This is a genomic window from Aeromicrobium sp. 50.2.37 (genome assembly GCF_024655735.1).
Classification (GTDB): Bacteria; Actinomycetota; Actinomycetes; order Propionibacteriales; family Nocardioidaceae; genus Aeromicrobium.
This window is the reverse complement of sequence record NZ_JANLGG010000018.1, coordinates 1-84,193: the sequence shown is the minus strand read 5'-3', so window position 1 is coordinate 84,193 and position 84,193 is coordinate 1. Positions and strand designations below refer to the sequence as shown.

At 72.4% G+C, this 84,193-nt stretch carries 81 protein-coding genes; 60 read left to right on the top strand and 21 right to left on the bottom strand.

Annotation, left to right across the window (positions count from 1 at the left end):
* From NUV38_RS11295 to ilvA, 3 genes are all read right to left on the bottom strand, one after another.
* Positions 1–624, bottom strand: a 624-nt coding sequence (locus tag NUV38_RS11295; protein WP_257729214.1) for a DUF885 domain-containing protein, incomplete at its 3' end; no start/stop codon positions are given.
* On the bottom strand, positions 617–2,089 hold the full coding sequence (locus NUV38_RS11290) for a polysaccharide pyruvyl transferase family protein (RefSeq protein WP_257729213.1): 1,473 nt from the start codon (positions 2,087–2,089) through the stop codon (positions 617–619). The genes NUV38_RS11295 and NUV38_RS11290, both read right to left, overlap by 8 nt.
* 62 nt (positions 2,090–2,151) lie before the next feature.
* Positions 2,152–3,447 carry a threonine ammonia-lyase IlvA gene (gene ilvA / locus NUV38_RS11285; protein ID WP_257729212.1) on the bottom strand — a complete coding sequence of 432 codons (1,296 nt, stop codon included), beginning with the start codon at positions 3,445–3,447 and terminating at the stop codon, positions 2,152–2,154.
* Positions 3,448–3,479: 32 nt separating this feature from the next.
* Between ilvA and NUV38_RS11280 the strand changes: the two genes are divergently transcribed.
* The 5 genes from NUV38_RS11280 to NUV38_RS11260 all read left to right on the top strand — a co-directional run bounded on the left by NUV38_RS11280 (position 3,480) and on the right by NUV38_RS11260 (position 8,225).
* A complete protein-coding gene (locus NUV38_RS11280) occupies positions 3,480–4,985 on the top strand; it encodes a glycosyltransferase (RefSeq protein WP_257729211.1) in 1,506 nt (501 codons plus the stop codon).
* A gap of 105 nt (positions 4,986–5,090) precedes the next feature.
* Positions 5,091–6,098, top strand: a complete 1,008-nt coding sequence (locus NUV38_RS11275) for a Rossmann-like and DUF2520 domain-containing protein (protein ID WP_257729210.1) — start codon at positions 5,091–5,093, stop codon at positions 6,096–6,098.
* The gene (gene panC, locus NUV38_RS11270) at positions 6,095–7,015 is read left to right on the top strand and encodes a pantoate--beta-alanine ligase (protein WP_257729209.1); all 921 of its coding nucleotides are present in this window, start codon (positions 6,095–6,097) and stop codon (positions 7,013–7,015) included. The genes NUV38_RS11275 and panC overlap by 4 nt, the downstream gene beginning before the upstream one ends.
* Positions 7,016–7,017: 2 nt before the next feature.
* Positions 7,018–7,452 (top strand): aspartate 1-decarboxylase, encoded by a 435-nt coding sequence (gene panD / locus NUV38_RS11265; RefSeq protein WP_257729219.1) that lies wholly within the window; start codon positions 7,018–7,020, stop codon positions 7,450–7,452.
* On the top strand, positions 7,449–8,225 hold the full coding sequence (locus tag NUV38_RS11260; protein ID WP_257729208.1) for a type III pantothenate kinase: 777 nt from the start codon (positions 7,449–7,451) through the stop codon (positions 8,223–8,225). Before panD ends, NUV38_RS11260 begins: the two co-directional genes overlap by 4 nt.
* On the opposite strand, the gene NUV38_RS11255 is transcribed toward NUV38_RS11260, so the two are convergent.
* The gene (locus NUV38_RS11255; protein ID WP_257729207.1) at positions 8,188–8,598 is read right to left on the bottom strand and encodes an ankyrin repeat domain-containing protein; all 411 of its coding nucleotides are present in this window, start codon (positions 8,596–8,598) and stop codon (positions 8,188–8,190) included. The genes NUV38_RS11260 and NUV38_RS11255 overlap by 38 nt on opposite strands.
* A 316-nt stretch (positions 8,599–8,914) precedes the next feature.
* Complete coding sequence (locus tag NUV38_RS11250) at positions 8,915–10,252, bottom strand: HNH endonuclease signature motif containing protein (RefSeq protein ID WP_257729206.1); 1,338 nt, start codon at positions 10,250–10,252, stop codon at positions 8,915–8,917.
* 153 nt (positions 10,253–10,405) lie between these two features.
* Here NUV38_RS11250 and NUV38_RS11245 point away from each other — a divergent pair, with 153 nt between their 5' ends.
* From NUV38_RS11245 to NUV38_RS11235, 3 genes are all read left to right on the top strand, one after another.
* Complete coding sequence (locus NUV38_RS11245; protein WP_257729205.1) at positions 10,406–11,197, top strand: TetR/AcrR family transcriptional regulator; 792 nt, start codon at positions 10,406–10,408, stop codon at positions 11,195–11,197.
* A 138-nt stretch (positions 11,198–11,335) separates the two neighbouring features.
* On the top strand, positions 11,336–11,509 hold the full coding sequence (locus tag NUV38_RS11240; RefSeq protein WP_082482024.1) for a CsbD family protein: 174 nt from the start codon (positions 11,336–11,338) through the stop codon (positions 11,507–11,509).
* Positions 11,510–11,622: 113 nt separating this feature from the next.
* Positions 11,623–11,793: a CsbD family protein gene (locus NUV38_RS11235; RefSeq protein ID WP_257729204.1), complete on the top strand. Its 171-nt coding sequence runs from the start codon at positions 11,623–11,625 to the stop codon at positions 11,791–11,793.
* Positions 11,794–11,878: 85 nt separating this feature from the next.
* Here NUV38_RS11235 and nhaA read toward each other — a convergent pair whose 3' ends face one another.
* On the bottom strand, positions 11,879–13,708 hold the full coding sequence (gene nhaA / locus NUV38_RS11230; RefSeq protein WP_257729203.1) for a Na+/H+ antiporter NhaA: 1,830 nt from the start codon (positions 13,706–13,708) through the stop codon (positions 11,879–11,881).
* A gap of 160 nt (positions 13,709–13,868) precedes the next feature.
* Between nhaA and lysS the strand changes: the two genes are divergently transcribed.
* From lysS to NUV38_RS11210, 4 genes are all read left to right on the top strand, one after another.
* The gene (gene lysS, locus NUV38_RS11225) at positions 13,869–15,374 is read left to right on the top strand and encodes a lysine--tRNA ligase (protein WP_257729202.1); all 1,506 of its coding nucleotides are present in this window, start codon (positions 13,869–13,871) and stop codon (positions 15,372–15,374) included.
* A gap of 71 nt (positions 15,375–15,445) precedes the next feature.
* On the top strand, positions 15,446–16,462 hold the full coding sequence (locus NUV38_RS11220) for a hypothetical protein (RefSeq protein ID WP_257729201.1): 1,017 nt from the start codon (positions 15,446–15,448) through the stop codon (positions 16,460–16,462).
* Between the two features lie 380 nt (positions 16,463–16,842).
* Positions 16,843–19,356 (top strand): ATP-dependent Clp protease ATP-binding subunit, encoded by a 2,514-nt coding sequence (locus tag NUV38_RS11215; protein WP_257729200.1) that lies wholly within the window; start codon positions 16,843–16,845, stop codon positions 19,354–19,356.
* A gap of 79 nt (positions 19,357–19,435) precedes the next feature.
* Positions 19,436–19,753 (top strand): hypothetical protein, encoded by a 318-nt coding sequence (locus NUV38_RS11210; RefSeq protein WP_156364860.1) that lies wholly within the window; start codon positions 19,436–19,438, stop codon positions 19,751–19,753.
* A 41-nt stretch (positions 19,754–19,794) separates the two neighbouring features.
* On the opposite strand, the gene NUV38_RS11205 is transcribed toward NUV38_RS11210, so the two are convergent.
* Positions 19,795–20,730, bottom strand: a complete 936-nt coding sequence (locus NUV38_RS11205; RefSeq protein ID WP_374626894.1) for an A/G-specific adenine glycosylase — start codon at positions 20,728–20,730, stop codon at positions 19,795–19,797.
* Between the two features lie 47 nt (positions 20,731–20,777).
* On the opposite strand from NUV38_RS11205, the gene NUV38_RS11200 reads away from it, so the two are divergent.
* On the top strand, positions 20,778–21,533 hold the full coding sequence (locus NUV38_RS11200; protein ID WP_257729199.1) for a hypothetical protein: 756 nt from the start codon (positions 20,778–20,780) through the stop codon (positions 21,531–21,533).
* 164 nt (positions 21,534–21,697) lie between these two features.
* On the opposite strand, the gene disA is transcribed toward NUV38_RS11200, so the two are convergent.
* The 4 genes from disA to NUV38_RS11180 all read right to left on the bottom strand — a co-directional run bounded on the left by disA (position 21,698) and on the right by NUV38_RS11180 (position 25,975).
* Positions 21,698–22,765 carry a DNA integrity scanning diadenylate cyclase DisA gene (gene disA / locus NUV38_RS11195; protein WP_257729198.1) on the bottom strand — a complete coding sequence of 356 codons (1,068 nt, stop codon included), beginning with the start codon at positions 22,763–22,765 and terminating at the stop codon, positions 21,698–21,700.
* A 9-nt stretch (positions 22,766–22,774) separates the two neighbouring features.
* Complete coding sequence (gene radA, locus NUV38_RS11190; protein WP_257729197.1) at positions 22,775–24,181, bottom strand: DNA repair protein RadA; 1,407 nt, start codon at positions 24,179–24,181, stop codon at positions 22,775–22,777.
* 266 nt (positions 24,182–24,447) lie between these two features.
* Entirely contained in the window at positions 24,448–25,086 is a 639-nt protein-coding gene (locus NUV38_RS11185) for a VOC family protein (protein ID WP_257729217.1), read from the bottom strand.
* A gap of 94 nt (positions 25,087–25,180) precedes the next feature.
* Entirely contained in the window at positions 25,181–25,975 is a 795-nt protein-coding gene (locus tag NUV38_RS11180; RefSeq protein ID WP_257729196.1) for a hypothetical protein, read from the bottom strand.
* A gap of 63 nt (positions 25,976–26,038) precedes the next feature.
* Here NUV38_RS11180 and NUV38_RS11175 point away from each other — a divergent pair, with 63 nt between their 5' ends.
* The 3 genes from NUV38_RS11175 (at position 26,039) to NUV38_RS11165 (ending at position 28,542) form a co-directional block, all read left to right on the top strand.
* Positions 26,039–26,962, top strand: a complete 924-nt coding sequence (locus NUV38_RS11175) for a Ppx/GppA family phosphatase (RefSeq protein WP_257729195.1) — start codon at positions 26,039–26,041, stop codon at positions 26,960–26,962.
* Positions 26,963–27,007: 45 nt separating this feature from the next.
* Complete coding sequence (locus NUV38_RS11170) at positions 27,008–27,829, top strand: sugar phosphate isomerase/epimerase (RefSeq protein ID WP_257729194.1); 822 nt, start codon at positions 27,008–27,010, stop codon at positions 27,827–27,829.
* A gap of 65 nt (positions 27,830–27,894) precedes the next feature.
* Positions 27,895–28,542: a LysE family translocator gene (locus NUV38_RS11165; RefSeq protein WP_257729193.1), complete on the top strand. Its 648-nt coding sequence runs from the start codon at positions 27,895–27,897 to the stop codon at positions 28,540–28,542.
* A 28-nt stretch (positions 28,543–28,570) separates the two neighbouring features.
* Here the strand turns inward: NUV38_RS11165 and NUV38_RS11160 are convergent, their stop codons facing one another.
* Complete coding sequence (locus tag NUV38_RS11160) at positions 28,571–29,518, bottom strand: bile acid:sodium symporter family protein (protein ID WP_257729192.1); 948 nt, start codon at positions 29,516–29,518, stop codon at positions 28,571–28,573.
* 33 nt (positions 29,519–29,551) lie between these two features.
* On the opposite strand from NUV38_RS11160, the gene proC reads away from it, so the two are divergent.
* The 6 genes from proC to NUV38_RS11130 all read left to right on the top strand — a co-directional run bounded on the left by proC (position 29,552) and on the right by NUV38_RS11130 (position 34,455).
* Entirely contained in the window at positions 29,552–30,382 is an 831-nt protein-coding gene (gene proC / locus NUV38_RS11155) for a pyrroline-5-carboxylate reductase (RefSeq protein WP_257729191.1), read from the top strand.
* 9 nt (positions 30,383–30,391) lie between these two features.
* Positions 30,392–31,600: an acetoin utilization protein AcuC gene (locus tag NUV38_RS11150; RefSeq protein ID WP_257729190.1), complete on the top strand. Its 1,209-nt coding sequence runs from the start codon at positions 30,392–30,394 to the stop codon at positions 31,598–31,600.
* A gap of 147 nt (positions 31,601–31,747) precedes the next feature.
* Positions 31,748–31,933: a helix-turn-helix domain-containing protein gene (locus NUV38_RS11145; RefSeq protein WP_257729189.1), complete on the top strand. Its 186-nt coding sequence runs from the start codon at positions 31,748–31,750 to the stop codon at positions 31,931–31,933.
* A gap of 66 nt (positions 31,934–31,999) precedes the next feature.
* Positions 32,000–32,101: a 30S ribosomal protein bS22 gene (locus NUV38_RS11140; RefSeq protein ID WP_012359487.1), complete on the top strand. Its 102-nt coding sequence runs from the start codon at positions 32,000–32,002 to the stop codon at positions 32,099–32,101.
* 6 nt (positions 32,102–32,107) lie between these two features.
* Positions 32,108–33,091, top strand: coding sequence for an NAD-dependent epimerase/dehydratase family protein (locus NUV38_RS11135; protein WP_257729188.1), 984 nt, complete (start codon positions 32,108–32,110; stop codon positions 33,089–33,091).
* Positions 33,088–34,455: a lysophospholipid acyltransferase family protein gene (locus tag NUV38_RS11130; RefSeq protein WP_308219687.1), complete on the top strand. Its 1,368-nt coding sequence runs from the start codon at positions 33,088–33,090 to the stop codon at positions 34,453–34,455. Before NUV38_RS11135 ends, NUV38_RS11130 begins: the two co-directional genes overlap by 4 nt.
* A 52-nt stretch (positions 34,456–34,507) precedes the next feature.
* Here NUV38_RS11130 and NUV38_RS11125 read toward each other — a convergent pair whose 3' ends face one another.
* The 3 genes from NUV38_RS11125 to NUV38_RS11115 all read right to left on the bottom strand — a co-directional run bounded on the left by NUV38_RS11125 (position 34,508) and on the right by NUV38_RS11115 (position 37,420).
* Positions 34,508–35,596 carry a DUF5667 domain-containing protein gene (locus NUV38_RS11125; protein ID WP_257729187.1) on the bottom strand — a complete coding sequence of 363 codons (1,089 nt, stop codon included), beginning with the start codon at positions 35,594–35,596 and terminating at the stop codon, positions 34,508–34,510.
* A 145-nt stretch (positions 35,597–35,741) separates the two neighbouring features.
* On the bottom strand, positions 35,742–36,452 hold the full coding sequence (locus tag NUV38_RS11120) for a sigma-70 family RNA polymerase sigma factor (RefSeq protein WP_257729186.1): 711 nt from the start codon (positions 36,450–36,452) through the stop codon (positions 35,742–35,744).
* Positions 36,453–36,541: 89 nt separating this feature from the next.
* Positions 36,542–37,420 (bottom strand): HAD family phosphatase, encoded by an 879-nt coding sequence (locus NUV38_RS11115; RefSeq protein WP_257729185.1) that lies wholly within the window; start codon positions 37,418–37,420, stop codon positions 36,542–36,544.
* A 94-nt stretch (positions 37,421–37,514) separates the two neighbouring features.
* Here NUV38_RS11115 and NUV38_RS11110 point away from each other — a divergent pair, with 94 nt between their 5' ends.
* The 7 genes from NUV38_RS11110 to hemB all read left to right on the top strand — a co-directional run bounded on the left by NUV38_RS11110 (position 37,515) and on the right by hemB (position 45,204).
* The gene (locus NUV38_RS11110; RefSeq protein ID WP_257729184.1) at positions 37,515–39,164 is read left to right on the top strand and encodes a class I adenylate-forming enzyme family protein; all 1,650 of its coding nucleotides are present in this window, start codon (positions 37,515–37,517) and stop codon (positions 39,162–39,164) included.
* Positions 39,161–39,439: a glutaredoxin family protein gene (locus NUV38_RS11105; protein WP_056556001.1), complete on the top strand. Its 279-nt coding sequence runs from the start codon at positions 39,161–39,163 to the stop codon at positions 39,437–39,439. The genes NUV38_RS11110 and NUV38_RS11105 overlap by 4 nt, the downstream gene beginning before the upstream one ends.
* A gap of 154 nt (positions 39,440–39,593) precedes the next feature.
* Positions 39,594–40,277 carry a redox-sensing transcriptional repressor Rex gene (locus NUV38_RS11100; protein WP_055966207.1) on the top strand — a complete coding sequence of 228 codons (684 nt, stop codon included), beginning with the start codon at positions 39,594–39,596 and terminating at the stop codon, positions 40,275–40,277.
* Positions 40,274–41,587, top strand: a complete 1,314-nt coding sequence (locus tag NUV38_RS11095; RefSeq protein WP_257729183.1) for a glutamyl-tRNA reductase — start codon at positions 40,274–40,276, stop codon at positions 41,585–41,587. Before NUV38_RS11100 ends, NUV38_RS11095 begins: the two co-directional genes overlap by 4 nt.
* Positions 41,584–42,564: a hydroxymethylbilane synthase gene (gene hemC / locus NUV38_RS11090; RefSeq protein ID WP_257729182.1), complete on the top strand. Its 981-nt coding sequence runs from the start codon at positions 41,584–41,586 to the stop codon at positions 42,562–42,564. The genes NUV38_RS11095 and hemC overlap by 4 nt, the downstream gene beginning before the upstream one ends.
* Positions 42,561–44,234 (top strand): bifunctional uroporphyrinogen-III C-methyltransferase/uroporphyrinogen-III synthase, encoded by a 1,674-nt coding sequence (locus tag NUV38_RS11085; protein WP_257729181.1) that lies wholly within the window; start codon positions 42,561–42,563, stop codon positions 44,232–44,234. The genes hemC and NUV38_RS11085 overlap by 4 nt, the downstream gene beginning before the upstream one ends.
* Before the next feature lies 1 nt (position 44,235).
* Entirely contained in the window at positions 44,236–45,204 is a 969-nt protein-coding gene (gene hemB / locus NUV38_RS11080; RefSeq protein ID WP_257729180.1) for a porphobilinogen synthase, read from the top strand.
* Between the two features lie 128 nt (positions 45,205–45,332).
* Here hemB and NUV38_RS11075 read toward each other — a convergent pair whose 3' ends face one another.
* Complete coding sequence (locus tag NUV38_RS11075) at positions 45,333–46,562, bottom strand: lytic transglycosylase domain-containing protein (RefSeq protein ID WP_257729179.1); 1,230 nt, start codon at positions 46,560–46,562, stop codon at positions 45,333–45,335.
* Positions 46,563–46,728: 166 nt separating this feature from the next.
* Here NUV38_RS11075 and hemL point away from each other — a divergent pair, with 166 nt between their 5' ends.
* The 7 genes from hemL (at position 46,729) to NUV38_RS11040 (ending at position 53,794) form a co-directional block, all read left to right on the top strand.
* On the top strand, positions 46,729–48,102 hold the full coding sequence (gene hemL / locus NUV38_RS11070) for a glutamate-1-semialdehyde 2,1-aminomutase (RefSeq protein ID WP_257729178.1): 1,374 nt from the start codon (positions 46,729–46,731) through the stop codon (positions 48,100–48,102).
* A complete protein-coding gene (locus NUV38_RS11065; protein ID WP_257729177.1) occupies positions 48,099–48,755 on the top strand; it encodes a histidine phosphatase family protein in 657 nt (218 codons plus the stop codon). Before hemL ends, NUV38_RS11065 begins: the two co-directional genes overlap by 4 nt.
* A gap of 3 nt (positions 48,756–48,758) precedes the next feature.
* The gene (locus tag NUV38_RS11060) at positions 48,759–49,343 is read left to right on the top strand and encodes a TlpA disulfide reductase family protein (protein WP_257729176.1); all 585 of its coding nucleotides are present in this window, start codon (positions 48,759–48,761) and stop codon (positions 49,341–49,343) included.
* Positions 49,340–50,086, top strand: a complete 747-nt coding sequence (locus NUV38_RS11055; RefSeq protein ID WP_055963986.1) for a cytochrome c biogenesis CcdA family protein — start codon at positions 49,340–49,342, stop codon at positions 50,084–50,086. Before NUV38_RS11060 ends, NUV38_RS11055 begins: the two co-directional genes overlap by 4 nt.
* A complete protein-coding gene (locus tag NUV38_RS11050; RefSeq protein ID WP_257729175.1) occupies positions 50,086–51,765 on the top strand; it encodes a cytochrome c biogenesis protein ResB in 1,680 nt (559 codons plus the stop codon). The genes NUV38_RS11055 and NUV38_RS11050 overlap by 1 nt, the downstream gene beginning before the upstream one ends.
* Entirely contained in the window at positions 51,762–52,712 is a 951-nt protein-coding gene (gene ccsB / locus NUV38_RS11045) for a c-type cytochrome biogenesis protein CcsB (RefSeq protein WP_257729174.1), read from the top strand. Before NUV38_RS11050 ends, ccsB begins: the two co-directional genes overlap by 4 nt.
* Before the next feature lie 140 nt (positions 52,713–52,852).
* A complete protein-coding gene (locus NUV38_RS11040; RefSeq protein ID WP_257729173.1) occupies positions 52,853–53,794 on the top strand; it encodes an endonuclease domain-containing protein in 942 nt (313 codons plus the stop codon).
* 39 nt (positions 53,795–53,833) lie between these two features.
* Here the strand turns inward: NUV38_RS11040 and NUV38_RS11035 are convergent, their stop codons facing one another.
* Complete coding sequence (locus NUV38_RS11035; protein ID WP_257729172.1) at positions 53,834–54,109, bottom strand: PLD nuclease N-terminal domain-containing protein; 276 nt, start codon at positions 54,107–54,109, stop codon at positions 53,834–53,836.
* A gap of 152 nt (positions 54,110–54,261) precedes the next feature.
* On the opposite strand from NUV38_RS11035, the gene NUV38_RS11030 reads away from it, so the two are divergent.
* On the top strand, positions 54,262–54,528 hold the full coding sequence (locus NUV38_RS11030; RefSeq protein WP_257729171.1) for a DUF4229 domain-containing protein: 267 nt from the start codon (positions 54,262–54,264) through the stop codon (positions 54,526–54,528).
* On the top strand, positions 54,509–55,609 hold the full coding sequence (locus NUV38_RS11025) for a PLP-dependent cysteine synthase family protein (RefSeq protein ID WP_257729170.1): 1,101 nt from the start codon (positions 54,509–54,511) through the stop codon (positions 55,607–55,609). Before NUV38_RS11030 ends, NUV38_RS11025 begins: the two co-directional genes overlap by 20 nt.
* Here the strand turns inward: NUV38_RS11025 and NUV38_RS11020 are convergent.
* Entirely contained in the window at positions 55,602–56,105 is a 504-nt protein-coding gene (locus NUV38_RS11020; RefSeq protein WP_257729169.1) for a metallophosphoesterase family protein, read from the bottom strand. The two genes, NUV38_RS11025 and NUV38_RS11020, sit on opposite strands and share 8 nt — an antisense overlap.
* A 77-nt stretch (positions 56,106–56,182) precedes the next feature.
* On the bottom strand, positions 56,183–57,073 hold the full coding sequence (locus tag NUV38_RS11015; RefSeq protein WP_257729168.1) for a 1,4-dihydroxy-2-naphthoate polyprenyltransferase: 891 nt from the start codon (positions 57,071–57,073) through the stop codon (positions 56,183–56,185).
* A gap of 111 nt (positions 57,074–57,184) precedes the next feature.
* Between NUV38_RS11015 and NUV38_RS11010 the strand changes: the two genes are divergently transcribed.
* Together NUV38_RS11010 and NUV38_RS11005 are read left to right on the top strand one after the other, a co-directional pair.
* Positions 57,185–57,388 carry a hypothetical protein gene (locus tag NUV38_RS11010; protein ID WP_257729167.1) on the top strand — a complete coding sequence of 68 codons (204 nt, stop codon included), beginning with the start codon at positions 57,185–57,187 and terminating at the stop codon, positions 57,386–57,388.
* Between the two features lie 29 nt (positions 57,389–57,417).
* Complete coding sequence (locus tag NUV38_RS11005; protein WP_257729166.1) at positions 57,418–58,452, top strand: AMP-binding protein; 1,035 nt, start codon at positions 57,418–57,420, stop codon at positions 58,450–58,452.
* A gap of 29 nt (positions 58,453–58,481) precedes the next feature.
* Here the strand turns inward: NUV38_RS11005 and NUV38_RS11000 are convergent, their stop codons facing one another.
* Positions 58,482–59,135, bottom strand: a complete 654-nt coding sequence (locus tag NUV38_RS11000) for an SDR family oxidoreductase (RefSeq protein WP_257729165.1) — start codon at positions 59,133–59,135, stop codon at positions 58,482–58,484.
* 128 nt (positions 59,136–59,263) lie between these two features.
* Between NUV38_RS11000 and NUV38_RS10995 the strand changes: the two genes are divergently transcribed.
* The 4 genes from NUV38_RS10995 to NUV38_RS10980 all read left to right on the top strand — a co-directional run bounded on the left by NUV38_RS10995 (position 59,264) and on the right by NUV38_RS10980 (position 65,104).
* Positions 59,264–60,214 carry an o-succinylbenzoate synthase gene (locus NUV38_RS10995; protein WP_257729164.1) on the top strand — a complete coding sequence of 317 codons (951 nt, stop codon included), beginning with the start codon at positions 59,264–59,266 and terminating at the stop codon, positions 60,212–60,214.
* Positions 60,211–61,794 (top strand): 2-succinyl-5-enolpyruvyl-6-hydroxy-3-cyclohexene-1-carboxylate synthase, encoded by a 1,584-nt coding sequence (gene menD, locus NUV38_RS10990; RefSeq protein WP_257729163.1) that lies wholly within the window; start codon positions 60,211–60,213, stop codon positions 61,792–61,794. Before NUV38_RS10995 ends, menD begins: the two co-directional genes overlap by 4 nt.
* A gap of 173 nt (positions 61,795–61,967) precedes the next feature.
* Positions 61,968–63,563 carry a GMC family oxidoreductase gene (locus NUV38_RS10985; protein ID WP_257729162.1) on the top strand — a complete coding sequence of 532 codons (1,596 nt, stop codon included), beginning with the start codon at positions 61,968–61,970 and terminating at the stop codon, positions 63,561–63,563.
* Positions 63,560–65,104 carry an aldehyde dehydrogenase family protein gene (locus tag NUV38_RS10980; protein ID WP_257729161.1) on the top strand — a complete coding sequence of 515 codons (1,545 nt, stop codon included), beginning with the start codon at positions 63,560–63,562 and terminating at the stop codon, positions 65,102–65,104. The genes NUV38_RS10985 and NUV38_RS10980 overlap by 4 nt, the downstream gene beginning before the upstream one ends.
* A gap of 116 nt (positions 65,105–65,220) precedes the next feature.
* Here NUV38_RS10980 and NUV38_RS10975 read toward each other — a convergent pair whose 3' ends face one another.
* The gene (locus tag NUV38_RS10975; protein WP_374626865.1) at positions 65,221–66,501 is read right to left on the bottom strand and encodes an isochorismate synthase MenF; all 1,281 of its coding nucleotides are present in this window, start codon (positions 66,499–66,501) and stop codon (positions 65,221–65,223) included.
* A gap of 32 nt (positions 66,502–66,533) precedes the next feature.
* Between NUV38_RS10975 and NUV38_RS10970 the strand changes: the two genes are divergently transcribed.
* From NUV38_RS10970 to NUV38_RS10895, 16 genes are all read left to right on the top strand, one after another.
* Positions 66,534–67,226 carry a demethylmenaquinone methyltransferase gene (locus NUV38_RS10970; RefSeq protein WP_257729160.1) on the top strand — a complete coding sequence of 231 codons (693 nt, stop codon included), beginning with the start codon at positions 66,534–66,536 and terminating at the stop codon, positions 67,224–67,226.
* 184 nt (positions 67,227–67,410) lie between these two features.
* Positions 67,411–67,770: an NADH-quinone oxidoreductase subunit A gene (locus NUV38_RS10965; RefSeq protein WP_055964037.1), complete on the top strand. Its 360-nt coding sequence runs from the start codon at positions 67,411–67,413 to the stop codon at positions 67,768–67,770.
* Positions 67,770–68,324 (top strand): NADH-quinone oxidoreductase subunit B family protein, encoded by a 555-nt coding sequence (locus NUV38_RS10960; RefSeq protein ID WP_055964040.1) that lies wholly within the window; start codon positions 67,770–67,772, stop codon positions 68,322–68,324. Before NUV38_RS10965 ends, NUV38_RS10960 begins: the two co-directional genes overlap by 1 nt.
* Complete coding sequence (locus NUV38_RS10955; RefSeq protein ID WP_257729159.1) at positions 68,324–69,175, top strand: NADH-quinone oxidoreductase subunit C; 852 nt, start codon at positions 68,324–68,326, stop codon at positions 69,173–69,175. The genes NUV38_RS10960 and NUV38_RS10955 overlap by 1 nt, the downstream gene beginning before the upstream one ends.
* Positions 69,176–69,273: 98 nt before the next feature.
* Positions 69,274–70,521, top strand: coding sequence for an NADH-quinone oxidoreductase subunit D (locus tag NUV38_RS10950; protein ID WP_257729215.1), 1,248 nt, complete (start codon positions 69,274–69,276; stop codon positions 70,519–70,521).
* A 187-nt stretch (positions 70,522–70,708) separates the two neighbouring features.
* The gene (gene nuoE / locus NUV38_RS10945) at positions 70,709–71,458 is read left to right on the top strand and encodes an NADH-quinone oxidoreductase subunit NuoE (RefSeq protein WP_374626916.1); all 750 of its coding nucleotides are present in this window, start codon (positions 70,709–70,711) and stop codon (positions 71,456–71,458) included.
* Positions 71,451–72,761 (top strand): NADH-quinone oxidoreductase subunit NuoF, encoded by a 1,311-nt coding sequence (gene nuoF, locus NUV38_RS10940; RefSeq protein WP_257729157.1) that lies wholly within the window; start codon positions 71,451–71,453, stop codon positions 72,759–72,761. Before nuoE ends, nuoF begins: the two co-directional genes overlap by 8 nt.
* The gene (locus tag NUV38_RS10935) at positions 72,758–75,214 is read left to right on the top strand and encodes an NADH-quinone oxidoreductase subunit G (protein WP_257729156.1); all 2,457 of its coding nucleotides are present in this window, start codon (positions 72,758–72,760) and stop codon (positions 75,212–75,214) included. The genes nuoF and NUV38_RS10935 overlap by 4 nt, the downstream gene beginning before the upstream one ends.
* Positions 75,207–76,469: an NADH-quinone oxidoreductase subunit NuoH gene (nuoH, locus tag NUV38_RS10930; RefSeq protein WP_257729155.1), complete on the top strand. Its 1,263-nt coding sequence runs from the start codon at positions 75,207–75,209 to the stop codon at positions 76,467–76,469. The genes NUV38_RS10935 and nuoH overlap by 8 nt, the downstream gene beginning before the upstream one ends.
* A complete protein-coding gene (nuoI, locus tag NUV38_RS10925; protein ID WP_257729154.1) occupies positions 76,466–77,083 on the top strand; it encodes an NADH-quinone oxidoreductase subunit NuoI in 618 nt (205 codons plus the stop codon). Before nuoH ends, nuoI begins: the two co-directional genes overlap by 4 nt.
* Positions 77,080–77,892 (top strand): NADH-quinone oxidoreductase subunit J, encoded by an 813-nt coding sequence (locus NUV38_RS10920; RefSeq protein WP_257729153.1) that lies wholly within the window; start codon positions 77,080–77,082, stop codon positions 77,890–77,892. Before nuoI ends, NUV38_RS10920 begins: the two co-directional genes overlap by 4 nt.
* A gap of 20 nt (positions 77,893–77,912) precedes the next feature.
* Positions 77,913–78,182, top strand: a complete 270-nt coding sequence (nuoK, locus tag NUV38_RS10915) for an NADH-quinone oxidoreductase subunit NuoK (protein ID WP_055966220.1) — start codon at positions 77,913–77,915, stop codon at positions 78,180–78,182.
* Positions 78,183–78,192: 10 nt separating this feature from the next.
* Positions 78,193–80,088, top strand: coding sequence for an NADH-quinone oxidoreductase subunit L (gene nuoL, locus NUV38_RS10910; RefSeq protein WP_257729152.1), 1,896 nt, complete (start codon positions 78,193–78,195; stop codon positions 80,086–80,088).
* Positions 80,085–81,665 carry an NADH-quinone oxidoreductase subunit M gene (locus NUV38_RS10905; protein ID WP_257729151.1) on the top strand — a complete coding sequence of 527 codons (1,581 nt, stop codon included), beginning with the start codon at positions 80,085–80,087 and terminating at the stop codon, positions 81,663–81,665. The genes nuoL and NUV38_RS10905 overlap by 4 nt, the downstream gene beginning before the upstream one ends.
* Positions 81,665–83,293 (top strand): NADH-quinone oxidoreductase subunit NuoN, encoded by a 1,629-nt coding sequence (gene nuoN / locus NUV38_RS10900; RefSeq protein ID WP_257729150.1) that lies wholly within the window; start codon positions 81,665–81,667, stop codon positions 83,291–83,293. Before NUV38_RS10905 ends, nuoN begins: the two co-directional genes overlap by 1 nt.
* 28 nt (positions 83,294–83,321) lie before the next feature.
* A partial coding sequence (locus tag NUV38_RS10895) for a polyprenyl synthetase family protein (RefSeq protein ID WP_374626907.1) occupies positions 83,322–84,193 on the top strand: 872 nt, incomplete at its 3' end.

Here is an 84,193-nt window from a genome sequence, read left to right as displayed (position 1 = left end):
GGCCTGGAGCGACGCCGGCACGGACGCGGAGGCGGCGGCGCCGGCCAGCTCGTCGAAGAACGCGCCGGCCTCGGCCTGGCGGCGGGCCTGCTCGACCACCTCGACCACCTGGCGGCGCGCCGGGGTGTCGCCGGCGCGGATCCCGGAGCGCAGCGACTCGGTGTACCCGGCGAGCGCACCCGGCAGGTTGGTGAGCCGGGTGGCGACGTCGGACCAGCCGTCGACGTCGTCGAGCGGCATCAGGTCGAAGACGTCGCGCACGTTCTGCACGGGGGAGGCGATCACGTTGAGGTCGTTGCGCCAGGTGCCGGCGTCGTGCTCCTCGACGTGCAGGTCGAGCACCCGCACGAGCTCCGCGTGCGTGACGATGTCGACCGCGTCACGCGGCTCCACGTGGTCGAGCCGGCGACGCATGGCGCGAGCCGCGTCGGCGTACGCCTCGTGCCCCGACGGCGACAGGTCGGCGTACTCGCCCTCACGTCCGGGCCGGCCGAGGGAGACGTGCCACTCGGGCTCGTGCTCGAGCATCACGTCGAGCCACTCCTCGGCCAGCGCGTCGACGGCCGACGGGGCCCGGCCCCGCCCCTGCTGGCCCGGCTCTTGCCGCCCCGACACGTCAGCCACGACCGACCGCCTTCCTGATCCGGGCGACGAAGCGCCGCCACCGGGTGTTCTCGAGCGACTCGACACGGCGCGCCAGCGCGGCGACCGCGGCGGCGTTGGCGGTGTCACGGGCCTTCGCGTCGTCGGCCAGACGCGCGTGGCGGCTGCCGGCTCCGCGCCACGCAGGGTGCGGGAAGGGCGGCTCGTACCGCTGCGGGTGCCGCGTGATGTCGAGGACCATGCCCTCGCGCAGCCACTGCAGGCGCGCGGCCACCTGGTCGAGCCCCGGCGCCGCGAGCGTGTGCACCGCCGGTGGCAGGTCCACGGTGGCGAGGCGCTCGTCGAAGGACTCCGCGCTGGTGCCGGGCGACCAGCGATGGGTGAGGCCGTTGCGCTCCAGGAACGCGGTGTACCGGGCGAAGCCGGCCGGCAGCTCGGCGTGGAAGGCGTCGAGGTCGGCCCCGGCGTGCAGCTCGTCGGGGTGCAGCCCGGCGGTGGCCTCGTCGAACGCCGACACCACGCGGTGCGGCATGCGGTGGTACTCGGCCAGCTCGAGGGTCCGCGAGTCGTGCGCCAGCAGCACGGCCGGCGTGCCGCCGAGCAGCCCTGCCACGTTCCCGTGGAAGCGTGTGCCGTAGACGAAGTCGACCTGGGCGAGGTCGCGGTACCAGGTCCAGGTGTCGAGGTACAGCCGCAGCCGGTCCTGCTGGTAGAGCGGGTGGTGCAGGTGGACGGGCACGGCGGGGTCGTCGACGTGCGGGTGCGGGACGCCCCACAGCATGGCCCGCAGGTCGTGCGCGTCCTGGCCGACGGCCACCAGGTTGGGGTGCCGTTCGCCCTGCCGGGTGACGAAGTCGCCGATGCCCGGCACCTCGGGCGTGAAGTTGAGGGCCAGGGACGCGTCGTCGGCGACGGCAGCGACGCGCCGCTCCACGCGGTGATCCGGACCCCAGAGGAACAGCGAGGGGCAGCCGATGACGTCGACGACGTCGTCCCCGAACCCGAGGAGGGCCAGGTGGCGGCGGGTGAAGTCGCCACGCACCCCGATGGAGGCGGAGCGCTCGAGCACGGCGGAGACGAAGCGCCTCACGGGGTCGGCGATGTCCCCCAGGGACTCCGGACCCTCGCCGTGCGGTGCCTGCGAGCCGATGCCGACCACGGTGACGGGGATGGTGAGCTGCTCGACGAGCTCGGTGAGGGCCGTCAGGTGAGGCACGAACTGCGGTCGGAACGCGTTCGCCATGGGCACCACGAGGTGGTCGAACTCGGCGTTGATCCGCTCGGCGTCGCCGGGCTCGGGCGAGCGTCGCTCCGAGAGCGTGCTCGAGCTGACCAGCTCGGTGCCGTCGACGGCCAGGGACCGCCACACCGAGTGCTGGAAGAGGTAGTTGCCGGAGTTGGAGTTGAAGACGTCCTGGGTGAGGGTCGTCTCCGCGCCCACCGGGGTGAACGGGTCCTTGCCGGAGCGGACCAGCAGACGAGGCATGGCGCCAGTCTGTCAGAGGCCGTGCTCACGACGGCGGGGTCGCGCCGCGGTGCCCGAGAGGGTCAGAGGATGAAGCGGAACAGCGGGCTGTCGCTCTCGATCCGCTCGATGCGCGGCGGTGCGGCCTCCATGCGTTCGAGCAGGGCGGGCAGGTCGTCGGCGCGGGCCAGCTCGATGCCCACGAGGGCGGGGCCGGTCTCGCGGTTGCTGTGCTTGACGTACTCGAACAGGGCGATGTCGTCGTCGGGGCCGAGCACCTCGTCGAGGAAGCGTCGCAGCGCACCGGGCTCCTGCGCGAACTCGACGAGGAAGTAGTGCTTGCGGCCCTCGTGCACGAGGGAGCGCTCCACGACGTCGGCGTAGCGGCTGACGTCGTTGTTGCCACCGGACAGGATGCACAGCACGCGGGATCCGGGTTCCACCGTGAGCAGGGAGCCCAGCACCGACGTGGCGAGGGCGCCCGCGGGCTCGGCGATGATGCCGTCGCTCTGGTACAGCGCGAGCATCTCGCTGCACACCTGGCCCTCGGGGACGCCGAGCATCTGCACGGCCGTGGAGCCGTCGCCACGCACGGTGTCGAGGGTGTGCCGGCCCGCACGCCGCACCGCGGCGCCGTCGACGAAGGTGTCGATCTCGGGCAGCGTCACCGGCTCGCCGGCCGCGAGCGCCGCCGCCATGGACGTCGCCCCGGCCGGCTCCACGCCCACGACCCGGACCCCCGGATGGCGCTCGCGGAGCCAGGCCATGCTGCCGGCGAGGAGGCCGCCTCCGCCGACGGGCACGACGAGCACGTCGGGCACGGGCTCGCCCAGCCGCTGCAGCTGGTCGAACGCCTCCTGCACGACCGTGCCCTGCCCGGCGATCGTGCGCGGGTCGTCGAAGGCGGGCACCAGGGTGGCGCCGTCGAGCGCCTCCCGGGAGGCCGCCGCCGACACGTCGTCGTAGGTCTCGCCGTCGAGGATCATCTCGATGGCGTCGCCGCCGATGCTCGCGATCCGGTCGCGCTTCTGGTGGGGCGTCGTGCGGGGCAGGTGCACGCGGCCGCGCACGCCGAGCGCGGCGCACGCGAACGCCACGCCCTGGGCATGGTTCCCTGCGCTCGCGGTGACCACACCGGCCGCCCGTGCGGCGTCGTCGAGCTGCGCGATGAGGTTGTACGCACCCCGCGCCTTGTAGGAGCGCACGACCTGCAGGTCCTCACGCTTGAGCCAGACGTCGGCACCCGTGACGTCGCTCAGTCGCGTGTTGCGCTCGACGGGGGTGGCGGTCACCACGCCGGCCAGCCGTTCCGCGGCGGCCTCGACGTCGTCGGCCGTGACCAGGAGGCCGTCGGCCTCGGCCTGTGCGTCGGTGCTCATGGTGCTTGTCTACCCGACGTTATGCTCGCGGCGTGCCCCGCCCGCCCGTCCGCCGCCTCGTCCGCGGTGCCGTCGGCCGGGCCGCCCGTCGGGTCCGCGACCTCCGCGGGCCGACGCTGAGCGTGGTGATGCCGGTGTACCAGGGCGAGGAGCACCTGGCGGCGGCCCTGGAGTCGGTGCTCGGCCAGCGCTACCGCCACCTCGAGGTCGTGGTGGTCGACGACGGCTCGACGGACGGCAGCCGTGCCATCGCCGACGAGGTCGCGGCGCGCGACCCCCGCGTGGTCGTGCTCTCGCAGCCGAACGCGGGCCAGAGCGCGGCCCGCAACCGTGGTGTCGAGGTGGCCACCGGCACCTACCTCACGTTCGTCGACGCCGACGACGTCGTGACCCGCGAGGGTCTCGACGTGGCCGTGCGCGGGCTGGAGCGCAGCGGCTCCGACCTCGCCGTGCTGCCCTACCAGCGACTCGAGGGCGGGACCGTGGTGCGGCCCGCGCCCTGGATCCGGTCGCTGCACGCGCGACCGGTGGAGGGCGTCACGGTCGCCGAACGTCCCGACGTGCTCGTCCACGCCATCGCCTGCGCCAAGGTGTTCCGCCGCACCTTCTGGGACGCAGCCGGCCTCGCATTCCCTCCCGGGGTCATCTACGAGGACCAGATCCTCACGGCGCAGGCCTTCCGCGAGGCGGCCGCCATCGACGTGACCTCCACGATGGCCTACTCCTGGCGGCGGCAGGCGACCTCCACCTCGCAGGGGCAGGTGACCGTCGAGAACGTGACGGCCCGCATGGACGCCGCCGACGAGTCGCTCCGCCTGCTCGAGCCACTGCCCGCCGTCCGCGAGGAGCGGGCGCTGCAGCTGCTCAAGCACAACGTCCCCAACTCCACGCTCAAGCTCGAGCGGGCCGACGACGCCTACCTCGCGGTCCTCGTGGAGCGGGTCCCCCGGCTCGTGGCGGCGGTGGCCCCCGACCGCTACGCCCGCGAGGTGCCGGCGCAGCACCGCGTCATGAACGGCCTCCTGGAGCAGGCCCGCGCCACCGGCGACCTCGCCCCCGTCTGGCGGTTCGTGCGCGCGGAGGGTCTGCAGTCGCAGCTCTTCGCCCTGGTGGCCACGTCCGACGGCCCGGCGGTCGACCTGCCCGGGCGCCTCGCCGACGGCCTCGACCCCGTGACCTACCTGGCCACCGCCGAGCAGCTGAGGCTGCGCACCTCGGTACGCGAGGTCCTGGCCGGAGCGGACGAGCTCGTGGTCGACGTGCGGGCCTGGTTCCCCCACGCCGACGTGGCCGGCGCGGCCCTCACCGCACGCGTGCTGACGGGGCGCGACACGGCGGCCGGCGAGGTGGAGCGGACCGACGACGCCGCCGCCTTCACGTCGCGGGCGGGCACCGTCCGCGACTACCCGGGCTCGGGCTGGCGGCTGCGCTTCCCGCCCCCCGCGACCCGACGCTGCGAGCTGGTGCTGACGCTGACCGTCGACGGACCCGACGGCCTGCACCTCGAGGGTGTGCGGAGCCACCGGCTCACGCTGTGACCCTCGCCACCTCCGTGCCACTGTGCGCCGCCGGAGGACGGTCGTAGACTGACGACGTCAGCAGTCTGGTACCCGTTCGCGGGACTGGAACGAGAGGCACTCCCCATGACGCATCCACGTCAGCACGGCCCTGCGCGCGAGCGCTCGATCGGCACCGCGCGCGAGCGCTCGGTCAACACTGCGCGCGAGCGCACCACGTACGGCGTCGTCGGTGCCGGCCGGGTCGGCTCCGTCCTGGCCGCCCGGCTGCGCGCCGCCGGCCGCGACGTCGTGGGCATCAGCGCCCGCTCCGACGCCTCCGCCCTGCGCGCCCGCACCCTCGTTCCCGAGGTGCCGGTGCTGTCACCGGCCGAGGTCGCCGAGCACAGCGACGTGCTGGTGCTCGCGGTCCCCGACGACGCCCTCGTCGCCGTGTCCGAGGAGCTCTCGACGGTGCTGCGTCCCGGCCAGGTGGTCGTGCACACGAGCGGGCGGCACGGTCTCGACGCCCTCCGGTCCGCGACGCGGGTCGGCGCGCGCCCGGTGGCCCTGCACCCGGCCATGACGTTCACCGGCTCGTCGGTCGACCTGGGGCGCTCGTGCGCCATGGGGCTCACGGCCGGCGAGGCCGAGCGTGAGGTCGCCGAGGACCTCGCCGTCACCCTGGGGGGCACGCCGGTCTGGATCGACGACGCCGACCGGGTCCGCTACCACGCCGCGCTCAGCCACGGTGCCAACCACCTCGTCACGCTCGTCGCCCAGGCCCGCGAGCTGCTCCACGGCATCGGTGCCGGGGCCGAGGCCTCGCAGATCCTGCGCCCGCTGCTCGAGGCGGCTCTCGAGAACGCCCTCGACCTCGGTGACGCCGCGCTGACCGGGCCGATCGCGCGCGGTGACGTGACCACCGTCCGCGCCCACGTCGACGCGCTCGCCAGCGAGCCCGCCTCCACCCGGGACGCCTACGTCGCCATGGCCCACGCCACCACGGAGCGCGCCGCGGCCGACGGCCGGCTCGACCCCGCCACGGCGGCCGTGGTCGAGTCCGCCCTCGACGAGTCGGTGCTTCACGGGTCGGGGCTCCACGGGTCGGGATCGGCCGACGAGCAGCAGCACGCACGGACGGGTCTGACATGACCCCCGTCGTCGCCCGCACGCGGGCCGAGCTGCGTGCGGCTCTCGCAGGAGCCGAGCGCACGTCGTTCGTGCCCACCATGGGTGCGCTGCACGACGGCCACGCGCGCCTGATGCGGCACGCCCGCCCGCTCGGCGACACGCTCGTGGTGTCGATCTTCGTCAACCCCACCCAGTTCGGGCCGGGCGAGGATCTCGACGCCTACCCGCGCACCTTCGACGCCGACCTCGTCGTCTGCGAGCGCGAGGGCGTCGACGTCGTGTTCGCGCCCGACGTCGACGAGATGTACCCCGGTGGGCTCGGTGCCTTCCACCGCCCGGGGCCCGGCACCCCCGCCGGTGCCTCCCACCGCCCGGGGCCCGGCACCCCCGCCGGGGGCCCCGTGACCGTCGACCCCGGTCCGCTCGGGCAGCTGCTCGAGGGCGCCGCCCGCCCCACGCACTTCCGTGGTGTCCTCACCGTGGTCGCCAAGCTGTTCGCCCTCGTGCGTCCCGACGTCGCCGTCTTCGGCGAGAAGGACTTCCAGCAGCTGGCGCTGATCCGCCGCATGGTGCGCGACCTGGCGCTCGACGTCGAGGTCGTGGGCCACCCGATCGTCCGCGAGGCGGACGGCCTGGCGCTCAGCTCGCGCAACACGTACCTGACGCCGATACAGCACGAGCAGGCGCTCGCCCTCTCTCGTGCGCTGCGAGCCGCCGCCGACGAGGGCGTCGTCGGGCGCGACGCCGTGCTGAAGGCCGCGCACGAGGTCCTCGACGCCGCCGACGGCGTCGACGTGGACTACCTGGTCGTGACCGACCCGCTGCTCGGAGACGTCGACGACTCCTACGAAGGGGAGGCGCGGATCCTGGTGGCAGCCAGGGTCGGCACCACGCGCCTGCTCGACAACTCACCCGTGGTGCTCCGGAAGGGACCCTGATGATGCTCCGCACGATGATGACCTCCAAGATCCACCGCGCCACCGTCACGCAGGCCGACCTGCACTACGTCGGCTCCGTGACGGTCGACGCCGACCTGCTCGACGCGGCGAACCTGCTGCCGGGCGAGCTCGTGCACATCGTCGACATCGACAACGGCGCCCGCATCCAGACCTACACGATCGCCGGCGAGCGGGGCTCGGGCGTCATCGGCATCAACGGTGCCGCCGCGCGCCTCGTGCATCCCGGCGACCTGGTGATCCTCATCGGCTACGGCCAGATGGACGACGCCGAGGCGCGCGAGCACCAGCCGAGCGTCGTGTTCGTCGACTCCGAGAACCACATCATCGGTACGGGCTCGGACCCGGCCGAGGCGCTCCCGGGGTCCGGTCTCGTCCGGGGTGACGTGGTCGACAACCCGCTGGTCGTCCACTCATGACGCTGCTGACGCTCGACGTCGGCAACAGCCAGTCGGTCATCGGCGCGTTCGAGGGCGAGAAGCTCGTCGAGCACTGGACCGTCTCGTCGCAGACGCAGCGCACGGCCGACGAGTGGCACCTGCTCGCTCATGGCTTCGTTCGTGCCGCGGGCCTGGCAGACGTCCAGGCGGTGGCCATGTGCTGCACCGTGCCGTCGATCCAGGTCGAGCTCAAGGCGATGCTGGAGCGGTACTACGACGGCCTCCCGGTCTCGATCGTGGGACCGGGCGTGAAGACCGGCATCCCGATCCACACCGACAACCCGCGCGAGGTGGGCGCCGACCGCATCGTCAACGCGCTCGCCGCGGCCGAGGTCTACGGCGGCCCGGCGATCGTGGTCGACATGAACGGCACGGCCACGATCTTCGACGTGGTCGACGACCGGAACCGGTACCTGGGCGGGGCGATCGCACCGGCCGTCGAGCTGTCGCTCGAGGCACTGGCCCGACGCGGCGCCCAGCTGCGGGCGGTCGAGCTGGCCGTCCCGCGCGACGTCATCGGCAAGAACACCGTCGAGGCCGTGCAGTCGGGCGCGGTCTACGGCTTCGCGGGTCTGGTCGACGGGATGGTCGACCGGATCATCGAGTCGTTGGAGGCCGAGCCGGACGACGTGGCGGTCATCGCGACCGGCGCCTACGCCGACGTGGTGCTCGACCACTGCACGACGATCACGTCGCGCGACCCCTGGCTGACCCTCACCGGTCTGCGTCTGGTGCACGAGAAGAACCACTGAGCCAGGCGGGCCACCATGGCGCCCGCCTGCCGCTCCGTCCGCGGGGAGCAGGCCCTGCCGGGGGTGCACCCGCTGCCGGACGGGCGCCGCGCTCGACGAGGTGGGCCTCGAGCGACGTGAGGCCCACCGAGCGAGCCGCCTCGACCGGGGTGGTCTCGTCCAGCTCGGAGACCAGCGTCGGGTCCGCCCCGTGGGCGAGCAGCTCCCGGGCCACCGCGTCCTGACCAGCCAGGATGCTGGTCACCAGCGCGGTCGACTGCAGCTCGGGGTGCACGTGGTCAGGGTCGACGCCCCGCTCCAGGTGGAAGCGGACCAGCTCGACGTCGCCGCGCACGGCGGCGGCGAACATGTCCTTGAAGTCCCCGCCCGACATGGGCCCTCCTTCCGTCGCAGCGAGTCTAGGGTCGGCCGGGCCGGCCGAGCCGCTCTGACGCTTCCGCCTCGCTCAGCGCGGGCGACCTCGCATCCCGAGCCCGCCCGGTGGTCGAGTGCCTCCCCGAGCCCGCCCGGTGGTCGAGTGCCTCCCCAAGCCACCCGATGGTCGAGTGCCTCCCCAAGCCACTCGGTGGTCGAGTGCCTCCACGAGCGCTAGCGAGGGGAGGTGTATCGAGACCACTCCGGGCAGTTCAGCGGCGGCTGGGCAGCACGTCTGCCCCGACCAATGGGTCGGGGTGTCGTGGTCACGCAGGTCAGGGTCGCCAGCGGGTGTTGCGTTGCCAGGTGTCGGAGCCGGGGAGCTTCCACTCGACGTGGCCGTCGTCGGGGTTGATGCGTCCGATCCAGCCTTGCTGATGGGCCCGGTGATGGTGGAAGGGGCACAGGAGTGCGCCGTCTCTGATGTCGGTGGTCTTGGAGATCGCGTAGGGGTTGAGGTGGTGGGCCTCGGTCCACCTGGCGTCGCGGTCGCAGCTGTCGGGTGCGGTGCATCCGCCGTCTCGCTTCTCCATCGCCCGGCGGGATGACCGGTTGAAGTAGCGGTTTGCTGACCCGAGGTCCAGCGGGAGGGCCTTGCCGTCGAGCACCATCGGAACGATCTGGGCACTGCAGGCGAGCCTTCGTGCTTCGCCGGCGCTGATGCGGGTTCCGTCCGAGAGGCCGGCGGCCTTCAGACCACCCATCAGGGTGTCGAGGTCGAGGTTCACGGTCACCACGGCACTCACGCCGCCGTTGGTGGGGAGGCGGTCGGCGGGAAGATGCTCGACCAGAGCCGCGAACGCGTGCCCGAGCCGCTGGGGGTAGGTCTGACCGAACCCGACCTCGTCCATCTCGCCGGTGGCGGCGTTGACGGTGCCGACCTTCTGGTGCGGTGCTGCCAGCGCGTCCAGGGCGGTCTTGAGCATCGCGCCCTGGGCTTCGGGGAGGGTGAAGCGTCCGGTGACGGTGCCGTCGTTGGTGTCCCACATGGAGAACGACGTCTTCTTGCGGGCTTCCTCTTCGCGGCGGCGGAGGATCTCGTCTTCGTCCGCGTCGACGTCGTCGGTGGTCTTCTTGTAGGCCTCGGTGATCCGGTCCCCTCGGCGCCGCAGGTCCTTCAGGCTGAGCCTCTGCGCGTCCCTCAGGAGGGTCTCTTCGCACCGCTCGCGCTGTTCTGCCGTGACGCCTTCGGGGAGCTTGGCCAACGCGCGGGAGATCAGGTCGGCCTGCTTGGCGCTGATCACGCCAGCGGCGAGCGCGTTCTCGACGAGGGTGGTCTGCTCCGCGATTCTCTCGGCAGTGTTCACCAGGGCGTCGGCACCGCTGCGGTCTCCACCGAAGTCGATGCTGATGGTCGCGCCCGTCGAGGTGCCCGTCCCGGTTCGCGGTCCGTCGCCGTTCGCTGCGGCCTTGCGGGCCTTCTCGAGCACCCGTGCGGCGGCCATCTTGTGGGCCGACAGGCGCGCCTCGGCGCGACCGATCTCGGCGAGGAGCCGTCGGACCTCACCGGGGTCCAGACCGTCCCACGCGCTGGTGGCGACCGTGTCGAGGAGGGCGTGGATGCCGTGCACGCACGACGGCACCGGGTGGGTGTCGAGTGCGGCGACGCTCATGCTTCCTCCTGCTGGTCTACCCCATCCTAGAGGGCAGATCAGACAGGAAACAAGCATCTGTTCGAATACATGACCAAGGTCCGCGGACCTCGAAGTCCTTCGGCGCCGGCACTCCGGGTCGTTGGTCTCGACCCTCCGTGGCACGATCCCTCCATGCCTCCCACGACCTCCCGACGCGGCACGTTGACGCGCCGCAAGATCGCTGAGGCCGCCCTGCGGCTGATCGACGACGAGGGCATCGGCTCGGCGTCGATGCGGGGGATCGCCAAGCGTCTGGGCGTCGAGGCGATGAGCCTCTACAAGCACGTCGGCACGCGCGATGAGCTGCTGGACGCGGTCGTCGACCTGGTGGTGGCCGAGCTGGACGCCGACCCCGAGGTGCTGCGGGTGGCCGAGAACGGCTGGCGCGACTACCTGGAGCGGCTCGCGCGCGGTGTCCGCCGCTACGCGATGGCGCACCCGCACGCCTTCCCGATCGTGGCCACGCGACCGTCGGAGGCGCCGTGGATCAACCCACCGCTGCGGTCCCTGACCTGGATCGAGTCGGTGCTCGAGGCGCTGCAGGCGGAGGGCTTCGACGACGACCAGGTGGTGTTCGCCTACCGCTCGTTCAACAGCTTCCTGCTGGGCTACCTGCTGATGGAGACAGGGGCGCGGACGTTGCGCGACCCGCAGGACGGCGACGGATCGTTCTCCGCAGGCGCCGACGCTGCGGAGCCCGTGCCCGGTGGGCTCACCCCCACCCGCGACGAGGACGAGCAGGAGGCGGTGGCAGAGGCCGAGACGCCCCTGGAGATCCTCGACCCGTCCGGCGCCGTGGACGAGGCGACGTACCCGGCGATCCACCGGCTGGCTGCCGGCCTGGCGGCCGACCGCTACGCCGAGGAGTTCGACCGCGCCCTGCAGGAGATGCTCGACGGTATCGCCTCGCGTCTCGCCGACTGAGTGCCGCGCCAGGCGGGCCGCGAGCGCGCCCGAGGTCGTGACCGAGGTCGCATGGAGCTCGCCTTGTGGGGCTTCGGCTTACGGCGTAAGGTTTACAACGTAAGCCACACCGATTCCCCACCCGAGAAGGAGAGTTCCATGAGCTTCATCGACAAGGCCAAGAACACCGCGGAGAAGGTCACCGGCGAGGTCAAGGAGGCCGTCGGCAAGGCGACCGACAACAAGGACCTCGAGGCCGAGGGCAAGAAGGACCAGACGAAGGGCTCGATCAAGAACGTCGGCGAGGACGTCAAGGACGCCTTCAAGAAGTAAACGGGTGTGACTGAGAAGTCACTGAACGTTCATCGGGAAGCGCTCCTTGGAGTTGCAGCGACTTCCAGCCGTCGTACCGTCGAAGTGTCACCCACCGATCCAGGAGGATCATCATGAGCTTCATCGACAAGGCCAAGAACACCGCCGAGAAGGTCACCGGCGAGGCGAAGGAGCACCTCGGAAAGGCGACCGACGACAAGGACCTCGAGGCCGAGGGCAAGAAGGACCAGGCGTCCGGCTCGGTCAAGAACGCCGGCGAGAACGTCAAGGACGCCTTCAAGTGATCCTTGCTCGTTGAGCATCCGGCGAAGCCCGGTCACCGTCACGACGGCGACCGGGCTTCTTCGTGTCCTCAGGCGCCATGAACCGTCAACGGCTCCGGCTCGCGTCGAGTGCGGCGATGAGCGTGGGCGCGTCCCATTGGCCGCCGTGCCGGGCGGTGCCGATGAAGAACGTCGGCGTCCCTGACACGTCCATCAGGTCGGCGTCGTCCTCGTCCTCGCGCACACGGCGGCGCACCGCGTCCGAGTCCAGGTCGGCCTCGAAGCGCTCGAGATCGAGACCGATCTCGTCGGCGTAGCGGAGCAGGTCGAGCCGCTCCAGCTGGGCCTGGTTGGCCCACAGCAGTCGGGCGTAGTCGAAGTGGCGACCCTGCAGGTACGCCGCCTCGTAGGCGCGCGCCGCGAGCTCGGCGTGGGGGTGGTGCTGGTGCAGCGGCAGGTGACGCCACACCCACACGAGATCGCCCTCGAAGTGCTCGATGACCTCGTCGACCATGCCCGTGGCCCGGCTGCAGAACGGGCACTCGAAGTCGCCGTACTCCACCAGCACGAGCGGGGCGTCGGCGCGACCCTTGAAGTGGTCGCGCTCGGGGTCGAACGGCCGCAGGAGCACGGCGCCGGGCTGCACGACGGGCCGACGGGCGTCGAGCGCCTTCAGCACGACCCAGCCCAGCGCGAACGCGAGCACCGAGGCGGCGAGCACGCCCACACGAGCCTCGTCCTGCGCCTCGGGGTCGTCGATGGCAATCCCGACGATCAGCAGCGAGATCGTGAAGCCGATCCCCGACAGCGCGGCTCCGCCTGCGACGCGACCGATGGTCAGTCCGGGCGCGAGCACGCCGAGCCTCACCTTCTGGGCGAGCAGGGTCGCGCCGGTGATGCCGAGGAGCTTTCCGGCGACCAGTCCGGCGACCACGCCCCACGTCAGGGACGACGAGGCCGATCGCTCGAGGGTCGCGGCGTCGAGCACGACGCCGGCGTTCGCGAGCGCGAAGATCGGCAGGATCACGAACGCGACGTAGGGCGCGAACGACTGCTGGAGCCGCTCGTTGATGGAGATGGACTCGCGCAGCTGGCGTCCCGCGGCGGCGGCGTAGGCCGGGTTGGGGGACTGGCGGAACGCACGGGTCAGCTCCACGACGCGCTCCACGTCGTGCCGGCGAGGTGCCGCGACGGGGATGAGCAACGCGACCGCGACGCCCGCGAGGGTGGCGTGCACCCCCGCCTCGTGCAGGCCGAACCAGACCACCACCGAGAGTGCCGCGTACAGCGGGCCACGCCCCGACGGCAGCAGGCGCACGAGGGCGATCAGCCCGAGGGCCGCCACGGCGACGAGCAGCGGGGTGATGCGCAGGTCGTCGGTGTAGAAGATCGCGATGGCGCCCAGGGCGCCGATGTCGTCGACGACGGCCAGGGTCAGCAGGAAGACCCGGAGCCGGGAGGGGTGGTGCGGCCGGATGATGGCGAGCGCGCCCACCAGGAACGCCGTGTCGGTGGAGATGACCACGCCCCAGGCGTGCGCCTGTCCGGAGTCGCGGGCGATCAGCAGGAAGACGAGGGCGGGCACCAGCAGGCCGGCGAGCGCCGCGGTCGCGGGCACGATGGCGCGTGACCGGTCGGTGAGCTCGCCGATCGTCAGCTCGCGCTTGACCTCCAGCCCGACGGCGAAGAAGAAGAACGCCATGAGCGCGTCGTTGACCAGATGGTAGAGGTCGAGCCCCATCGACCAGTCGCCCACGGCCACGCGCGCCTCCGTGTGCCAGAACGCGTCGTACCCGCTGCCGAGGTTGGCCCACGCGATGGCCGCGAGCGTGGCCACCAGCAGCATGCCGGCGCCCAGCTGCTCGGTCTCGGCCCCGGCCACCCCGCGACGGAGCCGGGTCAGGCGGGAGTCGGCGGCGGTCTCGGTCTCGCTCACGGGCGACATCCTCGCAGTCGGGTCACGGAGTGCACCAACCATCGGCCGCGGCTCGCTGTTCCCGCCGCCCTCGGTGGCAGCCGACCGCGGTGGGTGGGCCGCTGCCCGGACCCGCCCGCCGGCCGGGCCGGGCAGCACCCGGCCACTAGACTCCCCTTCCGTGAGCGCCGACATCCAGAACCCCGACGACGACCTGCCCGAGCAGCTGCGGATCCGCCGCGAGAAGCGCCAGCAGCTCATCGACGCCGGGCTCGAGCCGTACCCGACGGACCTGGGGCTCACGCACCGCCTGGCGCAGGTGCGCGAGGCCTACGACCCCGAGGCGCTCGGCGCCGACCACCACACCGGCGACGTCGTGACGGTGGCCGGGCGGGTCATCTTCCGCCGTGGCACGGGCAAGCTGGTGTTCGTCTCGCTGCGCGAGGGCGACGGCACGAGCCTGCAGGCGATGGTCTCGCTCGACGGCGTGGGGGAGGAGTCGCTCGAGCGGCTCAAGCACCTCGTCGACATCGGTGACCACCTGGCCGTCACGGGCGAGGTCATCACGTCGCGGCGCGGCGAGCTGAGCGTCCAGGCGTCGTCGTGGGCGATCGCCGCCAAGACGCTGCGACCGCTGCCGAACGAGCACAACCCGCTCTCGGACGAGGCGCGCAGCCGGATGCGCTACGTGGACCTCATCGTCCGCCCCGAGGCCCGCGACAACGTCCGCGTCAAGGCCAAGGTGCTGCAGTCGCTGCGCCGCACGCTCGACGAGCGCGCCTACGTCGAGGTCGAGACGCCGGTGCTCCAGCACACCAACGGTGGAGCGGCCGCCCGCCCCTTCCACACGCACGTCAACGCCTTCGACGAGAGCGCCCTGCTGCGCATCGCTCTCGAGCTGCACCTCAAGCGCTCGCTCGTCGGCGGCATCGACCGCGTGTACGAGATCGGCAAGACGTTCCGCAACGAGGGCGTGGACAACACCCACAACCCCGAGTTCATGATGCTGGAGGCGTACGAGGCGTACGGCTCCTACGACACGATGGCCGACCTCACCCGTGCGCTCGTGGTCGACGCGGCGCGTGCGGTCGGGCGGACGGTCGTCCCCGGTCGTGACGGAAGCGAGATCGACCTCGAGCAGCCCTGGCGGCGGGCCACGATCCACGAGCTGGTGGGCGAGGCCGTCGGCGAGCAGGTCGACGTCGAGACGTCCGAGGAGTCCCTGAAGGCCCTGGCCGCCCGGCACGACGTGGCGCTGCAGGATCACTGGGGTGCCGGCGAGATCGTGCTCGAGCTGTTCGAGAAGCTCGTCGAGCACACGCTCATCCAGCCGACGTTCGTCTGCGACTACCCCGAGGCGGTGCGTCCTCTCGCGAAGAAGCACCGCACCACCCCCGGGCTGGTCGAGGCGTGGGACCTGATCATCAACGGCGTCGAGCTGGCCCCGGCCTACACCGAGCTCAACGACCCCGTCGTCCAGCGCGAGCGGCTCGAGGAGCAGGCGCGCCTCGCGGCGGCCGGTGACCCCGAGGCCATGGACGTCGACGAGGACTTCCTGCGGGCGCTCGAGTTCGGCATGCCCCCGGCCGGCGGGCTCGGGCTGGGCGTCGACCGGCTGGTGATGCTGCTGCAGGGCATCGGCATCCGCGAGGCGATCCTGTTCCCGATCTCGCGTCGCGAGGTCTGAGGCCGGACGCACGACCCGCGAGGGGCGCGGGGCGGTCGCGTCGGTCCCGCGACGTCGGGCAGGATCGCGGCATGTCCCGTGCGCCGGTCGCCCTCTGGTGGTTCCTGCTGCTGGTCGTTGCGGGGGTCGCGATCGTGCCGGTCGGCTCGGTCGAGCATCGTGCCAAGTCGTCGGCCGAGGAGCTCGCCGAGGCCCGTGCGTGGGAGGGGACGACGCAGCTGGTCGAGGGCCGCTTCGTGCGCATGGGTCGCGTGCAGGAGGTGCTCCCGCGCTCCTACAGCGCCCGCTCCACCTACGAGGTCGAGGTGACCGGGGCGTCCTTGCCCGTCGAGGTCGACGTGCCTGCCCGCAGCGACAGCGGTCCGCCGCAGGAGTCCGAGCAGCCCGACCGGCTCGACCTGCGCATCGCGTGCGACGACCGGGGTCGGGTCGAGGCCGTCGAGTGGGGGGAGTCCCTCGCCCCGCTCGACGTCGAGGTCTCGGAGCGGGCCGACGCGGCCTCGGCTGCCGGTGACCGGGCGACGCTGACGCGGTGGGCTGTCGGCCTGGCGCTCGGTGTGCTGCTCCTCGGCTGCGTGCTGGCCACCGTGGTCGCCGCACGCGAGACCGGTGGTCCCGGTCGACGCTTCGCCGGCACCCGCGCCGCCGCCGACGCCGCGCCGGACCGGCTGGAGCGCGCGGCGCGCTCGCCGGAGCTGCCGCTCGGCATGCTCCTGCTCACGCTGTTCGCCCTCGTCGTCCCCCTCGGCTGGCCCGACCGGGGCACGGCCGTGCTCTCCGGCTTCGTGGCGCTCGCTGCCGTCTCGCTGCTCGTGCGGGAGCAGGAGGCGGTCGCGCGGCTCGCGGCGTCGGCCGCACCCGTGTCCGCGGCGCGTCGTCGTGTGGCGCTGGTGTGGCGCGCCTCGGCCGGGCTCGGCGTGCTGGTCGGCCTGCTCCTGCTGTTCCTCGGCTGGTTCGCCCTCGGCCTCGCCCCCGACGAGGCGGAGGGCGGCGAGATGCTGCGCCGGGGGGTGGCGGTGCTCGTCCTGTCCGGGAGCACGGTCGCGGCGGCGTTCCGCCACCGGGCGGACAGCGTCCCGACGCGGTAGGCGGGCGGCGTCGGACGGCGGCGACGCCGTGCGCCGGATCGCCCTCGCGTGGCGACGGTCTCGCAGTGTGGACGACCCGCCCGCACTCACCTCGACTCTCCCTCACTCACCTGCGAAGGTCCGCCATGGTGAGTGGGGGAGAACCATGGTGAGCTCGCGATTCCCATCAGGTGATGGGAATTGCCGAGCCGGCCCGAGCAGCCCATGGACCCGAACCCTGCCGCCCTGTGCCCGCGGCGGGGGTGGCGCTCGTTACGCCCAGGGTGAACAGCGGAACACCCGGCCCCGGGTTCCAGTTGTGTGACGTACGTGGACGTCCCGCAGTGCGTTGGGGCACCCGCACCTAGACTGACAAGAACACACCCGATCAAGGGGGCCCCATGTTCGAGAGGTTCACCGACCGCGCCCGTCGCGTCGTCGTGCTCGCCCAAGAAGAGGCGCGCATGCTCAGCCACAACTACATCGGCACCGAGCACATCCTCCTCGGCCTCATCCACGAGGGTGAAGGCGTCGCCGCCAAGGCCCTGGAGAGCCTCGACATCTCGCTCGAGGCCGTCCGCGGACAGGTCGAGGACATCATCGGCCAGGGCCAGCAGGCGCCCAGCGGGCACATCCCGTTCACGCCGCGCGCCAAGAAGGTCCTCGAGCTCAGCCTGCGCGAGGCACTGCAGCTCGGCCACAACTACATCGGCACCGAGCACATCCTGCTCGGCCTGATCCGCGAGGGCGAGGGCGTCGCCGCCCAGGTCCTCGTCAAGCTCGGCGCCGACCTCAACCGCGTCCGCCAGCAGGTCATCCAGCTGGTCTCCGGCTTCCAGGGCAAGGAGGCCGAGACCTCCGGCGCCCCCGCCGAGGCCGCGCCCAGCACGTCGGCCGTGCTCGACCAGTTCGGTCGCAACCTCACGCAGGCCGCCCGCGAGGGCAAGCTCGACCCCGTGATCGGTCGCGAGAACCAGATCGAGCGCGTCATGCAGGTCCTGAGCCGCCGCACCAAGAACAACCCGGTGCTCATCGGCGAGCCCGGCGTCGGCAAGACGACGGTCGTCGAGGGTCTCGCCCAGGACATCGTCAAGGGCGACGTCCCGGAGACGCTCAAGGACAAGCAGATCTACACGCTCGACCTCGGTGCGCTCGTGGCCGGCTCGCGCTACCGCGGCGACTTCGAGGAGCGCCTCAAGAAGGTGCTCAAGGAGATCCGCACCCGCGGCGACATCATCCTGTTCATCGACGAGATCCACACCCTCGTCGGTGCGGGTGCCGCCGAGGGCGCGATCGACGCCGCCAGCATCCTCAAGCCGATGCTGGCCCGTGGTGAGCTGCAGACCATCGGCGCGACGACGCTCGACGAGTTCCGCAAGCACTTCGAGAAGGACGCGGCGCTCGAGCGGCGCTTCCAGCCGATCCAGGTGCCGGAGCCGTCGATCGCCCACACGATCGACATGCTCAAGGGCCTGCGCGACCGGTACGAGGCGCACCACCGCGTCACCATCACCGACGACGCGCTCGTCGCGGCCGCCACGCTGGCGGACCGCTACGTGTCCGACCGGTTCCTGCCCGACAAGGCCATCGACCTCATCGACGAGGCCGGCTCGCGGTTGCGCATCCGCCGCATGACGGCTCCGCCGGACCTCAAGGAGTTCGACGAGAAGATCGCCGACGTCCGCCGCCGCAAGGAGGGCGCCATCGACGCGCAGGACTTCGAGGCCGCGGCCTCCCTGCGCGACGAGGAGAAGAAGCTCATCCTGGCCAAGGCCGAGCGTGAGAAGGCCTGGAAGGCCGGCGACATGGACGTCGTGGCCGTCGTCGACGAGGAGCTCGTCGCCGAGGTCCTCGCACTCGCCACGGGCATCCCGATCGTCAAGCTGACCGAGGAGGAGTCCGGCCGCCTGCTCAACATGGAGGCCGAGCTGCACAAGCGGGTCATCGGCCAGGACCAGGCGATCAAGGCGCTCAGCCGCGCCATCCGCCGCACGCGTGCGGGTCTCAAGGACCCGCGTCGGCCCGGCGGGTCGTTCATCTTCGCCGGGCCCTCGGGCGTCGGCAAGACGTGGCTGTCCAAGGCGCTCGCCAACTTCCTGTTCGGCGACGACGACGCGCTCATCCAGCTCGACATGAGCGAGTACAGCGAGAAGCACACCGTGGCACGGCTGTTCGGTGCGCCTCCCGGCTACGTCGGCTACGAGGAGGGCGGTCAGCTCACCGAGAAGGTGCGTCGCAAGCCCTTCAGCGTGGTGCTGTTCGACGAGGTCGAGAAGGCCCACCCGGACATCTTCAACTCGCTGCTGCAGATCCTGGAGGAAGGTCGCCTGACCGACTCCCAGGGCCGTGTGGTCGACTTCAAGAACACCGTGATCATCATGACCACGAACCTCGGTTCGCGGGACATCGGCAAGGGTGTCTCGCTCGGCTTCGCCGACGCGAGCAACCCGATCGGGTCCTACGACCGGATGAAGGCCAAGGTCTCCGAGGAGCTCAAGCAGCACTTCCGGCCCGAGTTCCTCAACCGTGTCGACGAGATCGTGGTGTTCCCGCCGCTCACCCAGGACGAGATCATCCAGATGGTCGACATGATGGTCCGCAACCTCGAGGACCGTCTGCGCGACAAGGACATGGGCATCGAGCTCACGACCGCGGCGAAGGACCTGCTCGCACGACGCGGGTTCGACCCGGTGCTCGGTGCGCGGCCCCTGCGTCGCACCATCCAGCGCGAGATCGAGGACACGCTGGCCGAGAAGATGCTCTTCGGTGAGCTTCGAGCCGGCGAGATCGTCCTGGTCGACGTCGAGGGGGAGGGTGCCGAGGCCGTGTTCACGTTCGTGGGCACGCCCAAGGCCGACCTCGAGCTGACCGAGGGCCACGACCCGCTCGCGGTCGAGGCAGGCAGCTCCGAGTAGCAGCACGCAGCAGTCACGACGACGGCGTCCGATCCCTCCGGGATTGGACGCCGTCGTCGTGCTGGGCGAGGATGCGGGGATGACCTCGAAGGCCAAGAAGCTCCTCATCGTCGCCGCCGCCCTCGTGGTGGCCGGCGTCCTCGCCTTCGCGCTGCAGCCGGGCGAGCCCGAGGCCGTGTGCGTCCAGGAGGGCACGCCCTCGTCCGGCTTCGTCGACGAGGACCAGGGCGGCTGCCCGATCTCGATCGAGAGCTACGAGGAGATCGCCGACTACCGCTCGGCGCCGAAGCCCTTCCGGATCGCCGGGCTGCTCCTTCTCGTCGCGGGCGTGGGCGCGGGCGTGGCCGCGCTCGTCATCGGTCGCCGTGGCGGCGCGAGCTCGCCGAACGCTCCCTGAGCCGCCCCTGAGTCACGCCGCAGCGGCACTGAGGCGCACGCTCACAGGCTGAACGTGCCGTCGGGGTGCACCTGGGCGAGGCCCTCGTCCAGCAGGGCGTCCAGGCAGCGCTCGCGCTGCGCCACGTCGTCCCACGCGGCGGCGAGGCGCCCCTGGTCCACCGGTTCCGTGGCGTCGCGCAGGACCGCCAGGAGGCGGCCACGGCACTGCCGGTCGGTGCCGGCCCAGGCCTGTCCGCGGCGGGGCGGGCCGTCGTGGTCGGGTCGGCCCAGCGCGAGCCAGCGGCAGCGGTCCGCCACCGGGCACACGTCGCACCGTGGTGCCCGGGCGGTGCACACGAGCGCGCCGAGCTCCATGGTCGCCGCGGCCCAGCGGTGGGCGTCCTCCTGGGGGAGCAGCGCCGCCGCCAGGCGGCGCTCGGACGCCGTGATCGAGGTCGAGGGGTACGCCTGCCCGAGGACCACGCGCGCCAGCACACGACGCACGTTGGTGTCCATGACCGCGTGCCGCTGCCCGAAGGCGAACGACGCGACGGCCGCGGCGGTGTACTCGCCGACCCCCGGCAGGGCCAGGAGGGCGGCGTGGTCCTCGGGCACCCGGCCTCCGTGCTCGGTCGTGATCGCGACGGCCGCGGCGTGCAGGCGCTGCGCCCGACGCGGATAGCCGAGTCGTCCCCAGGCCCGGACCGCCTCGCCCGAAGGCTCCGCGGCGAGCGACGCGGGCGTGGGCCAGCGCGTCATCCAGGTCTCGAAGACCGGCAGCACCCTCGACACGGGGGTCTGCTGGAGCATGAGCTCGGAGACCAGCACGGCCCACGGGTCGGGCAGCTCGTCGGGCCCCCCGGCGGGGGTGCCGGGCCGTGAGCGGCGGACGGGTCCCCGCCAGGGCAGCTCGCGGGCGTTCGCGTCGAACCAGTCGACCACCGCGGCGTGCAGCCCGGGCAGGTCCTCGACCGGTGTGCTGGCAGAAGAGGTCATGGCGCGTCGATCCTCGCACGGGGTGCCGCGCGAACTAGGGTCGGAGGGTGAGCTCGCGACCGGTCCGACGCCCCGTCCCGCGGGCGATCTACTGGCGTCGTCGCTTCATGCTGCTGGCCCTGGTCATCGCGCTGGTGTGGGTCGGCGTGACCCTCTGGCCGGGCGGCGCCGACGACGACCCGCCGGCCGCTGCGCCTGCTCCCTCGGCGTCCCCGGCCGCCGGCGGCACGCCCACGCCCGAGCCCGCACCCACCCAGGCCGCTCAGTCGGACGTCCAGGTGGCGCTCTCCACGGCGAGCACCCCGTGTGACCCGGAGGCGGTGCGGATCACGCCCACCGTCCCCGCCGACCAGCGGGCCAAGAAGGCGGTGCGCGTGGAGCTCCTCGTGTCCACCACCGAGGCGAAGGGCTGCACGCTCGACCCGGCCGACGCCGACCTCGTGGCCGTCATCAGCAGCGGCGACACGGCGGTGTGGGACTCGGCGGTCTGCCGGTCGGCGCTGCTCGAGGATCCGGTCGCGTTGAGTCCCGGGTGGACGACGTCGGTGGCCACCAGCTGGTCCGCTCGCGGGTCCGGTCCCGCCTGCTCGGCCAAGGAGGGCTGGGCCTCGCCCGGCACGTACACGCTCCGCATCGGCACCCTCGGCGGCGAGCCCGGCTCAGCGAGGTTCCGGCTCGGGCAGGCAGCCGCCAAGCCGAAGCCGTCGGCCACCCCCAGCAGCTCTGCGAGTGCCACCCCGAAGCCGAGCGGCTCGCCCTCGCCCAAGACCACCACCCCCACCCCGGCGCCCGACGAGGAGTGAGGCCGGCGGCCTCCGTCGTCGTCGTGCACGGCGCGCGCCGGTAGCGCGCCCGTCGCTGACGGGTGGGAGGTAGGTGCGTGACCTCTCGGACGCTCGATGAGGTGCCCCACCTACCTCCGACGGCGTGCTTCGGTGCCTCACCTACCTCTGACGAGGGGAACACGTCAGACGTAGCGCTCGAGGATGCTCGACTCGGCGAGGCGGGAGAGGCCGTCGCGCACGCCGCGGGCGCGCAGGTCGCCGACGCCCTCGACGGTCTGGAGGTCGTCGATGCTGGCGGCCAGCAGCTTCTGCAGGGTGCCGAAGTGGTCGATCAGCCGGTCCACGACGGTGTGCGGCAGACGAGGGACGCGGGCGAGAAGCCGGTAGCCGCGGGGTGCGAGGGGGTGGTCGAGCGAGTCGCCGGCGCCGATGCGCAGGGCGGTGGCCACGCTCGTGAGGTCGACCAGCTCGGAGGAGTCGATCTGCGCGAGGTCGTTCAGGACGGTCGAGACGGCGCGTCCGCGACGGCCGGACGGCATGTAGTCGCGGATGACCAGCTCGCGCTCGGCGTCGACCCCGCTGATCAGCTCCTCGAGCTGGAGCGCCAGGAGGCGACCGTCGGTGCCGAGCTCGAGCACGTACTGGTCGATCTCCGTCGCGATGCGGCTGACCATCTCGAGGCGCTGGGCCACGGCGGCGACGTCGCGCACCGTCACGAGATCCTCGATCTCGAGGGCGGAGAGGGCGTCGGAGACCTCGTCGAGACGGCTGCGGTACCGCTCGAGCGTGGCGATGGCCTGGTTGGCGCGGCCGATGATCGCGCCCGCGTCCTCGAGCACGTGACGGGTGCCCTCGAGGTAGAGGGCGATGATGTGCATCGAGGCCGAGACGGAGATGATCGGCAGCCCGGTCTGGCGCGCGACCCGGTCGGCGGTGCGGTGGCGGGTGCCGGACTCGTCGGTGGGGATCGACGGGTCGGGCATGAGGTGCACGGCGGCACGCAGGATCCGTTGGGCGTCGGAGTCGAGGATGATCGCGCCGTCCATCTTGGCCAGCTCGCGCAGGCCGGTGGCGGTGAAGGGCACGTCGAGGGCGAAGCCGCCGGTGCTCACGGACTCGACGACCTTGTCCTGGCCCAGCACGATGAGCGCGCCGGTGCGGCCGCGCAGGATGCGCTCCAGCCCCTCGCGCAGGGCGGTGCCGGGCGCGATCGCTGCCAGGACGGTGCGCAGGTCGGGTCGGGTGGCCACGGGAGCAGTCTAGGGCTGCGGGTGGCTGTCGCGACCACGCGCGCTCGGCAGGGCCAGCACCGCCTGGACGACGTCGGGCACCTGGGTGACGCGCAGCGAGCGCGGGACGTCGTCGAGACCCTCCGAGCGTGCGGGCACGATGGCCGAGGTGAAGCCGAGGCGGGCGGCCTCCCGCAGACGTTCGGCGGTGTGCCGCACGGGTCGCACCTCGCCGGCCAGGCCCACCTCGCCCAGCACCACCAGTCCCCGCGGCGCCACGCGGTCGGCCTGGGCCGACGCGGCCGCCACGAGCACCGCGAGGTCGACCGACGGCTCCACCAGGCGCGCGCCGCCGACCGACGCCGTGTAGACGTCGTGGCGGGACAGGTTGACGCCGCAGTGCCGGGTGAGCACGGCCAGGATCATGGCCACGCGGGAGGAGTCGAGCCCGCTGGACGTGCGCCGGGGCGACGGGGCGTTCGTCTCGACCGCCAGCGCCTGCACCTCCGCCAGGAGCGGGCGGCGACCCTCCATCGTCACCGTGACGCACGTGCCGGGCACCGGCTGCTCGTGCCGGCTGACGAACAGGCCCGTGGGGTCGGGGACCTCGACGAGCCCGGAGTCGGCCAGGTCGAAGCAGCCGATCTCGTCGACCGGGCCGAAGCGGTTCTTGACCGCTCGCAGCAGTCGCAGCCGTGAGGCGCGGTCGCCCTCGAACTGGAGCACGACGTCGACCAGGTGCTCGAGCACCCGTGGGCCGGCGACCGAGCCGTCCTTCGTGACGTGCCCGACGAGCAGGGTGGCGATGCCCTGCGCCTTGGCTCGCTGGATGACCGCCGAGGCGACCTCGCGCACCTGCGTGACACCGCCGGGCACACCGTCGACGTCGGCCGAGCCGATGGTCTGCACGGAGTCGACCACGAGCAGGCTCGGACGTACCTGCTCGACGTGGGTGAGCAGGGCCCCCAGGTCGGTCTCGGCGGCGAGGTACAGCTCGTCGTGGACGGCGCCGGTGCGCTCGGCGCGCAGCCGTACCTGGCCGGCCGACTCCTCGCCCGAGACGTAGAGGGTGCGGCGGCCCTGCTGGGCCCACCGGGCAGCCAGCTCGAGCAGCAACGTGGACTTGCCGACGCCGGGCTCGCCGGCCAGCAGCAGCACGCCGCCGGGCGTGACACCGCCCCCGAGCACGCGGTCGAGCTCGCCGATGCCCGAGGAGATCGACCGAGCCGACTCCACCTCGACCTGGGTGATCGGCCGGGCGGGGGTGACGGTGGCGGCCGGGGCCGTGCGACCGGCCCGGGCGGCGGGGGAGGCGACGTCGACCGTGCCCCACGCCTGGCACTCGCCGCAGCGGCCCACCCACTTGCTGGTGGTCCACCCGCACTCCGCGCAGGCGTAGACGGGCTTGGCGGCCTTGGTCGCCTTGGCAGTGGGCATGCTGCCCACCCTAGGCGCGGGTGCCGACACCACGTCGGCCGCACGCACAGCCCGCCGCACCCGTGACGTCCCGCCAGGACCGTCCTCCTCGGTGAGAGGTAGGAGGGCCGCGGAATCCACCGGCTGCCGGTAGGGCAGCCGCGGATACGACGTGCGTCTCCGCGGGCCACCTACCTGTGGCAGCGGCGCAGCGCGGGCCACCTACCTCTGACGGCCTGGTCGGAGCGTGGCCCGCCTGGGCGGCGCCGGGAGGGCCGGCGGACGGCTCAGATGCGGACGTCGCCCTGCGGCGTGGAGAACGAGACGCTCATGATGCCGGGCAGCCCGTGGGGTGCCACCCACTCGACGGCGATCTCCTCGAGGGCGGTCACGGCGGGCTCGCCCAGCCAGTCCGAGAGCCGCTGCGGGGACCCGGCCATCTCGACGGCCGTGAGGGCGATGTCGGACGGGGCCATCTGCGACGGGTGCTCCTCGGGCGGGACGTCCCAGCAGGTGACGTACGGCAGCTGAGGGTCGGCCTTCATGCCGCTGGTCCCGATCTGGCGCCACTCGAGGTTGAAGCCGTCGGGGCGACGTCGGTTGCCCGGCACGGCGTGCCGGCCGATGCGGTGCTCGACCTCGCCCATGTCGTCGACCGACACGCACCAGGCCATCCAGCCGCCCCCGGCCTCGGTGCGCTGGCGCACGACCTGGCCGAACGCCGCCTTGTCGGCGGCCGGGTGGTCGAGGACCTCCACGACCTCGACGTACTGACGGTTGCGCAGGGGAAGCACCATGTTGCGGGTGCCGAAGCGGGGGTGGGCCCCGCCGTCGAGGAACGTGGCCCCGAGGGCCTCGGAGAGCTCGGCCACGGTGGCGTCGAGGCCAGCGGGTCCGGCGGCGTACGAGAGGTGGTCGAGGTGCATGGGCCATTCTTGCCAGACGGCCCAGGTGTCCGGACGACCGGGGTCGACCAGCGTGAGGTGCGCGGTGCTCATCGGACCGCTCTCGCGGCGGATCTCACGGCGTCGCTCCCACCGTCGCGGGGTGGGGGTTCGGGCCGCCCGCGTCGAGGTGGGCCTCGCACTGGCGGGCCAGCTCGGCGTAGCCCGACTCGCCCATGAGGGCCACCAGCTCGTCGCGGTTGGTCAGGTAGAGCGGCTCCGGCGCCACGTGCGCCTCGGTGTTGGACGAGCAGTACCAGTCGAGGTCGTGGCCGCCGGGGCCCCAGCCGGCCCGGACGTACTCGCCGATCTGGACCTCCGAGTAGGAGGTGCCGTCGCCCCGCTCGACGTCGCGGAACTGGCGGCGCAGCGGCAGCTGCCAGCACACGTCGGGCTTCAGCGTCAGCGGCGGCACGCCCTCGGCGAGCGCGAGCCCGTGGAGCGCGCAGCCGTAGCCACCCTCGAAGCCGCGCGGGTTGTGGAACACGCAGGCGCCCTCGACGGCGCGGGTCTTGGGCTCGTCGTCCTCGTCGGTCTCGGTCCACGGCCCGTCCAGCGGGTGCGGGCCGTCGGGATGGCGGTACCAGCGCTCCGGTGTCAGTCGCTCGACCGCCGTGGCCACGCGGGCCTGGTCCTCGTCGTCGGCGAAGTGCGCCCCGAGGGTGCAGCACCCGGCGTCCGGGCTCGAGGCGTAGATGCCGGGGCACGCTCCACCGCTCGCCGCCCCGGGCCCGGCACCCCCGCCGGCACCGAAGATGCACGTCCACCGCGACGTGAGCCACGTGAGGTCGCACCGGAACACCTCGTCGGCGTCGTCCGGGTTCGCGAACTCGACCCACGTCCGCGGGAATCCCAGGTCGACCTCCGGCATGCGTCCACTCTACGGAGACCGACGCGGCGCCCCGGCCGTGGGCATCCGTGGGAGGATGGCGGCATGCGCATGGGCGTCCTCGACATCGGGTCGAACACCGGGCACCTGCTCATCGTCGACGCCTACCGCGGCGGCCCCCCGCTCCCGGCGCACTCCTTCAAGGAGCCGCTGCGCCTGGCGGAGCAGCTCGGAGACGACAACCGGGTCACCGGCGAGGGACTTGCCCGCCTCGTGAAGTACGTGGGCGAGGCGCAGTCCGAGGCGCTCGAGCGCGGCTGCTCCAGCGTGGTCGCCTTCGCCACCTCCGCGGTGCGCGACGCCGACAACGCCGACGAGGTCCTCGCCGCGGTCCGGGAGTCCACGGGTGTCGACCTCAAGGTGCTCCCGGGCGAGGACGAGGCACGACTCACCTTCCTCGCGGTCCGCCGCTGGTTCGGCTGGTCCGCCGGCCGTCTCGGCGTCTTCGACATCGGCGGCGGGTCGCTCGAGATCGCCGTGGGGGCCGACGAGGAGCCCGAGGTCGCCCGCTCGGTGCCGCTCGGCGCCGGACGGCTCACCCGCGACTGGCTCTCGTCGGACCCGGGCCGCGAGCGCGGCCACGTCGAGCTGCGCCTGCACGCGCGCTCGGTGATGGCCGACGTGGCCGGGCCGCTGCTGCGCGGCGGTGGCTTCGACCGTGCGGTCGCCACCAGCAAGACCTTCCGGTCCCTCGCCCGCATGTGCGGTGCCGCGCCGTCGAGCGAGGGTCGGTACGTGCGGCGCGTGCTGCGTCGTGCCGACCTGCGCCCGCTCATCTCCGAGATCGTCCACCTGAGCGACGAGGAGGTCGCCGCCCTGCCCGGCGTCTCCCACGACCGGGCCCACCAGATGGTGGCCGGAGCGGTCGTGGCCGAGGCCGCCATGGACCTCTTCGACGTCGACGAGCTCGAGATCTGTCCCTGGGCGCTGCGCGAGGGGGTGCTCCTCGAGCACCTCGCGCACCTGTAGGCCCGGTCCCGCGACCATGGTCCGCTGATCTAGGCTGCCCCTGCCATGTCGACCCGGAAGTCCGCCGAGCGCCGTTCCGACCCGCAGCTGCGGGTCTCGCTGTCGACGTCGTCGGTCTACCCCGGCAGCACGGCCAGCGGGTTCGAGGCCGCGGCGCGTCTGGGGTACGACGGGGTCGAGGTCATGGTCGGCATCGATGACGTGAGCACCGACGCGGTGGCCTGCAGCGCGCTCTCGGAGTTCCACGGCGTCCCCATCGTGTCGATCCACGCCCCGACGCTGCTGCTGACGCAGCGCGTCTGGGGCACCGACCCCTGGGGCAAGCTGCACCGCAGTGCCGAGATGGCCCACGCCACCGGCGCGTCGGTCGTGGTGGTGCACCCACCGTTCCGCTGGCAGCGGGACTACGCCAAGGGCTTCGTCGAGGGCATCGCCGACCTCGAGGCCGAGCACGGTGTCGTGTTCGCCGTGGAGAACATGTACCCGTGGCGCACGGGCAAGCGGGAGTTCCACGCCTACCTGCCCGACTGGAACCCCGTCGACGAGGAGTACGCCCACGTCACGCTCGACCTCTCGCACAGCGCGACCGCCGGGGACGACCCGGTCGCGATGGCGCGCACGCTGGGCAGCCGCCTGGCCCACGTGCACCTGGCCGACGGGGCCGGCTCGCCGAAGGACGAGCACATGGTGCCCGGGCGCGGGACCCAGCCGTGCGCCGAGTTCCTCGAGCTCGTCGCCGACTCCGACTTCGACGGCGAGATCGTGGTCGAGATCAACACCCGCAAGGCCTCCGACACGGCCGAGCGCGAGGCCGACCTGCTGGAGGCCCTGGCCTTCGCCCGGCTGCACGCCGCTCGTCGTCCCTGACGGGTCACGCGCCGGACCCCGGGAACAGCGCCCCCGACGAGCGGACGGCGTGCCAGGATGCGGCCATGATCTCCCTCGACCAGCTGCTCGCGTTCGGCCTCGCCGCGCTCGTGCTCATCGCCATCCCGGGGCCCAGCGTGGTGTTCGTGATCGGGCGCGCCCTCGCCTACGGCCGCGCCGTCGCCCTGGCGACCGTCGTCGGGAACTCCGCCGGGCTCCTCGTGATCGTGGGTCTGGTGACGCTCGGCCTGTCGGCGATCCTGGAGCGTTCGGTGCTCGCCTTCACCGTGGTCAAGCTGGCCGGTGCGGCCTACCTGGTGTGGCTGGGGGTGCAGGCGGTGCGGCACCGCAGGGACCTCTCCCTGGCCGACGTCGACGGCACAGCGGCGCCGCGACTCCTGCCGCTGCGGGTGGCCGCCCGACAGGGCTTCGTCGTGGGGATCACCAACCCGAAGGCGTTCATGATCTTCGCGGCCGTGCTGCCCCAGTTCGTCGACCGTGGAGCCGGCCACGTGCCCGCGCAGATGCTGCTGCTCGGCCTCGTCGCCTTCACGATCGGTCTGCTGAGCGACGGTCTCTGGGCCGTCGTGGCCAGCGGCCTGCGGTCCTGGTTCGCGCGGTCGCCGCGGCGCGGCGAGGCCGTCGGTGCCCTCGGCGGCGTGTCGATGATCGGGCTCGGCGTGGCCCTCGCCGCCACCGGGCACCGGAGGTAGGCCCCGGTCCAGTGCGCTGCAGGGCGGCCTAGGCCACCGACCGCCCCAGTCGGCTGGACACGACGGAGCCGACCACCAGCTGCAGCTGGTGGTAGATCATGAGCGGCAGCACGACGAACGCGACGACGTCGCTGGGGAACAGCACCGTCGCCATCGGCAGGCCGCTCGCGAGGCTCTTGTTGCTGCCGCAGAACAGCAGGGCCACCCGGTCGCCGCGGTCGAACCCGACGAGCCGTCCCCAGGCCACGCACCAGCCGAGGGCGGCACCCAGCAGCGCCGCGCAGAGCAGCGCCACGGCGACGACGTCCAGGACGGGAGCCGCCGACCAGATGCCCGCCTCGGCTCCCTCGCTGAAGGCGACGTAGACGATCAGCAGGATGGTGGACCGGTCGAAGCGCTTGAGCCCGGTGTCGTGGCGCGTCACCCAGCCGCCGACGACGGGCCGCAGGAGCTGGCCGAGCACGAACGGGGCGAGCAGCTGCAGCACGATCCGCAGCACGGAGTCGGCGTCGACCCGGGCCTCGCCACCCAGCAGCAGGGCGACGAGCACCGGGGTCAGGACCACGCCCAGCAGGTTCGACGTCGAGGCGCTCACCACGGCCGCGGCCACGTTGCCGCGGGCGATGCGGGTGTAGACCACGCAGCCCTGCACCGTCGACGGGACCAGCGTGGCGAGCAGGAGGCCGGCGGCGAGCTGTGGGGACAACCACGCGTCGGTCAGCAGTCGCGCGCCCAGGCCCAGGACGGGCAGGACCACGAACGTGACCGAGAGGATGCTGAGCTGGAGCCGCCAGTGCCGGAGGTTGTGCAGGGTCTCGGCCGCCGAGAGCCGCGCGCCGTAGAGGAAGAACAGCAGTCCGATGCCCACCATGGAGGCGATCCGCACGACGTCGAACGCGGGCCCGGACGCCGGGACCACGGAGCCGGCGACGGCCGCGGTGAACAGCAGCAGGAGGAACGGGTCGACACGGCGCACGGCCACGACGCTACGCCCGCCTACGCTGGCGTCATGACTGGTACCTCGAGCGACGGCATCGACCCCGCACGCATCGCGATCCTCGGTGGGGGCGTCATGGGCGAGACGCTGCTGACCGCCCTGATCGCGTCGGGCCGACGCCCCGTCGACCTCGTCGTCAGCGAGAAGATGCCCGACCGTGCCGAGGAGCTGCGGCAGCGGCACGGCGTCGAGGTCACCGACGTCGCCTCGGCCGTGCAGCGGGCCGGCGTGGTGCTCGTCGTGGTGAAGCCGCAGGACGTGCCCTCCGTCGTGGCCGAGATCGCCCCTCTCGTCGACCCCGCGGCCACCGTCGTGTCGCTGGCCGCCGGGGTCCGCATCGCCACCTACGAGAGCGCGCTGGCCGACGGCGTGGCCGTCGTGCGGGCCATGCCCAACACCCCGGCGCTGGTGGGGGAGGGCATGTTCGGCGTCTCTCCGGGCGCCGCGTGCGACGACACGCGCCTGGCCGAGGCCGTCGCGCTGCTCGAGACCGGCGGTCGGGTCGTCGTGGTGCCGGAGGACCAGCAGGACGGCGTCACGGCGGTCTCCGGCTCCGGACCTGCCTACGTCTTCTACCTGGCCGAGGCCATGATCGACGGTGGTGTCGCGGCCGGCCTCGACCGCGTCACCGCGCGGGCCCTCGCGGAGCAGACCATCCGAGGGGCCGCGGCCCTGCTCGCCGACACCGACGACGAGCCCGCCGAGCTGCGTCGCCGGGTCACGTCGCCCCACGGGACCACCCACGCCGCCATCAGCACGTTCGACGACCACGGCGTCGATGCGGCCCTGCGCGCGGGGGTCGAAGCGGCGGCACGCCGTTCGGCCGAGCTGTCCGCGTCGTAGGCTGCCAGCATGCCGGACACCGAACGGACCGGGTCGAGCGACGAGACCGCCGGACCCTGCCTCGTCTTCGACGAACGCCTCACCGGGTACAACTTCGGTGCCGCGCACCCCATGGCGCCGGTGCGCGTCGACCTGACGATGGTCCTGGCCGGCGAGCTCGGTGTGCTCGACCACCTCGAGGTCGTGGGCGCCGAGCCCGCCACCGACGAGGAGCTGTGCACCGTCCACACGCCGGCCTACGTCGAGCGCGTGCGCAAGCTGTCGCAGCACCCCACCCACGCCGATCCGAGCGTCGGCCTCGGCACGGAGGACAACCCGGTCTTCAGCGGCATGCACGACGCGAGCGCGCTCATCGCCGGGGCCACGCTCGAGGCCGCGCGTCGGGTCTGGACGGGACGCAACACCCACGCCGCCAACGTCTCCGGCGGTCTGCACCACGCGATGCCCGGCTCGGCGAGCGGCTTCTGCATCTACAACGACCTCGGCGTCGCCATCGCGTGGCTGCTGGCGCAGGGTGCGCAGAAGGTCGTCTACCTCGACGTCGACGCCCACCACGGCGACGGCGTCCAGGCCATGTTCTACGACGACCCGCGCGTGCTCACCATCTCGATCCACGAGGGTCCGCAGTCGCTCTTCCCGGGCACGGGCTGGTCCACCGAGACCGGTGGTCCGGGCGCGGAGGGCTCGGCGGTCAACATCCCGCTCCCGCCCGGCACGTCCGACGCGGGGTGGCTGCGTGCCTTCCACGCGATCGTGCCCGACGTGATCCGCGAGTTCGGGCCCGAGATCATCGTCTCCCAGCACGGGTGCGACTCCCACATGGACGATCCGCTGACCAACCTGATGCTTAGCGTCGACGGCCAGCGCGCGTCGTACCTGGCCGTGCGTGACCTCGCCCGCGAGGTCTGCGGCGGACGGTGGGTGGCGACCGGTGGTGGTGGCTACGCGGTCACCGAGGTCGTGCCCAGGGCGTGGACCCACCTCCTCGCGATCCTGGCCGACCACGACGTGGACCCCGAGACCGCGACGACGCAGGGCTGGCGCGACCACGTGGAGCGGCTCCGGGGCGTGCGGGCACCGCAGCGCATGACCGACGGGCGCTCCGCGTCGTACCGGGCCTGGGAGCTGGGCTACGACCCCGCCAGCTGGCTCGACCGCAGCATCCTGGCGGCCCGGACCGACACCTTCCCGCTGCTCGGTCTCGACCCGCACCTGTGACCCGCGCGGGCCCGTCTCGCCCGACCACTTTCGTCACCCCTATCCCAAAGGTCCCACGAGGCACTACGCTTCGCAGCACGCACTCGTGACGCGTCGCCGGAGGGGAAGCCGGGGAGGCGCGGGTGCCCCGAAAGCAAAGGTGAGGACATGACCGCAGGAACGACCTTCCTGACCGTCGCGGAGGTCGCGGCACAGATGCGCGTCTCCAAGATGACCGTGTACCGACTCGTCCACGACGGACAGCTGGAGGCGATCCGCGTCGGCCGCAGCTTCCGCGTGCCGGAGAAGGCGGTCGAGGACTACCTCAAGAAGTCCTACTACGAGGCCGGCTGAGCCGTCCCGTCCGTCGTCGCGTAGTCTTGGCGTCCGCCAGTTCCGCAACAAGCAGAGGTCATATTCGTGGGTTCAGTCATCAAGAAGCGTCGCAAGCGGATGTCGAAGAAGAAGCACCGCAAGATGCTCAAGCGAACCCGCGTCCAGCGCCGCAAGCTCGGCAAGTAGGGACCCATGGGGCGGGTCGTCCTCGTCACGGGGGTCTCGGGCACCCTCGCCTCGCGCGTCTCGCGCCATCTCGCCGATCTCGGTGAGTCCGCCGGGATCGACCGCGTGGTGGGCATCGACCTGCGCCCCCCGGAGGGTGACCTCGGCGGCGTCAAGTTCGTCCGCGCCGACATCCGTACCCCTGTCGTCGCGAAGGTGATCGCGGTCGAGGACGTCGACACCGTCGTCCACCTCGACCTCGCCCCGGCGCGGGGCCGCTCCGGCTCCGGCGTCAAGGAGCGCAACGTCATCGGCACGATGCAGCTGCTGGCGGCCTGTCAGCGTTCCGCCACCGTCTCCAAGCTCGTGGTCGGGTCCTCGGTCGCGGTCTACGGCTCGTCGCCGCGCGACCCCGCCCTGTTCATGGAGTCCGACTCCGCTCGTGGCGGGGTGCGGACCGGGTTCCCCAAGGACGTCGTCGAGGTGGAGTCGTACGTGCGCGGCTTCGCGCGGCGTCGGCCCGAGATCCTCATCACGACGGTGCGAGCCGCGCAGACGCTGCACCCGGAGATCGAGTCCCCGCTGCGCAGCTACTTCCTCAATCCTCTGCTGCCGGCCGTGATCGGCTTCGACCCCCGGCTGCAGTTCCTCTCGCTGCAGGACACGCTCTCGATCATCGAGCAGTCGGTGGTGAAGGACCGCCCCGGCACGTTCAACGCGGCAGGTCCGGGCGTGCTGCTGCTGTCGCAGGCCGCGCGGCGCATGGGCAAGCCCGTGGTGCCGCTGCCCGGCATCGGCTTCGGTGCAGCCGCGGCACGGATCGTGCGCGGCATGGGGGGCGAGATCTCTCCCGACCTGCACCGCCTCCTGACGTACGGGCGCGCGGTCGACACCAGCGCCCTGCGCGACATCTTCGGCTACGAGCTCTCGGCCACGACCGAGCAGGTCTTCGAGGAGTTCCGACTCGCGCAGCGACCCGGTGTCCTGGCGCTCCTGGGAGGTGGACGATGACCGACGAGCGTCGCACGATCGGCACCAAGGGCGCCGCCGGACGCGGGTCCCGCGGAGGCTCGCCCTCCTCGGGTGCACGCTCCCTCGTCGCCAAGACCCCGGCGTCGGGCAAGCCCGTCCGCAAGGCCGCGGCACCGGCCGAGCCCGCGGAGCCCGCCGAGACCCCGGCCGCCGCGACGAAGGCCGCCGACACCAAGGCCGCGAAGAAGGCCGTGAGTGCCGGCGCAGCCACGACCACGAAGACGACGCCGGGCGCCACGAAGCCCGCCACCGGCCCCGCGGCGGCGAAGAAGGCAGCCTCGTCCAAGCGTGCGACGGGTGCCTCGGCCAAGCGGCCCGCCTCGTCGCGGTCCACCGCCGGCGGTTCCCGGCTCCGGGCGGTCACCGAGGAGGACGCCGCGGCCGCTGCCGCCGCTGCGGCCGAGGAGGCGGCACGCGAGACGCGCACGGCATCGGGCAGGGCCACCCTGCCCGGCCTGCCGGTCGAGGACATCGTCCTGGCCGTCGCGCAGGCCGCCCAGCGGGTCCTGGGCTCCGACTGGGAGCACCGGCTCGCCCTCACCTTCGCGGCCCTGCGCAAGCGGCTGACGGGGGACTTCGAGGTCGACGAGTTCGGCTTCGACCCCCAGCTCACCGAGATCCTCATCGCCGCGGTCGAGCCGCTCGCCGAGACGTGGTTCCGGCTCGAGGTGCGCGGTGCCGAGAACATCCCCACCGACGGTGGGGCGCTGCTCGTGGCCAACCACTCGGGCACGGTGCCGCTCGACGGTGTCATGACCGGCTACGCGGTCAAGAAGTACAGCGGCCGCGACCTGCGTCCGCTGGGCGCCGACCTCGTCTTCGCCCTGCCGTTCGTGGGCCAGATGGCCCGCCGTGCCGGTGCGACCCTGGCCTGCACCCAGGACGCCGAGCGTCTGCTCGGCACCGGCGAGATCGCCGGCGTGTGGCCCGAGGGGTTCAAGGGCATCGGCAAGCCCTTCGCCGAGCGGTACAAGCTGCAGCGCTTCGGTCGCGGCGGCTTCGTGTCGTCCGCGTTGCGCGCCCAGGTGCCCATCGTGCCGGTCTCGATCGTGGGTGCCGAGGAGATCTATCCCCTCGTCGGCAACGTGCCCTCGCTGGCTCGTCTGCTGGGCCTGCCCTACCTGCCGGTCACCCCGTTCTTCCCGCTGCTCGGCCCGCTCGGCATGATCCCGCTGCCGAGCAAGTGGATCATCGAGTTCGGCGAGCCCATCCGCACCGACGCCTACGAGCCCGACGCCGCGGACGACCCGATGCTGCTGTTCAACGTCACCGACCAGGTGCGCGAGACCATCCAGCAGACGCTGTACCGGCTGCTCGTCGATCGCGGCAACGCGTTCTTCTGACCCGGAGCGGTCCGGCACGACCCCCGGGTGGGACCGTCAGGCCGTGCGGCGGCTACTTCTTGGTGCCGAGCAGGCCGTCGAGCAGGCCGGGGACCAGTCCCTCGGTCTCCTCGTTGCCGAGCAGGCCGCCGACGAGCGGATCGGTGACCGCGCGCAGGCCCTGGGGCGTCGCCGACGGTGAGGGGGAGACCGGTGCCGGAGCCGCCGGTGGAGCGCTCGAGGCCCCGCCGGACGAGGGCTTCTTCGTGACCGCCGCCGGGGCGGTGTCGTCGCGTGTGCTGGCGGCCGGCTCCGCGTCGGAGGCCGACGCGGGACGGCCCGGTCGGACGACCTGCTGGACCACCTGGACCAGGGCGTCGACGTCGGCCTTGGCGCACGTGCCGCACAGCCGACCGGCCTGACCGGCCAGGTCGGTGACGACGGCCGTCGCCGAGTCGAACGCGGCCGCCGCGTCGGCGGGCACCTCGGCCGACATGACGCTCAGGTCGACCGCGGAGGCTGCGGCGAAGTCGTTGACGGTGTCGATCGTCGCGGTGGAGCCGTCGGAGCCGAAGGCGCCGAAGAGCTCGGACGAGCCCTGCTCGGCCTGGGTGCTGAAGTCGTCGAGCAGCGAGCTCACCTGCGCCCGCTGCTTGGTCGAGCCGTCGCCCAGCACGGCGCGGGCCTCGCGGAGTCGCTCGGCGGCGATCTCGAGTCGTTGCGTGCCGCGGCCCTCGTCCGTGCGCTGCATGGCCAGCTCGACGTTCTCGACGCCGCGCTTGACCGGGTAGAGGACGTCGCCCGGGATCGCCTGGGCGCTGCCCGCGACCATGCCGACCACGCCGAGCGAGGACACGGCGGCCACGGCCAGGCCGGCGAGCCGGCGGCGGGCGCGGGGACGCGTCGGCGCCACGGTGGCCGGTGTGCGGTTGGCCACGGCACGGCGCGAGGCGCCCGGGTCGGGCACCAGTGCGGTCTGTGCCTCGACCAGGAGCCGCTCGCGCAGCGCGGCGCGGAACTCCGGTCGTGGCGTCGCGACGGCGGACTCGCACACCCGCTCGGCAGCGCGCACCAGCTCGGCCACCTCGGCGGTGGCGGGGGTGCCGGACTCCCAGGCCTCGTGGAAGGCCTGGGCGTCGTCGCGGCCCGAGCGGGGTCTCATCGCGTCGTCCTGTCTGTGGTGGCGTCTACAGCTCCAACGATGAGGAAGACGCTGGAGTTACGCGTTCGTGACGCGGTTCGCACCAACGCGTCCGTCAGTGGTGGGGTGGCCGGGGTGCGCGTCGGCCCGACCCGCACGGCGCGGCTCATCGGATGCCCTCCGGCATCTTCTTGGCGAGGTTGCGCACGGCTCGCAGCTGAAGCTGCTTGATGGCGCCCTCGGTCCGGCCCAGGGCGGCAGCGGTCTGGGCGATGCTCAGGCCCTGGATGAAGCGCATCAGCACGCACTCGCGCTGCTCGGTGGGCAGCTCGGCCACGGCGGCGAAGAGCATCTCGTTCGACAGGAGCGACATGACGTCGTCCTCGGTGCTGGGGGCGGTCCGGGGTCCCTCGGGCACGTCGTCGGAGACGATCTCGAGCCGAGCCCGGCCGGACTTGAAGTGGTCGACGACGAGGTTGCGGGCGATCGTGGTGAGCCAGGCGCCGAAGTCCTTGCCCTGCCAGCTGAAGCGTTGGATGGCGCGGAGGCCGCGCACGAAGGTCTCGCTCGTCAGGTCCTCGGCCAGCTGCTGGGATCCGACCCGGTAGTAGATGAACCGGAAGATCCCGTTCACGTAGTGGTCGTAGAGCTGCCCGAACGCCTCGGCGTCGCCCTCGCGGGCGAGGTCGACCAGGGCGCGCAGGCGCAGCTCCTCGGGGTCGCCGTGCGGGTCGACCGGGCCGTTGGAGAACGCGGAGCCGAGCGAGGGGCCGGGGGAGGGTGCAGGCTCGGCCAGCGCCATGGCGAGGAGGCCGTCGTCAGGGGTCGCCAGGGCGTGGGACAGTGCCCATCGCAGTGCTCCCACGTTCGCGGCCATCGATCCCTCCCGAAGATCGACACGATCGTATGCCGCTGGGTCGGCGCGTGTCTGCAGAAATCAGGGATCGGTCTCGCTCTCCGGGCGGGTCAGCGGCGCCGGACGGCGCGCACCGCGCGCCAGGCCGCGAAGGCGAGCGCCCCGCTGCCGGCCACCCGCCCGCCGGCGAGGGCGACCTTGCGTCCGGTGCGGTAGTCGCGGACGTCCCAGCCCTGGTCCTTGGCGTGCGAGCGCAGCTTCGGGTCCGGGTTGATCGCGCAGGGGTGCCCGACGAGCGAGAGCATCGGCAGGTCGTTGTGGGAGTCGGAGTAGGCGTAGCACCGCGCGAGGTCGAGGCCCTCGCGCTCGGCGATCGCCGTGACGGCGACGGCCTTGCCCTCGCCGTGCAGCAGCTCGCCGACCAGCTCTCCGGTGTAGACGCCGTCGACGTGCTCGGCCACGGTGCCGAGTGCGCCGGTGAGGCCGAGACGACGGGCGATGACGGCCGCGATCTCGATCGGCGCGGCGGTCACGAGCCAGACCCGCTGGCCGGCGTCGAGGTGCTGCTGCGCGAGCGCGCGCGTGCCGGGCCAGATCTTGTGCGCCATGTGCTCGTCGAAGATCTGCTCGCCGACCTCCTCCAGCTCGCGGACGCTGTGCCCGGCGATGAAGGCCAGGGCGGAGGAACGGGCCTTCGCGATGTGCTCGGGGTCCTCGACGCCGGCGAGACGGAAGTACACCTGCTGCCAGGCGGCCTTGGCGATGTCGCCGGTGGTGAAGAAGTCGCGCTGGTGCAGCCCACGGGCGAAGTGGTAGATCGAGGCGCCCTGCATGATCGTGTTGTCGACGTCGAAGAACGCCGCGGCGTCGGCGTCCGGACGCGGCGCCAGCCAGTGCTCGACCTCGCTCGCGGCGGCGGCGGCCTGACCGGCCAGGACGGAGCGGGACCGCAGGTTCGGCCCGGTCCGGGGGACCCGCTGGCTCGTCATGCGACGAGGCTATCGGTCGGGTGGTCCTTCGCCCAGGCTCCTTGGTCGCTCGAACCCTCCGCGAGGGCCGGGCGCGCTGTGGTTGACTCGCATCGTGACCTCCTCGAACGAGTCGGACGTCCCTGGGCTCACGAACGTCCCGGCTCCCACCAGCGTCCCGGCCCCCACCAACGTCTCGGGGCTGCTGAGCGCCGCGGCGGAGCGCACGCCGGACGCCGTCGCCCTGGTCGAGCACCGTGGCGGGCGCCACGAGCGCACGTGGGCCGAGCTCGACGCGGCGGCCGACGCCGTGGCCCGCGGCCTGAGCGGGGTGGGGCTGCGCGGCGGCCATCGCGTCGCCCTCGTCATGGCCAACCGGATCGACCTGGCGGTCGCCTACTTCGGCATCCTGCGCGGCGGCATGGTGGCCGTCCCGGTCAACCCCCGCTCGACCGAGCGCGAGATCGGCCGCATGCTGGCGGACTCCGGCGCCAAGGTCGTCCTGTGCGACGAGACGGGCATCGAGCAGGTCCGCGCCGCCGTTGCCGGGCTCGACCACGAGGGTCCCGGCCTCACGGTCGTCGTCGACGGGACCGAGCCCGGACCGGGCGAGATCGCCTTCGAGCGCCTGCTGCGCGACGCGCCCGCCGTGGAGCCGGCCGCTCCCCGCGACGACGAGGCCCCGGCGGTCGTGCTCTACACGTCGGGCACCAGCGGCAAGCCCCGTGGCGCGGTCCTGTCGCACCGAGCCCTCCTGGCCAACGTCGAGCAGACCGCGGCCGTCGAGCCGGCCATCGTCACGGCCGACGACGTCGTGCTCGGTCTGCTGCCGATGTTCCACATCTACGGCCTCAACGCCGTCCTCGGCCAGGCCGTGCGGCAGGGCGCGCGCGTGGTGATGGTCGACGGGTTCGATCCGTCCGGCCTGCTCCGCACGATCCGCGACGAGGGGGTCACGAACGTGGCCCTCGCGCCCCCCGTGATCGCGGCCTGGGCCGGACGCTCCGACCTGCGCGAGCACCTGGGCGGGGTCAAGCACGTGCTGAGCGGTGCGTCGGCGCTCGACCCGGAGCTGGCCGCCGTCTTCGCCGAGTCCTCGGGGCACCACGTCGAGCAGGGGTACGGGCTCACGGAGACCGCCCCCGTCATCACCGCCACGCTGGCCTCGGGTCGCGACGCCGGCGTCCCGCCGCGTCCGGGGTCCGTCGGTCGTGCGCTGCCGGGTGTCGAGCTGCGCCTCGTCGACGCCGGTGGGTCCGACGCCGCTCCCGGTGACCCCGCGGAGATCTGGGTGCGCGGGGCCAACCTGTTCTCCGGCTACTGGCCCGACGGGTCCGACGGCCCGCGCGACGACGGCTGGTACCCGACCGGCGACATCGGCTACCTCGACGACGCGGGTGACCTCACGCTCGTCGACCGGGTGCGCGAGCTCGTGATCGTGTCCGGCTTCAACGTCTACCCCGCCGAGGTCGAGGCCGTGGTGGTCGAGCTCCCCGAGGTCTCCGAGGTGGCCGTGGTCGGGCTGCCCGACGAGAGCACCGGCGAGGCGGTCGTGGCGTTCGTCGTCCCCGCGTCCTCGGGCGTCGACGCCGCAGCGCTGGAGGCGAGCGTGGTCGAGCACTGCTCCACGCGGCTCGCCCGGTTCAAGCAGCCGCGCCAGGTCGTCGTGGTCGAGGGGCTGCCGCACTCGGCGACGGGCAAGGTCGCCAAGGGGCGGCTGCGGGCGCTGGCCCGCAGCCAGGACCTCGGGCTGCTCGCCCCGTGACCGGTCCCGCCGACACCGACGTCCCGCACGCCCTCGACGCGCGGGTCGTCGTCTACAGCCGCGAGGGCTGTCACCTGTGCGAGGCCGCCGAGGCCACGGTGGCCGAGGTGTGCGCCGACGTCGACGCGACGTGGGCCCGCGTCGACGTGGACGCCGACCCCGCCCTGGTCCGCAGGTTCTCCGACATGGTGCCGGTGACCTTCGTCGACGGCCGGCAGCACGACTTCTTCCGGGTCACCGAGGCGCGGCTGCGCACGGCCCTCGGCAGCTCCTGAGCGCCGCGACCCCTACCACGGCGCGTGTGAGGAATCCCACCCACCCCCGCTCTCGATTTTGTTCCCACGTTCACAAGCTCGTAAACTGATGTGGCGCTGCGAACACCCCCCTGGGTGAATCCCCGCCGCGGCGCGATGGAGCACCGTGACCCTTCTGCGCACCCCCCGGCTCGCCGGGACCCCTGACCGTGCGACGGCCCAGGCCCCGCGTGACGTCCCCGACGCCACCGTCGCCCGGCTGCCGCTGTACCTGCGGGTCCTCGCGTCGTTCGCCGACGCCGGCGCCACGACGTGCTCGTCCGTCGAGCTCGCCGAGGCGGCCGGGGTCAACCCGGCCAAGGTGCGCAAGGACCTCTCCCACCTGGGCTCGTACGGCACGCGCGGAGTCGGCTACGACGTCGAGTACCTGCGCTACCAGATCGCCCGGGGGCTGGGGCAGACGCAGACCTGGGACGTCGTGATCGTCGGTGCCGGGCACCTCGGCTCGGCGCTCTCCACCTACCCGGGCTTCAGCCCGCGCGGCATCCGGGTCGCCGCGGTCGTCGACACCGACCCGGACCGGGTGGGCTCGACCATCGGCGACCTGCAGGTGCAGCCGCTCGCCGCGCTCGACTCGCTCGTGTCCGAGCAGGGCATCGCGATCGCCGTCGTGGCCGTGCCGGGCGACGCGGCCCAGGACGTCGCCGACCGGCTGGTCGCCGCCGGCGTCACGAGCATCCTCAACTTCGCCCCGGCCGTCCTGCAGGTCCCCGACCACGTCCAGGTCCGCAAGGTCGACCTCTCCGTCGAGCTGCAGATCCTGGCCTACCACGAGCAGCGGAAGGCGGAGACGGCATGAGCGTCCTGGTCGTGGGCATGTCCCACCGTTCGGCCCCGATCGACGTGCTGGAGCGCGCCTCCCTCGACACGGACGCGGCGGTCAAGCTGGCCCACCGTGCCCTCGAGTCGGCGTCGGTCACCGAGGCGGCCGTGATCTCCACGTGCAACCGCGTCGAGGTGTACGTCGAGGCCGACCGGTTCCACAACGCCCTCGAGGACGTTTCCCACCTGCTCGCCGAGCAGGCCGGCATGGGCCGTGAGGACCTCGTGCACCACGCCTACGTGCACTACGACGACTCGGCCGTGGCCCACCTGTTCTCGGTGGCCTCCGGCATGGACTCGATGATCCTCGGCGAGAGCCAGATCCTCGGCCAGGTGCGGCAGGCGCTGCACACCGGCCAGGCCGAGTCCACGATCGGCTCGGCGCTGAACGCGCTCTTCCAGCAGGCGCTGCGCATCGGCAAGCGCGGCCACGCCGAGACGGGCATCGACCGGCTCGCGCCCTCGACCGTCACGGCCGGCCTCGACGCTGTCGGCCCGGTCGTGACCGCTCCGGGGACGCGCTTCCTGGTGGCCGGTGCCGGCACCATGGCGAGCCTCGCCGTGCGCACGCTCGTCGAGCGCGGCGTGGCCCCGCACCGGATCATGGTCGCCAACCGCACGTTCCAGCGGGCGTACGAGCTCGTCGCCACGTTCGGCGTCAGCGCCGTGCGGTGGGAGGCCATGGACGTCGAGCTGTCCGCGGCCGACGTCGTCATCAGCTGCACCGGGGCGGCCGGCTCGGTGTTCGCCACCGACCGCGTGTCCCGCGTCCTCGACGCCGGTCTGTCCAACGTCACCGGTGAGCTGGTCTTCGTCGACCTGGCGCTGCCGCGCGACGTCGAGGCCGGGGTGTCCGAGCTCGAGTCCGTCAGCGTCATCGACCTCGTCACGCTGGCGGCTCGCTCGGAGAACGCCGAGCTCGCGGCCGACGTCCAGCAGGTCCGCGCGATCGTCGACGACGAGGTGCGCAGCTTCCTGGCCGCCAAGAGCCAGTCACGCGTCACGCCGACGGTCGTGGCGCTGCGGAGCATGGCGACCGAGGTCGTCGAGGCCGAGACGAGCCGTCTGCTCGGCCGGCTCCACGGCCTGCCGGACGAGCAGGTCGACCAGGTGCGCCTGGCGCTCAAGCGGGTCGCCGACAAGCTCATCCACGCCCCCACCGTGCGCGTGCAGCAGCTGGTCGACGGGCCGGGGGGTCTCACCTACGCCGACGCGCTCTCCGACCTGTTCGCGCTCGACCCCGCCGCGGTCCAGGCGGTCACCCAGGTGAAGGGGGAGAAGGCATGACCACCACCCCCCAGCAGCCTGCGCGTGAGACGCCCCTGCGCCTGGGCACCCGCGCCAGCGCGCTGGCCACGACCCAGTCCGGCCACGTCGCGGCTCGGATCACCGAGCTGACCGGTGTCGAGGTCGAGCTCGTGACCATCAGCACCGAGGGCGACCGCAACCAGGCGCCGCTCACGCAGATCGGCGGAACCGGGGTGTTCGTGGCGGCGCTGCGCGAGGCCGTCGTCGACGGCACCGTCGACTTCGCGGTCCACTCCCTCAAGGACCTGCCCACCGCGGCGGACCCGCGGCTGGCCCTCGCCGCGGTGAGCGTCCGTGAGGACCCCCGCGACGTGCTCGTCGCCCGCGACGGCCTGACCCTGGGCGAGCTGCCGCGTGGTGCGCGCGTGGGCACCGGCTCCCCGCGTCGCGAGGCCCAGCTGAACGCCCTCGGCCTGGGGGTCGAGGTCGTCCCCGTGCGCGGCAACGTCGACACCCGGATCGCGAAGGTCCGCTCCGGCGACCTCGACGCCGTGGTGCTGGCCCGCGCCGGCCTGCTGCGCCTGGGACGGGAGTCCGAGGCCACCGAGGTCCTCGACCCCATCCAGGTCCTCCCCGCCCCCGGACAGGGGGCCCTCGCCTGTGAGTGCCGCGTCGACGACGACGCGACCGCTCGCCTGCTCTCCGTGCTCGACGACCCGGACACCCGGGCCGCCGTCACGGCAGAACGTTCCCTGCTCTCCACCTTGGAGGCAGGGTGCAGCGCACCGGTCGGAGCTCTCGCCGACGTCGTCTGGGGCGACGACGGCGACGAGCTGTGGCTGCGCGCCGTGGTCGGAGACCCCTCCGGCTCACCCACCATCCGCCTGTCCGCCTCCGGCTCGCTCAGCGAGCCGGCAGCGGTCGGCGAACGTCTCGCTGCCGAGATGCTCGCCGAAGGCGCAGCCGAGCTGATGGCCACCCCCGCGGTCGGTCCATCGATCGGTTCCGCCTCATGACCACCCGGCAGTCAAGGAAGAAGACCACCACCGTGACACCACCCACCACCGCCACCGTCGAAGCACCCGCGAAGAAGGAGCCCGCCACGAAGCGCAGCCCCAAGCCGCTGGGGCACGTGAGCTTCGTCGGCACGGGACCGGGCGACGCCAGCCTGCTGACCGTCCGCGCGGCCGAGCTCATCGCGCAGGCCGACGTCGCCATCATCGAGCAGCCCGAGCAGGCTGCCCTCGTGCCCGAGGGCGTCGAGATCGTCGACGGCGGGCTCGGTGAGGACGGCGTCGTCCTCACCCACGCCGCGCGTGCTCGTCTCGTGGTGCGCCACGCGAAGACCGGGGCGCACGTCGTGCGGCTCGTGAGCGGCGACCCGTTCACGTACGCCACGGCGCCCGAGGAGGCTGCGGCCTGCGCGAAGGCGGGCATCGCCTTCGAGATCGTCCCCGGCGTCTCGTCGGTGACGGGCGTCCCCGCCTACGCGGGCGTGCCGCTGACCAACAAGGCGCACCGCCAGTACCGCGTCGTCAGCGTCGGCGACGCGTCGATCGCCTGGCCCGACCACGCCGGCACCGACACCCTGGTGCTGCTGTCGGCCGTGGCGCGGATCGGCGAGATCGCCGCGGGCCTGATCGAGGCCGGCCGGTCCGCCGAGACCCCCGTGGCCATGACCCGCGTCGGCACCACCACCGAGCAGTCGACGGTCGTCTCGACCCTCGCCGACATCGCCGTCGACGCGAGGGCCGCGGGCATGACGTCGCCGGCCATCACGGTCGTGGGCGAGGTCGTGGCCATGCGCGAGGCGCTCTCGTGGTTCGAGACCAAGCCGCTGTACGGGTGGCGCGTGCTCGTGCCCCGCACCAAGGAGCAGTCGGCCGGCCTGGCTGCGCGTCTGCGGTCCTACGGCGCCGTGTCCGAGGAGGTCCCCACCATTTCGGTCGAGCCGCCGCGCAACCCCCAGCAGATGGACAAGGCCGTGCGCGGACTCGTCGAGGGCCGGTACGAGTGGGTGGCCTTCACGAGCGCGAACGCCGTCAAGGCCGTCCGCGAGAAGTTCGAGGAGTACGGGCTCGACGCGCGTGCGTTCTCCGGACTCAAGATCGCCGCCGTGGGCGAGAAGACGGCCGAGGCCATCGCCACCTGGGGCATCAAGGCCGACCTGGTCCCGAGCGGCGAGCAGTCGGCCCGGGGCCTCCTCGAGGACTGGCCGCCGTTCGACGAGCTGCTGGACCCGATCAACCGGGTGTTCCTGCCGCGCGCCGACATCGCCACCGAGACGCTCGTGGCGGGTCTGCAGGAGCTCGGCTGGGAGGTCGACGACGTCACGGCGTACCGCACCGTGCGGGCGGCCCCGCCGCCGGCGCCGACCCGCGAGGCCATCAAGACCGGCAAGTTCGACGCGGTGCTCTTCACGTCGAGCTCCACGGTGCGCAACCTGGTCGGCATCGCGGGCAAGCCGCACGCGTCGACGATCATCGCGTGCATCGGCCCGGCCACGGCCCAGACGGCCGAGGAGCACGGTCTGCGGGTCGACGTCATGGCCGAGCAGCCGTCGGCGGAGGTGCTGGCCGACGCGCTGGCCGCCTTCGGTGCGGCGCGCCGTCTCGAGTTCCTCGAGGCCGGCGAGCCGGTGCTGAAGCCGTCGCAGAAGAAGCCCTCGTCGCGTCGCAAGGCCTGACGTGGGACCTGTCCAACGACCGCGCCGTCTCCGCACGACGCCCGCCATGCGGGCGCTCGTGCGCGAGACGCGCACGGAGCCCTCGCAGCTGGTGCTGCCGATGTTCGTGGCCGAGGGCCTGCGCGAGCCGCGGCCGATCGCGAGCATGCCCGGCGTCGTCCAGCACTCGCGTGACTCGGCGCGGCGTGCCGTGCGCGAGGCCGCCGACCTCGGCCTCGGGGGCGTCATGCTGTTCGGCGTCCCCGAGCACAAGGACGCAGAGGGGTCCGGGGCGCTGGCGGCCGACGGCATCCTCAACGTCGCCCTCGCGGACGCGCGCGACGAGGTGGGCGACGACCTGCTCGTCATGGCCGACCTGTGCCTCGACGAGTTCACCGACCACGGCCACTGCGGCGTGCTCGACGACCACGGACGTGTCGACAACGACGCCACGCTCGAGATCTACGGACGGATGGGCGTGGCGCAGGCCGAGGCCGGGGCCCACCTCGTCGGTCCCAGCGGCATGATGGACGGCCAGGTCGGCGTCGTGCGGTCCGCCCTCGACGCGGCCGGGCACACCGACGTGGCGATCCTGGCCTACGCCGCCAAGTACGCGTCCGCCTTCTACGGACCGTTCCGCGAGGCCGTCGACTCCTCGCTGCAGGGGGATCGCGCGACCTACCAGCAGGATCCGGGCAACGCCCGCGAGGCGCTGCGCGAGACCCTGCTCGACGTGGCCGAGGGTGCCGACATCGTCATGGTCAAGCCGGCGATGGCCTACCTCGACCTCGTCGCGCTCGTCCGCGCGCACGTGAGCCTGCCGGTCGCCGCCTACACGGTCTCGGGGGAGTACTCCATGGTCGAGGCCGCCGCCCAGCAGGGCTGGATCGACCGCGACCGGACGGTCGACGAGACGATCACGTCGATCCGCCGTGCCGGCGCCGACATCGTGCTGACGTACTGGGCCGCCGAGCTCGCCCGTCGCGCCTGAGCCCTTCGGGTCCGGTGGCGTCGTCGTCGTGACGACGTGCGCGGCAGTGATCCCCGCCGGTCGCGGCGAGCGGGCAGGGAACGAGGAAGCCCCCGGTCGACGACGACCGGGGGCTTCCAGCAGGGCGATCAGCCCTTCGTGTACTTGTCCATGCAGGTCTTGAAGCGAGCCGCGTGGGTGCTGAGCGGCAGCGCCGAGACCTCGAGCGCGCAGCGCAGGTTGGCCTCGGTGGCCGAGAGCAGGTCCGTGACCGGCTTGGTGACGGGGGCCAGCGGCGTGTCCTCGACCGCGCCCTGGACGGCACCGCCGACCGTGGAGCCGCCACCGCCGCCGGAGGAGCCACCCGTGGATCCGCCGGTCGAGCCCGTGCCACCACCGGTGGACCCGGTCCCGCCACCGGTCGACCCGGTGCCGCCGGTCGAGCCGCCCGTGGACCCCTTGCCCGATCCGCCCTTCGACCCGCCCGAGGCCTCGCTCTGGCGGACCTTCTTCTCCTTCTTCGCGGCGTCCTGACGCTGCGAGGGGGTCAGGGTCTGGTCGAAGGAGCGGCTGGTGAGCACCGAGCCCGTGGACGTGCCGTTGGGGGTGGCGGTGAAGTCGCCGCCCGCGTAGGCCTTGCTGATGCTCAGCACGAGGTCGACGTAGGAGGAGGAGTTGTTGTAGCGCCGCACGGCCGCGGCCGCGTCACCCTCGTCGGAGAGGTCGCCGCTGCCGGAGCACAGGTAGATGCCCGACGCGGTGGCCGCGTCGTTGATGTTCTGCGGGTCCTTCTTGCCGTCGCCGTCGGCGTCGACGCCGACCGAGCGCCAGGTGCCGGGGATGAACTGCATCGGGCCGACCGCACGGTCGTAGACCGAGTCCTTGTCGAGCGCGCCGTTGTCGCTGTCGGTGATCTTCGCGACGCCGTCGCGGCCGTCGAGCGGGATGCCGTAGATGCCGGGCTTGGCGACGCCCTTGGAGTCGAGCGCGTTGCCACCGGTGCGGCCGTGGTTGGACTCGACGCGGCCGATGGCGGCGACGAGGTTCCAGGGCAGGTTGCAGGAGGCGTCGGCCTTGGCGAGCAGCGTCTCGGCGCGGCGGTAGGCGTAGAGCGCGGAGGCCGGGATGCCGTTGGTGGACAGGGTGGCGAGGGTGCCGGAGGCGCCGGCGCGCGAGTCGACGCCCGCGGGCTCGGCCTGCACGCTGGCCGGCTTCTCGAACGCCGTGGCGGGCACGTCGGGGACCTCGTCGGCGCTGACCCGGTCGTCCGCCGTGGCGAGACCGGAGTTGCCGATCGCTGCACCCCAGGCGACGACGAGCAGGCTCATCGGAACCAGGGCGCTGGCCTTCTGCCAGCGGCTGAGCTTTCGTGCTCCCATGGAATAGGTGTCCTCCCCCGTGACCTCGTGGCGTCGGTCACAGTAAACGGATGTTACCGGTCGGGCCGCCTCCCGGCAAAGTGGTCCGCGTCTCATCAACGACGTACGTGTCTGCCAGGTTACGGCCGACGGTGCCCCCCTGCGACCCGGTTGAGACAATGGACGGGTGACTTCGACTCCCGTGTCCCAGCAGTGGTTCGACCGCGCCGTGCAGGTCTCGCCCGGCGGTGTGAACTCCCCGGTGCGAGCGTTCCGTGCGGTGGGGGGCACCCCCCGCTTCATGGTCTCGGGCCAGGGGGCCTGGCTGCGCGACGCCGACGACACCGAGTACCTCGACCTCGTGGGGTCCTGGGGCCCGATGCTGCTCGGCCACGCGCACCCCGAGGTGATCGCCGCGGTCACGGCTGCGGCGGCCCGCGGCACCTCGTTCGGCACGCCCAGCCCGCCCGAGGTGGAGCTGGCCGAGGAGATCGTCGGGCGCGCTCCCGTCGAGCAGGTCCGGCTGGTCACGTCGGGCACGGAGGCGACCATGTCGGCCATCCGCCTGGCGCGCGGGTTCACCGGTCGCAGCCGGGTGGTCAAGTTCGCCGGCTGCTACCACGGGCACGTCGACTCGCTCCTGGCCGAGGCGGGGTCGGGCGTGGTCACCCTCGGGCTCCCCGGCTCGCCCGGGATCCCCGCCCACGTCACCGCCGACACGATCGTGCTCCCCTTCAACGACCGTGACGCCGTGGCGGCGGCGTTCGCCGAGCACGGCGCCGACATCGCGTGCGTGATCACCGAGGCCGCGGCCGGGAACATGGGCGTCGTCGCGCCCGAGCCCGGGTTCAACCGCTTCCTGTCCGAGACGTGCGCGGCGCACGGGGCCCTGTTCGTGAGCGACGAGGTGATGACGGGGTTCCGCGTCACGCGCTCCGGGCACTGGGGCCTCGACGGGGCGGTCGAGGGGTGGCGGCCCGACCTGCTGACCTTCGGCAAGGTCATGGGCGGCGGGTTCCCCGCGGCGGCCTTCGGGGGTCGCGCCGACGTCATGTCGCTGCTGGCGCCGAGCGGGCCGGTCTACCAGGCCGGGACCCTCGCCGGGAACCCCGTGGCCTCCACGGCGGGGCTCACCACCCTCCGCCTCGCCGACGACGCCGCCTACGCCCGCCTCGACGACTGGTCGGTCCAGGCACGCGGCCTCGTCTCGTCGGCGCTCGACGAGGCCGGGGTGCCGCACGTGGTGCAGAACGTCGGCAGCATGTTCAGCGTGGTGTGGGGGCTCACCGAGCCGGTGCGCGACTTCGCGGGCGTGCAGCGCCAGGAGACGTACCGCTACACCGCGTTCTTCCACGCCATGCTCGACGCCGGCGTGTACCTGCCCCCCAGCGCCTTCGAGTCCTGGTTCGTCTCGGCGGCACACGACGACCGCGCACTCTCTAGGATGGCCGAGGCGCTGCCCGCCGCCGCTCGTGCTGCTGCCGCAGCGACGCCGGCCCCCCAGGAGGCAGCCGCTCCGTCATCGGTAGAGCCGTCGACCATCGCAAGGACCCCCTCATGAGCGAACGCACGATCGTCCACCTGATGCGCCACGGCGAGGTGCACAACCCCGAGGGCGTGCTCTACGGCCGGCTCCCGGAGTTCTACCTCTCCGACCTCGGCCACCAGATGGCCGTCAAGGCCGCGGACTTCCTGTCCAAGCACGAGATCGTCCACCTCGTGTCCTCGCCGCTCGAGCGCGCCCAGCAGACCGCGGCGCCGCTCGCCACCCTGCTCGAGGCGGAGGTGACGATCGACCCGCGGGTCATCGAGGCCGACAACCTCTTCGAGGGCCGCACCGTCGGGGCTGAGCCGAAGGCGCTGGCGCACCCGAGGAACTGGTGGCTGCTGCGCAACCCGTTCCGGCCCTCGTGGGGCGAGCCGTACCAGGACATCGCGACGCGCATGCGGGCCGCCGTGGCCGACGCGCGCGACGCCGCCCGCGGCCACGAGGCGGTCATCGTCTCCCACCAGCTGCCGGTCTGGATCGCACGCCAGGCGTTCGAGCAGAACTCGTTCGTGCACGACCCCCGCAAGCGCCAGTGCACGCTCGCCAGCATCACGAGCCTCACCTTCGACGGCGACGACTACGTCGGCTTCACCTACGCCGAGCCCGCAGGCGACCTGCTGCCCGACGACCTCAAGGCCGGCAAGAAGTTCGTCGGAGGCGCCTGACCCGTGACCCGATCCTTCCCCCGGCGAGGTGGCGTGCTGCTGCTCGTCGTGACCCTCGCGGTGCTCGCCGGCTGCTCCGGTCGCGGCACCGAGGGCTCCACGGGCGGCTACGTGAGCGGGAGCCGCTTCGTGAGCCTCGTGCCGGTCGACGAGCGCGAGGAGGCGCCCGTCCTGGAGGGTGAGGACCTGGCGGGAGAGACGGTCAGCTCGGCCGACTTCGCCGGCACGACCCTGGTGGTCAACGTGTGGGGCTCCTGGTGCCCGCCGTGCCGCAAGGAGGCGCCGGTGCTGCAGGGGGTCGCGGAGCAGTACGCGGACCGCGGCGTGCAGTTCCTCGGGCTCAACGTGCGCGACCAGGAGGCCGCGGCGCGAGCCTTCGAGAAGCGCATCGGCACGACGTACCCGAGCATCGTCGACACCGACGGTCGCCAGCAGCTCGGGTTCGCCGACAGCCTGCCGTCGCAGGCCATCCCGACCACCTGGGTCATCGACGCCGAGGGTCGGGTGGCGGCGAGGATCATCGACCCCGACCTGCGTGCGTCCACGCTCTCGGGCGTCCTCGACGACGTCCTGACGAGCCGGTCATGACCGACTGGTTCGCGGACACCGTCCTGTCCGGGTCGCTGCTGCTCGCCGTGCCGGTGGCCGTGGTGGCCGGCCTGGTGTCGTTCTTCTCGCCGTGCGTGCTGCCGCTGCTGCCCGGCTACCTGTCCTACGTGAGTGGCGTGGGCGTGCAGGACCTCGAGACGTCGGGCCGGTCGCGCCTGCTGCTCGGCTCCGTGCTGTTCGTCCTGGGCTTCACGGTCGTGTTCGTGGCCGGCGGTGCCCTGTTCGGCGCGGTGGGCCAGCAGCTCTACGACTACCGGCGGCTCATGTCGATCGTGCTCGGCCTGGTGGTGATCGTGCTGGGCCTCGTGTTCAGCGGCGTGCTGCCGGTGCTGCAGCGCGAGGTGCGCGTGCACGCCGTGCCCGCCGTGGGCGTGGCCATCGCCCCCGTGCTGGGCGTCTTCTTCGGGCTGGGGTGGCTGCCCTGCATCGGCCCCACGCTCGGTGCCGTGCTCACGCTCGCCAACACCGAGGGGACGCTCGAGCGCGGCGCCTTCCTGACCTTCACCTACTGCCTCGGGCTGGGCCTGCCGTTCGTGGTCGCGGCGCTCGCCTTCGGCCGGTTCATGGGTGCCGTCCGCTGGGCCCGCCGCCACCAGCAGACGCTGCAGCGGGTCGGTGGCGGCCTGCTCGTCGTCGTGGGGGTGCTGCTGGTGACCGGTGTGTGGGACGCCCTCGTGACCGACCTGCAGACGTGGGCCGGCGGCTACGGGGCGGCGATCTGATGGCCCGCGAACCTCGTGAGCGCCCCGACCTGGCGCCTGCGCTCGGCACGGTCGAGACCCTGCGGTGGGCGTGGCGCCAGCTCACGTCGATGCGCACGGCGCTCCTGCTGCTCCTGCTGCTCGCCGTGGCGGCGATCCCCGGCTCGATCGTCCCGCAGCGCGGCGTCGACGCCCGGGCGGTCGAGGCGTTCCAGGCCCGGCACCCCGACCTGACGCCGTGGCTGGAGCGGCTTGGTGTCTTCCACACCTACACGTCGCCCTGGTTCAGCGCGATCTACCTGCTGCTCATGGTCTCGCTCGTGGGCTGCATCCTGCCGCGCACCCGGGTGTACCTGAAGGCCGTCCGTGCTCGACCGCCCAAGGCCCCGCGCAACCTCGAGCGCCTGCCCGCGTCGGCCGTGTTCGAGACGGACGCCGACGTCGAGGAGGTGCTGGCCGTCGCGCGCGAGACGCTGCGCGGCCCACGTCTGCTGCCCACGCGCATCGACGTCGTGCGGGGGTCGGAAGGGGCTCCCGGCGGGGGTGCCGGGCCGGGGGCGGCGAACGACACCGGCGGGGGTGCCGGGCCGGGGGCGGCGAACGAGACCGCCGAGGTCCGGGCGGAGCGGGGCTACCTGCGCGAGCTGGGCAACCTGGTGTTCCACACGAGCATCGTGGCGGTGCTGGTCGGCGTGGCCGTGGGGGCGCTGTTCGGCTACCGGGGCGCGGCGATCGTGACGCAGGGCGACGGCTTCGCCAACGTGCTCACGCAGTACGACGAGTTCTCCTCGGGTGCGCTGTTCGACACCGACGACCTGCCGCCCTTCTCGCTGCAGCTGGACCGGATGATCGCGCGGTTCTGGACCGAGGGGCCGCAGCGGGGCGCGCCGCGACTGTTCGAGGCGTCTGGCTCCTACCGTGCCGGCGTCGACGGCGCGGAGAAGCCGTACGAGATCCGTGTCAACCACCCGCTGGCCGTCGACGGCACGTCGGTGTTCCTCGTGGGCCAGGGCTACGCGCCCGTCATCAGGGTCACGGACGCCCAGGGCGACGTCGTGTTCGACGGCGCGGTCCCGTTCCTGCCCGCGGACGGCACGTACACCTCCAACGGCGTCATCAAGGTCCCCGAGGCGCAGCCGGAGCAGCTGGGCTTCCAAGGCTTCTTCCTGCCGACCGCGGTGTCGGACGGCACGGAGGAGGCCTCGATCTCGGCCTTCCCCGGCGCCGTCAACCCGCTGCTCGGGCTGTTCGTCTTCCACGGCGACCTCGGCATCGACGACGGGCTCCCGCAGTCGGTCTACGTGCTCGACAAGGAGAACCTCGAGCAGTACAAGAACGCCGACGGGTCGAACTTCCGGGTGAGCCTGAGCCCCGGCCAGGAGGCCGACCTGCCCGACGGCGGCACCATCGAGTTCGTCGACCTGACTCTCTTCGCCCGCTTCCAGATCGCGTCGACGCCGCTGGTGTGGCTGCCCCTCGGCGGCATCAGCATCGGCATCGTCGGGCTGGTGCTCTCGCTGGCGATCCGTCCCCGCCGCACCTGGGTCCGAGCCCGTCGGGACGGCTCACGTACCGTGGTGGAGGTCGCCGCGCTCGACCGCGTCCCCCGGGACGACCTCGGCACGAGCCTCGACGAGCTGCTCGAGCGGCTGCGCAGCGGGCTCGGTGACCGGACCGATCCGCAGAAGGAGATCCGATGAACCTCGCCGACTACGCGCAGGTGTCGAACTACGCCATCGCCTCGGCCACGGGCATCGTCGCCCTGGCCTTCCTCGCGCACGTCGCCGAGTGGGGCTTCGCCCGGCGCAGCGCGCCCACGTCGGCGCAGGTCCCGGTCACCGCCGGTGCCCCCTCCGAGTCGGTAGACGACGACGCAGCTGCCTCGCCCGAGGAGTCGCCGAGCCGTTCCGACGTCCTCTCGTCGATCGCCTACTCGCTCGCCGTGCTCGCGAGCGTCGTGCTGGTCGTCGGCATGGTCTCCCGCGGGCTCGCTGCGCAGCGGGTGCCGTGGGGCAACATGTACGAGTTCGGCGTCGGCGGTGCCCTGGTGGCGCTCGTCGTCTACGTCGTCGTCGCGCGGATCTCGCCCATCGAGTGGCTGGGCGGCATCGTCACGGGCTTCGCGCTGGTCGTGCTCGGGATGGCGTCGTCGACGTACGTCCCGGCCGGTCCGCTCGTGCCCGCCCTGCACTCCTACTGGCTGGTCATCCACGTGGCCGCGGTCATGATCGCGGGGGCCTTCTTCCTGCTCGGCACGGCGGCGTCGGTGCTGTACCTCGTCCGCGCCCGCGCCGAGGAGAACGGCACCGTCGGCCCGACGCTGTCGCGGTTCCCGACCGCCGCCGTGATGGACCAGCTGGCCTACCGCGTGATCGCCGTGGGCTTCCCGCTCTGGACGTTCGGCGCCCTCATCGCGGGCCCGATCTGGGCGCACTACGCCTGGGGCCGCTACTGGGGCTGGGACCCCAAGGAGGTCTGGGCGTTCATCACGTGGGTGGTCTACGCCGGCTACCTGCACGCCCGCGCCACGGCCGGCTGGAAGGGCAAGCGCGCCGCGACCATCGCGATCGTCGGCTTCGCCACCTTCCTGTTCAGCTACTACGGCGTCAACCTCTTCGGCTCCGGCCTCCACTCCTACGCCAAGTAACCCCCAAGTCTCTCCGTTTCGGACACTTGCGGGGCAGGTCGCCCCGTCGAAACGACCCGCAAGTGTCCGAAACGTAGAGACTGGCCGGTTGTCCACAGGGGCGCGTTGCCCCGCGACCGGGGTGCGGCCACGGTGGGGCGATGGAACTGCCCACCGACCGACCGTTCACCGTGCGGGAGGCAGCGGCGCGCGGGGTGACACGCGACGTCCTGCGGAGTCGTCGGTTCCGGCGTCTGCTGCGCGGCGTGTACGTCGGAGCCCACGTCGCGCTGACCCTGCGGGTGCGGCTGCTCGCGGTGCTCCTCGTTCTCCCTGACGACTGCGCGGTGAGTCACCGCACGGCGCTGGCCCTCTGGGGACACGACACCGGGGGAGCGGGACTGGAGCTCTCCACCCGCACCGAGCTGCGCACCCGTCTGCCCGGGGTCGTGCTGCATCGTCGACTCCACCCGATCCAGACCGTCGAGCGCGACGGCCTCCGGGTGACGACGCCGGAGCGGACCTTCGTCGACTGCGGGACCCGGCTCGGGATCGTCTCGCTGGTGCAGGCGGCGGAGCACCTCCTGCGGACCGCCACGACGAGGAACGTCCTGGACACCTTCTGCTGGACCCATCACCTCCACGGCGTGGTCCGCGCACGGCGAGCGATGGCCCTGGTGCGGGAGGGAGCGGAGTCACCCATGGAGTCCCTGCTTCGGCTCATGCTGGTGTTCGCACGGTTGCCGGAGCCGCGGGTGAACGTCGACGTCCGCGACCAACAGGGTCGGTTCGTCGCGCGGGTCGACCTCCTCTACCCGCGGTGGAAGGTGGTGGTGGAGTACGACGGACGGCACCACGAGACCGACGCTCGGCAGTGGGCGCGTGACCGCTGGCGACGGGAGGCGCTCGAGGCCCTCGGGTACCGGGTCATCGTGGTGGCGGCCGCCGACCTCGCCGAGCCCCGGCAGATTCCCTGGCGCGTTCATCGCGCCCTGGTCGAGCGCGGCTACGACGGACCGCCTCCGGTGACGAGCGTCCAGTGGCTTCGCTGGTTCACTCGGGCTCCCGTCGTGGACACTTCCGGGGCGCGTAGAGCCGCCTGACCCACCCGCAACTGTCCGAAGCGGGGAGACGGCGTGGGGTCAGAGGCCGCGGAGGTAGTCGGGGTCGTCGTCGGGGCCGCGGGTGGGAGGGCGGCCACCGGGCCAGCCGTAGCCGGAGTCGCGCGGGGGGCGGCCCTTGCGGGGCTGCGAGCCCAGGAAGACCCAGGCCAGCGGGCCGACGAACGGGACCAGGATGACGACGAACCACGCCGGCTTCGGCAGGCCGCGCACCTGGCTGCGGGGCGTGGCCAGCAGGTCGAAGAACGCATACACCAGCAGCACCACGGCGACGATCGCGATCAGTGCCTTGCCCATGGCGACACCGTACCCGCGACCCTCAACCTCGGCCGGTCGACGGCCGGGCCGCGCGACGGGTGGAGCAGCCGACGACCACCCCGGCCCCGCCGTCGAGGGCGTGAGCGCGGGCGAGCGACCTGCCCCGATGCGTCGACCGATAACCTCGGGGCATGAAGGCCTTCTGGAGGTACACGCTCGCCCGGCTCAGCGTCCTGGCCATCACCTACCTGCTGCTGTGGGGCGTCGGCCAGTTCTTCCTGGAGTTCGACGAGCTGACGAACCTGCTCGTCCTCCTCGCCGCCATGATCATCTCCTCGATCATCTCGATCTTCCTGCTCGCGGGGATGCGCGAGGACCTCGCCGCGAACGTGCAGCAGCGGGCCGAGCGCATGTCGTCGCGCATCGAGGAGTCGCGCAGTGCCGAAGACGTCGACTGAGACCCGCGCCTGGATCGACGAGGCGATCCGCCGCGTCGAGGCCGACGCCAACCGCAGCGCCGACACCCACCTGCACGCGCTGCCCGTCGCCACGCCCGACGTCGACCTCTACCTGAAGGACGAGTCGGTCCACCCCACCGGCAGCCTCAAGCACCGCCTGGCCCGCTCGCTCTTCCTGCACGCCCTCTGCAACGGCTGGATCGGGCCGGACTCCATCATCGTCGAGGCGTCCAGCGGGTCCACCGCCGTCAGCGAGGCGTACTTCGCGCGGCTCGTCGGCCTGCCGTTCGTGGCCGTCATGCCGGCCGCCACGAGCACCGAGAAGGTCGCCCTCATCGAGTGGCACGGTGGCCGCTGCCACTTCGTGCAGAACGCCGCCGACGTGTACGACGAGGCCCGCCGCGTGGCCGCCGACTGCGGTGGCCACTACATGGACCAGTTCACCTACGCCGAGCGAGCCACCGACTGGCGGGGCAACAACAACATCGCCGAGTCGATCTTCGAGCAGATGTCGGCCGAGCGTCACCCCGTCCCGACGTGGGTCGTGGTCAGCGCCGGCACGGGCGGCACGTCGGCCACGATCGGCCGCTACCTGCGCTACCGCCGCCACCCCACGTCGTTGCTGGTGGCCGATCCCGAGAACTCCGCGTTCCTCGACGGCTGGGCGGAGGACCGGTCCGACGTGGTCACGGGCGCCTCGTCGCGCATCGAGGGCATCGGCCGGCCGCGCGTGGAGCCGTCCTTCGTCGGCGGCGTCATCGACGACATGCTGCGCGTCCCCGACGCCGCCTCCATCGCCACGATGCGCTGGACGAGCGACCGGCTCGGACGACTCGTGGGCGGGTCGACCGGCACCAACGTGTGGGCGTCGCTGACCCTCGCCACCCGCATGCACCGGGCAGGGGAGCAGGGCAGCATCGTCACGCTGCTGTGCGACGCGGGGGAGCGCTACCTCAGCACCTACTACGACGACGCGTGGCTGGCCGAGCGCGGCATCGACCTCGCGCCGTTCTCGGCGACGCTCGAGGAGTACGACGCGACCGGCTCCCTACCGGTGCCGGACGACCGTGGGGTCAGCTGACCTCGACGAGCGTCCACGACTCCACGCGCCCGTCGGCGAGCACGAGGTGGCCCAGCGTGCCGTGCGGCTGGCGTCGCTTGTCGGTGGGCGAGCCGGGGTTGAGGATCCGCAGGCCGTCGTCGGGGTCCTCGCTCGTCTCGTCCCACGGGATGTGGGAGTGGCCGAACACGACGACGTCGGCGTCGGGGAAGCGCCGACGCATGCGCCGCACGCGACCCTGCTTGGCGCCGGCGTCGTGGATCATCGCCACGCGAACGCCGGCGAGCTCGAGCTCGAGGGTCTCCGGTGCGCCCCACGCGGCGACGTCGGCACCGTCGTTGTTGCCCTGCACGACATGGACGGGGGCGAGCGCGGCCAGCTCGTCGAGCACCGACGGGACGCACACGTCGCCGGCGTGCAGCACCAGGTCGACGCCGCGCAGCTCCTCGGCGACGCGGTCGGGAAGGCCCTTCCAGAACCGCGGCGCGTGGGTGTCGGAGACGACGCCGACATGCACCCGGCGGGGGTGCCGGGCCGTGGGCGGCGAAGCAGCCCGGCGGGGGTGCCGGGCCGTGGGCGGCAGTTCGGCCGGGCTCACCGGCCCAGCACGAGGCCGAGCGCCAGTCCGGCCGACCACAGCAGCTCGGCGATGCCGGTCGTCTTGAGGACGGGGACGAGGGCCGGGCCCACGGCCCCGCCCACGACCGCGCGCACGGCGGGGAGGACGGGGAGCAGTCCCGGGAGAGCCAGCAGGGCCCACGGCGTCGCGCCGAGGCCGATCGCGACGGCGGCTGCCGCGGCGACCACCACGAGCGCGAGGTAGAAGGTCCGCGAGCGGGCGTCGCCGAGCACGACGGCGAGCGTGCGCTTGCCGGCCTCGACGTCGGTGGGGATGTCGCGCAGGTTGTTGGCCACGAGGATGGCGCAGGCGAGTGCGCCGACGCCGACGGCGGCCGCCCACGCCTCCCAGGGCAGCGACTCGACCTGCACGTACACGGTGCCGAGCACGGCGACGAGCCCGAAGAAGAGGAACACGCTCACCTCGCCGAGCGCGCGGTAGCCGTAGGGGTTGGCGCCGCCGGTGTAGGTCCACGCGGCACCGAGCGCGGCGACGCCCACGAGCAGCAGCCACCACGTGGTGGTGGCGGCGAGGGCGAGGCCGAGGAGCGCGCCGAGTCCGAGGAACCCGAGGGCTGCGGCCTTGACCGCGGCCGGCGACGCGAGGCCCGACCCGACGAGGCGCAGGGGGCCGACACGGTCGTCGTCGGTGCCTCGTACGCCGTCGGAGTAGTCGTTGGCGTAGTTCACGCCGACCTGCAGGGCCAGCGAGACCCCGAGGGCGAGCAGGGCCTTGGCCCAGACCACGTCGTCGACGAACGCTGCCACGCCGGTGCCCGCGAGCACGGGTGCCACGGCGGCAGGGAGGGTGCGGGGGCGGGCCCCCTCGACCCACTGCGAGAGGGTCGCGCTGCTGCTGTCGGTCACCGTGCTCCTTCGTCCTGGGGCACCTCGGCCCGGGGCTCCTCCGGTCGAGGGCTGCTCCGCGCGGGCTCCGCGAGGTTCGGTCGTCAGTCTGCCAGCGCCTACGCTGGGCGCATGAAGCAGCCGCCGTTCCCGTTCGTGCTCGTGGGGCTGACCGGTCTGTTCGTGTGGCTCGCGGTCACGACGGCCGGTGGCTGGCTGCCGCTCGCCGCGGGGTTCGGGGCGCTGCTCACCGGAGCGGCGGCGCTGTACCAGTCCCGTCCGGTGCGTGAGCCCGGCGACCCGATCACCGACGACGAGCTGGAGCCGGGGCCCTGACCGGAGCGGGCCCGGCGTCGCTGCGCCCGGTGGCGGGGCGGCCGCGTGAGGTCCTGGAGCTTCTCCGCCCGTGGGTCGAGGGCGTCGACACCGCACCTCTCGTCGTGCGGACGTCGGGAAGCACGGGCGACCCCAAGGACGTGCGGCTGTCGCGCGACGCGGTGCTCGCCTCCGCCACCGCCAGCGCGACGCGCCTCGGTGGGCCGGGCCAGTGGCTCCTGGCCCTGCCGGTCACCGGTGTGGGCGGCCTGCAGGTGCTCGTGAGGTCGCTGCTGGCGGGGGCCGAGCCGGTGCTGCTCGACGAGCACGCCGACCTGGATCGCGCCGTCGCCGCGATGCAGCCACCGACGGCGGCACCCCGGCGGTACGCCTCGCTGGTCCCGACCCAGCTGCACCGGCTGGCGCAGGCCGGACGACTCGACGTGGTGGCCTCGCTCGACGCCGTCCTCGTCGGCGGCGCGGCCGTCGACCCCGCCCTGCTGGAGCGTTCGCGCGAGGCGGGCGTGCGCGTGGTGCGGACCTACGGCATGAGCGAGACGAGCGGCGGCTGCGTGTACGACGGCGTCCCGCTCGACGGCGTGCACCTGCGCATCGTCGACCCGGCCGACGGCGTGGGGCGCGTCCAGGTGTCGGGCCCGGTGCTGTTCGACGGCTACGGCGACGAGCCCCGGGACGGTGCGTGGTTCGACACGGCCGACCTCGGCCGGATCGACGACGGCGTGCTGAGCGTGGTCGGTCGCGCCGACGACGTGGTGGTCAGCGGTGGCGTCAACGTGCCGCTGCCCGCCGTCGAGCGGGCGCTGCGCGCGCTGCCGGAGGTGCACGACGCGGCGGTCGCCGGCGTGCCCGACGACGAGTGGGGCACGCGCGTCGTCGCCGTGGTGGTGCCGGCGGACGCCACGTGCCTCGACGGCGTGCGGGCCGAGCGCCTGCGCGACGGCCTGGAGGAGGCCGGTGTGCCCCGGACGTGGGGCCCGCGCGACATCGTGCTCGTCGACGCGGTGCCGCTGCTGCCCGGGGGCAAGGTCGACCGGCTGGCCGTGCGGCGGCTCACCGGCGGGTGAGCCACCGCCCGTTCCAGGTCCGAACGGGGTCAGGCGGAGGCGACGGCCTGGTCGATCGGGGTGTCGCCGGACACGAGGTCCCACTGGCGGCCGATGCCCGACCCCGTGTCGAGGGACTCCGCGAGCACGGCGGCCACGTCGGCGCGGGGGACGTCGCCCCGGGCCGTGGAGTCGCCGAGCGTCACGGTGCCGCGCGCCGGGTCGTCGGTGAGGCGTCCGGGACGCACGATCGTCCAGTCGAGGCCGCTCCCGCGCAGGGCGACGTCGGCGTCGCGCTTGGCCTCCACGTAGGCGCGCCAGACGTCATCGGTGTCCTCGGGCAGCGGCAGGTCGACGCCGATGGCCGAGACCTGGACGAAGCGGCTGATCCCGGCGAGCTTCGCCCCGTCGATCGACTTCAGCGATCCCTCGAGGTCGACGCTCTTCTTGCGGTCGATGTTGCCGTCGGCGCCGCCGCCGGCGGCGAACACCACGGCGTGGCACCCCTCGAAGGCCTGGGCGAAGCCGTCGGCGTCCTGCTTCTCGATGTCGAGGCGGCGGGCGGTGGCACCGCGCTGCTCGACGTCGGAGACGTGGGCGTCGCTGCGCACGAGCGCGACGACGTCGTGGTTGCGGGCGCGGAGCTGGTCGATGAGGTGGAGGGCGATCTGGCCGTGGCCCCCGACGATGGCGATCTGCGACATGCCTCCACCGTGGCACGCCCCTGGTGAGGGTGCAGGTCCGGACGACGTGGTGTGCGCAGGCTCACCGTCCTGAGGAGGCGGTGTCCGGCGCGCCGGTGCGGGTGCCCCGGCGGCGATAGGCTCGGCCGGTGCACACCTTCGCCATCGGGATGCCCGTGCGGTTCCGCGGCATCTCCCGACGCGAGGGCGTGCTGGTCCAGGGCGAGGCCGGGTGGGGCGAGTTCAGCCCCTTCCTCGACTACGACGACGTGGAGTGCGTGCCGTGGCTCGCGAGCGCGCTCGAGGCCGCGCACCAGGGCTGGCCGGACCCCGTGCGCGACCGGGTGCCCGTGAACGCCACCGTGCCGGCCGTCGGGCCCGAGCAGGCGGCGGCGATCGTGCGTGCCTCCGGGGCGTCGACGGCGAAGGTCAAGGTCGCCGAGCGCGGGCAGTCGCTGGCCGACGACATCGCCCGGGTCGAGGCGGTGCGCGACGTCCTGGGTCCTGCCGGACGGGTGCGGGTGGACGCGAACGGGGGCTGGTCGGTCGACGATGCCGTCGTGGCGGTCCGGGCACTCGACACCGTCGGCACCCTCGAGTACGTGGAGCAGCCGTGCGCCGACGTCGAGGAGCTCGCGCTCGTGCGGCGCCGCGTCGACGTGCCGGTGGCGGCCGACGAGTCGATCCGGCGTGCCGCCGACCCGTACCGGGTGCGCGACCTCGAGGCCGCCGACGTCGCGGTGCTCAAGGTCCAGCCGCTCGGGGGCGTGCGAGCGTGCCTGCGGGTCGCCGAGGAGATCGGGCTGCCCGTCGTGGTCTCCAGCGCCGTCGAGTCCTCCGTGGGACTTGCCGCCGGGGTGGCACTCGCCGCGGCGCTGCCGGAGCTGCCCTACGCCTGCGGCCTGGGCACCACCTCGCTTCTCGACGGCGACGTGACGGACGCGCCGCTGGTGCCCGTCGACGGCTGGTTGCCCGTGCGCCGGGTCGACGTCGACCCCGCCGCCCTGGCGTCGGTGGCCGCCGACCTGCCGACCGCCGCGGCGTGGAGCGCACGGCTCGACCGGGTCGAGGCCCTGCTCCGCCGGGGTGACGCAGGGTGAGCGCGTCGCAGACCGCCCGCGCGCTCGTCCGCGCGCTGGTCGAGCACGGGGTGACCGACGCCGTCCTCTCGCCCGGGTCGAGGTCGGCGCCCGTGGCCCTCGCCCTGCACGCCGCCGACGCCGCGGGGCTGCTGCGCCTGCACGTGCGGGTCGACGAGCGGGAGGCCGGATTCCTCGCACTCGGGCTGGCGAAGGTGTCTCGACGCACCGTCCCGGTGGTCACCACGTCGGGCACGGCCGTCGCGAACCTCCACCCGGCGATGCTCGAGGCGATGCACGCCGGTGTCGGCGTCGTGGCCGTCACCGCCGACCGTCCCGCCCGGCTGCGGGGGACCGGTGCCAACCAGACCACGACGCAGCCGGGGATCTTCCCGGGCCTGGGCACGGTGCACGACGTCGCCTCTCTGGCGCTCGTGGACGACGCCCCCGCCCACCTCAACCTCGAGCTCGACGAGCCGCTCGTCGACTCCGAGGCGTGGGACCTCGAGGGCCTTCGGGCCGTGCCGACGGACCGGACGCCCCGGAGCGCGCCGGCCGGGCCGACGGTGCGCCTCGTCCCGGGTCCCCGCACCGTCGTGCTCGCCGGCGACGACGCCGGACCACGGGCCCGGATCCTCGCCCGTGAGGCCGGGTGGCCGCTCCTGGCCGAGCCGACCTCGGGCTCCCGCACTGGCGGCGCCCTGTCGACCTACCGGCTCCTGCTCGGCCACGAGCCCCTCGCCGGACGCATCGAGCGGGTGGTCTCCTTCGGCCACCCGACGCTCAGCCGGCCGGTCACGCGGCTCCTGGCCCGGACCGACGTCGATGTCGTCCACGTCGGCGACCAGCGCACCTTCCCGGTGCCGGCAGGACCACGCGTGTCCTTCGCCGGGGGTGTCGAGGTGGACGCTGCGGACGGTCCCGGGTGGCTCGCGGCGTGGACCGACGCCGACGCCCTCGCTCGAGGTGCGGTCGACTCCGTCGTGGCCGACCACCCCGACTCCGGGCTCGCGGTCGCACGCACCGTCGCCGAGGCGCTGCCGCAGGGCGGACTGCTCGTCGTCGGCGCGTCGCAGCCCGTCCGCGACCTCGACGTCGTCGCGACGCCGTGGGGCGTGGGGGAGCGTCGCCTGGTCGTCGCGAACCGGGGCCTGGCCGGCATCGATGGCACCCTCTCGACCGCGATCGGTGCGGCGCTGGCGCGGGACTCCTCCCGGGCCCTCGCCCTGGTCGGCGACCTCACGTTCCTGCACGGCAGCAACGGGTTGCTGGTCGGTCCCGACGAGGCGCGCCCCGACCTGACGATCGTGGTGGTGAACGACGACGGCGGCGCCATCTTCGCCACGCTCGAGCAGGGTGGACCGGAGCACGCCGACGCCTTCGAGCGGGTCTTCGGCACCCCGACGGGCGCCGACCTCGGCGCGCTGTGCGCCGGGTACCGGGTGCCGCACCGACGGGTGGCGCCCTCCGGCCTCGCCGCTGCCCTCGCCACCTCGCCGAGCGGGATCGAGGTCGTCGAGGTCGTGCTGCGACGCGACGACCGCCGTGCCCTCGACGTCGCGCTGCGCGCCGCCGCGACGGACGCCCTCGCCGGCTCCTGACCGCGCGAGGACGCACGGAGCGGTGCCTCGTCCGTCGAGGCCCGTCCGGTGGGCGAGAAACCGTGACAGTTCTGGTGTCATCGACCATGCCGGGAGTACGGTGGTGACGCGCATCACGCATCCCGGCGGCAGGGTCGTCCACGACCTCGCAGCCGGACGAGGGAAGGACGGACATGGGGATCGAGACCTTCGACTACGTCGTCATCGGGTCGGGCAGCGGTGGCGGCGTCGTCGCCACGCGCCTGAGCGAGGACCCCGACGTCCGGGTGCTGCTGCTCGAGGCGGGCCCGGCCGACGACGACGACATGATCCACCTGCCGGCCGGCTTCTCCACCCTGTTCAAGACGTCGTGGGACTGGGGCTACCAGACCACCCCGCAGAAGCACCTCGGCAACCGCCGCGCCGACTGGCCGCGCATGAAGGCGCTCGGTGGCTGCACGTCGATGAACGCCATGATCTACATCCGCGGCAACCACGCCGACTACGACGAGTGGCGCGACGGTTACGGCGCCGAGGGCTGGGGCTACGACGACGTCCTGCCGTACTTCCGCAAGTCCGAGGGCAACCAGCGGATCCGCAACTCCTTCCACGGCAACGACGGCCCGCTGCACGTCGAGGACCGCCGCCACGACCACGAGCTCAGCACCGCGTTCGTCGAGTCGGCCGTGGCCAACGGCATGAAGCGCACCGACGACTTCAACGGCGCCGAGCAGGAGGGCGCCGGGCTCTACCAGGTCACCTGCCGCAAGGGTCGGCGCTGGTCCGTGGCCGACGCCTACATCCGGCCGGCTCTCGACCGTCCCAACCTGGTGCTGCGCACCGAGGCCTTCGTGACGTCGATCGACCTCGAGGGCACCAAGGGCGCCAAGCGTGCGGTGGGCGTCACGTACCGCCGCGGGGCGTTCACCGAGTCCGTGCGCGTGAACGGCGAGGTCGTGCTCGCCGGTGGCGCCGTCAACTCACCGCAGCTGCTCATGCTGTCGGGCATCGGCCCGGGCGCCCACCTCAAGGAGCACGGCATCGACGTGCAGGTCGATCTGCCCGGCGTCGGCCAGAACCTGCAGGACCACCCGGTCTCCGGCGTCCTCGCCCACACGCAGGACACCACCGACATCGCCGCGTCGCTCAACCTGCCCCAGCTGCTCAAGGCCCAGAAGCTCGGCCGCGGACCGCTCACCTCGAACGTCGCCGAGGCCGGTGCGTTCTTCAAGAGCCGCGACGACCTCGACCTGCCCGACCTGCAGTTCCACTTCGCGCCCACCGGCTTCTGGGACAACGGCCTGCACGAGCCCTCGAAGCCGGCGCTCACGCTCGCCGCCACGCTCGTCAACGTGCAGAGCCGCGGGCACGTGCGCCTCCGCTCGGCCGACCCGACGTGGAAGCCGGAGATCGAGGCGGGCTACCTCGACGACCGGGCTGACCTCGAGGCGCTCGCCGCCGGCATCCGTCGCGCCTGCGAGATCCTCAAGGACGGTCCGCTGGCCCGCTTCGTCAAGGCGCCGTGGGAGCCCGCGTCGCTCGACCCGACCGAGGACCAGGTGCTCGCCTCCATCGGGCGCCTGTGCCAGACGCTCTACCACCCCGTCGCCACCTGCGCGATGGGGACGGGCGACGACAGCGTCGTCGACCCGCAGCTGCGCGTCCGCGGGGTGGAGGGCCTGCGGATCGCCGACGCCTCCGTCATGCCCGCCGTCCCCCGTGGCAACACCAACGCCCCCACCATCATGGTCGGCGAGAAGGCTGCCGACCTCATCAAGGAGTCCCGATGACCTCGACGTTCGACCGTCACCCGAACCCGCCCGCCACGTCCGCCTCGGTGCCCGCCGACGGTGTCGAGACCTTCGAGTCGCTCGACCCGGCCACGGGTGACGTCGTCGGTGTCCACCCGGTCGCCGGCCCCGAGGACGTCGCGCTCGCCGTCGAGCGGGCCCGCGACGCCGCGCAGTGGTGGGGTGCCCTGAGCTTCGACGAGCGTGCCGAGCACCTGCTCACGTGGCGCAGCGTCATCACGCGCCGCATCGCCCAGCTCGCGGCGCTGTCGCGCAGCGAGACGGGCAAGCCGATCGCCGACGCCCAGCTGGAGATCGCGCTGGCGATCGACCACGTCGCCTGGGCGGCCAAGCACGCCAAGAAGGTGCTCGGCCCGCAGAACGTGCCGTCCGGTCTCGTCATGGCCAACCAGAAGTCCACGGTCGAGTACAAGCCGCTCGGCGTGGTCGGCGTCATCGGTCCGTGGAACTACCCGGTCTTCACGCCCATGGGCTCCATCGCCTACGCCCTCGCCGCTGGCAACACCGTGGTGTTCAAGCCCAGCGAGTACACGCCGGGCGTCGGCGTGTGGCTGGCCGACACCCTCAGCGAGGTCGTCGGTGGCATCCCGGTCCTGCAGACGGTCACCGGCCTCGGCCCCACGGGTGCCGCCCTGTGCACCTCCGGCGTCGACAAGCTGGCGTTCACCGGTTCGACCGCCACCGGCAAGAAGGTCATGGCTGCGTGCGCCGAGCGGCTCACGCCCGTCGTGATCGAGGCCGGCGGCAAGGACTCGCTGATCGTCGACGAGGACGCCAACATCGCCAAGGCCGCCGAGGCTGCACTCTGGGGCGGCATGTCCAACGCCGGCCAGACCTGCATCGGCACCGAGCGCGTGTACGTGCACGAGCGGGTCTTCGACGCGTTCGTCGCCGAGATCACCGAGCAGGCCCAGGGCCTGCGCGCCGGCGGCGACGCGGGCGCCCACATCGGTCCCATCACCATGCCGTCCCAGCTCGACGTGATCCGCAGCCACGTCCAGGACGCCCTGGACCGCGGTGCCACCGCCGTCGTCGGCGGCATCGACGCGGTGGGCGAGCGCTTCGTCCAGCCCACGATCCTGACCCACGTCCCGGAGACGTCCAGCGCGATCACCGAGGAGACGTTCGGCCCGACGCTGGCGATCAACCCGGTGCGCGACATGGACGAGGCGGTGCGTCTCACGAACGCCGGCAAGTACGGCCTCGCCGGTGCGGTGTTCTCCAAGCGCAACGGCATGGAGATCGCCCGTCGCATCCGCTCGGGCATGACGTCGGTCAACGGCATCATCACGTTCGCGGGCGTGCCCGGCCTGCCGTTCGGCGGCGTCGGCGAGTCCGGCTTCGGGCGCATCCACGGCCCCGACGGCCTCAAGGAGTTCACGTACGCCAAGGCCATCACGCGCCAGCGCTACGCCCCGCCGCTGAACCTCACCTCCTTCAAGCGCACCGTGCGCGACGAGAAGGGCCTCAACCTCATCGTCACGCTCCTGCACGGCGGCAAGAAGACGCTCAAGGACTAGTCCCCGCCCTGTCAGTCCCCGCCCTGTCAGTCCTCGCGTTTCGGACACCTGCGGGGCACTCCAGGGCGCGAAAGTGCCCCGGAAGTGTCCGAAACGTGGGGACTGGTCGGGCGGGGTCAGGCGAGGGCGTCGCGCACGGGCACGAGCTTGGCCTGGCTCTCGGCCAGCTCGTCGGCGGGGACGGAGTCGGCGACGATGCCGCAGCCGGCGAACAGGCGCACGCGGTGGCCGTCGGCCTCCAGCTGGGCCGAGCGCAGCCCGATGCCCCACTCGCCGTCGCCCTCGGCGCCGATCCAGCCGACCGGCCCGGCGTAGCGGCCGCGGTCGAGCCCCTCGATCTCGGCGATCAGGGCCACGGCGGCGTCGGTGGGGGTGCCGCCGACGGCCGCCGACGGGTGGAGCGCTGCCGCGAGCGTCAGGGCGCTGGCGTCGCCGCGCAGCACGGCGGTCACGTCCGTCGCGAGGTGCATGACGTTGGGCAGGTGCAGCACGAACGGGGCGTCGGGGACGTTGGTGCTGCGGCAGTGCGGGGCGAGGGCCTCGGCCACCGAGCGCACCGCGTACTCGTGCTCCTCGAGGTCCTTGCTGGACCGCGCGAGGGACGCGGCGAGCGCGAGGTCGCGGGTGTCGTCGCCGGTCCGCCGGATCGTGCCGGCCAGCACGCGCGACGTGACCAGCCCGCGCTCCAGCCGCACCAGCATCTCCGGCGTGGAGCCGAAGAAGCCGTCGACGTGGAAGGTCCAGCAGCCGGGGTAGTCCCGGGCGAGGCGACGCAGGGGGGCGCGGACGTCGAGCGGCTCGTCGAGCTCGGCCACGAGGTCGCGGGCGAGCACCACCTTGTCGAGCTGCCCGGCGGCGATGCGACGCACCGCCTCGGCCACGACGTCCTGCCAGGCGTCGCTGTCGACGGGCCCGTCGACCAGCTCGATGCCGGTCGGGTGCACGGGAGCCTCGGCGGGGACGAGCTCGGGCGCGGTCCTGATCGAGGTGCCGACGACCGTCACCCAGCTGCGACCGTCGCGCCGGCCCACCAGCACCTCGGGGACGACGAGGCTGCTGCCGCGGCCGTCGTCGGCGAAGGCGAAGCTGCCGAAGGCCACCAGCCCGCTCCCGGGCACCTCGACCTCGTCGCGCACGACGCTGTGCCGGGTGACCTCGCGCCACCAGCGGTGCGCGCGCTCGAAGCGGTCGGGGCCGTCGGTCGAGAAGGCGGCGGCACGACCCCAGCCGACGAGTCCGTCACCGTGGTGCACCCAGGCGACGGCGTCGACGTCGCGGCCCAGCAGGGCCAGGAGCGGGCCCGGGTCGTCGACCTCCACGGTGCGGGCCACGAGCGGCCTCGGCAGGGGGCTCGCTGCCGAGGCGGTGTCGACGGCTGGCGTCAGAGGGCTCGTCACCCGATCCAGGCTACTCGTGGGAAGGTAAGGAGGTGACCCGAGCAGGCCTGGACAAGGAGCCCCGCGACGTCGCGCGCATGTTCGACACCGTCGCGCGTCGCTACGACCTGACCAACGACGTGCTGTCGATGGGCCAGGACCGACGCTGGCGCCGTCGGGTCGTCGAGCTGGTCGACCCGCAGCCCGGCGAGCGCATCCTCGACCTGGCCGCCGGCACCGGCACGTCGAGCGAGCCGTTCCGTGAGGCCGGCGCCACCGTGGTCCCGTGCGACTTCTCCCTCGGCATGCTCCAGGAGGGACGTCGTCGCTTCCCGCACCTGCCGTTCGTCGCGGGCGACGGCATGCGGCTCCCGTTCGCGGACGCCTCGTTCGACGCCGTCACGATCTCCTTCGGCCTGCGCAACATCCACGATCCGGTGCAGGGGCTCAGCGAGCTGCTGCGCGTGACCCGCCCCGGCGGACGCATCGTCGTGTGCGAGTTCAGCACGCCCACGTGGGAGCCGTTCGACGCGCTCTACTCCAACTACCTCATGCGGGCGCTGCCGAGCATCGCGCGCCGCACGTCGTCGAACCCGGAGTCCTACGTCTACCTCGCAGAGTCCATCCGCGCCTGGCCCGACCAGAAGGGTCTGGCGCTGCGCATGGTCGAGGCGGGATGGGGCCGCGTGGAGTGGCACAACCTCTCCGGCGGGATCGTCGCGCTGCACCACTCCGTGCGTCCCTGAGCGGCATCCCCGCGGGGAGCACGCGCGGAGCCCGTCGTTCCAGGGCGGTCGCGAGGTTAGTGTGACCTCAGTTACAGGTGGTCCCAGCCGGGCGTAGAGTGAGGCGCAGGTCACGTTGTGAAGTGATTCACAAGGTCACGATCTCGCTCTACGTCAGGTTGCGTCGATCTCGCTGGAGGTGGCGGTGAACGAGTACACACCCGTTCTCGTCCTGGGTGCGCTCGCGGCAGGGTTCGCCGTGTTCAGCGTGGGCATCGCCCCGTTCACCGGGCCCAAGCGGTACAACCGCGCCAAGCTCGACCGCTACGAGTCCGGCATCGAGCCCAGCCCGCTGCCCGAGGGCGGCGGCAAGGTGAGCATCAAGTACTTCTTTACCGCGATGATGTTCATCGTCTTCGACATCGAGATCGTCTTCCTCTACCCCTTCGCGGTCGCCTTCGACCAGATGAGCTGGTTCGCGGTCTTCGCGATCCTGCTGTTCCTCGTCAACGTCACGATCGCGTACGCCTACGAGTGGCGCCGCGGTGGAATGGAGTGGACCTGATGGGTCTCGAGGAGAAGCTGCCCAGCGGCGTCCTGCTCTCGACGGTGGAGGGCCTCGCCGGCTACATGCGCAAGGCCTCGTTCTGGCCCGCGACCTTCGGGCTCGCGTGCTGCGCCATCGAGATGATGACGTTCGGCGCGCCCCGGTTCGACTCCTCGCGCTTCGGCATGGAGGTCTTCCGGCCCAGCCCGCGCCAGGCCGACCTGATGATCGTCGCCGGTCGCGTGAGCAACAAGATGGCCCCCGTCCTGCGCCAGATCTACGACCAGATGGCCGAGCCCAAGTACGTGCTCGCCATGGGCGTGTGCGCCAGCTCCGGCGGCATGTTCAACAACTACGCGATCGTCCAGGGCGTCGACCACGTCGTCCCCGTCGACATGTACCTGCCCGGCTGCCCGCCGCGGCCCGAGATGCTGATCGACGCGATCCTCAAGCTGCACGACCAGATCCAGCACACCAAGCTCGGTGCCAACCGCCTCGCGGAGATCAAGGCCGACGAGCAGGTCGCGCTGTCGGCCACGCCGACGTCGGCCATGAAGGGCCTGATGCGCTGATGGCGAACGAGAAGAAGAAGCCCGCGAGGAAGCGGGCCCCCAAGAAGAAGGCCGCCGACCAGGCGGAGAAGCCCGCGGTGGGTGACAAGACCGAGACTGTCGACGCCCACACCGACACGCAGGACCGCTCCCACGACCCGAAGCAGCCGGCGGCCGCGCCAACCGACCAGGTGGTCCCCAGCGACGCCGAGACGCTCGAGGTCGTCGACGTCCGCGAGGGCATGTTCGGCGTGCACGGCACCGGCGACACGAGCGGCTACGGCGGCATGACCCGTCCGGTGGCCATGCCCGCCCCCTCGCAGCCGCCCTTCGGTGCCGGGGGGACCAGCTGGTGGGACGACGTCCACGGCCGGCTCGCCACCCTCACCGAGGAGACCGGCGCGATCGAGAAGGTCGTCGTCGACCGCGGTGAGATCACCTTCTTCGTCCGCCGTGAGGCCCTCGCCGACACTGCCCGCCACCTGCGCGACGACCCGGCCCTGCGCTTCGAGTTCTGCAGCAGCCTCTCGGCCGTGCACTTCCCGCACGAGACCGGCCGCGAGCTCCACGTCGTCTACCACCTTCTGTCGATGACCCACAACCGCCGCATCCGGCTCGAGGTCACCTGCCCCGACGCAGACCCGCACGTGCCCAGCGTCGTGGCCACCTACCCGACGGCCGACTGGCAGGAGCGCGAGGCCTGGGACATGTTCGGCATCGAGTTCGACGGCCACCCCGCCCTCACCCGCATCCTCATGCCCGACGACTGGCAGGGCCACCCCCAGCGGAAGGACTACCCGCTCGGAGGCATCCCGGTCGAGTACAAGGGCGGCACGATCCCGAGCCCCGACCAGCGCAGGAGCTACTCGTGACGAGCACCCACGAGACCGGCACTCACGACGCGTACGCCGGCACCAGCGAGACGTCGTCGGGACCGGTCTTCACGGTCACCGGCCAGGACTGGGACACCATCGACGCCTCGGCCGTCGACGGTGACCGCATCGTCGTCAACATGGGCCCGCAGCACCCGTCGACGCACGGCGTGCTGCGCCTGATCCTCGAGATCGACGGCGAGACCGTGAAGGACGCCCGGCCCGGCATCGGCTACCTGCACACCGGCATCGAGAAGAACATGGAGTTCCGCACCTGGACGCAGGGCGTGACCTTCTGCACCCGCATGGACTACGTGGCCCCGTTCAGCAACGAGGCCGCCTACGTGGCCGCGACCGAACGGCTGCTCGGGATCGAGGACGACGTCCCCGAGAAGGCGCAGGTCATCCGCGTCCTCATGCTCGAGCTCAACCGCATCAGCTCCCACCTCGTGTGCATCGCCACGGGCGGCATGGAGATCGGCGCGCTGACGGTCATGACCTGCGGGTTCCGCGACCGCGAGCTGATCCTCGACCTGTTCGAGGCGATCACCGGGCTGCGCATGAACCACGCGTACTTCCGCCCCGGCGGCGTGGCGCAGGACCTGCCGGCCGGGGGCCTGCAGCAGCTGCGCGACACCGTGGCGGTGCTCAAGAAGCGCCTGCCCGAGTACGCCGCCCTCTGCAACGCCAACCCGATCTTCAAGGGCCGCCTCAAGGGCGTCGGCCACCTCGAGCTCGACGGCTGCCTCGCCCTCGGTCTCACCGGCCCGCCGCTGCGCGCCACGGGCTACGACTGGGACCTGCGCCGCAAGCAGCCGTACTGGGGCTACGACACGTACGACTTCGACGTCGTCACCTGGGACGAGCCCGACGCCTACGGCCGCTTCCGGGTGCGCCTGGAGGAGATGTGGCAGTCCATGCGCATCGTCGAGCAGGCCATCGACCGCCTGGCGACCCTCGAGGGAGCGCCGGTCATGGTTGACGACCCGAAGATCGCGTGGCCGGCCAAGCTCAGCGTCGGCTCCGACGGCCAGGGCAACTCCGCCGAGCACATCCGGCACATCATGGGCGAGTCGATGGAAGCGCTCATCCACCACTTCAAGATCGTCACCGAGGGCTTCCGGGTCCCGCCCGGCCAGGCCTACGTGGCCATCGAGGCGCCGCGCGGCGAGATCGGCTGCCACGTCGTGTCCGACGGCGGCACCCGCCCGTACCGCGCGCACTTCCGCGATCCCAGCTTCATCAACCTGCAGGGCACGTCGATCATGAGCGAGGGCGGGATGATCTCCGACGTCATCGTGGCCATCGCCAGCATCGACCCGGTCATGGGCGGAGTGGACCGATGAAGCGCACGGCTCCTTCGGCCCCCTACGCGCTGCGCGCGTGGGGGTGCCCCCAGCCGTTCCAGCGGCTCGTTCCTCGCCGCTGCCAGGCTTCGCCTGGGCGCCTGCCTCGCTGCGCTCGGCCTATGGGCACGTCCGGAGGTGTCGCGTGAGTTTTGACGAGACCACGGTCGCCGAGCTCCGCGAGCTCATGGGGCGGTACCCGCAGGCGCGCTCCGCGCTGCTGCCGATGCTGCACCTGGTGCAGTCCGTGCAGGGCAGCGTCACGGCCGAGGGGATCGAGCTCTGCGCAGAGCTGCTCGGCCTCTCGGCGGCCGAGGTGTCCGGCGTCGCGACCTTCTACACGATGTACAAGCGTCGGACGATGGGCGAGCACCACGTGGGCGTGTGCACGAACACCCTGTGCGCGGTGATGGGCGGCGACCTGATCTTCGAGCGGCTCAAGGAGCACCTCGACGTCGGCAACGACGAGACCACCGCCGACGGCAAGGTCACCCTCGAGCACATCGAGTGCAACGCGGCCTGCGACTACGCGCCCGTGCTGACCGTCAACTGGGAGTTCATGGACAACCAGACGCCGGAGTCCGCCGTGGACCTGGTCGACCGGCTGCGTGCCGGCGAGCAGGTCACCGCCAGCCGCGGGGCCACGATCACCAGCTGGCGCGAGGCCGAGCGGGTGCTCGCCGGCTTCGAGGACGGCCGCGTCGACGAGGGCCCGTCCGCGGGAGCCGCGTCGCTGGTGGGTCTGGAGATCGCCCACGAGCGCGGCTGGTCCGCCCCGCCGCTCGACACGACCGCCGGCGGCCCCACGAGCGCGGCGACCGAGTCCAAGGCCGCTGCCGAGGCGGAGGCCGACACCGGTCGGGCCGAGGACGAGACCGTGGCGGAGGAGTCCGACGCCGATGTCGAGGGTGGCGGGTCGAAGGAGAGCGATGACTGACGTGCTGACGCCGGTGCTGAGCCGGAACTGGGCCGACGAGCGGTCCTGGACCCGTGCGGCCTACGAGGAGCGCGACGGCTACGCGGCCCTGCGCTCGGCGCTCGACATGGCGCCCGACGAGATCGTCACCCTGGTCAAGGACGCGGGCCTGCGCGGCCGCGGAGGCGCCGGCTTCCCGACGGGCATGAAGTGGAGCTTCATCCCGCAGGACAACCCGAACCCCAAGTACCTCGTGGTCAACGCCGACGAGTCCGAGCCGGGCACCTGCAAGGACATCCCGCTCATGATGGCCAACCCCCACGAGCTGATCGAGGGCGTCATCATCGCGAGCCTGGCGATCCGGGCGGAGCAGGCCTTCATCTACGTGCGCGGCGAGGTGCTGCACGTCGTCCGCCGGCTCCGGGCCGCGTGCCGCGAGGCCTACGAGGCCGGCTACCTCGGAGCCGACGTGCTGGGCTCCGGCCGGCGCGTCGACCTGGTCATCCACGCCGGCGCGGGCGCCTACATCTGCGGCGAGGAGACGGCGCTGCTCGACTCGCTCGAGGGCCGTCGGGGCCAGCCCCGGCTGCGTCCGCCGTTCCCCGCCGTGGAGGGCCTGTACGCCAGCCCCACGGTGATCAACAACGTCGAGTCGATCGCCTCGGTGCCGGCCATCGTGCGCGGTGGCATCGACTGGTTCGGCTCCATGGGCACCGAGAAGTCCAAGGGCTTCACGCTCTACTCGCTGTCGGGGCACGTGAAGCGTCCCGGTCAGTACGAGGCGCCGCTCGGCATCACCCTGCGCGAGCTGCTCGAGCTCGGCGGCGGACTGCGTGACGGCTCGGAGCTGAAGTTCTGGACCCCCGGCGGGTCCTCCACCCCGATCCTCACCGCCGAGCACCTCGACGTCCCCCTCGACTACGAGGGCGTCGGCGCGGCGGGGTCCATGCTGGGCACCAAGGCCCTGCAGGTCTTCGACCAGACCACGTCGGTGGTGCGCTGCGTGCTGCGCTGGACCGAGTTCTACAAGCACGAGTCCTGCGGCAAGTGCACACCGTGCCGCGAGGGCACGTGGTGGCTCGTGCAGGTGCTGCAGCGTCTCGACGCCGGCGAGGGTCGCGAGGGCGACATCGAGCTGCTGCTCGACCTCTGCGACAACATCCTCGGCCGGTCCTTCTGCGCGCTGGGCGACGGCGCCACGAGTCCCATCACGTCGGCCATCCAGCACTTCCGCAGCGAGTTCGAGGCCGGCCTGCACACGCCGTCGGCCGAGCTGTTCCCGCCGGCGGCGTCGACCCTGTTCCCGAGCGAGGTGACCGCATGACCCTCGAGGCATCCCGCGAGACGCCGACCCCCGTCGACCTCGTCACGTGCACCATCGACGACGTCGAGGTGAGCGTGCCCAAGGGGACGCTGGTCATCCGCGCCGCCGAGCTGGTGGGCACCGAGATCCCGCGCTTCTGCGACCACCCGCTGCTCGAGCCCGTGGGCGCGTGCCGCCAGTGCCTCGTGGCGGTCCCCGACGCCGGCAACGGCCGTGGGTTCCCCAAGCCGCAGGCGTCGTGCACCCTCGAGGTCGCGCCCGGGATGGTCGTCAGGACCCAGGTCACGTCGCCCGTGGCCGAGAAGGCCCAGCACGGCACGATGGAGCTGCTGCTCGTCAACCACCCGCTCGACTGCCCGGTGTGCGACAAGGGCGGCGAGTGCCCGCTGCAGAACCAGGCCATGAGCCACGGCCGCGGCGAGAGCCGGTTCGCCGAGACCAAGCGGACGTTCCCCAAGCCGCTGGCGGTCTCCGAGCAGGTGCTGCTCGACCGCGAGCGCTGCGTGCTGTGCGCCCGCTGCACCCGCTTCTCCGAGCAGATCGCGGGCGACCCGTTCATCGCGCTCGTCGAGCGTGGGGCTCGCCAGCAGGTCGGGATCGGCCCGGCCACCGACGAGGCCGCCTTCGGTGACCGCCGGGAGGGTGGCGAGCAGCCGTTCCACTCCTACTTCTCGGGCAACACCATCCAGATCTGCCCGGTCGGCGCCCTCACGAGTGCCGACTACCGGTTCCGGTCGCGCCCCTTCGACCTCGTCTCGACGCCGTCCGTCGGTGAGCACGACGCCTGTGGCGCCGCGATCCGCGTCGACCACCGTCGCGGCGCGGTTATGCGCCGCCTGGCCGGCGACGACCCCGAGGTCAACGAGGAGTGGATCACCGACAAGGACCGCTTCGCGTTCACGTGGAGCCGCCAGCAGGACCGGCTGCGGACGCCGCTCGTGCGCGACCCGGACTCCGGGGAGCTGGTGCCGGCCTCGTGGCCGGGTGCCCTCGCCGCGGCAGCGGCCGGCCTGCGTGAGGCCGCCGGCAAGGTCGGCGTGCTGCCCGGAGGTCGCCTGACCGCCGAGGACGCCTACGCCTACAGCGTCTTCGCCCGCGCCGCCCTGCGCACCAACGACATCGACTTCCGCACCCGTCCGCACTCCCTCGAGGAGTCGGCGTTCCTCGCCGCGCGGGTGGCGGCCCGGCGCGACGTCGTCACGCGGGACCTCGAGTCGGCCTCGACCGTCCTGCTCGTGGGGCTCGAGCCCGAGGACGAGGCGGGCACGCTCTTCCTGCGTCTGCGCAAGGCCTCCACGCACGGCGTCCGCGTCGTTGCGGTGGGCTCGCACACCACGCGTGGCCTCGCCAAGTGCGGCGGTGAGCTGATCACCGCCCGACCCGGCGAGGAGGCCGCCGCGGTCGAGGCGATCGCCGCGGACGAGCTGGGCCTCGACGCCCGGGCGATCGTCCTGCTCGGCGACCGTCTCGCGAGTGCGCCCGGCTCCTTCAGCGCCGCCGTGCGTCTGGCCGAGCGCTCGGGAGCCCGCCTCGCGTGGGTGCCGCGCCGTGCGGGTGACCGCGGCGCCGTCGAGACCGGGTGCCTGCCCACCCTGCTGCCGGGAGGACGACCGGTGGGCGACGCCGAGGCGCGCGCCGACCTCGCCGCGGCCTGGGGCGTCCGCTCCGTGCCGGCCAAGGCCGGACGCGACACGAGCGGCATCCTGCAGGCCGTCGCCAAGGGCCAGCTGCGCGCCCTCGTCGTGGGCGGCGTCGAGGTCGACGACCTGCCCGACCCCGCCGCCGCGCGGGCCGCCCTGGCCGCCGCCGACTTCGTGGTCAGCCTGGAGGTCCGTGAGAGCGAGGTCACCCGTGCCGCGCACGTGGTGCTGCCGGTGGCCCCGCCCGTGGAGAAGTCCGGCACCTTCGTCACCTGGGAAGGACGGCTGCGTCCGTTCGACACGGTGCTCCAGGTGCCCGGCTCCCTCACCGACGTGCGGGTGCTCGCCGGCATCGCCGAGGAGCTCGGCGCACCGCTCGGCTTCCGCACCACCGCCGGCGCCATGCGCAGCATGCAGGAGCTGGGGCCGTGGGACGGGGCCGGCGTCGCCGACCCCGACCTGGCTGCTCCCGAGCCGTCCGCACCCGGGGCCGGCGAGGTCCTGCTGGCCACGTGGCGCCAGCTGGTCGACGACGGCCGGCTGCAGGACGGCCAGGAGCGCTACCGCGCCACCGCGCGGCCGGCCGTGCTCAAGGCGTCGGTCGCGACCCTCGCCTCGGCCGGCGTCGAGCCCGGTGGCATCGCCACGATCTCGACCGACCACGGCAGCGCCGACCTCCCGACGCAGGTCGCCGACCTGCCCGACGGGGTCGTGTGGGCGCCCGGCAACAACGGCGTCCACCTACGGGGCGTGCTCGGCGCCGACCACGGCTCGGTCGTCCGCCTGAGCGCTGGAGGTGCCGCTCATGAGTGAGCTGTTCGGCAACGAGCCGCTGTGGGTCGTCGCGCTCAAGGCACTGCTCGTCTTCGTGATCCTCGTGGTCTACACGCTGTTCAACATCTGGTTCGAGCGTCGCGTCGTGGCCCGCATGCAGCACCGCGTCGGCCCGAACGTGCACGGCCCGTTCGGCCTGCTGCAGAGCCTCGCCGACGGCGTGAAGCTCGCGCTCAAGGAGGACATCGTCGTCAAGGCGGCCGACAAGGTCGTCTACGTGCTGGCGCCGATCCTCGCCACCATCCCCGCGTTCCTGGCCTGGGCGGTCATCCCGTTCGGCCCGGAGGTGCGGATCCCGTTCACCGACACCGTCACCCCGCTGCAGCTGACCGACATGCCGGTCGCCGTGCTGTACGTCCTGGCGGTCACGTCGATCGGCGTCTACGGCATCGTGCTGGCCGGCTGGTCCTCGGGCTCCACCTACTCCCTGCTCGGCGGCCTGCGCTCGAGCGCCCAGGTGATCTCCTACGAGGTCGCCATGGGCCTGAGCTTCGTCACGGTGTTCATCTACGCCGGGTCGATGTCGACGAGCGAGATCGTGGCCGCGCAGGAGGACCTGTGGTTCTTCGTGCCGCTGCTGCCGTCGTTCATCATCTACATCATCGCCATGGTCGGCGAGACCAACCGCGCGCCGTTCGACCTGCCGGAGGCCGAGGGTGAGCTGGTCGGCGGGTTCCACACCGAGTACTCGTCACTGAAGTTCGCGCTGTTCTTCCTGGCCGAGTACATCAACATGGTCACCGTCTCGGCACTCGCCACCACGCTGTTCCTCGGCGGCTGGCGCGCCCCGTTCGGCCTCGGCCAGATCAACGACGGCATGCTCAACGAGGGCTACTGGCCCGTGCTGTGGTTCCTCGGCAAGACGCTGGGCTTCATCTTCCTGTTCATCTGGCTGCGCGGCACCCTGCCCCGCATGCGCTACGACCAGTTCATGGCGTTCGGCTGGAAGGTGCTCATCCCCATCTCGCTGGCCTGGATCGTGGCCGTGATCATCGTCCGCAAGGGCATGACCGATGGCACCTTCGACCGCCAGACGCTGTTCGTCGCGGCCGGCGTCGCGGCCGTGGTGCTGCTGATCAGCCTGTTCATCCCCGAGCGGAAGAAGCCCGAACCCGTGCCGACCAGTGCCACCGACGGCGCGACCGCGCCCGAGGGCGAGGGTCCCGCCGCGGGCTACCCGACCCCGCCCATGCCCGAGCAGTCCTGGAACCGGAAGGAGGGCGTCCGACGATGAGCCAGCAGTCGAACGGCGGAGGCAGCCTGAAGGAGACGCTGTGGGACCCGATCGCCGGGTTCGGCGTCACGTTCCGCACGATGTTCCGCAAGCCCGTCACGCAGCAGTACCCCTTCGAGAAGGTGCCGACGGCGCCGCGCTTCCACGGCCGGCACCAGCTGAACCGCTGGCCCGACGGGCTCGAGAAGTGCGTGGGCTGCGAGCTGTGCGCGTGGGCGTGCCCGGCCGACGCGATCTACGTCGAGGGTGCCTCCAACGGCACGACCGACGACGAGCGCTTCAGCCCGGGGGAGCGGTACGGCCGCGTCTACCAGATCAACTACCTGCGCTGCATCCTGTGCGGCCTGTGCATCGAGGCGTGCCCCACGCGCGCCCTGACGATGACCAACGAGTACGAGCTGGCCGACAACAACCGCGAGGACCTCATCTACGAGAAGTCCGACCTGCTGGCGCCGCTGCTGCCGGGCATGGTCGAGCCGCCGCACGGGATGATGATCAGCGACGACCACCACGACTACTACGCGGGCAAGTCGCTGCCCATCGTCGGCGTCACGAGCGGTGGCGCGACCGCGGGCGTCAGCGGCGCCGCGGACGAGTCGGAGGACCCGGCATGACCGCGTTCTGGATCATCGCGCCGATCGTGGTGGTGGCCGCCCTCGGGCTGCTGTTCGCCCGCAAGGCGGTGCACGCGGCGCTCAGCGTCGCGGTCGTCATGATCGGGCTCGCGGTGCTGTACGCCGCGCAGGGCGCCCCGTTCCTGTTCGCGGTGCAGATCATCGTCTACACCGGCGCCATCATGATGCTGTTCCTCTTCGTGCTCATGCTCGTGGGCGTGGAGTCCTCGGAGTCCCTCACCGAGACCATCAAGGGCCAGCGGCTCGCCGCGTCGGTCGCCGGTCTCGGGTTCGGCCTCGTGCTCGTCACCGCCGTCGGCCAGACGGCCCTCGGCCCGGTCACCGGGCTCGGGTCGGCCAACGAGGACGGCAACGTGTTCGGGCTCGCGGAGCTGATGTTCAGCCCCTACGTCGTGGCGATGCAGTTCACCGCCGCGCTGCTGGTCACCGCGGTGCTGGGCGCCATGGTGCTCGCGCACCGCGAGGCCCTGACGCCCCGGCGCAGCCAGGGCGACATCGCCCGGGACCGGATGGCCGAGTACGCCGCCACGGGTCGCCACCCGGGCAACCCGCCGACGCCGGGCGTCTTCGCCCGCCACAACGCGGTCGACACCCCGGCCCCGCTGCCCGACGGCACCCCCGCCGACGACTCGGTCTCGCCGAGCATCGTCGCGCGCGGCCAGCTGCGCGACGGCTTCGACGACGACATCCACGCCGTCACCGACCAGCTCCGTGACGAGGACGAGGACGACGAAGGGTTCGGGCCCCGGCGGGGCTCAGGGGCCGCGGGCCGGGAGGACCGATCGTGAACGAGTACCTCACGTTGTCGATGATCCTGTTCACCATCGGTGCGGTCGGCGTCCTGGTGCGGCGCAACGCGATCGTCGTCTTCATGTGCATCGAGCTCATGCTGAACGCGACCAACCTCGCCCTGGTCACCTTCGCCCGTCAGCACGGCAACCTCGACGGCCAGATCGCGGCGTTCTTCGTCATGGTCGTGGCCGCGGCGGAGGTCGTCATCGGCCTCGCCATCATCGTGTCCATCTACAGCACGCGTCGTACGACCTCGGTCGACGAGGCGAGCCTCCTGAAGCTCTGAAGGGGTAGGCGTGCTCGATCTCGTCTGGCTGCTCGTCGTGGTGCCGCTGGTGAGCGGCCTCGGCCTGCTCGTGTGGGGCAAGGAGGGCGACCGCGTCGGCCACCTCGTCGGCACGGCGGCCTCCGCGGCCTCGTTCGTCATCGGGCTGGTGGCCTTCGTCCAGCTCCTCGGTCGACCCGAGGACGACCGCTCGGTCGCCGACTCGCTGTTCACGTGGATCTCGGCCGGTCCGTTCAACGTCGAGATGGCCTACCGCTTCGACCCGCTGTCGGCACTGTTCGTGCTGCTGATCACCGGTGTGGGCACGCTGATCCACGTCTACTCGATCGGGTACATGGAGCACGACGAGCGGCGCCGCCGGTTCTTCGCGTTCCTCAACATCTTCATCGCGGCGATGCTCACGCTCGTGCTCGCCGACGACTACCTGGTGCTGTTCCTGGGCTGGGAGGGCGTGGGCCTGGCCTCGTACCTGCTGATCGGGTTCTGGCAGCACAAGCCGTCGGCGGCCGCCGCGGCCAAGAAGGCCTTCATGCTCAACCGCGTGGGCGACCTCGGCATGGCGCTCGCCATCATGCTGATGTTCGCGCAGCTCGGGACGTCGTCGATCCAGGCGGTCAACGCGACCGTCTCGAGCCAGGCGAGCGAGTCGGTCGCGACCGCGCTCGGCCTCCTGCTGCTGCTCGGTGCCTGCGGCAAGTCCGCCCAGGTGCCGCTGCAGGCGTGGCTGCTCGACGCCATGGAGGGCCCGACCCCGGTCTCGGCCCTCATCCACGCCGCCACCATGGTCACCGCGGGCGTCTACCTGGTCGTGCGCAGCAACGGCATCTTCGACGCCGCGCCGGTCGCGCAGACCGCGGTCGTCGTCGTCGGCCTCGTCACGCTCCTGGCCGGTGCGTGGATCGGCTGCGCGAAGGACGACATCAAGAAGGCGCTGGCCGGCTCGACCATGAGCCAGATCGGCTACATGATGCTGGCCGCCGGACTCGGCCCGGCGGGCTACGCCTTCGCGATCTTCCACCTCATCACCCACGGCTTCTTCAAGGCCAACATGTTCCTCGGCGCCGGCTCGGTGATGCACGGCATGGACGACGACGTCGACATGCGGCACTACGGCGCTCTGCAGCGAGCGATGCCCATCACCTTCGCGACGTTCGGCCTGGGCTACCTCGCCATCATCGGGTTCCCCGGGTTCTCCGGGTTCTTCTCCAAGGACAAGATCATCGAGGCGGCGTTCGCGCACTCGTTCTGGGTGGGCCTCGCGGCGCTGCTCGGTGCCGGGGTCACGGCGTTCTACATGACCCGCCTCATGGTCATGACCTTCACCTCGCCGAAGCGCTGGCTCGACGACGTGCACCCGCACGAGTCGCCGCGCGTCATGACGGTGCCGCTCATGGTGCTGGCCGCCCTGTCGGTGCTCGGCGGCGTGCTGATCCTCGGCGGCTGGATCGAGCACTGGCTCGAGCCGGTGGTCGGACCCACCGAGCACCACGAGCTCGCGGTGCCGGCGTGGGGCATGTCGATCATCGTGACGCTCGTCGTCGCGGTCGGCGTCGCCCTGGCCTGGCTCACCTACACACGGGGCTCGTTCGGACGTGGCCCCATCACGCAGGTGGCGCCGTCCGACGGCGACGTCTCCGCCTTCACCCGCGCGGGCCGCCACGAGCTCTACGGCAACACCGTCAACGACGTGCTGGCCGTGCGGCCCACGAGCCACCTCACCCGGGTGCTCGTGTACCTCGACGCCAAGCTCGTCGACGGACTGGTCACCGGCCTCGCCGACCGACTCGGCGACACCTCGCAGTTCCTGCGCAAGCCCCAGACCGGCTACGTGCGCAGCTACGCCCTCAGCATCCTCGTCGGCTCGCTCGTCGTGGTGCTCGCTCTCCTGGCGGTGACCCTCGCATGATCCTGTCCGTCCTCGCCGCCACCCCGCTCGTGGGTGCCCTGGCCATCTCGCTCATGCCGCGCTCCGCGGCGAGCGCGCGCTCGGTGAAGATCGTGGCGCTCGCCTTCAGCGTGCTCACGCTCGTGCTGTCGCTCGCGATGATGGCCCGCTACGACGTGCGGGCCGGTGGCTACCAGCTGACCGAGCTGCACGACTGGATCGGTCCCCTGGGCGCGCACTACTCGCTGGGCGTCAACGGCATCGGTCTCACGCTCGTGCTGCTCACCACGGTGCTCGTGCCCATCGTGCTGCTCGCCGCCTGGGACGACCGCATCCCCGCCAGCCGCAGCGTGAACTCCTACCTCGCGTGGATGCTCGTGCTGGAAGGTCTCGCGATCGGCGTCTTCTGCGCCACCGACGCCTTCTTGTTCTACGTCCTGTTCGAGGCGACGCTGATCCCGATCTACTTCCTCATCGGCTCCTACGGCGGAGCGGGGCGCACCTACGCGGCGGTCAAGTTCCTCATCTACAACCTGGTCGGCGGCCTGCTCATGCTCGCCTCGATCGTGGGCCTGTACGTCGTCACGGCACGCGCCGGCGACCCCACGTACCTGCTCTCGGACCTCTCGGGGCTGGAGATGAGCACCACCACGGAGCGGCTGCTGTTCCTCGGCTTCATGGCCGCGTTCGCGATCAAGGCGCCGCTCTTCCCGTTCCACACCTGGCTGCCCGACGCCGCCGGCACGGCCACACCGGGCACGTCGGTGCTCATGGTCAGCGTGATCGACAAGGTCGGCACGTTCGGCATGCTGCGCTGGTGCCTGGAGATCTTCCCCGGTGCCTCGGAGTGGGCCAGCCCCGTGGTGATCACCCTCGCGGTCATCAGCATCCTCTACGGGGCGCTGTGCGCGATCGGCCAGGACGACATCCGCAGGCTCGTGGCGTTCACGTCGGTCTCGCACTTCGGCTTCATCATCCTGGGCATCTTCACGTTCACCACGACGGCCACCGCCGGGTCGACGCTCTACATGTTCAACCACGGGCTCTCGACGGCCGCGCTGTTCCTCGTGACGGGCATGATGATCTCGCGCCGCGGGTCGGCGAGCATCCGTGACTTCGGCGGGGTCCAGAAGATCGCGCCCGTGCTCGCGGGGATCCTGCTGGTCGCCGGACTGTCGAGCCTGTCGCTGCCCGGCCTCGCGCCGTTCGTCAGCGAGTTCATGGTGCTGGCCGGCACGTTCACCCGGTCGGTGCCGGCCGCGGTGCTCGCCACCCTGGGCATCGTGCTCGCGGCGCTCTACATCCTCATCATGTACCAGCGGACGATGACCGGGCCGCTGCAGCCGGGGGCCGAGGCCGTGCGCGACCTCGAGCCGCGCGAGGTGGCCGCCCTGACCCCGGCGATCGTGCTGATCGTCGGGCTGGGCTTCTACCCGCAGCCGCTGCTCAACGTCATCAACCCCGCGGTGACCGAGGTGGTGAGCCAGGTCGGCGTCGGCGATCCCGCGCCCCGCACCCCGGCCGGCCTGGACGGGCTGAGCGACTCGGGGGCCTACGTCCCGACCGGTGAGTCGCACGAGACGGAGGGTGGTCACTGATGTCGACGCTGCTGCCGATGCACCTGCCGATGGTGAGCGACCGACCCGACATCGCCGCGCCCACCGTCGAGTGGTCGCTCGTCTCCCCGCTGCTGGTCGTGGGCGGCGTGGCCATGGTGGCCGTGCTCGTGGAGACCTTCTGGCCGCGCCGCACGCGGTTCGCCGCCCAGGCCCTGCTCGCCGCCGTCGGCATCGTGGCCGCGCTCGCGGACACGGTGCGGGTCTACCTGTCCCTCGACCGCATCGAGGGCGACGTCACGGCGCGCGGCTCGGTCGTCACCGAGGGCGCCCTCGCGGTGGACGGGCCCGGCGTGTTCACCTGGGCGCTGCTGCTGCTGTTCGCCCTGCTCAGCGTGGCCCTGTTCGCCGAGCGTCGCCTCGACGGCGGGCTCAGCGCATTCACCGGCCGGGCGGTCGATCCTCCCGGCTCGGCCGGCGAGGCCGAGGCCACGACGCTGCGCCTCGAGCACACCGAGACCTTCCCGCTGGCGCTGTTCGCGCTGACGGGCATGATGCTCTTCGCCACCAGCAACGACCTCATCACCATGTTCGTGGCGCTCGAGGTCATGAGCCTCCCGCTGTACCTGCTGTGCGGTCTCGCGCGGCGTCGGCGCCTGCTCAGCCAGGAGGCTGCGCTCAAGTACTTCCTGCTGGGTGCGTTCTCGTCGGTGTTCTTCCTCTACGGAGTCGCCCTGGCGTACGGGTACTCCGGCAGCTTCCGGCTCTCGGAGATCGACACCGCGGTCACGTCGCGCACCGGCGGTGAGCACCTGCTGCTCGCGGCCGTCGCGCTCATCAGCGTCGGCATGCTGTTCAAGGTCGGCGCGGTGCCCTTCCACCAGTGGACCCCCGACGTCTACCAGGGCGCCCCCACCCCGGTCACCGCGTTCATGGCGGCCGGCACGAAGGCCGCGGCGTTCATCGCGTTCATGCGCGTGCTGTTCGTGGCCTTCGGCGGAGCCTCGTGGGACTGGCGTCCGACCCTCTGGGTGATCGCCCTGCTGACGATGGTCGTCGGCTCCCTCATCGCCATCGCGCAGACCGACGTCAAGCGCATGCTCGCCTACTCGTCGGTGGCGCACGCCGGGTTCCTCATGGTGGGCCTGGCCGGCGCCTACGTGGCCGACACCGACCGGATCACCTCGGTCTCGGGCATCCTCTTCTACCTCGGTGTCTACGGCGTCGCCTCCATCGGGGCGTTCGCCGTGGTCACGGTGGTGCGCGACGCCGGGGGCGAGGCCACGCACCTGTCGCGGTGGGCCGGGCTGGGCAAGGAGTCGCCGTTCCTGGCCGGGTCGTTCGCCCTGTTCATGCTGTCCTTCGCCGGGATCCCGCTCACCGGCGGCTTCATCGGCAAGTGGAGCGTGTTCAGCGCCGCCTGGTCGGGCGGGTACGGCGCCCTGGTGGTCGCCGGCGTGCTGACCAGCGCCGTGGCGGCCTACTTCTACGTGCGCGTCATCGTGCTGATGTTCTTCACCGACCCCGTCGGCGACGGGCCGACGGTCGCGCTGCCGAGCCTCTTGACTACGGTGGTCATCGCAGCAGCCGCTGTGGGCACGGTGGCCATGGGCATCCTTCCAGGGCCGGTGCTCGATCTCGCTCAGCACGCGGGCACCTTCGTGCGCTGAGCCCACCGGACCAGGAGCAGACGTGTCGCTGGGAGTCTCGTTCGACGACCCGACCCTCGAGGAGCGCGTGCGCCTCGGGGTGGAGGCCGTCGAGCGTCGCCTCGCGGAGGCCGTCGACAGCCCTGACCCGTTCGTGGCCGAGGCCGCCGCGCACCTCGTGAACGCCGGGGGCAAGCGTTTCCGGCCCCTGCTCGTGGTGCTCGCCGCGCAGCTGGGCGACCCCGACCACCCCGACGTGGTGCCGTCGGCCGTCGTCGTGGAGCTCACCCACCTGGCCACGCTGTACCACGACGACGTGATGGACGAGGCCCCGTTGCGGCGGGGGGCGCCGAGCGCCAACGACCGCTGGGGCAACTCGCTGGCGATCCTCGTGGGCGACTACCTGTTCGCGCAGGCCTCCGAGCTCGTCTCGACGCTGGGCACCGAGGCCGTGCGCATCCAGGCCGAGACCTTCTCGCGGCTCGTCCGCGGGCAGATCCGCGAGACCATCGGTCCGTCCGAGGGTGAGGACGCGCTGCAGCACTACCTCGACGTCGTGGCCGACAAGACCGGCTCGCTGATCGCCACCTCGGCGCGCTTCGGGGCGCGGGCGGCGGGCACGAGCGAGCAGGTCGAGGCCGCGCTCACGGAGTTCGGCGAGCGCATCGGCGTGGCGTTCCAGCTGAGCGACGACGTGCTCGACATCGCCAGCGAGAGCGACGACTCGGGCAAGACGCCCGGGACCGACCTGCGCGAGGGCGTCCCGACACTGCCCACGCTGCTCGCCCTGCGCGGCACCGACCCGGCCGACGCCGAGCTGCGCGAGCGGCTCGCCGGTCCGATCGAGGACGACGCCGTGGTCGAGGAGGTGCTCGCCGCGCTGCGGGTGCACCCGGCCATGGCCGAGGCGCGCGCGCACGT

Excerpts from the sequence above, each read along its gene's own strand:
- nuoH (WP_257729155.1), top strand. The coding sequence starts at position 75,207 with ATGAGTGAGCTGTTCGGCAACGAGCCGCTGTGGGTCGTCGCGCTCAAG.
- proC (WP_257729191.1), top strand. The coding sequence starts at position 29,552 with ATGACTGGTACCTCGAGCGACGGCATCGACCCCGCACGCATCGCGATC.
- NUV38_RS11290 (WP_257729213.1), bottom strand. The coding sequence starts at position 2,089 with ATGCCTCGTCTGCTGGTCCGCTCCGGCAAGGACCCGTTCACCCCGGTG.
- NUV38_RS11040 (WP_257729173.1), top strand. The coding sequence starts at position 52,853 with ATGGAACTGCCCACCGACCGACCGTTCACCGTGCGGGAGGCAGCGGCG.
- NUV38_RS11210 (WP_156364860.1), top strand. The coding sequence starts at position 19,436 with ATGACCTCGAAGGCCAAGAAGCTCCTCATCGTCGCCGCCGCCCTCGTG.
- nuoF (WP_257729157.1), top strand. The coding sequence starts at position 71,451 with ATGACTGACGTGCTGACGCCGGTGCTGAGCCGGAACTGGGCCGACGAG.
- NUV38_RS10985 (WP_257729162.1), top strand. The coding sequence starts at position 61,968 with ATGGGGATCGAGACCTTCGACTACGTCGTCATCGGGTCGGGCAGCGGT.
- nuoI (WP_257729154.1), top strand. The coding sequence starts at position 76,466 with ATGAGCCAGCAGTCGAACGGCGGAGGCAGCCTGAAGGAGACGCTGTGG.
- NUV38_RS11085 (WP_257729181.1), top strand. The coding sequence starts at position 42,561 with ATGACCACCCGGCAGTCAAGGAAGAAGACCACCACCGTGACACCACCC.
- NUV38_RS11215 (WP_257729200.1), top strand. The coding sequence starts at position 16,843 with ATGTTCGAGAGGTTCACCGACCGCGCCCGTCGCGTCGTCGTGCTCGCC.
- hemC (WP_257729182.1), top strand. The coding sequence starts at position 41,584 with ATGACCACCACCCCCCAGCAGCCTGCGCGTGAGACGCCCCTGCGCCTG.
- NUV38_RS11075 (WP_257729179.1), bottom strand. The coding sequence starts at position 46,562 with ATGGGAGCACGAAAGCTCAGCCGCTGGCAGAAGGCCAGCGCCCTGGTT.
- ccsB (WP_257729174.1), top strand. The coding sequence starts at position 51,762 with ATGAACCTCGCCGACTACGCGCAGGTGTCGAACTACGCCATCGCCTCG.
- nuoK (WP_055966220.1), top strand. The coding sequence starts at position 77,913 with ATGATCCTGTTCACCATCGGTGCGGTCGGCGTCCTGGTGCGGCGCAAC.
- NUV38_RS11240 (WP_082482024.1), top strand. The coding sequence starts at position 11,336 with ATGAGCTTCATCGACAAGGCCAAGAACACCGCGGAGAAGGTCACCGGC.
- NUV38_RS10955 (WP_257729159.1), top strand. The coding sequence starts at position 68,324 with ATGGCGAACGAGAAGAAGAAGCCCGCGAGGAAGCGGGCCCCCAAGAAG.
- NUV38_RS11175 (WP_257729195.1), top strand. The coding sequence starts at position 26,039 with ATGCGCATGGGCGTCCTCGACATCGGGTCGAACACCGGGCACCTGCTC.
- panC (WP_257729209.1), top strand. The coding sequence starts at position 6,095 with ATGACCCCCGTCGTCGCCCGCACGCGGGCCGAGCTGCGTGCGGCTCTC.
- NUV38_RS11205 (WP_374626894.1), bottom strand. The coding sequence starts at position 20,730 with ATGACCTCTTCTGCCAGCACACCGGTCGAGGACCTGCCCGGGCTGCAC.
- NUV38_RS11095 (WP_257729183.1), top strand. The coding sequence starts at position 40,274 with ATGAGCGTCCTGGTCGTGGGCATGTCCCACCGTTCGGCCCCGATCGAC.
- NUV38_RS11010 (WP_257729167.1), top strand. The coding sequence starts at position 57,185 with ATGAAGCAGCCGCCGTTCCCGTTCGTGCTCGTGGGGCTGACCGGTCTG.
- NUV38_RS11165 (WP_257729193.1), top strand. The coding sequence starts at position 27,895 with ATGATCTCCCTCGACCAGCTGCTCGCGTTCGGCCTCGCCGCGCTCGTG.
- NUV38_RS11115 (WP_257729185.1), bottom strand. The coding sequence starts at position 37,420 with ATGACGAGCCAGCGGGTCCCCCGGACCGGGCCGAACCTGCGGTCCCGC.
- NUV38_RS11150 (WP_257729190.1), top strand. The coding sequence starts at position 30,392 with ATGCCGGACACCGAACGGACCGGGTCGAGCGACGAGACCGCCGGACCC.
- NUV38_RS11125 (WP_257729187.1), bottom strand. The coding sequence starts at position 35,596 with ATGAGACCCCGCTCGGGCCGCGACGACGCCCAGGCCTTCCACGAGGCC.
- NUV38_RS11220 (WP_257729201.1), top strand. The coding sequence starts at position 15,446 with ATGTCCCGTGCGCCGGTCGCCCTCTGGTGGTTCCTGCTGCTGGTCGTT.
- NUV38_RS11035 (WP_257729172.1), bottom strand. The coding sequence starts at position 54,109 with ATGGGCAAGGCACTGATCGCGATCGTCGCCGTGGTGCTGCTGGTGTAT.
- NUV38_RS11255 (WP_257729207.1), bottom strand. The coding sequence starts at position 8,598 with ATGTCGGGCGGGGACTTCAAGGACATGTTCGCCGCCGCCGTGCGCGGC.
- NUV38_RS10960 (WP_055964040.1), top strand. The coding sequence starts at position 67,770 with ATGGGTCTCGAGGAGAAGCTGCCCAGCGGCGTCCTGCTCTCGACGGTG.
- NUV38_RS11180 (WP_257729196.1), bottom strand. The coding sequence starts at position 25,975 with ATGCCGGAGGTCGACCTGGGATTCCCGCGGACGTGGGTCGAGTTCGCG.
- NUV38_RS10935 (WP_257729156.1), top strand. The coding sequence starts at position 72,758 with ATGACCCTCGAGGCATCCCGCGAGACGCCGACCCCCGTCGACCTCGTC.
- NUV38_RS11050 (WP_257729175.1), top strand. The coding sequence starts at position 50,086 with ATGGCCCGCGAACCTCGTGAGCGCCCCGACCTGGCGCCTGCGCTCGGC.
- nuoN (WP_257729150.1), top strand. The coding sequence starts at position 81,665 with ATGTCGACGCTGCTGCCGATGCACCTGCCGATGGTGAGCGACCGACCC.
- nuoE (WP_374626916.1), top strand. The coding sequence starts at position 70,709 with ATGGGGCGGTACCCGCAGGCGCGCTCCGCGCTGCTGCCGATGCTGCAC.
- NUV38_RS11130 (WP_308219687.1), top strand. The coding sequence starts at position 33,088 with ATGACCGACGAGCGTCGCACGATCGGCACCAAGGGCGCCGCCGGACGC.
- NUV38_RS11170 (WP_257729194.1), top strand. The coding sequence starts at position 27,008 with ATGTCGACCCGGAAGTCCGCCGAGCGCCGTTCCGACCCGCAGCTGCGG.
- NUV38_RS11000 (WP_257729165.1), bottom strand. The coding sequence starts at position 59,135 with ATGTCGCAGATCGCCATCGTCGGGGGCCACGGCCAGATCGCCCTCCAC.
- NUV38_RS11260 (WP_257729208.1), top strand. The coding sequence starts at position 7,449 with ATGACGCTGCTGACGCTCGACGTCGGCAACAGCCAGTCGGTCATCGGC.
- NUV38_RS11185 (WP_257729217.1), bottom strand. The coding sequence starts at position 25,086 with ATGCACCTCGACCACCTCTCGTACGCCGCCGGACCCGCTGGCCTCGAC.
- NUV38_RS11055 (WP_055963986.1), top strand. The coding sequence starts at position 49,340 with ATGACCGACTGGTTCGCGGACACCGTCCTGTCCGGGTCGCTGCTGCTC.
- NUV38_RS11135 (WP_257729188.1), top strand. The coding sequence starts at position 32,108 with ATGGGGCGGGTCGTCCTCGTCACGGGGGTCTCGGGCACCCTCGCCTCG.
- NUV38_RS11120 (WP_257729186.1), bottom strand. The coding sequence starts at position 36,452 with ATGGCCGCGAACGTGGGAGCACTGCGATGGGCACTGTCCCACGCCCTG.
- NUV38_RS10920 (WP_257729153.1), top strand. The coding sequence starts at position 77,080 with ATGACCGCGTTCTGGATCATCGCGCCGATCGTGGTGGTGGCCGCCCTC.
- NUV38_RS11030 (WP_257729171.1), top strand. The coding sequence starts at position 54,262 with ATGAAGGCCTTCTGGAGGTACACGCTCGCCCGGCTCAGCGTCCTGGCC.
- NUV38_RS11065 (WP_257729177.1), top strand. The coding sequence starts at position 48,099 with ATGAGCGAACGCACGATCGTCCACCTGATGCGCCACGGCGAGGTGCAC.
- ilvA (WP_257729212.1), bottom strand. The coding sequence starts at position 3,447 with ATGAGCACCGACGCACAGGCCGAGGCCGACGGCCTCCTGGTCACGGCC.
- NUV38_RS11245 (WP_257729205.1), top strand. The coding sequence starts at position 10,406 with ATGCCTCCCACGACCTCCCGACGCGGCACGTTGACGCGCCGCAAGATC.
- panD (WP_257729219.1), top strand. The coding sequence starts at position 7,018 with ATGCTCCGCACGATGATGACCTCCAAGATCCACCGCGCCACCGTCACG.
- NUV38_RS11250 (WP_257729206.1), bottom strand. The coding sequence starts at position 10,252 with ATGAGCGTCGCCGCACTCGACACCCACCCGGTGCCGTCGTGCGTGCAC.
- NUV38_RS10905 (WP_257729151.1), top strand. The coding sequence starts at position 80,085 with ATGATCCTGTCCGTCCTCGCCGCCACCCCGCTCGTGGGTGCCCTGGCC.
- NUV38_RS11275 (WP_257729210.1), top strand. The coding sequence starts at position 5,091 with ATGACGCATCCACGTCAGCACGGCCCTGCGCGCGAGCGCTCGATCGGC.
- NUV38_RS10980 (WP_257729161.1), top strand. The coding sequence starts at position 63,560 with ATGACCTCGACGTTCGACCGTCACCCGAACCCGCCCGCCACGTCCGCC.
- NUV38_RS11235 (WP_257729204.1), top strand. The coding sequence starts at position 11,623 with ATGAGCTTCATCGACAAGGCCAAGAACACCGCCGAGAAGGTCACCGGC.
- NUV38_RS11145 (WP_257729189.1), top strand. The coding sequence starts at position 31,748 with ATGACCGCAGGAACGACCTTCCTGACCGTCGCGGAGGTCGCGGCACAG.
- radA (WP_257729197.1), bottom strand. The coding sequence starts at position 24,181 with ATGCCCACTGCCAAGGCGACCAAGGCCGCCAAGCCCGTCTACGCCTGC.